Origin of the sequence: Exiguobacterium sp. J17977 (assembly GCF_018616375.1) — a bacterium.
GTDB lineage: Bacteria > Bacillota > Bacilli > Exiguobacteriales > Exiguobacteriaceae > Exiguobacterium > Exiguobacterium mexicanum.
This window is the reverse complement of record NZ_JAEQBB010000004.1, coordinates 170187-285272: the sequence shown is the minus strand read 5'-3', so window position 1 is coordinate 285272 and position 115086 is coordinate 170187. Positions and strand designations below refer to the sequence as shown.

119 protein-coding genes and 2 tRNA genes (2 of these 121 running past the window's edge) are annotated in these 115086 nt (G+C 52.9%); 101 read left to right on the top strand and 20 right to left on the bottom strand.

Annotated elements, in window-relative coordinates; genetic code table 11:
* Positions 1 to 260, bottom strand: the beginning of a protein-coding gene (gene rnhC, locus KNO58_RS09495) for a ribonuclease HIII (RefSeq protein WP_214753376.1). The gene continues 652 nt to the left of window position 1, outside the view; 260 of the gene's 912 nt are visible here — the first part of the coding sequence; its start codon is at positions 258 to 260; its stop codon lies beyond the left edge, outside the window.
* A gap of 123 nt (positions 261 to 383) precedes the next feature.
* Here rnhC and KNO58_RS09490 point away from each other — a divergent pair, with 123 nt between their 5' ends.
* From KNO58_RS09490 to KNO58_RS09460, 7 genes are all read left to right on the top strand, one after another.
* Positions 384 to 785 carry a hypothetical protein gene (locus KNO58_RS09490; RefSeq protein WP_214753374.1) on the top strand — a complete coding sequence of 134 codons (402 nt, stop codon included), beginning with the start codon at positions 384 to 386 and terminating at the stop codon, positions 783 to 785.
* The gene (locus KNO58_RS09485) at positions 785 to 1306 is read left to right on the top strand and encodes an NfeD family membrane protein (RefSeq protein ID WP_128122214.1); all 522 of its coding nucleotides are present in this window, start codon (positions 785 to 787) and stop codon (positions 1304 to 1306) included. The genes KNO58_RS09490 and KNO58_RS09485 overlap by 1 nt, the downstream gene beginning before the upstream one ends.
* Positions 1307 to 1309: 3 nt before the next feature.
* On the top strand, positions 1310 to 2824 hold the full coding sequence (locus KNO58_RS09480) for a flotillin lipid rafts scaffold protein FloT (protein ID WP_214753372.1): 1515 nt from the start codon (positions 1310 to 1312) through the stop codon (positions 2822 to 2824).
* Positions 2825 to 2967: 143 nt separating this feature from the next.
* Positions 2968 to 3939 carry a BMP family lipoprotein gene (locus tag KNO58_RS09475; RefSeq protein ID WP_214753369.1) on the top strand — a complete coding sequence of 324 codons (972 nt, stop codon included), beginning with the start codon at positions 2968 to 2970 and terminating at the stop codon, positions 3937 to 3939.
* Complete coding sequence (locus KNO58_RS09470; RefSeq protein WP_214753367.1) at positions 3936 to 5579, top strand: methyl-accepting chemotaxis protein; 1644 nt, start codon at positions 3936 to 3938, stop codon at positions 5577 to 5579. Before KNO58_RS09475 ends, KNO58_RS09470 begins: the two co-directional genes overlap by 4 nt.
* 155 nt (positions 5580 to 5734) lie before the next feature.
* Complete coding sequence (locus tag KNO58_RS09465; RefSeq protein WP_214753365.1) at positions 5735 to 6304, top strand: helix-hairpin-helix domain-containing protein; 570 nt, start codon at positions 5735 to 5737, stop codon at positions 6302 to 6304.
* A 1-nt stretch (position 6305) separates the two neighbouring features.
* Complete coding sequence (locus KNO58_RS09460) at positions 6306 to 8438, top strand: ComEC/Rec2 family competence protein (protein ID WP_214753363.1); 2133 nt, start codon at positions 6306 to 6308, stop codon at positions 8436 to 8438.
* Between the two features lie 59 nt (positions 8439 to 8497).
* On the opposite strand, the gene KNO58_RS09455 is transcribed toward KNO58_RS09460, so the two are convergent.
* Positions 8498 to 8662: a YqzM family protein gene (locus KNO58_RS09455; protein ID WP_016508105.1), complete on the bottom strand. Its 165-nt coding sequence runs from the start codon at positions 8660 to 8662 to the stop codon at positions 8498 to 8500.
* Positions 8663 to 8752: 90 nt separating this feature from the next.
* On the opposite strand from KNO58_RS09455, the gene holA reads away from it, so the two are divergent.
* Both holA and KNO58_RS09445 read left to right on the top strand, forming a co-directional pair.
* Positions 8753 to 9763: a DNA polymerase III subunit delta gene (holA, locus tag KNO58_RS09450; protein WP_260570682.1), complete on the top strand. Its 1011-nt coding sequence runs from the start codon at positions 8753 to 8755 to the stop codon at positions 9761 to 9763.
* Positions 9764 to 9772: 9 nt separating this feature from the next.
* Entirely contained in the window at positions 9773 to 10207 is a 435-nt protein-coding gene (locus tag KNO58_RS09445) for a GNAT family N-acetyltransferase (RefSeq protein WP_214753359.1), read from the top strand.
* A 30-nt stretch (positions 10208 to 10237) separates the two neighbouring features.
* Here the strand turns inward: KNO58_RS09445 and rpsT are convergent, their stop codons facing one another.
* Positions 10238 to 10498, bottom strand: a complete 261-nt coding sequence (gene rpsT, locus KNO58_RS09440; RefSeq protein ID WP_021065661.1) for a 30S ribosomal protein S20 — start codon at positions 10496 to 10498, stop codon at positions 10238 to 10240.
* 220 nt (positions 10499 to 10718) lie between these two features.
* Between rpsT and lepA the strand changes: the two genes are divergently transcribed.
* From lepA to hemW, 5 genes are all read left to right on the top strand, one after another.
* Positions 10719 to 12542: a translation elongation factor 4 gene (gene lepA, locus KNO58_RS09435; protein WP_214753357.1), complete on the top strand. Its 1824-nt coding sequence runs from the start codon at positions 10719 to 10721 to the stop codon at positions 12540 to 12542.
* Between the two features lie 107 nt (positions 12543 to 12649).
* Positions 12650 to 13726, top strand: coding sequence for a 3-phosphoserine/phosphohydroxythreonine transaminase (gene serC, locus KNO58_RS09430; RefSeq protein ID WP_214753355.1), 1077 nt, complete (start codon positions 12650 to 12652; stop codon positions 13724 to 13726).
* Positions 13704 to 14867 (top strand): phosphoglycerate dehydrogenase, encoded by a 1164-nt coding sequence (locus KNO58_RS09425; RefSeq protein WP_214753353.1) that lies wholly within the window; start codon positions 13704 to 13706, stop codon positions 14865 to 14867. The genes serC and KNO58_RS09425 overlap by 23 nt, the downstream gene beginning before the upstream one ends.
* 12 nt (positions 14868 to 14879) lie before the next feature.
* Positions 14880 to 16064 (top strand): DUF1015 domain-containing protein, encoded by a 1185-nt coding sequence (locus KNO58_RS09420; RefSeq protein ID WP_214753351.1) that lies wholly within the window; start codon positions 14880 to 14882, stop codon positions 16062 to 16064.
* 65 nt (positions 16065 to 16129) lie between these two features.
* Complete coding sequence (gene hemW / locus KNO58_RS09415; protein WP_214753349.1) at positions 16130 to 17296, top strand: radical SAM family heme chaperone HemW; 1167 nt, start codon at positions 16130 to 16132, stop codon at positions 17294 to 17296.
* A gap of 44 nt (positions 17297 to 17340) precedes the next feature.
* Here hemW and KNO58_RS09410 read toward each other — a convergent pair whose 3' ends face one another.
* Positions 17341 to 17946, bottom strand: coding sequence for a DUF1054 domain-containing protein (locus KNO58_RS09410; RefSeq protein ID WP_214753347.1), 606 nt, complete (start codon positions 17944 to 17946; stop codon positions 17341 to 17343).
* A gap of 191 nt (positions 17947 to 18137) precedes the next feature.
* Between KNO58_RS09410 and hrcA the strand changes: the two genes are divergently transcribed.
* The 6 genes from hrcA (at position 18138) to KNO58_RS09380 (ending at position 24532) form a co-directional block, all read left to right on the top strand.
* Positions 18138 to 19160 (top strand): heat-inducible transcriptional repressor HrcA, encoded by a 1023-nt coding sequence (gene hrcA, locus KNO58_RS09405; protein WP_214753345.1) that lies wholly within the window; start codon positions 18138 to 18140, stop codon positions 19158 to 19160.
* A gap of 17 nt (positions 19161 to 19177) precedes the next feature.
* On the top strand, positions 19178 to 19750 hold the full coding sequence (gene grpE / locus KNO58_RS09400; RefSeq protein WP_214753342.1) for a nucleotide exchange factor GrpE: 573 nt from the start codon (positions 19178 to 19180) through the stop codon (positions 19748 to 19750).
* 29 nt (positions 19751 to 19779) lie between these two features.
* Positions 19780 to 21603 (top strand): molecular chaperone DnaK, encoded by a 1824-nt coding sequence (gene dnaK / locus KNO58_RS09395; protein WP_214753340.1) that lies wholly within the window; start codon positions 19780 to 19782, stop codon positions 21601 to 21603.
* Between the two features lie 109 nt (positions 21604 to 21712).
* A complete protein-coding gene (gene dnaJ, locus KNO58_RS09390; RefSeq protein ID WP_214753338.1) occupies positions 21713 to 22825 on the top strand; it encodes a molecular chaperone DnaJ in 1113 nt (370 codons plus the stop codon).
* An 18-nt stretch (positions 22826 to 22843) separates the two neighbouring features.
* Positions 22844 to 23782 carry a 50S ribosomal protein L11 methyltransferase gene (gene prmA, locus KNO58_RS09385; RefSeq protein WP_214753336.1) on the top strand — a complete coding sequence of 313 codons (939 nt, stop codon included), beginning with the start codon at positions 22844 to 22846 and terminating at the stop codon, positions 23780 to 23782.
* A 3-nt stretch (positions 23783 to 23785) separates the two neighbouring features.
* Entirely contained in the window at positions 23786 to 24532 is a 747-nt protein-coding gene (locus tag KNO58_RS09380; RefSeq protein ID WP_214753334.1) for a 16S rRNA (uracil(1498)-N(3))-methyltransferase, read from the top strand.
* Positions 24533 to 24661: 129 nt separating this feature from the next.
* On the opposite strand, the gene KNO58_RS09375 is transcribed toward KNO58_RS09380, so the two are convergent.
* From KNO58_RS09375 to KNO58_RS09365, 3 genes are all read right to left on the bottom strand, one after another.
* The gene (locus KNO58_RS09375) at positions 24662 to 25564 is read right to left on the bottom strand and encodes an NAD(P)/FAD-dependent oxidoreductase (RefSeq protein ID WP_214753332.1); all 903 of its coding nucleotides are present in this window, start codon (positions 25562 to 25564) and stop codon (positions 24662 to 24664) included.
* A 73-nt stretch (positions 25565 to 25637) separates the two neighbouring features.
* A complete protein-coding gene (locus tag KNO58_RS09370) occupies positions 25638 to 26045 on the bottom strand; it encodes an RrF2 family transcriptional regulator (RefSeq protein ID WP_214753330.1) in 408 nt (135 codons plus the stop codon).
* 252 nt (positions 26046 to 26297) lie between these two features.
* On the bottom strand, positions 26298 to 29957 hold the full coding sequence (locus tag KNO58_RS09365) for a S8 family serine peptidase (RefSeq protein ID WP_214753328.1): 3660 nt from the start codon (positions 29955 to 29957) through the stop codon (positions 26298 to 26300).
* A gap of 339 nt (positions 29958 to 30296) precedes the next feature.
* On the opposite strand from KNO58_RS09365, the gene KNO58_RS09360 reads away from it, so the two are divergent.
* From KNO58_RS09360 to KNO58_RS09235, 26 genes are all read left to right on the top strand, one after another.
* Positions 30297 to 30941 carry a class I SAM-dependent methyltransferase gene (locus KNO58_RS09360; protein WP_214753325.1) on the top strand — a complete coding sequence of 215 codons (645 nt, stop codon included), beginning with the start codon at positions 30297 to 30299 and terminating at the stop codon, positions 30939 to 30941.
* Positions 30938 to 31405 carry an S-ribosylhomocysteine lyase gene (locus KNO58_RS09355; RefSeq protein ID WP_021065678.1) on the top strand — a complete coding sequence of 156 codons (468 nt, stop codon included), beginning with the start codon at positions 30938 to 30940 and terminating at the stop codon, positions 31403 to 31405. The genes KNO58_RS09360 and KNO58_RS09355 overlap by 4 nt, the downstream gene beginning before the upstream one ends.
* Entirely contained in the window at positions 31406 to 32344 is a 939-nt protein-coding gene (locus KNO58_RS09350) for a PLP-dependent cysteine synthase family protein (protein WP_214753323.1), read from the top strand.
* On the top strand, positions 32310 to 33467 hold the full coding sequence (locus tag KNO58_RS09345; protein ID WP_214753320.1) for a bifunctional cystathionine gamma-lyase/homocysteine desulfhydrase: 1158 nt from the start codon (positions 32310 to 32312) through the stop codon (positions 33465 to 33467). Before KNO58_RS09350 ends, KNO58_RS09345 begins: the two co-directional genes overlap by 35 nt.
* A 122-nt stretch (positions 33468 to 33589) precedes the next feature.
* Positions 33590 to 34477: an EamA family transporter RarD gene (gene rarD / locus KNO58_RS09340; RefSeq protein ID WP_214753317.1), complete on the top strand. Its 888-nt coding sequence runs from the start codon at positions 33590 to 33592 to the stop codon at positions 34475 to 34477.
* Positions 34478 to 34568: 91 nt separating this feature from the next.
* A complete protein-coding gene (deoC, locus tag KNO58_RS09335; protein WP_029595219.1) occupies positions 34569 to 35234 on the top strand; it encodes a deoxyribose-phosphate aldolase in 666 nt (221 codons plus the stop codon).
* Between the two features lie 77 nt (positions 35235 to 35311).
* Positions 35312 to 35506: a 30S ribosomal protein S21 gene (gene rpsU / locus KNO58_RS09330; protein ID WP_029334745.1), complete on the top strand. Its 195-nt coding sequence runs from the start codon at positions 35312 to 35314 to the stop codon at positions 35504 to 35506.
* Between the two features lie 33 nt (positions 35507 to 35539).
* Positions 35540 to 35989, top strand: a complete 450-nt coding sequence (locus KNO58_RS09325; RefSeq protein WP_021065683.1) for a GatB/YqeY domain-containing protein — start codon at positions 35540 to 35542, stop codon at positions 35987 to 35989.
* A 136-nt stretch (positions 35990 to 36125) separates the two neighbouring features.
* The gene (locus KNO58_RS09320) at positions 36126 to 36638 is read left to right on the top strand and encodes an NfeD family protein (RefSeq protein ID WP_034778122.1); all 513 of its coding nucleotides are present in this window, start codon (positions 36126 to 36128) and stop codon (positions 36636 to 36638) included.
* The gene (gene floA, locus KNO58_RS09315) at positions 36635 to 37615 is read left to right on the top strand and encodes a flotillin-like protein FloA (RefSeq protein ID WP_034778121.1); all 981 of its coding nucleotides are present in this window, start codon (positions 36635 to 36637) and stop codon (positions 37613 to 37615) included. The genes KNO58_RS09320 and floA overlap by 4 nt, the downstream gene beginning before the upstream one ends.
* Before the next feature lie 5 nt (positions 37616 to 37620).
* Positions 37621 to 38055, top strand: a complete 435-nt coding sequence (locus KNO58_RS09310; protein WP_214753315.1) for a hypothetical protein — start codon at positions 37621 to 37623, stop codon at positions 38053 to 38055.
* Between the two features lie 134 nt (positions 38056 to 38189).
* The gene (locus KNO58_RS09305) at positions 38190 to 39146 is read left to right on the top strand and encodes a PhoH family protein (protein ID WP_031199860.1); all 957 of its coding nucleotides are present in this window, start codon (positions 38190 to 38192) and stop codon (positions 39144 to 39146) included.
* Positions 39147 to 39164: 18 nt separating this feature from the next.
* Positions 39165 to 41246 carry an HD family phosphohydrolase gene (locus KNO58_RS09300; RefSeq protein WP_214753313.1) on the top strand — a complete coding sequence of 694 codons (2082 nt, stop codon included), beginning with the start codon at positions 39165 to 39167 and terminating at the stop codon, positions 41244 to 41246.
* A complete protein-coding gene (gene ybeY / locus KNO58_RS09295) occupies positions 41224 to 41700 on the top strand; it encodes an rRNA maturation RNase YbeY (RefSeq protein WP_214753310.1) in 477 nt (158 codons plus the stop codon). The genes KNO58_RS09300 and ybeY overlap by 23 nt, the downstream gene beginning before the upstream one ends.
* Complete coding sequence (locus KNO58_RS09290) at positions 41697 to 42047, top strand: diacylglycerol kinase family protein (RefSeq protein WP_214753308.1); 351 nt, start codon at positions 41697 to 41699, stop codon at positions 42045 to 42047. Before ybeY ends, KNO58_RS09290 begins: the two co-directional genes overlap by 4 nt.
* A 35-nt stretch (positions 42048 to 42082) precedes the next feature.
* The gene (gene era / locus KNO58_RS09285) at positions 42083 to 42991 is read left to right on the top strand and encodes a GTPase Era (protein WP_214753083.1); all 909 of its coding nucleotides are present in this window, start codon (positions 42083 to 42085) and stop codon (positions 42989 to 42991) included.
* A 3-nt stretch (positions 42992 to 42994) separates the two neighbouring features.
* Positions 42995 to 43744 carry a DNA repair protein RecO gene (gene recO / locus KNO58_RS09280; protein ID WP_214753305.1) on the top strand — a complete coding sequence of 250 codons (750 nt, stop codon included), beginning with the start codon at positions 42995 to 42997 and terminating at the stop codon, positions 43742 to 43744.
* 288 nt (positions 43745 to 44032) lie between these two features.
* Positions 44033 to 44926: a glycine--tRNA ligase subunit alpha gene (gene glyQ, locus KNO58_RS09275; RefSeq protein WP_370447070.1), complete on the top strand. Its 894-nt coding sequence runs from the start codon at positions 44033 to 44035 to the stop codon at positions 44924 to 44926.
* Positions 44919 to 46973 (top strand): glycine--tRNA ligase subunit beta, encoded by a 2055-nt coding sequence (glyS, locus tag KNO58_RS09270; protein WP_214753303.1) that lies wholly within the window; start codon positions 44919 to 44921, stop codon positions 46971 to 46973. Before glyQ ends, glyS begins: the two co-directional genes overlap by 8 nt.
* A gap of 21 nt (positions 46974 to 46994) precedes the next feature.
* Positions 46995 to 47624, top strand: a complete 630-nt coding sequence (gene ccpN, locus KNO58_RS09265; RefSeq protein WP_021065695.1) for a transcriptional regulator CcpN — start codon at positions 46995 to 46997, stop codon at positions 47622 to 47624.
* Positions 47611 to 48459: a pyruvate, water dikinase regulatory protein gene (locus tag KNO58_RS09260; RefSeq protein ID WP_051627707.1), complete on the top strand. Its 849-nt coding sequence runs from the start codon at positions 47611 to 47613 to the stop codon at positions 48457 to 48459. The genes ccpN and KNO58_RS09260 overlap by 14 nt, the downstream gene beginning before the upstream one ends.
* Before the next feature lie 107 nt (positions 48460 to 48566).
* Positions 48567 to 50387 (top strand): DNA primase, encoded by a 1821-nt coding sequence (gene dnaG / locus KNO58_RS09255; protein WP_260570864.1) that lies wholly within the window; start codon positions 48567 to 48569, stop codon positions 50385 to 50387.
* Positions 50388 to 50422: 35 nt separating this feature from the next.
* Positions 50423 to 51517, top strand: a complete 1095-nt coding sequence (gene rpoD, locus KNO58_RS09250; RefSeq protein WP_021065698.1) for an RNA polymerase sigma factor RpoD — start codon at positions 50423 to 50425, stop codon at positions 51515 to 51517.
* 132 nt (positions 51518 to 51649) lie between these two features.
* The gene (cccA, locus tag KNO58_RS09245; protein ID WP_021065699.1) at positions 51650 to 51988 is read left to right on the top strand and encodes a cytochrome c550; all 339 of its coding nucleotides are present in this window, start codon (positions 51650 to 51652) and stop codon (positions 51986 to 51988) included.
* A 97-nt stretch (positions 51989 to 52085) separates the two neighbouring features.
* Complete coding sequence (locus KNO58_RS09240; RefSeq protein WP_214753297.1) at positions 52086 to 52802, top strand: tRNA (adenine(22)-N(1))-methyltransferase; 717 nt, start codon at positions 52086 to 52088, stop codon at positions 52800 to 52802.
* Positions 52802 to 53914: a Nif3-like dinuclear metal center hexameric protein gene (locus tag KNO58_RS09235; RefSeq protein ID WP_214753295.1), complete on the top strand. Its 1113-nt coding sequence runs from the start codon at positions 52802 to 52804 to the stop codon at positions 53912 to 53914. The genes KNO58_RS09240 and KNO58_RS09235 overlap by 1 nt, the downstream gene beginning before the upstream one ends.
* A gap of 43 nt (positions 53915 to 53957) precedes the next feature.
* Here KNO58_RS09235 and KNO58_RS09230 read toward each other — a convergent pair whose 3' ends face one another.
* Positions 53958 to 54911, bottom strand: coding sequence for a 4-hydroxy-3-methylbut-2-enyl diphosphate reductase (locus KNO58_RS09230; protein WP_214753292.1), 954 nt, complete (start codon positions 54909 to 54911; stop codon positions 53958 to 53960).
* 120 nt (positions 54912 to 55031) lie between these two features.
* On the opposite strand from KNO58_RS09230, the gene KNO58_RS09225 reads away from it, so the two are divergent.
* The 5 genes from KNO58_RS09225 (at position 55032) to KNO58_RS09205 (ending at position 60684) form a co-directional block, all read left to right on the top strand.
* On the top strand, positions 55032 to 56795 hold the full coding sequence (locus KNO58_RS09225; protein ID WP_214753290.1) for an ATP-binding protein: 1764 nt from the start codon (positions 55032 to 55034) through the stop codon (positions 56793 to 56795).
* Entirely contained in the window at positions 56792 to 57730 is a 939-nt protein-coding gene (locus KNO58_RS09220; RefSeq protein ID WP_214753288.1) for a sugar ABC transporter substrate-binding protein, read from the top strand. The genes KNO58_RS09225 and KNO58_RS09220 overlap by 4 nt, the downstream gene beginning before the upstream one ends.
* 52 nt (positions 57731 to 57782) lie before the next feature.
* Positions 57783 to 59135: a DEAD/DEAH box helicase gene (locus KNO58_RS09215; protein ID WP_312846348.1), complete on the top strand. Its 1353-nt coding sequence runs from the start codon at positions 57783 to 57785 to the stop codon at positions 59133 to 59135.
* Positions 59136 to 59216: 81 nt separating this feature from the next.
* On the top strand, positions 59217 to 60119 hold the full coding sequence (locus KNO58_RS09210) for a deoxyribonuclease IV (RefSeq protein WP_021065706.1): 903 nt from the start codon (positions 59217 to 59219) through the stop codon (positions 60117 to 60119).
* Position 60120: 1 nt separating this feature from the next.
* Positions 60121 to 60684: a hypothetical protein gene (locus tag KNO58_RS09205; protein WP_214753286.1), complete on the top strand. Its 564-nt coding sequence runs from the start codon at positions 60121 to 60123 to the stop codon at positions 60682 to 60684.
* Between the two features lie 34 nt (positions 60685 to 60718).
* On the opposite strand, the gene KNO58_RS09200 is transcribed toward KNO58_RS09205, so the two are convergent.
* The 3 genes from KNO58_RS09200 to KNO58_RS09190 form a co-directional block, all read right to left on the bottom strand.
* Positions 60719 to 60889 carry a DUF1427 family protein gene (locus KNO58_RS09200; RefSeq protein ID WP_021065708.1) on the bottom strand — a complete coding sequence of 57 codons (171 nt, stop codon included), beginning with the start codon at positions 60887 to 60889 and terminating at the stop codon, positions 60719 to 60721.
* Between the two features lie 92 nt (positions 60890 to 60981).
* Positions 60982 to 63147 (bottom strand): RNA degradosome polyphosphate kinase, encoded by a 2166-nt coding sequence (locus KNO58_RS09195; protein WP_214753284.1) that lies wholly within the window; start codon positions 63145 to 63147, stop codon positions 60982 to 60984.
* Positions 63144 to 64676, bottom strand: a complete 1533-nt coding sequence (locus tag KNO58_RS09190; protein WP_214753281.1) for a Ppx/GppA family phosphatase — start codon at positions 64674 to 64676, stop codon at positions 63144 to 63146. The genes KNO58_RS09195 and KNO58_RS09190 overlap by 4 nt, the downstream gene beginning before the upstream one ends.
* 178 nt (positions 64677 to 64854) lie before the next feature.
* On the opposite strand from KNO58_RS09190, the gene KNO58_RS09185 reads away from it, so the two are divergent.
* From KNO58_RS09185 to KNO58_RS09170, 4 genes are read left to right on the top strand one after another with little or no spacing between them, the layout of a single operon-like run.
* Positions 64855 to 65613 (top strand): metal ABC transporter ATP-binding protein, encoded by a 759-nt coding sequence (locus KNO58_RS09185; protein ID WP_214753279.1) that lies wholly within the window; start codon positions 64855 to 64857, stop codon positions 65611 to 65613.
* A complete protein-coding gene (locus KNO58_RS09180) occupies positions 65610 to 66473 on the top strand; it encodes a metal ABC transporter permease (RefSeq protein ID WP_214753277.1) in 864 nt (287 codons plus the stop codon). The genes KNO58_RS09185 and KNO58_RS09180 overlap by 4 nt, the downstream gene beginning before the upstream one ends.
* The gene (locus KNO58_RS09175) at positions 66460 to 66870 is read left to right on the top strand and encodes a Fur family transcriptional regulator (RefSeq protein ID WP_214753275.1); all 411 of its coding nucleotides are present in this window, start codon (positions 66460 to 66462) and stop codon (positions 66868 to 66870) included. The genes KNO58_RS09180 and KNO58_RS09175 overlap by 14 nt, the downstream gene beginning before the upstream one ends.
* 58 nt (positions 66871 to 66928) lie before the next feature.
* Positions 66929 to 68326, top strand: coding sequence for an NAD(P)H-hydrate dehydratase (locus KNO58_RS09170; RefSeq protein WP_214753273.1), 1398 nt, complete (start codon positions 66929 to 66931; stop codon positions 68324 to 68326).
* A gap of 52 nt (positions 68327 to 68378) precedes the next feature.
* On the opposite strand, the gene KNO58_RS09165 is transcribed toward KNO58_RS09170, so the two are convergent.
* Both KNO58_RS09165 and ispG read right to left on the bottom strand, forming a co-directional pair.
* The gene (locus tag KNO58_RS09165; protein WP_251026166.1) at positions 68379 to 68960 is read right to left on the bottom strand and encodes a hypothetical protein; all 582 of its coding nucleotides are present in this window, start codon (positions 68958 to 68960) and stop codon (positions 68379 to 68381) included.
* 71 nt (positions 68961 to 69031) lie between these two features.
* The gene (ispG, locus tag KNO58_RS09160; protein WP_021065716.1) at positions 69032 to 70153 is read right to left on the bottom strand and encodes a flavodoxin-dependent (E)-4-hydroxy-3-methylbut-2-enyl-diphosphate synthase; all 1122 of its coding nucleotides are present in this window, start codon (positions 70151 to 70153) and stop codon (positions 69032 to 69034) included.
* Positions 70154 to 70370: 217 nt separating this feature from the next.
* Between ispG and KNO58_RS09155 the strand changes: the two genes are divergently transcribed.
* Positions 70371 to 72056, top strand: coding sequence for a methyl-accepting chemotaxis protein (locus KNO58_RS09155; RefSeq protein ID WP_214753271.1), 1686 nt, complete (start codon positions 70371 to 70373; stop codon positions 72054 to 72056).
* 15 nt (positions 72057 to 72071) lie between these two features.
* Here KNO58_RS09155 and KNO58_RS09150 read toward each other — a convergent pair whose 3' ends face one another.
* Positions 72072 to 72548: a hypothetical protein gene (locus KNO58_RS09150; RefSeq protein WP_251026165.1), complete on the bottom strand. Its 477-nt coding sequence runs from the start codon at positions 72546 to 72548 to the stop codon at positions 72072 to 72074.
* Between the two features lie 180 nt (positions 72549 to 72728).
* Between KNO58_RS09150 and KNO58_RS09145 the strand changes: the two genes are divergently transcribed.
* From KNO58_RS09145 to KNO58_RS09040, 22 genes are all read left to right on the top strand, one after another.
* Complete coding sequence (locus KNO58_RS09145) at positions 72729 to 74375, top strand: Na/Pi cotransporter family protein (protein WP_214753269.1); 1647 nt, start codon at positions 72729 to 72731, stop codon at positions 74373 to 74375.
* A 111-nt stretch (positions 74376 to 74486) separates the two neighbouring features.
* Positions 74487 to 74563 (top strand) — tRNA-Met (locus KNO58_RS09140).
* Between the two features lie 4 nt (positions 74564 to 74567).
* A tRNA-Ile gene (locus tag KNO58_RS09135) sits at positions 74568 to 74641 on the top strand.
* Positions 74642 to 74765: 124 nt separating this feature from the next.
* Positions 74766 to 76235 carry an alpha-amylase gene (locus tag KNO58_RS09130; RefSeq protein ID WP_214753267.1) on the top strand — a complete coding sequence of 490 codons (1470 nt, stop codon included), beginning with the start codon at positions 74766 to 74768 and terminating at the stop codon, positions 76233 to 76235.
* An 84-nt stretch (positions 76236 to 76319) separates the two neighbouring features.
* Complete coding sequence (locus KNO58_RS09125) at positions 76320 to 76928, top strand: superoxide dismutase (RefSeq protein ID WP_128122266.1); 609 nt, start codon at positions 76320 to 76322, stop codon at positions 76926 to 76928.
* Positions 76929 to 77094: 166 nt separating this feature from the next.
* Positions 77095 to 79152, top strand: a complete 2058-nt coding sequence (locus KNO58_RS09120; protein ID WP_214753265.1) for a peptidoglycan D,D-transpeptidase FtsI family protein — start codon at positions 77095 to 77097, stop codon at positions 79150 to 79152.
* Between the two features lie 153 nt (positions 79153 to 79305).
* Complete coding sequence (locus KNO58_RS09115) at positions 79306 to 80241, top strand: PstS family phosphate ABC transporter substrate-binding protein (protein WP_214753263.1); 936 nt, start codon at positions 79306 to 79308, stop codon at positions 80239 to 80241.
* Between the two features lie 83 nt (positions 80242 to 80324).
* Entirely contained in the window at positions 80325 to 81269 is a 945-nt protein-coding gene (gene pstC / locus KNO58_RS09110) for a phosphate ABC transporter permease subunit PstC (RefSeq protein WP_214753261.1), read from the top strand.
* 1 nt (position 81270) lies between these two features.
* The gene (gene pstA, locus KNO58_RS09105) at positions 81271 to 82182 is read left to right on the top strand and encodes a phosphate ABC transporter permease PstA (RefSeq protein WP_029595245.1); all 912 of its coding nucleotides are present in this window, start codon (positions 81271 to 81273) and stop codon (positions 82180 to 82182) included.
* A gap of 103 nt (positions 82183 to 82285) precedes the next feature.
* Positions 82286 to 83047 carry a phosphate ABC transporter ATP-binding protein PstB gene (pstB, locus tag KNO58_RS09100; protein WP_251026185.1) on the top strand — a complete coding sequence of 254 codons (762 nt, stop codon included), beginning with the start codon at positions 82286 to 82288 and terminating at the stop codon, positions 83045 to 83047.
* A gap of 15 nt (positions 83048 to 83062) precedes the next feature.
* A complete protein-coding gene (phoU, locus tag KNO58_RS09095; protein ID WP_021065727.1) occupies positions 83063 to 83725 on the top strand; it encodes a phosphate signaling complex protein PhoU in 663 nt (220 codons plus the stop codon).
* 119 nt (positions 83726 to 83844) lie between these two features.
* The gene (locus tag KNO58_RS09090; RefSeq protein WP_214753256.1) at positions 83845 to 84615 is read left to right on the top strand and encodes a DUF4912 domain-containing protein; all 771 of its coding nucleotides are present in this window, start codon (positions 83845 to 83847) and stop codon (positions 84613 to 84615) included.
* Positions 84616 to 84629: 14 nt separating this feature from the next.
* Entirely contained in the window at positions 84630 to 86831 is a 2202-nt protein-coding gene (locus KNO58_RS09085) for a 1,4-alpha-glucan branching protein domain-containing protein (RefSeq protein ID WP_214753254.1), read from the top strand.
* Positions 86832 to 86916: 85 nt separating this feature from the next.
* A complete protein-coding gene (rpmG, locus tag KNO58_RS09080) occupies positions 86917 to 87081 on the top strand; it encodes a 50S ribosomal protein L33 (RefSeq protein ID WP_255313299.1) in 165 nt (54 codons plus the stop codon).
* Positions 87082 to 87136: 55 nt separating this feature from the next.
* Positions 87137 to 87691, top strand: a complete 555-nt coding sequence (locus KNO58_RS09075; RefSeq protein ID WP_214753252.1) for a 5-formyltetrahydrofolate cyclo-ligase — start codon at positions 87137 to 87139, stop codon at positions 87689 to 87691.
* Complete coding sequence (locus KNO58_RS09070; RefSeq protein ID WP_214753250.1) at positions 87670 to 88440, top strand: DUF92 domain-containing protein; 771 nt, start codon at positions 87670 to 87672, stop codon at positions 88438 to 88440. Before KNO58_RS09075 ends, KNO58_RS09070 begins: the two co-directional genes overlap by 22 nt.
* A gap of 169 nt (positions 88441 to 88609) precedes the next feature.
* On the top strand, positions 88610 to 89566 hold the full coding sequence (locus tag KNO58_RS09065) for an L-lactate dehydrogenase (RefSeq protein WP_214753248.1): 957 nt from the start codon (positions 88610 to 88612) through the stop codon (positions 89564 to 89566).
* 155 nt (positions 89567 to 89721) lie between these two features.
* Positions 89722 to 90774 (top strand): rhomboid family intramembrane serine protease, encoded by a 1053-nt coding sequence (locus tag KNO58_RS09060; RefSeq protein WP_214753246.1) that lies wholly within the window; start codon positions 89722 to 89724, stop codon positions 90772 to 90774.
* Positions 90775 to 90789: 15 nt separating this feature from the next.
* Positions 90790 to 91812, top strand: coding sequence for a M42 family metallopeptidase (locus tag KNO58_RS09055; RefSeq protein WP_214753244.1), 1023 nt, complete (start codon positions 90790 to 90792; stop codon positions 91810 to 91812).
* Positions 91809 to 92003 (top strand): YqgQ family protein, encoded by a 195-nt coding sequence (locus KNO58_RS09050; RefSeq protein ID WP_021065735.1) that lies wholly within the window; start codon positions 91809 to 91811, stop codon positions 92001 to 92003. The genes KNO58_RS09055 and KNO58_RS09050 overlap by 4 nt, the downstream gene beginning before the upstream one ends.
* Before the next feature lie 93 nt (positions 92004 to 92096).
* A complete protein-coding gene (locus KNO58_RS09045) occupies positions 92097 to 93059 on the top strand; it encodes an ROK family glucokinase (RefSeq protein ID WP_214753242.1) in 963 nt (320 codons plus the stop codon).
* A 242-nt stretch (positions 93060 to 93301) separates the two neighbouring features.
* The gene (locus tag KNO58_RS09040) at positions 93302 to 95218 is read left to right on the top strand and encodes an LTA synthase family protein (protein WP_214753239.1); all 1917 of its coding nucleotides are present in this window, start codon (positions 93302 to 93304) and stop codon (positions 95216 to 95218) included.
* Positions 95219 to 95297: 79 nt separating this feature from the next.
* On the opposite strand, the gene KNO58_RS09035 is transcribed toward KNO58_RS09040, so the two are convergent.
* Complete coding sequence (locus KNO58_RS09035; protein ID WP_029595254.1) at positions 95298 to 95477, bottom strand: DUF2759 domain-containing protein; 180 nt, start codon at positions 95475 to 95477, stop codon at positions 95298 to 95300.
* A gap of 157 nt (positions 95478 to 95634) precedes the next feature.
* Between KNO58_RS09035 and KNO58_RS09030 the strand changes: the two genes are divergently transcribed.
* Positions 95635 to 96255 carry an MBL fold metallo-hydrolase gene (locus KNO58_RS09030; protein ID WP_214753237.1) on the top strand — a complete coding sequence of 207 codons (621 nt, stop codon included), beginning with the start codon at positions 95635 to 95637 and terminating at the stop codon, positions 96253 to 96255.
* A gap of 40 nt (positions 96256 to 96295) precedes the next feature.
* On the opposite strand, the gene KNO58_RS09025 is transcribed toward KNO58_RS09030, so the two are convergent.
* Positions 96296 to 96559 (bottom strand): DUF2626 domain-containing protein, encoded by a 264-nt coding sequence (locus KNO58_RS09025; RefSeq protein ID WP_021067727.1) that lies wholly within the window; start codon positions 96557 to 96559, stop codon positions 96296 to 96298.
* A gap of 248 nt (positions 96560 to 96807) precedes the next feature.
* Between KNO58_RS09025 and KNO58_RS09020 the strand changes: the two genes are divergently transcribed.
* From KNO58_RS09020 to gcvPB, 13 genes are all read left to right on the top strand, one after another.
* Positions 96808 to 97194, top strand: a complete 387-nt coding sequence (locus tag KNO58_RS09020; RefSeq protein WP_021067726.1) for a Spx/MgsR family RNA polymerase-binding regulatory protein — start codon at positions 96808 to 96810, stop codon at positions 97192 to 97194.
* A 58-nt stretch (positions 97195 to 97252) separates the two neighbouring features.
* A complete protein-coding gene (locus tag KNO58_RS09015) occupies positions 97253 to 98059 on the top strand; it encodes an ATPase, T2SS/T4P/T4SS family (protein WP_214753235.1) in 807 nt (268 codons plus the stop codon).
* On the top strand, positions 98041 to 99018 hold the full coding sequence (locus KNO58_RS09010; RefSeq protein ID WP_214753233.1) for a type II secretion system F family protein: 978 nt from the start codon (positions 98041 to 98043) through the stop codon (positions 99016 to 99018). Before KNO58_RS09015 ends, KNO58_RS09010 begins: the two co-directional genes overlap by 19 nt.
* A 17-nt stretch (positions 99019 to 99035) precedes the next feature.
* Positions 99036 to 99347, top strand: coding sequence for a prepilin-type N-terminal cleavage/methylation domain-containing protein (locus KNO58_RS09005; RefSeq protein WP_214753231.1), 312 nt, complete (start codon positions 99036 to 99038; stop codon positions 99345 to 99347).
* Entirely contained in the window at positions 99344 to 99781 is a 438-nt protein-coding gene (locus KNO58_RS09000) for a prepilin-type cleavage/methylation domain-containing protein (RefSeq protein WP_214753229.1), read from the top strand. The genes KNO58_RS09005 and KNO58_RS09000 overlap by 4 nt, the downstream gene beginning before the upstream one ends.
* Complete coding sequence (locus KNO58_RS08995; protein ID WP_214753227.1) at positions 99768 to 100004, top strand: hypothetical protein; 237 nt, start codon at positions 99768 to 99770, stop codon at positions 100002 to 100004. The genes KNO58_RS09000 and KNO58_RS08995 overlap by 14 nt, the downstream gene beginning before the upstream one ends.
* Positions 99940 to 100422: an SRPBCC family protein gene (locus KNO58_RS08990; protein ID WP_214753225.1), complete on the top strand. Its 483-nt coding sequence runs from the start codon at positions 99940 to 99942 to the stop codon at positions 100420 to 100422. The genes KNO58_RS08995 and KNO58_RS08990 overlap by 65 nt, the downstream gene beginning before the upstream one ends.
* Complete coding sequence (locus KNO58_RS08985) at positions 100422 to 100700, top strand: hypothetical protein (protein WP_214753223.1); 279 nt, start codon at positions 100422 to 100424, stop codon at positions 100698 to 100700. The genes KNO58_RS08990 and KNO58_RS08985 overlap by 1 nt, the downstream gene beginning before the upstream one ends.
* On the top strand, positions 100693 to 101178 hold the full coding sequence (locus KNO58_RS08980) for a shikimate kinase (protein WP_251026164.1): 486 nt from the start codon (positions 100693 to 100695) through the stop codon (positions 101176 to 101178). Before KNO58_RS08985 ends, KNO58_RS08980 begins: the two co-directional genes overlap by 8 nt.
* Complete coding sequence (locus tag KNO58_RS08975; RefSeq protein WP_214753221.1) at positions 101175 to 101513, top strand: hypothetical protein; 339 nt, start codon at positions 101175 to 101177, stop codon at positions 101511 to 101513. Before KNO58_RS08980 ends, KNO58_RS08975 begins: the two co-directional genes overlap by 4 nt.
* A gap of 147 nt (positions 101514 to 101660) precedes the next feature.
* Positions 101661 to 102734, top strand: coding sequence for a glycine cleavage system aminomethyltransferase GcvT (gene gcvT / locus KNO58_RS08970; RefSeq protein ID WP_214753218.1), 1074 nt, complete (start codon positions 101661 to 101663; stop codon positions 102732 to 102734).
* A 25-nt stretch (positions 102735 to 102759) separates the two neighbouring features.
* Positions 102760 to 104097, top strand: coding sequence for an aminomethyl-transferring glycine dehydrogenase subunit GcvPA (gene gcvPA / locus KNO58_RS08965; RefSeq protein WP_214753500.1), 1338 nt, complete (start codon positions 102760 to 102762; stop codon positions 104095 to 104097).
* A complete protein-coding gene (gene gcvPB / locus KNO58_RS08960; protein WP_214753216.1) occupies positions 104097 to 105572 on the top strand; it encodes an aminomethyl-transferring glycine dehydrogenase subunit GcvPB in 1476 nt (491 codons plus the stop codon). The genes gcvPA and gcvPB overlap by 1 nt, the downstream gene beginning before the upstream one ends.
* Positions 105573 to 105668: 96 nt before the next feature.
* Here gcvPB and KNO58_RS08955 read toward each other — a convergent pair whose 3' ends face one another.
* Together KNO58_RS08955 and KNO58_RS08950 are read right to left on the bottom strand one after the other, a co-directional pair.
* Positions 105669 to 106745: a peptidyl-alpha-hydroxyglycine alpha-amidating lyase family protein gene (locus KNO58_RS08955; RefSeq protein ID WP_251026163.1), complete on the bottom strand. Its 1077-nt coding sequence runs from the start codon at positions 106743 to 106745 to the stop codon at positions 105669 to 105671.
* A gap of 239 nt (positions 106746 to 106984) precedes the next feature.
* Positions 106985 to 107359 carry a rhodanese-like domain-containing protein gene (locus tag KNO58_RS08950; RefSeq protein WP_081637957.1) on the bottom strand — a complete coding sequence of 125 codons (375 nt, stop codon included), beginning with the start codon at positions 107357 to 107359 and terminating at the stop codon, positions 106985 to 106987.
* 170 nt (positions 107360 to 107529) lie between these two features.
* Between KNO58_RS08950 and mntR the strand changes: the two genes are divergently transcribed.
* Both mntR and hpt read left to right on the top strand, forming a co-directional pair.
* The gene (mntR, locus tag KNO58_RS08945) at positions 107530 to 107958 is read left to right on the top strand and encodes a transcriptional regulator MntR (protein WP_214753214.1); all 429 of its coding nucleotides are present in this window, start codon (positions 107530 to 107532) and stop codon (positions 107956 to 107958) included.
* 180 nt (positions 107959 to 108138) lie between these two features.
* Entirely contained in the window at positions 108139 to 108666 is a 528-nt protein-coding gene (gene hpt / locus KNO58_RS08940) for a hypoxanthine phosphoribosyltransferase (RefSeq protein WP_029595267.1), read from the top strand.
* A 35-nt stretch (positions 108667 to 108701) separates the two neighbouring features.
* Here hpt and KNO58_RS08935 read toward each other — a convergent pair whose 3' ends face one another.
* Positions 108702 to 109115, bottom strand: coding sequence for an SA1362 family protein (locus KNO58_RS08935; protein WP_214753211.1), 414 nt, complete (start codon positions 109113 to 109115; stop codon positions 108702 to 108704).
* A 15-nt stretch (positions 109116 to 109130) separates the two neighbouring features.
* Entirely contained in the window at positions 109131 to 110075 is a 945-nt protein-coding gene (locus KNO58_RS08930) for a DUF1385 domain-containing protein (protein ID WP_214753209.1), read from the bottom strand.
* Between the two features lie 142 nt (positions 110076 to 110217).
* On the opposite strand from KNO58_RS08930, the gene aroQ reads away from it, so the two are divergent.
* The 7 genes from aroQ to KNO58_RS08895 form a co-directional block, all read left to right on the top strand.
* Complete coding sequence (gene aroQ, locus KNO58_RS08925; RefSeq protein WP_128122294.1) at positions 110218 to 110655, top strand: type II 3-dehydroquinate dehydratase; 438 nt, start codon at positions 110218 to 110220, stop codon at positions 110653 to 110655.
* Entirely contained in the window at positions 110651 to 111718 is a 1068-nt protein-coding gene (locus KNO58_RS08920; RefSeq protein WP_312845871.1) for a M24 family metallopeptidase, read from the top strand. Before aroQ ends, KNO58_RS08920 begins: the two co-directional genes overlap by 5 nt.
* Before the next feature lie 29 nt (positions 111719 to 111747).
* Entirely contained in the window at positions 111748 to 112314 is a 567-nt protein-coding gene (gene efp, locus KNO58_RS08915) for an elongation factor P (RefSeq protein WP_021067706.1), read from the top strand.
* 113 nt (positions 112315 to 112427) lie between these two features.
* Positions 112428 to 112889, top strand: a complete 462-nt coding sequence (accB, locus tag KNO58_RS08910; protein WP_214753205.1) for an acetyl-CoA carboxylase biotin carboxyl carrier protein — start codon at positions 112428 to 112430, stop codon at positions 112887 to 112889.
* 7 nt (positions 112890 to 112896) lie between these two features.
* Positions 112897 to 114240 (top strand): acetyl-CoA carboxylase biotin carboxylase subunit, encoded by a 1344-nt coding sequence (gene accC / locus KNO58_RS08905; RefSeq protein WP_214753202.1) that lies wholly within the window; start codon positions 112897 to 112899, stop codon positions 114238 to 114240.
* A 112-nt stretch (positions 114241 to 114352) separates the two neighbouring features.
* Positions 114353 to 114736, top strand: a complete 384-nt coding sequence (gene nusB / locus KNO58_RS08900; protein ID WP_214720370.1) for a transcription antitermination factor NusB — start codon at positions 114353 to 114355, stop codon at positions 114734 to 114736.
* Positions 114737 to 114810: 74 nt separating this feature from the next.
* A protein-coding gene (locus KNO58_RS08895; protein ID WP_214753200.1) for a bifunctional 5,10-methylenetetrahydrofolate dehydrogenase/5,10-methenyltetrahydrofolate cyclohydrolase crosses the window boundary here: on the top strand, positions 114811 to 115086 show its 5' portion. It continues 561 nt past the right edge of the window; the window shows 276 of its 837 coding nt (coding positions 1–276); its start codon is at positions 114811 to 114813; its stop codon lies beyond the right edge, outside the window.

The window sequence follows — 115086 nt, the reverse complement described above, 5'->3', positions numbered from 1 at the left end:
GACCAGTCCGAAAAGCCTTCCGGTAAAACATTTTTCGGAACACTCGGTTCTTTTTTAATGCTCGTTCCCCATTTGGCGGCTTCCGTGTCGGCATCGCGTCCTTGGAACATGACTTTACCCGAATTGTAGACCGTAATCACACACTGAGGTGTTTTGGCACTGAATCGTGCGTGTGGCGGAGGATTGACTGAATGGGCCTGATAACTCGCGATGAGTTCCTCCTGGGCGGTAGCTGATAATTTAATGACTTGATTGCCCAATGTGAGCACTTCCTTTCTAACGCTAGCAAATCAATCTTACATTTTTTTTAGATATTTTGAAACCAAAGTTTCGCTCGAAACGTATAGACAAGTGAGTAAAGAAAGAAGCGAGGTGAGTCGGAGATGTGGTGGCGCGATGACACGGATGAAGATGAGGCAGAATCTCTCTATAAACATATTCTCGAGCTTGAAGCTCGGATTGCAAAACTGATCGCCCATCAAGTCAGGGTGCGTCGCTTGCTCATGCAGGAATCGTCGGAAGCGGCGACCGAGCAAATCATTGCGTTACAGGCAGAAGTCGATCACTATTTGTCACTACTGCGACAAGAACGGATGGAGGCGGTCGACCGCTATGATCGCTTGCGTCTCGAGCAGACGTTAGGACGGGTACGACAGTCGGTCGGTCAACCGAGCCGACCGTTGGCAGAGTGGGACACGATTGAACAGGCGCTCGCGCTCGAAGTCGAACATTTGCGCCGCGTCCTTTCGTACGAACGACAGCGTCGCGCCGAGGAGGAGTGGTAATGGAATCGTTAGATCAGCTGTATTGGTGGGTACTCATCATCGCCGGTCTCGGTACATTCGTGTACATGATTTTTTCAGATGCGTTCGATGTATTTGATGGTTGGTTCAATCCCGCGGTCATCTTATCCTTTTTAGCACTCGGTGCGGGAATCGGATTGATTTTAAACGCGCTTGCCCACGTGTCACCGATGATTGGGCTTGCCGTCGCCCTCGTCGGTTCATTCGCGCTCACGACGCTCCTGTACTTATTCGTCCTCTTACCGCTGTCGAACGCGGAAGAATCGATTGGGATGACCGATGAATCGCTCGTCGGACTTGTTGGGCGATTGACCGTCCCTGTTCCTGAAGGCGGATACGGTGAAGTACTCGTCGAATCAGTCATCGGTTCGATTTTGAAGACGGCCCAAAGTGTAGACGGCAAGGCGATTCCAAGTGATCGCCGTGTCATCATCATCGAAGTCGAACGAAACATTGCGGTCGTCATGGAATATGACGAGCCGACAATCCGAAAGGAGTTTTAATCTATGAGCACAGCCATTTTAGCCAGTATTATCGTCGGGGTAATCTTACTTGCCTTGATTTTCGTCTTCGTCTTGAAATATCGCACGGTCGGACCAGATGAGGCGCTCATCGTCACCGGTAGCTATTTAGGGAAAAAGAACGTCCATAGCGATGCGTCCGGTAACCGCGTCAAGATTATCCGCGGGGGCGGAACGTTCGTCTTGCCGGTGTTCCAGCAGGCAGAACCGCTCAGCCTGCTCTCGAGCAAGCTCGAGGTGACAACACCAGAAGTGTATACCGAGCAAGGTGTACCGGTCATGGCGGACGGGACGGCCATTATCAAAATCGGCGGCTCGATCAGTGAGATTGCCACGGCGGCCGAACAATTCCTCGGCAAACCGAAAATCGAACGCGAGAACGAGGCGAAAGAAGTGCTCGAAGGTCACCTTCGTTCGATCCTCGGTTCAATGACAGTTGAAGAGATTTATAAGAACCGTGATAAGTTCTCACAAGAAGTGCAACGTGTCGCCTCACAAGACTTGGCCAAGATGGGTCTCGTCATCGTCTCGTTCACCATCAAAGATGTTCGTGACAAGAACGGTTATCTTGAATCGCTCGGGAAGCCGCGAATCGCGCAAGTGAAACGAGATGCCGATATCGCCACGGCCGAAGCGGACAAAGAGACGCGTATCAAACAAGCAGAAGCGATGAAGGACGCGAAGAAAGCAGAGCTCGAACGCGCCTCAGAAATCGCGGAAGCCGAGAAAGAGAATCAGCTTCGCATCGCGGCGTATCGACGTGAACAAGACGTCGCCAAGGCTCGTGCCGACCAAGCGTATGAACTTGAAGAGGCCCGCGCCAAACAAGAAGTCACGGAGCAACAGATGCAGGTCCAAATCATCGAGCGTCAAAAGCAAATCGAGCTCGAAGAGAAAGAGATCATGCGTCGTGAGAAACAGTATGATTCAGAAGTGAAGAAGAAAGCCGACGCCGACCGTTATGCGATTGAGCAGTCAGCCGAAGCTGACAAGGCACGTCAAATCGCCGCAGCCGACGCCGAGAAGTACCGCATCGAAGCGGAAGCGAAAGCCGACGCCGAACGGGTCCGTCTCGCCGGTGTGGCCGAAGCCGATTCGGAACGGGCCAAAGGGGAAGCCGAAGCCGAGATTATCCGCTTGACGGGTCTTGCCGAAGCCGAAGCGAAACAAAAGATTGCCGAAGCGTTCGAACAGTATGGTCAAGCCGCCATCCTCGACATGGTCGTCAAGATGCTTCCGGACTATGCGAAACAGATTGCAGCACCGCTTGGCAATATCGACAAAATTACGGTCGTCGATACGGGCAGCGGCAAAGACGGCGGGGCCGGCAAAGTCACAGGTTACGCCACTGACTTGATGGCATCGCTACAACAAACGCTCAAAGCGTCGTCGGGAATCGACATGAAAGACTTACTCGACAACTTTGCCGGAAAAGGCAACGTCCAGCCGAGTGCGAATCGCGAGTTGAGCGAATCGACGTTCGCCGCGACGGAAGAATAAGCAGGAAGCCACAGACAAGTCGTCGTCTGTGGCTTTTTTTGTTTTACTCGAATTCACCTAAATTTAAAATGAAAGGCTTCAAACTCAATCGATTTCTGACGATAAGTGAGATGTCAGACCATTAGAGAGAGGAAGTAGCAATTATGAAGAAATCACTCATCATCGGCTTGTTGGCCGCATGTGTGACTTGGTTACCAGGTTGTCAGTCTGTGATTGACCAACCCGAAGCAACCGTTGAGCCCCGTCAATCGATGGGCGTCGTCTTGTCCGATGTTGGTCTCGGGGATCAATCGTTCAGCGACGCGGCGATGCGCGGCATGGGACAACTCCGTGAGACGGGGGAATGGTTCGTCGATTACCGCGAGCTTGCAGAGACGGAAACGTACAAGGCCGGGTTCGAACAGCTCGTCGCCGACGGGCATGACGTCATCATCGGACTCGGATTTGCTTGTCAAGAGGACTTGGAAGCGGTGGCGGCCGAACATCCGGAGCAACAGTTCGCGTTAATCGATGCGGTGTCGACGTTACCAAACGTCATGTCCGTAACGTTTAAAGAGACGGAAGGTAGTGCGCTCGCTGGAGCAGTCGCGGGGCTCGAGACGGAATCGAACAAAATCGGATTTATCGGGGGCGTCGACAACGAACTGATTCAAAAGTTTGGGACCGGCTTCGAACTTGGGGCGAAAAGTGTCAACGAGGATGTGACGATGCTCGTCGATTATGCGAACGATTTCGCCTCACCTGAAATCGGTCGTCAGTTGGCGGAGAAACAAATCAAGGCCGGGGCAGACGTCTTATACGCGGCCGCCGGACTGACCGGGGTCGGTGTGTTAGAGACGGCTGAGCGGAACGGTGTGAAGGCCATCGGTGTCGACAGCGATCAATCGATGATCGCACCGGACGCGGTCATCACGTCGATGTTGAAGCAAGTCGACTTGGCTATCGTTGAAATCGCGAATCGACTCAAGAACGAGGCGTTCAATACCCACGTCGAACTCGGAATCGATGAAGGCGGTGTCGGATTGGCCGCGCTTCGTCGTGTCCAATTTGACGAAGCCGAGACGAAACGGTTCGAAGCGTTTCAGAAACAGTTGATGGAGGGGACGCTGAAATGAGCTTACGGAAACGGTTTATCTTCTCGACCGTCTTCACGGTCTTATTGATTGTGTTGATGATGAGTTACGTCTTGACGACGCTCAATCGTCTGCAGACATACAATGAACAATATGGGACGCAAATGATCGAGTTGTCACAGCTCGAGACATCACTCTTGCAGGAGCAGTCGCTTTGGACATCGCTCGGGGAGCAGATGAGCCAATCGACGCTGACGCAACTCGAGCGCATTCGCGCGACGAATGCAGAGACGTTCGCAACATTGAAACAAACATATCTAATTCCAGAGTTCGCGACGCACCTTGAACGGGCGACAACGAAGTATGAACGAATTGAAGCTGAAGTGGAGGCGGCCGAGGCTGGAGGGATTGCGGCCCGGATTCAAGCGGCCAAGCTCGAAGGCGTGTTGAACGATGTGAACACGCTTCTCTTGAAAAATGGGACGTTCTATGAGGCGCTACAGGCCGAAGCGGCGAGCGAGACGAAACGTCTCCTGCTCGTATCGGTATTGTTGACGGTCTTCGTCATCGGCGCACTCAGTGTCTATAACTTCTTTTTTGCCCGCTCGATCACGCATCCGCTCGAGCGGAACGTCGAGGCGGCGGAAGCAATCGCGGCTGGCCGGTTGATTTCGTTGCCGGATTCGACGCGCCGTGATGAAATCGGACGGTTAGAGCGCGCCATGCAAGAGATGACGATGTCACTGCAGACGGTCATCGGGTCCATCCGTGTCACGTCGATGAAAGTGAACGATATGACGGAGACGGCGGCCGCCGAAAACGAGGCCGTGGTCAGCACGACGTCGAACATCACGAATGCGGTCGATGAGATGGCGAACGGGGCCCAGTCGATTGCGACGGAACTGCAAGAAACGCTTGAATCGGTTGGCATCATGGCGACCTCGTTCGAGACGAGTTTGAACCAGACGAAGCAGACGACTGAACAGACGACCGAGATGACCCGTGAAGTCGCGGCCGGCATCGAGACGCTGACGGACCAGGAAGCGATTCTAGAGCGTTCGAGCGCGCGCAACGCATCACTCGTCAATCGGATGGATGACTTCGCTCGGAAGACCGAAGAGATAGAGAAAATGGCGAAACTCGTGGAAGACGTCGCCGCTCAGACGAATTTGCTCGCCTTGAACGCCGCCATCGAGGCGGCACGCGCCGGGGAAGCCGGACGCGGATTTGCGGTCGTCGCCAGCGAAGTGAAGAAGTTGGCGGAAGAAAGCAACGTGGCGACCCGTTCGATTTTCGGGGTCGTCCAGACGATTCGCGATGAGGTCGTCCGCTTGACGGACATGGTCGAAGAGTCGAGTCGTGAGCAGACGGCACAGCTCGAGGCGTTCGGATTGACGAAGCAGGCGTTCAGTCGGATCCATGACCGGACCGATCACGTCGCCTCGTTCGTCGGGACGATCGAGCGCGAGATGGTCGCATCGAGCACGGAAGTCACGAACGTGTTGAAACGGGTCGAGGAAGTGAGCGGCGTGACCGAAGAACTCGCGGCGGGCAATGAAGAAGTCGCGGCCTCGATGAAAGAACAGCAAGCGAGCTTCGATCAAATTTTCGCTTTGATGCAAGAGTTAGAAGGACAGGCCGCCGCACTTGCGAGCCAAGTCCAACATTTTGAAGAGCACTGAGACAAGTTTCGGCTTGTCTCTTTTTTGTCGTCTCGAAGCAGATGAGACACATGTCCATCTGGGTCATAAGCGCGTCAGAAACGTCAAAGGCGGATCGGGCGCAGCGATGCCCTTTTCCTCATACTATAGAGGAGACTCATGCGAGGAGGAGACGTATGGAAAAGTGGAGACGGTATGTCGTCGTGCTGCTCGTCGGATTATTCATTGGGGTGAGCTATATGTTTTACTCGAAAGAACCGGAGACGCCGATGGTCGAACAGTTCGTGGCGACACCCGAGCCGGAAGTCGAGCCGAGCGTCCCGACCGAAATCGTCGTCTATGTGACCGGGGCGGTCGAGTCACCCGATATGTATACGATGCCGCAAGGGGCGCGTGTCGGGGATGTGTTGTCTCTCGCCGTCTTGACGGCCGAGGCTGATCCCGAACAATTGAATTTGGCCCAATTGCTCGTCGATGGGACGAAAGTGAGCGTCCCGAAAAAAGGGGAGACGGTCGTTGTGCCGGCCGCTGAAGAAGCGAGCGGGGGGACGAACGGGGTACATGTCAACAGTGCGACGAAGGACGAATTGATGACCGTACCGGGCATCGGTCCGGCCAAAGCCGAGGCGATTCTCAATCATTTGAAACAGCATGGGCCGTTCAAGTCATATGAGGAGATCGGCAACGTCAAAGGGTTCGGGGAGAAGACGTTAGAAAGCATGGAAGGTTATCTCTTGGTTCCATGACATGCCACTGTATCCATTGTTGCCAATCAGCTTACTCATTGCCGGGATACACGGATCAGTTGCCCTCTGCCTCCTGTTGTCCGGCGCCATCACCTTCACTTGGCGTGGTCAATCCGTCTATGCGCACGTCGGTGCCGTCCTGCTCGCCCTGTTCGTGTTCGTACGTCCTGATGCCGAACCGTTGTCGGCGGACGGTCCTTACCTATTCGCTATCGAGAGCCGGCGCGATAATGGCCAATCGGCACGTCTGTACGGACAAATCGACGGGACGGAAGGCGTGTTGACCGGTCGTGACCTCGCGCTCGGTCGTCCGGGAGAGACGTGCCTCGTCACGTTCACGCAGACCCCGTTCGCCCCGCTGCGCAATACGGGCGGGTTCGACGAGGCGGCTTGGGCGTATGGGGCCGGACTTGCGTTCAAAGGGAATGACGTCGCCATCGAGGCGTGTCGTCCGAGTACCGGCATGAGTGGACGGATGCTACGTTGGAAGGAACGACAGCTCGCGAGAATCGAGACGACGTATCGGCCGGATGTGGCGCTTTATATGGAGGCGTTATTGTTCGGCGATAGTCGGTTGCTCGACGAGGATACCTCGTTCTCTTACCGGGTGACTGGTCTGCTTCACCTGCTCGTCATCTCCGGGTCACATATCGCGCTCCTCGTGCTCGGGTTGCGTTGGTCGACGCGACCGTTGCCGCTCCGACGAGAGACGAAGACGCTGTTGATTCTCGTGGCGGTCACGTCGTTCGGATGGTTGACCGGATTTTCGCCGCCGGTGGCGCGGGCCGTGCTCGTCGCCGATGTGCTGCTTGTGTTGTCACTGTTCGGTTACCGTGTCCGCGACCCGATTCGGCTGCTCAGTTGGTGCGCTGCGTTCTTGCTCGCGTTGCAACCGTATTTGTTTTGGAACTTAGGGTTTCAGTTGACGGTCGCGATGACGTTGTTCTTGCTCGTGACACGCTCGATTTGGACCGGACCGTTCGGACTGGCCGTATACGCCCAATGGTTCGGGCTTATCTTGTTATGGCCCGTTCAACCGGTTATATCGGTGTTGGCACCCGTGTATAACGTCGTCGGCGCTTTCTTAATTTCCTGGGTCGTCATTCCGCTCGCCCTGTTCGCGTATATTGTACCGACCGCAGAGCCGCTCCTGCATCCGATTCTCGATGGCCTGAATGGGACGTTTGCCCTGCATCACGACTGGCGGCCTTGGCTCCCGTTGCATGAGTTTACGTTTTGGCACGCTCTTGGTCTCGCTGTCGTCCTATGGGGCGGATTGATGCTCCTTGAGTGGAAACGGTGGAGCGGTTGGGGGTTGGCCGTGATTGCGCTCTTGCTCATGCATGCTGTCCTCGAATGGGCCGAAGCGCCGCGCGTCACGTTTTTAGACGTCGGACAAGGCGATGCCGTCGTCGTCGAGTATGGCGAGGTGACGGGAGTGATTGATGTCGGCGGGGTGTTTCAAGACCCGAAGGAATCGAAACGGTCCACGTATGACCCGGGAGCGGACGTCGTCGCCCCGTACATATGGAAACGAGGGGAGACGCGTCTCGACTTCTTGTTGCTTACCCATGCCGATCATGATCACGTCGGCGGACTGTCCGGTTTGCTCTCGTCCATCGAAGTCGATGAGGTGTGGCTGTCGGCGGAAGTAGCGGATCAAGGCAAACGAGACGAGTTACTGGCCGAGCTGGCGGCCTATCAAGTCCCGGTCCGGCTCCTGTCGAGTGGGGACCGGCCGTATCCATGGATGTGGGTCGTCGCTCCGGGAGAGGCAGGCGAGGACGAGAATGCGAACTCGGTGTCGCTGTTCATGCAGGTTGGGGCGCTCACGTATTTATTGACTGGGGATTTACCGGACACGCGGGAAGAGATGATTCCGACCGTTGACGTCGATGTGTTCAAGCTAGGGCATCATGGGTCGAACACATCGTCGAGTGAGGCGCTGTTGAACCGAATCAATCCGGAATGGGTCATCATCAGTGTCGGCCGGAATAATCGTTACGGACATCCGCATCTTGACACGTTGCAACGTCTCGAAGGAAAACGGGTATTACGGACGGACGAGGACGGGATGGTCGTCTGTGAACGAAATCGGTGTCGTGGGATTGTGACGAAGGCGGTACCGCCATGAAAAACTATGATAAACTAAAAAAGCGATTGCTCCCCCGGGGCAATCGCTTTCTGACTGACTTATAAGCTCAAGAACTTGATGAGGACACCAATCGCGAAGATGGTGAAGAAAAAGCCGAACGGGACGATGAAGCCGATTGCTGAATCGATAGCATCGTTACGTTTGCACTGTACGTCGTTCTCGAACGGGTTTTCGCTTTGTGGGCGAACAGAGTTAATATGCATAGTGAGTCCCTCCTTGAAATGGTTCCGTCCTAAGTATAGCGAATCAGTGAAGGATAATCTATGTTTAGATAAGAATAAATTGTGAAAGTGGTGTGTGTTTTGAATGAACCGTGGCTGCATAACGGAAAGCTGTCGAACGTGTACGTCCTGTTTGGGACAGAAAAATATTTGCTAGAGACGTGGGAACGGGCCATTATCAAAGCGGCCAATCCATCTGGTGACCACTTTGATGTCATGCAGCTCGACTTGCACGAGACGTCACTCGACACGGCGCTCGATGAGGCGGAGACGGTGCCGTTCTTTAGCGAGTATCGGACCGTCATCGTCAAACAAGCCCAGTTTTTGACGGGGGCAAAAGAGAAGCAGAAGCAAAACGTCGAGCGGTTGACCGAATACGCATTACAACCGGCGCCTTACTCCGTGCTCGTCTTTATCATCGAGGCGGAGAAGCTCGACGAACGGAAAAAAGTCGTCAAGCGTTTGAAAGAGCGGGCCATCGTGCTCGAGGCGAAAAAGCCGAGCCAGTCGGAGCTGATGCGTTACGTCGGCGACGAATTGAACCGGCGCGGCCAGAAAATGGAGCGGGCGACCGTCGAGCGGCTATTGTTCCTCTGTCAGGATGATTGGGGCAAACTCGTTCGCGAGCTCGAGAAGTTGCAACTGTACGCGAGTGAGGGGGCTGAGATCCCGATTGAGATCGTCAACGATCTCGTTCCGCGGACACTTGAAGACAACGTGTTTCAACTGTCTGAATTTTTAGTGGCCCGGCGTGCGGATGCGGCGCTTCGGCTCGTCCGTGATTTAGAGAAGCAAGGGCAAGAGTTGATTGGTTTGTTGGCGCTCCTCGCGCGACAGTATCGGAATATGTATCTTGCCAAACAGCTGACGGAGAAGGGGTATGGCGAGAAGCAAATCGCCTCGAAAATCGGGGCGCATCCGTATACGGTGAAACTGGCTTCGCAAGCGAGCCGTAATTTTTCAGAGGCTCAGCTCGGACGGGCACTGACGTTGATTGCCGACGCGGATGAGGCGATGAAGACGGGACGGGGTGACAAGCAAATCATGTTTGACACGCTCGTCTGTCAATTGACATTACTGTGAGGTGAGGACATGGGGTTACAGGAAGTAGGGTTAGAAGCGGTGATTCCGCTTCGGCATGAAGTGTTGCGGCCCGGTTTGCCGGTGGAGACGTGTTATTTTGAAGGGGATGACGCGGAGACGACGCGTCACTTCGCCTGGGTCGAAGATGGACGTGTCGTGTCCATCGCGACCGTGATGGAAGTGGGGCGTGACTTCGATGATCAGACGGTGCCTTACCAACTCAGAGGGATGGCGACTGACCCGACATCTGCTGGTCAAGGGATTGGCTCGTCGTTTTTACAGGCGTTGCATGAAGCGGTCAATGAGTCGTGGTGGTGCAACGCCCGAGAAGTGGCAGTCCGTTTTTATGAGCGGAACGGGCTCGTCGTCGTGGGCGAACCGTTCGAGATTCCTGAAATCGGGACCCATTATGTCATGCGAACCCAAAAAACAGCCGGCTCCTAATGGAGGCGGCTGTTTCGTTTTAGTCTCTAATTAGAGAGCTGCGATGCGAGCTGCAAGACGTGATTTGTCACGGCCAGCTTTGTTTTGGTGGATAAGACCTTTTGCTGCAGCTTTGTCGATTTTCTTCGTAGCGAGGACGAAAGCTTCTTGAGCAGCTTCTTTGTTTCCTTCGAGTACGAGAGCGTCAACACGTTTCACTGCTGTACGCATTGCTGCTTTCTCTTGCGAGTTCGCGACGCGACGCTTTTCAGAAGTTTTTGCACGTTTGATTGCTGATTTGATGTTTGCCATTGTTTTGTCACCCCCTGAAACAAGAAAGTGTATGTTCTTATTACTTCAAGTAATCATTCAACAGAACAAGCACAATTGTAGCAAACGCTTATTCGAAAAGCAACCACTTGATGATTATTCTGAAAACTATATGTGGTATTGTTGAAGTAGGTCGTACACATTAACTTAGGATTTTGATATAATGACACGGTATGCATGAGAAGGATAGGTGAACCCATATATGAACAAACAAGAATTAGAGAATCGTCAGAAGAAGATTCGGAACTTTTCCATCATCGCCCACATCGATCATGGGAAGTCGACGCTCGCTGACCGGATTCTCGAGAGAACAGGTGCGCTCACGGCGCGTGAAATGAAAGAACAGACGCTTGATGCGATGGATCTCGAACGGGAACGTGGGATTACCATCAAGTTGAACGCCGTTAAATTGAACTATACCGCAAAAGACGGAGAAGAGTACATCCTTCACTTGATCGATACACCGGGACACGTCGACTTCACGTATGAAGTGTCACGTTCACTCGCAGCATGTGAAGGGGCTGTCCTCGTTGTCGATGCGGCACAAGGGATTGAAGCCCAGACGCTCGCGAACGTTTATCTCGCACTCGATAACGATTTGGAAATCATCCCGGTCATCAACAAAATCGATTTGCCGTCTGCGGACGTCGAACGCGTCCGTCAAGAGATTGAGGACGTTATCGGTTTGGATGCGAGTGATGCCGTACCGGCTTCGGCCAAAGCGGGCATCGGGATTGAAGAGATTCTCGAACAGATCGTCGAGCTCGTCCCGGCACCGACGGGAGATCCGTCAGCGCCGCTTCAGGCGTTGATTTTCGACTCGTATTATGACGCCTATCGCGGCGTCGTCGCTTCGATTCGAATCGTCAACGGGTCGGTCAAAGTCGGAGACAAGGTACAAATGATGTCGACGGGTAAATCGTTCGAAGTCACGGACCTTGGCGTCTCGACACCAAAACCGTTATCGGTGAAAGAATTGAATGTCGGGGACGTTGGGACGCTTTCGGCATCGATTAAAACCGTCGGCGACGTTCGTGTCGGTGACACGATCACCCTCGCCAAAAACCCGTCGACGGAACAGCTTCCGGGTTATCGGAAGATGAACCCGATGGTGTACTGCGGCCTCTATCCGATTGACGCGGCGAAGTACAACGATTTGCGTGAAGCGCTTGAACGGCTTCAGTTGTCGGATGCGGCGCTCGAGTTCGAGCCGGAGACGTCACAGGCGCTCGGCTTCGGATTCCGCAGCGGATTCCTCGGCATGCTCCATATGGAGATCATTCAAGAGCGAATCGAACGCGAATTCGGCATCGATTTGATTACGACGGCTCCGTCGGTCATCTATCACGTCACGACGACGGCTGGCGAGGTTGTCCACGTCGATAACCCGTCGAAGATGCCAGAACAGCAAAAAGTTGAATCGATTGAAGAGCCATACGTCAAAGCGGCCATCATGACACCGAACGATTATGTCGGTGCCATCATGGAGCTCTGTCAGAAGAAACGCGGCAGCTTCATCGATATGCAATATATCGACACGACCCGCGTCAAAATCACGTACGACATCCCGCTCAGTGAGATCGTCTACGACTTCTTCGATCAGTTGAAGTCGAGCACGAAAGGGTATGCGTCACTCGATTACGACTTGATCGGTTATCGTCCGTCGCGACTCGTCAAGATGGATATCCTCCTCAACAACGAGCTCGTCGATGCCTTGAGCTTCATCGTACACCGTGATTTCGCCTACGAACGTGGGAAAGTCATCGTCGAGAAGCTGAAAGCACTCATCCCGCGGATGCAGTTCGAAGTGCCGATTCAAGCAGCGGTCGGAACGAAGATTGTGGCCCGGTCGACAATTAAGGCACTCCGTAAGAACGTCCTCGCCAAATGTTACGGCGGTGACATCTCGCGGAAACGTAAATTGCTCGAGAAGCAAAAAGAAGGTAAAAAGCGCATGAAGATGGTTGGTTCCGTCGAAGTGCCGCAAGAAGCGTTCATGTCCGTCTTGTCGATGGACGAAGAATAATCGTTCGCCCTTATCTCCGGATAAGGGCGATTTTTGTCATTTGGCAGGATTCGGTAGGTCGGGCACGGAATAGTACGTACTTACAGATATATAGAGGAAGAGGAGGAGTGGCGGTGGTCTATAATTTTTCAGCCGGGCCGGGCGTCTTGCCGGAACCGGTCTTACGTGAAGTGCAAGCCGAGTTTCTTTCCTATAAACAAGGGATGTCCATTGTCGAGATGAGTCATCGTTCCGACACGTTCGCCACAATCGTCGAGCAGCTCGAGGCGCGATTACGTCGATTGATGGATATTCCTGATGACTATGCCGTCCTGTTTCTTCAAGGCGGGGCCACGTTGCAATTCTCGATGGTGCCGATGAATCTGCGCGAGACCGGCCGCTTCGCCTATCTCGACAGCGGGATTTGGTCGAAGAAGGCGATCGCTGACGCGAAACACTTCGGTGAGGTCGTCGTCGCCGGCAGTTCGGCAGCGGTCAAGTATCGTGAGCTTCCTGCATGGCCGGAGACGATTACGGACGCCGATTATCTCCATGTGACGTTGAACAACACGATTGAAGGGACGCGTTATACGGAGCTCCCAGACACGGACGTCCCGCTCGTCGCCGACGTCTCGTCGAACATCTTGGCGGAAGCGATTGACGTCAAACGCTATGGCCTGTTATACGCCGGTGCCCAAAAAAATATTGGACCGGCGGGATTGACGCTCATCATCATCCGTCGCGCGTTGATTGTCGACCGTGATTTGCCGTCATACCTTGCTTACAGCAAACATGTCGATACGCTGCTCAACACCCCATCGACGTTCAGTCTGTACGTCGCCGAGCGCGTGCTCGCCTGGGTCGAGGGAGAAGGCGGGGTCGAGGCGATGGAACGGCGCAACGTCGAGAAGAGTGGGCTGTTGTATGACGCCTTGGATGCATCGCCTTTGTTTCATGCTGTCGTCTCGGGCAAGCAACGGTCGCTGACGAACATTCCGTTCACGACAGGGGATGCCGAGACGGACCGGGCGTTTCAACGATTCGCCGAGACACGCGGGTTAATCGAGCTCGGGGGTCATCGTTCTGTCGGCGGCCTGCGAGCCAGTCTATACAACGCGATGCCGCTCAAAGGCGTGAAGCGTCTCATCGATGTGATGCATGAGTTTGAACAGGAGGGAAAAGATGTTTCATATAAAAACGTATAATCAAATCGCAGAAGACGGGTTACGGCGTTTCGAGCCGAGCGAGTATGCCGTTAATGACGCCGAACAAGCCGACGCCTGGGTCATTCGGAGCCATGACGTCCATCAGGCGGATATCCCGCCTTACTTGCTCGCCATCGCCCGGGCCGGTGCCGGTGTGAACAATATTCCGCTCGACCGGCTCGCCCGTCAAGGGGTCGTCGTGTTCCATACGCCGGGTGCGAATGCGAACGCGGTCAAAGAACTCGTGCTCGCCAGCATGCTATTATCGGTCCGTCCGATTTTAGAAGGGGTGAACTGGGTCAACGACCACACGTTTGCCGATCAGACGTCGCTCGAAGAAGCGATGGAGCAACAGAAACGGCGCTTCGTCGGGTCCGAATTGCGAGGCAAGCGAGTCGGCATTGTCGGTCTCGGTGCGATCGGGGCATCGCTCGCGAACGATTTGCTTCATCTCGGCATCGACGTCATCGGGTACGACCCGCACTTATCGGTCGATGGGGCCTGGAATATCTCCCAACAAGTGAAACGGGCGAAGCAGTTGAGTGAGTTGCTCGCCGACGTCGACATCCTGACGATTCATATGCCGCTCACGGATGACACGCGCCACATGATTGATGCGACGTGGTTCAAGCAGATGAAACCGGGCGCCACCGTTTTGAATTTCGCTCGGGGTGAACTCGTGAATGACGCCGATTTGTTAGAAGCGCTCGATGATAACGTGGCGACCTACATCACCGACTTCCCGAAACAAACGCTACTCGGACATCCGCAAGTCGTCGCGTTCCCGCACCTCGGCGCCTCGACTCACGAGTCTGAGGTGAACTGTGCGATTCAAGCCGTCGATACGCTCAAACTGTATCTCGAGACCGGTAGTATCCGAAACTCGGCCAATTTCCCGAACACGGAACTCCCTTACGTCGGCAAGCGGCGTTTGGCCGTGCTCCATTTGAACGTACCGAACATGGTCGGTCAAATCGCGAGCCGGCTCGCCGAGAACGGAATCAATATCGACAACATGGTCAACCGGAGCCGCAACGACGTGGCCTATACGTTGATTGACATCGACAACCATAAACATGAGACGCTATCTGTGCACGCCCTGTACGACATCGAGGGCGTCATGCGCGTCCGCGAATTTTAAGGAGGAATGATCATGGTCGTATTCAAACCGTTTGCCCCATACATGCCCACCCATCCCGAGAACGTCGCCGCCGACCCGTACGATATCGTCAGCATCGAACAAGCACGTGAGGACGTCGAACTGCGTCCCGACTCGTTCCTTGCGGTCGATAAACCAGAAGTGTTCGCGGCGGACATGCCGCTCGAGGCGTGGGGACAACGGGCCCGACATGAGCTCGAACGGCTTTACGAGAGCGAGTTGACCGAACGGACCCACGGGTTTTACGTGTATCGGCTCACCGATCAAGGGCGTGTCCAGACAGGGCTCGTCGCCACATTCTCGGTGACCGATTATGAGGCCGGTCGCATCAAGATTCATGAGCACACCCGTGCCGTGAAAGAACGCGAACGCGTCGAGCACGTAGCAGCGACGAAAGCGCACACCGGCCCGATTTTGATGAGCCACGCGCCGGACGAGGGATTGCGTCGCATCTTGGACGACGCGACGACAGGAGAGGCGTTGTTCGCCTTCACAGACAGTCAAGGTGTCGTCCATGAAGGTTATGCCGTGCCGTCCAAGCATCAAGCACGCGTCATCATGCTAGGGGCCAGCATCCCGGCCATCTACATCGCCGACGGGCATCATCGGGCCAAGGCCGCAGCCGTCGTCGCGCGTAGCCCGATTCATGAAGGGGAATCGAAACAAGAGCGGGACCACTTCCTCGGTGTCTTGTTCCCGAGCGATGAGCTGACGATTTTGCCGTATCACCGGATTTTGAATCAAGTGGCCCCGGAAGAAGTGATGGCGCTACTCGATGGTCTCGCTTTCTCATATGACATCGAACCAGTGGCTGAGTTGCAAGTGCCGAATGAACGAGGCACGTTCGGCTTGTCGTATCGCGGTGAACATCACGTGCTCAAAAAACGACAGACGACGACGGTACTCGATGTCGCGACGTTGCAACGGGATGTGCTCGAACCATATTTTCACGTCACGGACGTTCGCACTGATCATCGAATCGATTTCATCGGTGGCAAGGACGCGCCGACACGTCTTGCCGACTTGGCTGAACGTGATGACGTCGTCGTGTTGACGTGCCACGCCACGGCGATGGAAGAGCTGATGCGCGTCGCCGATGAGAGCGGTCAAATGCCGCCGAAATCGACGTGGTTCGAACCGAAATTGAAGAGCGGTCTGTTCATTCATCGGTTCGATTGAACGTGCAGAGTGGCGTCACGACGTGAAAAGCGTTATAAATGGAAGAGAAGAAAGGGGTGGCCGCCATGGCTAAAGCCGTATATCTTCACATTCCATTTTGTGAACATATTTGTTATTACTGCGATTTCAACAAGGTGTTCTTGAAGAACCAACCGGTTGATGACTATCTAGATGCACTTGAACGAGAAATCAAACTCTCGCTCGAACAATATCCGACCGATACGATCGAGACAATCTTTATCGGCGGTGGGACACCGACGGCGCTCAATGAGGCGCAGATGAAACGACTGATGGACATGGTCGCGCGTCATCTGCTCCCGCTCGCGTCCCCGAATTTAGAATACTCGGTCGAGGCGAACCCGAACTTCGTCAGTGCGGAAAAGCTCGACACGATGAAACAAGGCGGGGTCAACCGCGTCAGTTTCGGCGTCCAGACGTTCGACGACGGCGGACTCGAGCGCATCGGCCGGACACACCGGGCCGATGACGTGTTCGCGACCGTGACGGAAGCGGCGAAGCGATTCGATAACATCTCAATCGACTTGATGTTCGGGTTGCCGGAACAGACGCTCGAGCAGATTGAGCGCGACCTCGACTTGGCGTTCCAGCTCCCGATTCAACACGTGTCCTCCTATTCGTTGATTCTCGAACCGCACACCGTGTTCGCGATTCAAGAGCGAAAAGGGAAGCTGCGCCTTCCGGGCGAAGATATCGAAGTCGCAATGTATTTAAAAGTGATGGAGACGCTCGAACGGCGTGGATTGAAACAATATGAGATTTCAAACTATAGCCTTGAAGGACGGGAGAGCCGTCATAACCAAGTGTACTGGCGCAACGAAGAGTATTACGGCTTCGGCGCCGGCGCGCACAGTTATTTGAACGGGGAACGTCGGGCGAACATCGCCCCGATTCCGCACTATATCAAAGCGGAGGGGTTACCGGTCCGCAATACGACGACGCTCGAGACGGTCGAGAAGATGGAAGAAGAGCTGTTCCTCGGACTCCGGATGCGCCAAGGCGTGTCGTTTGCGACGTTCGAGTCGAAGTATGGTGTGTCGATGCGTTCGGTGTTCGGGCACGTCTTGTCGGAGCTCGAGGCGAAACGGTTGATTGAGACGACGGAGACACACGTCCGCTTGACCGAGTCGGGGCTCCCGCTCGCCAATGAGGCGTTCGCGGCCTTCATCGGTGAAGCGAAATGGAACGACTCGCAAGCGCAAGTGTCTAACTGAACGATAAAAGGGCGAACCCAATGCGGGTTCGCCCTTTGTTTCGGTTATAACACGAGGTCACGATAAATCGGCATGAGCCGGCTGAACGTATCCTCGACGAGCGCCAGGAAGGCGGCTTCATTTTGAAGAATCGACGCATCGGCCGGAAGTTGGCGGCCGATTAAGAAGTCAGCTTTCTTCACGGTCGCGAAGCGTTCCGTCATCGTCTCAATCGATTCGGATGACACATCCTCGATTAAAAACGCGTCTTTCTTCATATGGTCCCCGGCGATATGGAAGTCAGGGAAATCCGATTTGAAGTCGAGTGCCATGAGTCGGCGGCCGATTGCTTCCTTGTTCGGCATCTCATAGATGAAGGCGAGCCAGACAAAGACGCGGTCGTCGAATAACCCAACCTGAAAATGGGGATGTTTCTTATAGCCGCGTTTGTCATGGCAAATCGCCATCCATGTGTCCTTCGGCGGATTGACCGTCCGGCGGGCATGCTTGGCGACGTGCAGATAGAGCGGGATGCCGACGTCGGCTTCGAGCTGAGGACCGACCTCGTCATAAATCCGGTGGAACAGCGGTTGAATCTCGGAGCGGATCCCGGCCATCCGGGCGTCGAGTCCGTCTTGCGTGAATACGTCGAATTGTTGTGTTGTAAACATCTAATCACCTCATTTCGTATCATACCGAATGTTGACGAAACATGCATATCCGAACGCTTGAACGGACTGGAAAAAATGAGCCGAATGAATTGACAAATGAGGAGAACATGATAATATTTGAAGTGTGATTAGCACTCAGTAAATATGAGTGCTAATAAAGCGAGGCCAATCCTTCAGAGAGGAGTGATGTTGTGCTGACAGAGAGACAATTGCTCATTTTACGAGCAATCATCGATGATTATATTCAGACGGCCCAACCGGTCGGGTCGCGGACGTTATCGAAGCGGGATGACTTATCATTCAGTTCGGCGACGATCCGCAACGATATGGCCGATTTAGAAGACATGGGTTTGATTGAAAAGCCGCATACGTCGGCCGGACGCATCCCGTCCGAAATCGGCTATCGGTATTATGTCGACCATCTCGTCGAGACGAAAATCATCGACGAGCGCGAGACGTATCGTCTCGGTGAACGACTGCGCGCTTCGGCCCAAGAGTCGGAAGTGCTCATCCGTCAAGCCGCTGACCTGCTCTCTGATTTGACCAACTATACGACGGTGGCACTCGGTCCGAACAGCCAGATGAATCGTCTGGCCCGAATCGATTTGATGCCGCTCGACGAACGGCGCGGCGTCGTCTTGATTGTGACCGATCAAGGCCATGTCGAACATCGGACGGTCGTGTTCGACTCTCCGATGGCGCCTGACTTGGTCGAACAGACGATTCGTTTCTTGAACGATCGTCTCAAAGGGACTCCACTCGGTCAGCTGAAGTTCCGAATCGGGGAAGAAGTGGCCAAACTTCGACTCGCGCACCAGGAACAATTTGAGTTCATGATGCAACTCATTCAATCGACCATCGAAGTCCAACATCCTGCTTCGCTTTATTTAGGGGGGAAGAAGAACATCTTCAACCAACCCGAGTTTCAGACGCTCGACACGTTGCGTCCGTTCCTCGAATGGATCGATGAACAGGAACGGTTGACCGACTGGCTCGAATCGTTGCCAAACCGCGAAATTTATGTGAGCATTGGTAGCGAGAATGGCATCGTCGCGCTTCAAAATTGTAGCGTCATCACGTCGGACTATACGCTCGACGGGAAGACGTTCGGGACAATCGCCATGATCGGACCGACCCGGATGGACTATCGACACGGTGTCCAAATGATGGGACAAATCATTGAAGCGTTACGGCGAACGAAATTAGAAGAGTGATGGAAAGGAGCCTCATTATGACAACTGACAAGCAAAACGGGCCAGAACCAGAAGAAGTGCTCGAAGAAAAAGATTTTGATCCGAACCAGACAGAGGCTGTCGAAGCAGAAGAGGTTTCAAATGTTGAGTTTGTGGAAGAAACTTCTGAAGGGACAGATTTACAAAAAGAGATCGACGCACTCAAAGCGAGCGAGCTCCGCATCCGTGCGGACTTTGATAACTTCCGTCGCCGGACGAACGAAGAGAACGTGAAACGCGTGAAGTTCGCGTCACAGACGGTCGTCGAAAAGTTGATTCCGCTCATCGATAACTTCGAGCGCGCGCTCCAAGTCGAGGCGACTTCGGACGACGCCAAGCAGATTCAAGCGGGCGTCGACATGATTCACCGCCAATTACTCGATGTTTTGAACGGTGAGAACGTCGAAGTGATTGAAGCGGTCGGTCAACCGTTCGACCCGAACTATCATCAAGCGGTCATGCAAGAGCCGAGCGATGAGTTCGAATCGGGCATCGTGACGATGGAGCTTCAAAAAGGGTACACGATGCACGGACGCGTCATTCGTCCGAGCATGGTAAAAGTCTCAGAATAACATTACTTAATTAGATGGAGGAATAGACAATGGGTAAAATTATCGGAATCGACTTAGGTACAACGAACTCATGTGTGGCAGTCATGGAAGGTGGCGAAGCAGTCGTCATCTCGAACGCGGAAGGGAACCGTACGACGCCATCTGTCGTCGCATTCAAAGGCGAAGAGCGTCAAGTCGGAGAAGTGGCGAAACGTCAGGCCATCACGAACCCGAACACGATTCAATCGATTAAGCGTCACATGGGAACGTCGCATACGGTCGAAGTGGACGGCAAGAAGTTCACGCCGCAAGAAATCTCGGCAATCATTTTGCAGAAATTGAAAAAAGATGCTGAAGACTACCTCGGTGAATCGGTGACAGAAGCGGTCATCACAGTTCCTGCCTACTTCAACGATGCGGAGCGTCAAGCGACGAAAGATGCAGGGAAAATCGCTGGTCTCGACGTCAAACGGATCATCAACGAGCCGACGGCAGCTGCACTCGCTTACGGTCTCGATAAAGGTGAAGACCACACGATTTTGATTTATGACCTCGGTGGCGGTACGTTCGACGTCTCGATTCTCGAACTTGGCGACGGCGTATTCGAAGTTGTCGCAACAGCAGGCGACAACCGTCTCGGTGGAGACGACTTTGACCAAAAAGTCATCGACTATCTCGTAGCTGAATTCAAAAAAGAGAACGGCATCGACCTCGCTCAAGACAAGATGGCGCTTCAACGTTTGAAAGATGCAGCCGAGAAAGCGAAAAAAGACCTTTCAGGTGTGACGAGCGCGCACATCAGCCTTCCGTTCATCACGGCCGGAGCAGCTGGTCCGCTTCACCTTGAAACGACACTCACACGTGCGAAATTCGAAGAGTTGACAGCCGATCTCGTCGAGCGCACGATGGAGCCGACACGCCGCGCATTGAAAGACTCGGGTCTCACACCGTCTGACCTCGACAAAATCATCCTCGTCGGTGGTTCGACACGAATCCCAGCGGTTCAAAAAGCGATTCAAGACTTCACGAAGAAAGAACCGTTCAAAGGCGTGAACCCGGATGAAGTCGTCGCCCTCGGTGCTGCCATCCAAGGTGGTGTCCTTGCCGGTGACGTCAAAGACGTTGTTCTTCTTGACGTGACCCCACTCTCGCTCGGTATCGAGACGATGGGTGGCGTGATGACGAAGTTGATCGACCGCAACACGACGATCCCGACTTCGAAATCACAAGTCTTCTCGACAGCGGCTGACAGCCAGCCAGCGGTAGACATCCACGTCCTCCAAGGGGAACGTCCGATGGCACCAGACAACAAGACACTCGGCCGCTTCCAATTGACGGACATTCCGCCGGCACCACGTGGTGTGCCACAAATCGAAGTCAAATTCGACATCGATGCGAACGGAATCGTTCACGTATCGGCGAAAGACCTCGGTACGAACAAAGAGCAGTCGATTACGATTCAATCGTCTTCAGGTATCGACGAGGCTGAAATCGAGCGCATGGTGAAAGAAGCGGAAGCGAACGCGGAAGCTGACAAACAGCGTAAAGAAGAGGCTGAACTTCGCAACGAGACGGACCAACTCGTCTTCGCAACGGACAAGGCGATCAAAGACCTCGGCGACAAAGTCGACGCTACCGACAAAGAGCGCGCTGAAGCTGCGAAAGAAAAAGCGAAAACGGCACTCGAAGGCACAGACCTCGAAGCCATCCGTACGGCGAAAGACGAATTGTCGAACGTCGTGCAAGAGTTGACGCAAAAAGTATATGCGAACATGGCTGAACAGCAAGGTGCTGAAGGTGCCGAGACGCAGACGGAAGCGAAAGACGACAACGTCGTCGACGCTGAGTTTGAAGATCTCGACGATCGCAAATAAGGCAACCGATAGAGAGGAGAGCGCCAAAGCAGGTTTCTGCTTTGGCTCTTTCCATGTTAAGGTAGATTCGGTAGAATTTTAGTTTAGACAGTGTAGAGGAGAGAGTAACGTGGCGAAACGAGATTATTATGAAGTGCTTGGCCTAGATAAATCGGCCTCGGCGCAAGACATCAAGCGTGCCTATCGCAAGCTGGCACGCCAATATCACCCTGACATCAACCAAGAGCCGGATGCGGCCGACAAGTTCAAAGAACTCGGTGAAGCGTACGAAGTGTTGTCAGACGAGCAGAAACGGGCCCAATACGACCGTTTCGGTTTTGAAGGGGCCAGTCAATTCGGCGGCGGTGGCGACTTCCAAGGTGGCTTCGGTGACATCTTTGATATGTTCTTCGGTGGTGGCGGCGGTGGACGTCGTCAAGATCCGAACGCCCCGCGACGCGGCGAGGACTATCAATACGTCGTCGATCTCGATTTCATGGAAAGTGTGACCGGCAAGACGGAAATCATCGACCTTGAAATCGAAGTCGAATGTGACACGTGCATGGGCAGCGGCGCCAAACCGGGAACGAAACCGGATACGTGTAGCCGTTGTGGCGGCAGCGGTGTCGAGACGGTCGAACAGAACACGATCCTCGGCCGGATGGTCAATCAGCGGACGTGTAGCCAATGTCACGGTAGCGGGAAGACGATTAAAGAAAAATGTGAGACGTGTCACGGCTCTGGCCATGTGAAGAAACAGAAGCAAGTCGAAGTCAAGATTCCAGCCGGGATTGACAACGGTCAACAGATCCGTCTATCAGGCAAAGGTGGTCCAGGCTTTAACGGCGGCCCAGCCGGTGACCTGTATATCGTCGTCCGGGTCCGGGCGCATGAAATCTTTGAACGGGTCGACCAACATATCACGATGGAGATGCCGGTCACGTTCGCTCAGGCCGCACTCGGTGCGGAACTCGAAGTTCCGACCGTCCACGGTAAAGTGAGTTTGAAAGTTCCTGCCGGCACGCAGACCGGTTCGCGATTCCGATTGCGCGGCAAAGGGATGCCGAGCGTCCGCGGCGGCGGCAACGGCGACCAGTACGTCAATATCGTCATCATGACGCCGACGAATATGACCGACCGTCAAAAAGAATTGCTCCGTGAATTCGAAGAGATTAGCGGAGAAGCAGGCGTCGAAGAACAACATGGCCTGTTTCAAAAGATGAAGAAGTTTTTTAGCCAGTAAAAGGAGCGTGTTCAAACAATGAAATGGTCTGAAATTTGTGTCCACACGACACAGCAGGCAGTCGAAGCCGTATCGAATTTACTACATGAAGTGGGGGCACAAGGGGTCGTCATCGAGGACGTTGAAGATTACGACCAAATGATGGCCGAAGACCATTTCGGCGAGATTTGGGACGTGTCGGGTCGCGAATCGTATCCGACGTCGGGTGTGTATGTGAAAGCATACGTCCCGGCCTCAGGTGATTTCCAAGACACGCTCGCCGCGTTCAAAAAAGAAGTGGACGGTTTGCGCCATGTGCTCGATATCGGCACCGGTGACGTGACGGTCGTCGAGATGGATGAAGAGGACTGGGCCCATTCGTGGAAGCAGTACTACAAGCCCGTTAAAATCTCGCAACATCTGACAATCGTCCCGCTTTGGGAAGATTACGAGCCGCAACCGGAAGAGAACGTCATCTTGCTCGATCCGGGCATGGCGTTCGGGACGGGGACGCATCCGACGACGATGCTCTGCATTCAAGCAATCGAGAACTATATCCGACCGGGTGACCGATTGATTGACGTCGGCACGGGGTCGGGCGTCCTCGCCATCGCCGCTGCGAAGCTCGGGGCCGAACGGGTCGAGGCGCTCGATTTGGATACGGTCGCCGTCGAGTCGGCACGTCAAAACGTCGAGACGAATGGTGTCGGCCACGTCATTGACGTGAAGACGGGTGACTTGTTGAAAGGGATGACGGGCGAGTACGACCTCGTCGTCGCCAATATTTTGGCCGATGTCATCATGCTATTCATCGATGACGCATATGCACGCGTCAAGCCAGGCGGTTATTTCATCACGTCGGGCATCATCGGACAGAAGCGGGCCGAAGTGACGGAAGCGCTCAAGGCGTCTGGATTCGTGATTGAAGAGACACGGGTCATGGAAGACTGGGTCGCCATCATCGCGAAGAAGGACTAAGCCATGCAACGTTATTTCTTACCGCGCGAATCATTTGTCAATGACACGGCCACGTTACCGGCCGACGTCGTCCATCATATCGGAACCGTGCTCCGGGAGACGCCCGGTTATCGCATGGTGCTCTTAGATGGTACCGGTCTTGAATATGAGGCCGAGGTCGTGACACTCGAGAAGAAGACGGGAACGGCCCGTGTCCTCGAACGTCGTCAAGCGACGACCGAACTTCCCGTCGACGTGACGCTCGCCTATGCGCTCCCGAAAGGTGATAAAGTCGAACTCGTCGCCCAAAAAGGGACCGAGCTCGGCATGCATCACTTTTGGGTATTCGAGTCGAAGCGCTCGGTCGCCAAGTGGGACGCCAAAAAGGCACCGAAAAAAGTCGAACGGCTCCAAAAAATTATGCAGGAGGCGGCCGAACAATCGTACCGGGCTGTCGTCCCTTCGTGCCAGTACGTCACTCCTCGGGAATTGACGGAACGAATGAATACGTTTGATGCTGTCGTTATCGCGTATGAAGAAGATGCGAAACAAGGGGAGAAAGCAGCACTTGTTAAAGTTCTTCAGACTCTTCAAACGCCAGCTAAAATTCTTTTCGTGGTTGGCCCAGAAGGTGGCTTTGACGAAGCGGAAGTGGCGGCTTGGGTCGAGATGGGAGCGATTCGATGTGCCTTCGGTCCGCGTATTTTGCGCTCTGAGACGGCACCGCTCTATGCGCTTGCTGCGCTCTCATATGCACTTGAATTGAATTAATGGATTAAACGGCTCTCGCTGTTGGCGAGAGCCGTTAGTTTAAGCGCAAATGACGCTTTGGAATCTGTAATCTCGCTCAATTGAGAGAATAAAAGTTGCTCTCGGAGATTGATGATTGAATCGTGACGATTAGAATCTGTCTAATGTTAAATCCAAATTGATGGTTGTAGCCACTCGGTTCCCCTCAGCTGCTGCAATTAATAATGAGGATGGATTTAATTTTTCTGTTTCTCCAGCAGTATAAATACCTTTTTCCGATGTGCGGCCGACTCCGTCTGTAATTATGACGTGATGTTCATCTGTTTTACATAGTAATTGTTCCGAAAAACGGTTAGGACGGTAGAAGGTTGGAACAACGAATCCACCTTTTCTTGTAATATATTCACCTGTCTCTAATTCAATCCTTTCTAACATCCCATCGTTACCGTGTAAATGTTTGATTCGTGCGGTATATATACCGATATTGTTGCGCATCAAATCACTTTCTATGTCTGCTGATACTTCGACACCGTTAGTAAATACGATTAAATTCTTCGACCAATTAAAGACGAGCTTTGCTAGGTGATGAGCGTGCGCTTCATTTTCTGCAATCACTGCTAACGGTAAATCGCGCAGCTCCCAACCGTCACAGTACGGGCAACTAAACAAGCTTTTTCCGTAATAATCTCGTATTTGCGGTAGAGAGAACTTTTCTTGGACACCTGTAGCAAGCAAGATATTTTCTGTTTGATATTGACGTTCATCCGTATAGACTACGTACAAACCAGTCTCGGAATCTTTTTTTATTTCTTTGATGGTGTTATTGAATATAGAAACGGAAGGATATGCTTGTAACTCCCTAAAACCTATCGCTTTAAATTCATGTGGTTTGATGCCATCTCTTGTTAAAAACCCGTGAGACGCATGAGTAACACGATTTCGATTTGTTCCATTATCAAATACTGCGACGTTTCGCCGTGCTCTTCCTAATGTTAGTGTCGCAGCTAAACCCGCAGGTCCACCACCGATCACGATGCAATCATAGTGATTCATCTGAGTTCCTCCGTTCAATTAGAGTCATTAAAGAGTGTTAATATCTTTAATTTTATCGAGAAACAGCACATATTTAAATGAGTGATGTTTCTCCGATTTGGTTCGCTAAGTCTCCCATATGAGTTTGATTTAATTCATTTAAAAATTTGTTTTCTGCGGATTCGATGGCCTTCTGGATCAGGCAGTTGGGATTATGATTCAAACAATTGTCAGACATAGATGACAACCCTTCGATTGCTTTTATTACATCAAGCAATGAAATTTTTTCCCAGCCCTGAATTAATTTATACCCCCCATTTGCACCTGAAACAGAGATTACCATGCCTGACTTAACTAGTTTCGTTAAAATTTTTGATAAGTAGGTTGGGGATACATGTTGCTTTTCTGCTAATTTAGCGACGCCAACATGTTCATGAGGCGAGGTTACCGCTAAAAATAGCATCGTATGGAGTGCGTAATTTGTTGCTTTTGATAGTTTCATGTCATCACCTTAATTACAGACTTAATATGTCCACAATATCTACTCCAGTAGAATAATGCAAGTTTAATACTCTTTTTTACTCCATCTTAATAATCGAATCTTGATGTGATTACGTACGCAAATGTAGCTTGAAAATTCAAAACCAGACATGACGTGGCGCCACCTCGAACACAGGTTCTCAAAAACATGAGAGCTGTTTTTTCATCAAATTAAAAACAGGCTCGCGATATGGGCGCGAGCCTGTCAGATTCATTATTTGACGAGTGTGATCGTCTTCGTCGTCACGTTGCCGGCGAGGTCGGTCGCCTCGAACGTGAACGTGTTCTCACCCGACGTCACAGGAAGTGTGACCGTCTGTGTTTTCGTGAATGAACGCATCTCATACGGTGCTTTCAGCGCTTGGCTGAATTTCAAGTCACCGTTGACGACGAGTTTCACTTCGTCGAAGTTGTCTTTCACCGTCACCGCGACGTCGACCGATGTTTGTTGTTTACCGATCTTTTTCGGTAATTTTCCAAGCTCGATGCTGGCTGGTGTCGTATCCACGAAAATCGCACGTTGGAAGTTGGCGACGTTGCCGGCCGCATCCTCGGCGACGAACCGTAACTTATGGACACCGTCCGCGAACGTCCGCGTCGTGTTAAAGACGTGTTCTTTCTTCGTTTCGTCCCATGTGAGCGGTACGTCAACACCGTCAACTTGGAACGACTGGATGGCAGACGCGTCTTGAATCGTTCCAGCGACCGGGACGACCGCTGTCGCGTATGGCGTCAAAGCGAGCGGGGCGTTCACGAACACGCCTGGCTTATCCGCGTCTGTCGAGTAAGCGACCGTCTTCGTCGTGCTGTTACCGGCGTGATCGACGACGCGAACGCTGACTTGGTCGGCCTCACTTACGCCTGTGAACGTATAGGCTTTGCCGTCCGCTTGCTTGGCGACGGATTTACCGTTCAAGAAATATTCGACCGAATGGATTCCTGAGAAATCATCTTTCGCTTGGACCGCCAAGCTGTCGCCTTGCCATTTCGTCGTGAACGTCGGGTCCGTGTAATCGACTTTGACCGGGAAGCGTAGTGTCTGAGCTTGTTTCTTCATGTAATCGATGCTGCCTTCGATTTCATAGAAGTATTTGCCGGCCGGGGCTGGTTTGCCGTTCAACTGGCCATCCCAAGTGTAGGCGGCCGAGTAGTAATAAGGTGTGTTGGCACCGCCGTCGAAGTAGTTCTTGCGAAGCGCTTCGTCTTGGAACAACGTCCGGACGACATTGCCGGCCTCGTCGACGATGCGATATTTGACGTCCTTGGCGTTACGGAGTAACGAGAACACCGGTACGGCAACATCTTTTGAGCCATCTTTGTCTGGCGAGAAGGCGATCGCGTCGGCAGAGACCGATTTGTCGAGGTTCGAACCGAGGTAGTTCCCTGTTTGATCGACCATACCTGACACTTCATAGAACGAGCCGTCTTCATAGATTGAGGCGTCGAAGATTGGCGCCTTGCCCCAGTCGCCTTCGAAACCGACGAACGGTACGACGAGTGACGGGTTGCCCTCAGCACCATTGACGTCCGTCAAACGGACGAATCCATCGACGAAGTAACCGTTCTCGAAGACGTCTTTCGCCGGTACGAGACCTTCGAGCGTTTTCGGGTTGAGCACTTGCGCTTTCGAGACGTCGAGTGCAACTTTGAGCTCTACTTTCGCGTTCGGTTTTACTTTGACCGTACTGACTTGCTTCCCGTTGACCGTCACTTTTGCATTCTCGAGCGCTTGGGCTTCCATCGCGTTCTGAACGAGTCCGGCCGTCTTCTCGATAGCGAGGTCGGTTTGGAGTGACGAAGACACGTTATACGATACGGCCTTGTCCGACAAGTTCTCGACGACAAGCGTGAACGTCGCCTTGCTGCGGTTCAATTCTTTGAGCGCGACTTTCGCTTCTTTCGTCTTCTTCTCGTACGCGATCGCCGGTGTCGAGACGGCAGCGTGCAATTGCATGAGGCCAGCTCCACCACGACGCGGCGTGTACGGGAGGTTCTGTTGTAACTGTTTGTTGAGCGGTCCGATATCCTTGACCGCTTTCGACGTGTTGATGAGCAAGTTCTTCGCCATCGTCACGCGTGCCGTGCCTGTCAAATTGAAGTCGCGGTCGACGCGCTCGAGGACGAGGGCGGCTCCGCCGGCCACGTGTGGGGCGGCCATCGATGTACCGCTCATCAAACCGTACTGGTTATCGTTCAACGTCGAGAAGATTTGCCCGCCTGGTGCTGAAATCTCTGGCTTGAAGTCAAGGTTTGGCGTCATGCCCCACGACGTGAAGTTCGAGAGCTGGCCGGCCGCGCCGTTGACAACGCTGAGGCGATCGCCGGCAAAGCCGATTGTCATCTGTTCACCAGCGAGGAGACGTTGTTGCAACGTATTCCCGTCTTTGATGCTGAGCGAGGCCATTGGGATTTTCGGGTTCGAGAGCGCCATGCTCACATAATCACCGTGGCCGACGGCTCCGCGGACGATGACGCCAGCCGCACCGTTCGCTTCGGCTGTCTGTTGAATGTTTGAATAGAAGTAACTGCCGTCGCGGACCGCGAGGACGATTTTTCCTTTGACGTCTTTTCCGACGTATTGGCTCGGTTGGCCGTCGCCGACATAGACGAGGTCATAGTTGCCTTGTGTGAAAGCAGGACCGTCCTGTTTTTTCCAACCGATTTTGTCAGTGGCGTCACCTGACTTGACCGAGAACGCGTCCAATTGGATTTGATCGTTCTCGAGCGAAGCGACAGATGTCGATGCCGAGCTGACACTCGGGGCACCGACGACGCCCGTGTCCGGGTTATCGGCGTACGGCAGGTCATACCCGTTTCCGAAGTAGGCCGAGTTTCCAGCCGAGATGGACATGAAGACACCGTTATCGACGGCGCGTTGGACGGCTTGTTGTTCCGGTGAGTCCGCGTCGACGAATCCGGCTGTTGAGCCGAGACTCATGTTGATGACGTCCGCACCGAGTTTGATGGCGTCATCGATCGCTTTGATGTAGATATCGCCGTATGTCGACGCGTAGTTCGGATCGTTACTGAATACTTTGAGCCCGAGCACTTGCGCCTCAGGAGCGACACCTTTCAAGCCACCGGCCGCTTCATCGCCGTTGGCGGCGACCGTACCCGAGACGTGCATCCCGTGCATCGAGGCGCCAGGTGAATCGTCACGGATATCATCGTTCTCGTCGTAATAGTTATAGGCGTAAGGAACTTTCTCGTTTATGTAAGCTCCAGGCATGCCGAACGTGCTGACAGCCGTCTCCACTTCTGTTTGAGACAATTCGGCTTTTGAGTCATCTGTGAGACGGAAATCGCGGTGGTCGGCGTCGACGCCCGTATCGATGACAGCGACAATCGTCCCTTCACCCGTGAACCCGTAATCGCCCCATGTCTGCTGTGCTTGGACCATGCCATTACTCGTGACCATATCCGGTTTGACTTCTGGACGTTCGTACTCGTTGACGACGTGTACGCTTGCGACTTCAGGCAACGCCTCGACCTTTTTGACGTCGGTCGCTGTAAGCATCGTACTAAAACCGTTGAAGACGGTCGTGAACTCTTCGAGCGTAACGGCTTTGACGCCCTTTTTCGAGATGGCGGCTTTCGCTTTCTTCTGTTCGGCTTTGACGAGCTTTTGAGCACCGTCTTTCTCCGTTTTCGTCAACTCGTTGAATTTTTTACCTTTTTTCTTGGCTTGCTCGATGGCCGGTGCACCGACGAGTTCGACGACGACGCGTAGTTTCTCATGTTTGTCGGTCGAGCTCACGCTTTGTTTGACAGATGGCTTGGCTAGGACAGGTTCTGCGCCGAGGCCGAGTAGGCCGGGCGTCAACGCGAGGCAAGTCGCGAGGGAGACGTTCAAATAAAATTTCGGTTGTGGCAATTTAGTATCCTCCAATCGTTTTTTGAAAAAATAAATCCATTTGTGGAAAATGATAGCGGATATTAACCTGAAATTCTCCTTATTTTTTAAACGATAGGGTAATGAATTTGAACAAATTAAAAGATTCTGACAATTACTTTTGACCTATCCATGTCAGCATGTGGATAGGTCTTTTCTCATTTCTTGATGTTTTGATTGGAATAAGATACAAAATCAATCTCTTTGTGAACTAAATGGGCAATTCACTTGAGATTTTGTCCGGAAGTTGATAAAGTCTGTAGTAGATAAATCATATAAAACTTATCGATATAGTCGGAATAAAGATAATGAGGTGACAGCATGGGATTACAATTCATGGACATTTTTAAAGAATGGGCGTCAGAATATGATGCGACCGTGACGGGACATGACGAACAGTATCGGGAAGTGTTCGCTGGATACGAGACGATGCTCAATGACGTCGTCGATCAATTAGAAGGCCGGGTCATGGAATTCGGGAGCGGGACAGGGAACTTGAGCGCAAAAATCTTGGAGAGGCACGAATTGATTTCGGTTGAACCGTCACCGGAGATGCGGGCCATCGCGGCTGAAAAGTTGCATCTTGATATCGTCGACGGTGACTTTATGAACTATCCGACGGACAAATCCGTCGATACGATTGTGTCGTCTTATGCGTTCCATCATTTGACGGATGACGAGAAGCGGATGGCGATTCGCAGTTATGTCGAAAATCTCGACGCCCCGCGCTTCGTCTTGCTCGATACGATGTTCGCCTCGCAAGCGGCGAAACGGGACATCTTGGATTGGGCCGAAGCGAACGGCTATACCGATTTACTTGAAGATTTGAATCGAGAGTTTTATCCGTATACGCAGACGATTCAAGCGATGCTCGAAGCGAACGGTTATACGGTCACTCTTACGCAAAAAAATAAATTCGTCTGGCTCGTTGTGGCCACAAAACAAACAGGAGGAACGCAATCATGAAAAGTTATAAAGTCGAAAGTTTTAATTTAGACCATACAAAAGTACAAGCGCCTTACGTCCGTTTAGCCGGAGTGAAGAAAGGGACGGCCGATACGATTTATAAATATGATATTCGTTTCATTCAACCGAACGAAGGGCTCATGCCGATGCGCGCCGTCCATTCGCTCGAGCACTTGATTGCCGAGAACAGCCGCAGCCACTCGAATCAAATCATCGACGTCTCGCCGATGGGTTGCCAGACAGGCTTCTATTGGACGATGCTGAACGATGGCGATTACGAAGCGATGCTCGACCTCGTCGAAGCGACACTTCGCGACGCAGCAAATGCGACGGAGTTACCGGCGCAAAACCCGATTCAATGCGGAAGCGCGAACCATCATGATTTTGAGGGCGCGAAAAAGCTCGCGGCCGACATGCTCGCTAAGCGTGACGAGTGGCACATCATCTTCAAGGACGAAGCGTAAATGATTGTCCAAAGCGTCTATGAATTGATTGGGGAGACGCCTCTTCTCGAATTACGGACGTTACCGGTGCCTCCGGGTGTCAAAGTATACGGCAAGCTCGAGATGATGAACCCGGGCGGAAGCGTCAAGGACCGGCTCGGTCTGCAATTGATTGAACGGGCGCTTGAACGGGGACAACTCGAACGAGGGGGAACGGTCGTCGAACCGACGGCCGGGAATACCGGAATCGGGCTCGCGCTCGCCTGTCAGCGTCACGGCATCACATTATTGACCGTTACCCCGGAGAAGTTCAGTCAAGAGAAGCAAGCGCTCATGAGGCTCCTCGGGGCGACCGTCGTTAATACGCCGACGGAGCTCGGGATGAAAGGCGCCATCGCTCGAGCAAAAGAGCTCGCCATCGAACATGATGCCTATGTGCCGGAACAGTTCTCGAATCCGGACAATCCGGACGCGTACGTCGACACGCTCGCGCTCGAGCTTCAGGCCGACCTCCCGCACATCGATGTGTTCGTCGCCGGTGCCGGTTCAGGCGGTACGTTCACGGGTGTCGCCAGTAAGTTGCGGCCGAACGGGACGAAGACGATCGTCGTCGAGCCGGAAGGGTCGATTTTAAATGGCGGCGCTCCTGGCCCCCACAAGACCGAAGGCATCGGTGTCGAGTCGTGGCCGGCGTTCTTGCCGCGCGACCTCGTCGACGGGATTTATACGATTACAGACGAAGAAGCGTTCTATTACGTCGCGCATCTGGCCAAGCAAGAAGGCTTGCTCGTCGGAAGTTCGTCCGGCGCGGCCATCGCGGCATGCGTGCAAGAAGCGGCCAAGATGACGGAAGGGGTCATCGTGACGATTTTACCGGACAGCGTTGAACGTTATTTAAGTCAAGGAATAGTCAAGGAGGCAGAATATGCGTACAAAAACAGCACTCATTCACGGCGGTAAAACGACGGACCCGTTGACAGGAGCCGTCACACCACCGATTTATCAGACGAGCACGTATAAGCAGGACGGCATCGGCAACCTCCGTGAAGGGTATGAATATTCGCGGACGGCCAACCCGACACGGACGGCACTTGAGACGCTCATCGCCGATATCGAGGGCGGTGCCAGCGGATTTGCGTTCGGTTCTGGGATGGCAGCCATCTCGACGATTTTAATGTTAATGAAATCAGGGGACCACGTCATCGTCGGTTCTGACGTATATGGGGGAACGTACCGTGTATTCAATCGAGTATTTCAATCACTTGGCTTGGAGGCAACTTTTGTCGATACGGCCGATACGCAAGCGGTCCGCGAAGCGCTCCAGCCGAACACGAAAATGATTTACGTCGAGACGCCGACGAACCCGTTGTTGAACGTGACCGATATGCGCCTCATCCGCGCCATCGCCGACGAGACGGACGTCCTGTTCGTCGTCGACAACACGTTCATGACTCCGTATTTCCAAAACCCGATCGAACTCGGGGCGGACTACGTGCTTCATAGCGCCACGAAATATTTAGGCGGCCATAGCGACGTCGTCGCCGGTCTCGTCGTCGCCCGCACGGAAGAACTCGGGGAGCGCTTGGCGTTTCTGCAAAACTCAGTCGGTGCGGTACTCGGTCCACAAGACAGCTTCCTCGTCGTCCGTGGCATTAAGACGCTCGCGGTCCGCATGGAAGAGATTGAAGCGAACGCGCTCGCCCTCGTCGACTATTTGACGAAGCATGAAGCCGTCAGCCGTGTCCTGCATCCGAGCGTCGGCAGCGAAGAAGCGAAGCGGGTGCACTTGTCGCAGGCACGCGGCTTCGGTGGCATGATCGCCTTCGACGTCGGTTCAGCCGAGGCGGCGGAACTCGTCGTCGCGAAGACGAAGTACTTCACGCTCGCCGAGAGTCTCGGCGCGGTCGAGAGCTTGATTAGCGTCCCGGCCCGGATGACGCATGCGTCTATCCCGGCGGAACGACGTCTCGAGCTCGGGATTACGGACGGACTTGTCCGCATCTCGGTCGGCCTCGAAGATGTCCAAGATTTGATTGAAGATTTGGAACAGGCGCTCGCGGCCGTGGCGACGATTCCGAACTAAGCTGCATAGTGATTCGAGGTGCGCTCGCGAGCGCACCTCTTTTGTCGTGCCGAAGGCGAAAGAATTCGCTTGAATGTCCTAATCGCATCGACTACACTGACGATAATTGATAATGAGAGCGGGTGAACAGAGTGAACAAAGGCGTCATGCCGACGGTCGGGGCCTACGTCATGTGGGGCGTCCTACCTATTTATTGGAAGTTTTTGCAGGAAATACCGAGCGGTCAAATCTTGGCCCATCGCATCGTCTGGTCGTTCCTCTTCATCTTACTCGTCTTGAGATGGACGAAGCAGTGGACCGAGTTCAACTATGCGCTCCGGCACCGGGCGACGCGGAACGCCTTCATGTTGAACGGTTTCATCGTCAGTGCCAACTGGTTCGTCTACATATGGGCGGTCAATCACGGTTATATCATCGAAGCGTCACTCGGCTATTACATCAATCCGCTCGTGAGCATGGTGTTAGGTGTGCTTGTTTTTCGGGAATCATTAAATCGAGTGCAATGGCTGGCGGTGATCGTGGCAGCAATCGGCGTGCTCGTCTTGACGTTCGGGTATGGGTCGTTCCCGTGGATCGCGTTCATCCTGGCCAGTACGTTCGGGTTTTATGGGATGGTGAAGAAACGCCGTCCGCTCGCCTCGACGGTCAGCCTCGGCATCGAGACGCTCGCGGTCGTGCCGGTCGCCATCATATTCTTGGGTTGGCAGACGTCGCAGGGTGGATTGACGATGACGACCGAACCGGTCATTTGGGTGGCCTTGGTCGGGACAGGCGTGATGACGGCGTTGCCGCTCCTTTTGTTCGGGTACGGGGCGCAACATATCCCGTTCACGCTCGTCGGGTTTCTTCAATTCATCGCACCGACGCTCAGTCTCGCGATCGGGGTCATCCTCTATAATGAACCGTTCACGGGCTATCACATTTTTGCGTTCACATGTATATGGATTGCCATTTTCTTCTTTAGTTGGAATAGTTGGGTGCAGACGCGAAAACGTCGTCAACTCGTCTAAATTGAAAGCTGTTACATTTCAAGAAAACATGATAATATGTTAGATGTCAGACCTATATGTCAGACCGATACATCAGAGGAGGAATTATACGATGGAATTAGCACGCTATATCGACCACACAGCCTTGAAGGCCGAAACAACGAAAGATCAAGTCACGAAACTATGTGCCGAGGCGCTCGAATATAAATTCGCTAGCGTCTGTGTCAACCCGACTTGGGTGAAGTACGCGGCGGAACAACTCAAATCAGATGATGACGTCAAAGTATGTACGGTCATCGGCTTCCCGCTCGGAGCCAACACGCCAGAAGTGAAAGCGTTCGAAACAAAAGACGCGATTGCAAACGGTGCAGACGAAATCGATATGGTCATCAACATCGGCGCCATGAAAGACGGCGACTTCGACCTCGTCGAGCGCGATATCCGTGCTGTCGTCGAAGCCGCGAACGGGACGCTCGTCAAAGTCATCTTCGAGACGTGCCTCCTTACAAAAGAAGAAATCAAAAAAGCGGCTGAGCTTTCAGTCAAAGCAGGCGCAGACTTCGTGAAAACGTCGACAGGCTTCTCGACAGGCGGCGCGACCGTAGAAGACATCCGCCTCATGCGTGAGACGGTCGGACCAGATCTCGGCGTTAAAGCTTCGGGCGGCGTACGTGATTTCGAAGGCGCACAAGCGATGATCGATGCTGGCGCGACGCGCATCGGCGCATCAGCTGGAATCGCCATCGTCACAGGCGGACGTTCAGACAGCGACTATTAATAACTAGTAGTTGACCGCACGTCTTACTTTCACTATAATATGTTATGACGTGTGAAACACGTTTCCTTAGTCGTGTAATTCGGAGGGAGGGAAAACTAGTGGAAACTCGTGTCCGTAAAAACGAATCGCTTGAAGACGCTCTTCGTCGTTTCAAACGCGGTGTTTCGAAAGATGGCACTCTTGCCGAAGTTCGCAAACGTCGTCACTACGAAAAGCCAAGCGTAAAACGTAAATTGAAATCAGAAGCTGCGCGTAAGCGTAAGAAATTCTAATTTCAGTTTCATTTGTAGAGAGGGTGTTAGCTCATGAGTCTTCAAGAACGCTTGACGGACGACATGAAGCAAGCCATGCGCGCGAAACAGAAAGATCGTCTTACGACGATCCGGATGGTCAAAGCGTCGCTCCAAAATGAGGCCATCAAATTTGGTCGACAAGATCTAACTGAGGAAGAGGAACTCACGGTGCTCAACCGAGAGATGAAACAGCGCAGAGACTCCCTCCGAGAATTCGAAAGCGCTGGTCGTGAAGACCTTGCTTCTAAAGTAGCTGACGAGATTGTCGTACTAGAGGCCTATATGCCTGAACAACTTTCTGAAGATGAAGTCACGGCGATCGTGAAAGCAGCTATTGCTCAAACGAATGCTACCGGCCCGTCGGATATGGGTAAGGTGATGGGCGTCGTCATGCCTCAAGTTAAAGGCAAGGCAGACGGTGGTCTTGTGAACCGCATTGTCAAACAACAATTGACGAATTAATGAGAGAGACAGAGATTTTTGGGTCAAACCAAAAGTTTCTGTCTTTTTTTGCGTATTCCGAAACCAAAAGCGAACTTGTTTCGTATACACTAGAGATAAGAGGTAGCTTTGTAACTCGGAAGGGGGTAGCAATACGATGACATTTGGTCTCGGAGTGATTCTGACGGTGTTTTTTGTCGGAATCGTCCTTCTAGGAATTGAAGTGTTCGTTGCCGGTTTTGGATTGTTCGGCGTGCTTGGGATTGGTGCGGTCGTCGCCAGTTTGATTATGGCGGGTGCCACCATCGGGCAACTATGGTTGTCACTTGGGTTGGCCACGGCCATCGTCGCTGGACTCGGGTTTTGGGCATATCGCCGCCTGCAATCCAATCGTTCGCTCATGTATAAAGGCTTGATTTTGACCGATTCGACGTCATCAGACAAAGGATATCTGTCTCACGATGACCGCAAACGGTTGCTCGGGAAAGTCGGGGTCACGTTGACGCCGCTTCGCCCGGCGGGTACCGCTGAGATTGACGGAGAACGGATTGATGTCGTGACAGAAGGTAGCTATCTCGATTCGCAAACTAAAATTCAGGTGTATAAAGTCGATTCAGGACGCGTTGTCGTCCGCAGCTTTATAGAGCCGAAGGAGGATGTAACAGAATGACACCAGAACTATTGACCACGTTACTCATCTCAGGTGGAGGATTGATTGCGCTCGCCGTATTCTTCACGTTCGTACCGGTCGGGCTGTGGATCAGCTCGTTCGCCGCTGGCGTCCACGTCTCGATCTTCACATTGATCGGGATGCGACTCCGTCGCGTCGTCCCGTCGAAAATCGTCAACCCGCTCATCAAAGCGGTTAAAGCCGGCATCGGCTTGAACACGAACCAGCTCGAGAGTCACTTCTTGGCCGGCGGTAACGTCGACCGTGTCGTCAACGCCTTGATTGCGGCCCACCGTGCCGATATCGAATTATCGTTTGAACGTGCCGCCGCAATCGACCTTGCCGGCCGTAACGTGTTAGAGGCGGTTCAAATGTCCGTCAACCCGAAAGTCATCGAAACGCCGTTCATCGCCGGTGTGGCCATGGACGGGATTGAAGTGAAGGCGAAAGCCCGCATCACGGTCCGTGCCAACATCGACCGTCTTGTCGGGGGTGCCGGAGAAGAGACGATTATCGCCCGTGTCGGTGAAGGGGTCGTCTCGACGATCGGTTCACAGCACAACCATAAACACGTCTTAGAGAACCCGGATATGATTTCACGTACCGTATTGACGAAAGGTCTTGATTCAGGGACCGCGTTTGAGATCCTATCCATCGATATCGCCGACATTGATATCGGTAAAAACATTGGGGCGGTCCTCCAGACCGACCAAGCCGAAGCTGATAAGAAAATTGCGCAAGCGAAAGCGGAAGAACGCCGCGCGATGGCGATTGCCCGTGAGCAAGAGATGAAATCGTCGGTCGAAGAGATGCGCGCCAAAGTCGTCGCGGCCGAGGCGGAAGTTCCGCTCGCGATGGCCGATGCCCTGCGTCACGGCAAACTCGGTGTCATGGACTACGTCAACTACTTGAACGTCCAAGCCGATACGGAAATGCGCAAAGCCATCGGTCACCCTGTCGAATCTGACAAAGAGTGACCGGAATGGATGGATTATGGGTACTACTCCTCGCCGCCTTCGGGATCGCCTCGGCGGTCATGAAGCGGATGGAGAAATCATCATCTACTGGAGAACGGCCGCCGAGCACGGATTTGAAGCGGTATCTCGATACGGTCGGTGACATGATGAAAGAAGTCGAGGCGACGTTCGACGAGCCGCGTAACAATCAAGACAAACCGGCTCCTCAGAAACTGCGTCGCCGTGTCGCCGCACCAGCCGAAACGACAGACCGACATGCACCGCGTCGACGTGAAGAACTGCCGCACGTGAGTGCCCAGTTCGAACAGTCGGTCAAGATTCCACCGATTACCGAGGTGACCGAGTCACGGCCACAGCCGCGCATGTCGATGAAGCAAGTTCGACAAGCGGTCGTATGGAGTGAAATTTTGCAACCGCCGGTGTCGAAACGCCGTCGGTAAACCTGAGGCAGTGACTCCGTGTCACTGCTTCTTTTTGTTGGAAGAATGGGCGGTCTTTCTTTCACGAACGGCTTGATAGTGCTAAAGTAAAGAAGGAACAATCTACTGATGGGGAGGAGAAACAACCATTGATTATGACTGATAAAATTCCGTTCGTCATGGAACATGCGAACGAAGCGCAGGCGCTCCTCGGACCGAAGGACGAAGTATTTCAAGCCATCGAAGCAGAACTCGCGGTCGCACTCACTCCTCGTGGAGAAGAATTGATCATTCAGGCCGATACAGCCGATACGCTCGAATTGACGAAGGCCGTCATCAAGACGTTGCAACAACTCGTTAAAAAAGGGGCTCGCTTGAACGAGAGCGATGCCATCAGTGTGATTCAACACATCAAAGTCGGTAAAGGCGACGAATTGCTCGAGCATTATGAGCGGGTCGTCTTCACGACGAACAAAGGGAAACCGATTCGGGCGAAGACGGTCGGGCAGAGCCGATACGTCCGGGCCATCGAAAAGCGTGACCTCGTGTTCGGAATCGGACCGGCGGGGACCGGAAAGACATACTTGGCCGTCGTCTTGGCAGCACGTGCGCTGAAAGAAGGGCAAGTCAAACGCATCATTTTGACGCGTCCGGCGGTCGAGGCGGGTGAGAATTTGGGCTTCTTGCCAGGGGATTTGAAAGAGAAAGTCGATCCATACTTACGTCCGTTATACGACGCCTTGTTTGACGTCTATGGCGTCGAACAGACGAACCGGTTGCTCGAACGCGGCACGATTGAAGTCGCACCGCTCGCCTATATGCGCGGCCGGACGCTCGAAGATGCGTTCGTCATTTTAGACGAGGCGCAGAACACGACGAAAGAACAGATGAAGATGTTTTTGACGCGGCTCGGATTCGGCTCGAAAATGGTCGTCACCGGCGATTTGACGCAAGTCGATTTGCCAAAAGGCAAGGCGTCAGGACTGCAAGAAGCGCTACATCTGCTTGAAGGCGTCGACGGGATTCATTTTGAACATTTCACATCATCCGACGTCGTTCGCCATCCGCTCGTCAAGAAAATCATTAACGCCTATAGTACCGAACTCACATAACCAAAAGGGGGGGCACTGATGCAGCAAGCACGTCATTGGACGGTCGCGACAATCTCCGTCCTCTTTTTTCTCATTTTAGGCGCGATACTATACTTTACGGTGCGCCCATCGATTATTAGTGTCGAACCGCTCGGGATTGCCGAACAGGACATCCGCTCGCCGGTCACGATTGAAGACCGGACGGCGACGGAGCGGTTGCGGCAAGATGCGACCAACAGCGTCGGCAGTCAGTTCTCGTTGCGGCGCGAGTTCGCCGATCAACAGATTGCCAAAGTCGAGCAACTGTTCGCGGCGTTCGAAGAGACGGAAGAGGACACCGAACTGTCGGACATCAAAAATCGTTTGAACTCGACCGAAGTGAACGGATTCCTCGGTGACGATGAACTGAACCTTCTGCTCGAGGCGAGCGAGAACACGCGTCGCACGGTCGAAGACGTCACCGTGACCGCGCTCCAAGAAGTGATGGGCAACCGTATCGAGACGAGCTCGCAGTCCATCTCAGAAGCGAGAGACCGGGCCGAGACGCTCGTCGACCAATCGCCGCTCTCACTAGAGTTCCGGGCCATCGCCAATAGCCTGAGTGATCAATTGATCGTCCCGAACTACGTGTTCGACTCCGAGGCGACGCGCGAGAGAGAACAGCAGGCAGTTGATGCGGTCGAACCGGTCATCATTCAGGAAGGCCAGTTGCTCGTCAACCAAGGCGAGGTCGTGACGCGCGAAATCTACCGCAAGCTCGAATTGACAGGGGCCATCGATCCGAATCGTTCGCTCGCACCGCTGTTCGGGGCTTACTTACTGAGCGGACTGTTGACGATCGGATTTCTGTTCATGTTGATTCGGTCAAAAATCCAACAACTGTTACTCCGTCCTAAAATCTTGATTACCGTCTATGGATTGTTGTTGTTACAGCTCGGCATCTTCTTTGGTGTCGGGTATATCGGCATCGAGTTCACGACGTATGCGTACGTGCTCGCACCGACGGCGTTCGTCGTCCTCTTGTTGCGAATCCTCGTCGATGAACGGGTCGCGCTCGCCTCGGCTTTGATTACGATGATTGCCGGGTCGATTGTGGCGAGTTTTGGGCAAAACACGAGCTTCATGACGGTCGTCTATTTCGCGACCGGAAGTTTCTTGGCCGTCTTCCTCGTCGAACCGAAGATTCAGCGCAAACGGCTATTCTTGTCCGGCGTATTGCTCGGCATCATCAATATCATCATGGTGCTCGCGCTCTTGTTCTTGCGCAACACGCAAGTGACGTGGGAGATGGTCGCCTACTTATCCGGCTTCGCCATTACGAGCGCGCTGTTGTCCATCGTACTCACGTTCGGTTTCTTGCCGTTCCTCGAACCGTGGTTCGGTGTCCTGTCGTCGGGTCGCCTCATCGAGCTGATGAGCCCGACACATCCACTGTTGCGCAAGTTGCTGATGGAGGCGCCAGGGACATATCATCACAGTATGATGGTCGCCAACTTGGCCGAATCGGCTTGCGAGGCGATCGGCGCCGATGGATTGCTCGCCAGGGTCGCCAGTTATTATCACGACCTTGGCAAGACTGAGCGTCCGCTCCATTTCATCGAGAATCAGCAGAACGGCGTCAACCCGCATGACCGGCTCACACCGGAAGAATCGGCCGACATCATCATGGCCCATCCGTATGACGGGGCCGATCTGTTGAGTCGTTATAAGTTGCCAAAAGAGATTATCGATATCGCCGAGCAACATCACGGCACATCGCTCTTGAAGTTCTTTTACGTGAAAGCGAAAGAAACACGTGACGTCAATGAATCGCGATTCCGCTATCCTGGACCGAAGCCGCAGACACGCGAGGCGGCGGTCGTCATGATCGTCGATTCGATCGAAGCGGCGGTCCGGTCGCAGAAGCAACCGACGCCAGAACGGATTCGCCAGCTCGTCAGTTCGATCATTCGTGATAAACTACAAGATGGACAATTCGAAGACTGCGATTTGACGACGAAAGAAGTATGGCGCGTCGGGGAAAGCGCGTGTGAGACGCTCACCGGCCTGTTCCATGAACGAATCGAGTATCCAGAACTGAAGAAAGAAGGAGACTTACATGCAAATCATTTCGAACGATGAGCACGGCTTATTGTCGGATGCTCAAATCGAACTCGTTGAATCCATTTTGGTCCATGCGGCGATGGAAGAAGACGTCGAAGAACCGAGTGAACTATCGGTCACGTTCTTGACGAACGATGAGATTCAAGCCATCAACCGGGAATGGCGCGGGAAAGATGCGGCGACAGACGTCATCAGTTTCGCCTTCGATGAGATGGGTGAGGACGAGATGGACTTCACGCTCGATGAAGATGAGCCCCGTCTTCTCGGGGATCTGCTCATCTCGGTCGAACGTTGTCGGGAACAGGCGGCCGATTATGGCCACTCGTTCGAACGGGAACTCGGTTTCTTGGCGATTCACGGATTCCTCCACTTGCTCGGCTACGACCATATGACGCCCGAGGAAGAAGCGGAGATGACGGCCCGCCAAGAACAAGTGCTCGCTCACTTCGAGCTGAAACGAGGCGAAGTGTGAAACCGTTCTGGTTCGCCGTGCACGGCATCGTGCACGCCGTGCGGACCGAACGCAACATGCTGATTCACCTCGGATCGAGTCTGCTCGTCGTCGTGTTTGCCTGGTGGCTCCCGACGACGAAACTCGAGAACTTGATTCTGTTCGGCTGGGTCGTGCTCGTCATCGCACTCGAGCTGATGAACACGGCGGTCGAACGCACGGTCGACCTCGTCACGACAGACATCCAACCGCTCGCAAAACAAGCGAAAGACGTCGCGGCCGGGTCGGTCCTCGTTGCAGCCGTCGGCGCCGCCGTCACGGCACTATTCATTTTTGGCCCTTATATCATCGACAAATTCGTTATATGATTGAACGTATTGGAAATTTAGAAAGCAGGTGCACTATGTATCAAGAAGATTTTAAATCAGGGTTTGTGTCCATCATCGGACGTCCGAACGTCGGAAAATCGACGTTCTTGAATCGGGTCATCGGACAAAAGATTGCCATCATGTCAGACAAGCCGCAGACGACGCGCAATAAGGTCCAAGGTGTGTATACGGCGGATGATTCGCAAATCATCTTTATCGACACACCAGGGATTCATAAGCCGAAACACCGTCTCGGCGATTTCATGATGAAAGTCGCGACGAACGCACTCCGTGAAGTCGACGCCATCCTCTTCATGGTCAACGTCACAGAACCGCGCGGCGCCGGCGATGAGTTCATCATCGAGAAGTTGAAAGGGCTCGACACGCCAATCATTCTCGTCATGAACAAAATCGACTTGATTCATCCGGACGAGATTCCGGCCGTCATCGAGCAGTATACGAACCAACTCGATTTCGCGGCGTACGTCCCGATTTCGGCGCTTCAAGGCAACAACGTCGAACCGCTCCTCAAAGAGATTAAAAAGTTGCTTCCGGAAGGACCGATGTATTACCCGGCCGACCAAGTGACCGACCATCCGGAACGATTCATCATCTCTGAATTGATTCGCGAGAAAGTGCTCCATAAGACGCGTGATGAAGTGCCGCATTCCATCGCGGTCGCCATCGAGTCAATCAAAAAACGGGAAAACTCGGAAATGATTGATGTCGAGGCCGTCATCATGGTCGAGCGCGATTCTCAAAAAGGAATCGTCATCGGCAAAAAAGGTGCGATGCTCCGCGAAATCGGGACAGAGGCGCGCCATGACATCGAGGCGCTCCTCGGGACGAAAGTGTATTTGAACCTATGGGTGAAAGTGCAAAAAGATTGGCGTAACAAGATGGGCCAACTCCGCGACCTCGGTTTCCGCGACGACGAGTATTAAGCGATGTTGCAAAAGGTCACGGGAATCGTCATTCGGACCGTCAATTACGGAGAGTCGAACAAAGTCGTCACCTTGTTCACCGAAGAACTTGGAAAAGTCGCCGTCATGGCACGAGGGGCGAAAAAGCCGGGCAGCCGCCTGCATTCGTCGAGTCAGCCGTTCGTCGAGGCAGTGTATATCTTTCCGGCAAGTCGCGGCCTCGGCCAATTGAAATCGTCGGATGTGATCACGTCTTATCCGGAAATTCGAAAAGACGTCGAGCGGATGGCATACGCCATGTACTGGCTCGAACTCGTCGACCGGACGGTGGAGGACCGCGTCCCGAACCGCCCGCTCTATCGCATCTTGAACGACGCCTTGCAGGCACTCAACGCAGGCATGGACCCCGAAGTGATCACGCATCACTTCGAACTGCGCATTTTGCACCTGCTCGGGGTTGCACCCGTCTTGACCGGTTGTATCCGTTGCAACGATGTGACCGACCCGATGTACTTCTCGGTGACGGCCGGCGGTTTTCTTTGCGCCCGGCACCAAGAAGAAGGGGCGATTCGCATGAGCGAGCGGCTAGCGAAGCTACTCTATTTGATGAGCCGGCACGAGCTTTCCGAATTTAGTAACGTCCCGCTCACGAAAGAGACTCGGATTCTGCTCAGACAGCTGTTTGATGCGTATATGGACTCTTATAGCGGTTTGCGGCTGAAGACGAAGCGGGTCCTCGACCAAATGCAGCGATTGTACTTGAACGATGATTGACTTTTTCGACAAGATTCGATACCATAATCTACGATTAGACAAATGAAATAGCGTGCGCAATGAAGGAAAACAAGTAGCTTTTATACCGTGGGTGCAGCGAGTTCGGGAAGGTGGAAGCCGAACGCCAGGTTGAAGTGAATGGCAATTCCAGAGCGCCCACAATCCAAAGAGTGGCCTCGTCTCGAGGCAAGTAGGGTGGAACCGCGGGTAATCCCGTCCCTATGTGCATGGCACATAGGGGCGTTTTTTGTCGTTTCAATACTTTTGGAGGTGTCACATATGAAGCACATGACCGTGCAAGAAATTATTTTGACGTTGCAAAACTTCTGGGCGTCGAAAGGCTGTTTGACGATGCAAGCGTATGACGTTGAGAAAGGGGCCGGCACGATGAACCCGATGACGTTCCTACGGAGTCTCGGACCCGAGCCATGGAACGTTTGCTACACAGAGCCATCACGTCGTCCGGCAGATGGCCGGTACGGAGAAAACCCGAACCGCCTGTATCAGCATCACCAATTCCAAGTCATCATGAAGCCGTCACCAAGCAACATCCAAGAGCTTTACCTAGAGAGCTTAGAGTTGATTGGCATCAACCCGCTCGAGCACGACATCCGTTTCGTCGAAGACAACTGGGAAAACCCGACGTTCGGTGCGGCCGGACTCGGTTGGGAAGTCTGGTTGAACGGAATGGAAATCACACAGTTCACGTATTTCCAACAAGTCGGTGGAATCGAGTGTGACCCGATTGCCGTCGAGATCACGTACGGTCTCGAACGTCTCGCGTCATACATCCAAGAAGTCGAGAGCGTATTTGATCTCGTCTGGACAGACGGATTCAAGTATGGCGATATCTTCTATCAGCCGGAATTCGAACATTCAAAATATACGTTCGAGCTCTCGGACGTCGACATGTTGTTCACGTTGTTCGACACGTATGAAAAAGAAGCGAAGCGTGCCTTGGACGAAAACCTCGTCTTCCCGGCTTATGACTATATCCTTAAGTGTTCGCATACGTTCAACCTTCTCGATGCGAAAGGCGCCATCTCGGTGACAGAACGGACCGGTTTCATTCAACGCGTCCGTAACATGTCCCGTGCATGTGCTGCCAAATTTATTGAAGAGCGGGAACGCCTCGGTTTCCCACTTTTGAACCAACAGAAAGCAGGTGCCCTTGATGCGTGATCTTTTATTAGAAATCGGACTTGAAGAATTACCAGCCCAATACGTCCTCCGTTCAGAGAAACAATTGGCGGAACGCGTCGCGAACTTCTTGACGGAAGCCCGTGTCCAATTCGGTGCAATCACTGTTTATTCGACACCGCGTCGCCTTGCCGTTCTCGTCAAGGACGTGGAAGAGAAGCAACAAGACTTGACGGAGACGCTTCGCGGACCGGCGAAAAAAATCGCCCAAGACGCTGAAGGAAACTGGTCGAAGGCAGCTGCCGGCTTTGCCCGTGGCCGCGGCCTCTCGGTCGACGACTTGTACTTCGCCGAAGAGAAAGGTGTCGAGTACGTCTTCGCCGACCGTCATGAATCAGGTCAACCGACGAGCACGTTGCTCCCGGCACTAGAGGACGTCGTCCGTGGCATGACGTTCCCGAAAAACATGAAGTGGGGCACGAGCAGCCTGCGCTATATGCGTCCGATTCGTTGGCTCGTCGCCTTATTCGGTGCCGAACAAATCGATTTCGAAATCGAAGGCGTGAAGACGGGGAACGTGACACGTGGTCACCGTTTCTTGAGTAAGGGTGACGTCGTCATCACAGAACCGGCCGCCTACGCCGAGACGCTTGAACGCGAGTTCGTCGTCGCCTCGTATGAGGACCGGAAAGGGCGCATCGAGCGCCAAATCGAGGAGTTGGCTTCTGAACAGGGCTGGACCGTCCCGCTCGACGCCTCGTTGCTCGAAGAAGTGACGAACCTCGTCGAATGGCCGACTGCGCTATTTGGTGAATTCGAGGCCCGTTATCTCGAACTTCCGGAAGAAGTCTTGATTACGACGATGAAAGAACATCAGCGCTATTTCCCGGTCTATATCGGTAAAACGCTTCAAAACTATTTCGTGACCGTCCGGAACGGGAACGCCGAACACCTTCAAAACGTCGCTAAGGGGAACGAGAAGGTCATCCGGGCCCGTTTGGCAGATGCCGTCTTCTTCTATGAGGAAGACCAAAAGACGAAGATTGACGAGCAACTCGTCCGTCTCGATCGCATCGTCTTCCATGAGAAATTGGGCACGACAGGAGACAAGGTCCGTCGCGTCGAACAGCTCGCGGGAACGCTCGCACCATTGTTCAAGGCGGATGCAGCCAACGTGGCACGTGCCGGTGCCATCCATAAGTTCGACCTCGTCAGCCAAATGGTATACGAGTTCACAGAACTTCAAGGGGTGATGGGAGAGAAGTATGCGCTCCAACAAGGTGAAGACAAGGAAGTGGCCGCGGCAATCCGTGAGCATTACATGCCGCGCTTTGCTGGCGACGCCTCGCCGGCGACGCCGACGGGTGCCGTCCTCGCACTCGCCGATAAACTGGATTCGATTGCCGCTTTCTTCGGAATCGGCATGATCCCGAGCGGTTCACAAGATCCGTTCGCGCTCCGTCGCCAAGCCCAAGGGGTCGTTCAGATTTTGGCAGATTGGAAGATTGCCTTGCCACTCGACAAGTTACTGTCACAAGTTGTCGATTCGCAACTTCAGGCAGGACTTTACGATGCCGATAAAGAACAAGTCAAGGCGCAACTCGAGGACTTCTTCATGCTTCGCTTGAAGTATCGTCTGCAAGAGCGACAAGTCCGTTATGACGTCATTGATGCCGTCTTGACGACCGGCCTTGCGATCGACCGACTCGATGCGAGAGCGGATGCGGTTCAAGCCATGCTAACGAGCGAGGCGAAAACGCTCATCGAACAATTGACACGCGTCGTCAACATCGCCAAGAAAGGCGAGGCCGGGGCCGTTGATCCGTCATTGTTTGAAAATACGGAGGAGAAAGAACTCCACGCTGCCATCGAGACGACGTTGCCGGAGACGGAACGCGCGGTCGAGGCGGGCGACTATCATCAAGCAATCGCATCATTGCGCGCCCTAGAACATCCGATTAGCGCTTATTTTGAAAATACAATGGTCATGAGCGATGTCGAGGCGATTCGTGAGAACCGTCTGCGCGAGATGAAGCGACTCGCTGCGACGATCGAGCATGTCGCCGATTTTAGCGCGCTCGTACTCTGACCAAACTTGAGGGGGTTGGCTATGCAGCTGAATGAACGCCAACAGAAAATCGTTGAAATCGTAAGGGTCAACGGACCGATCACGGGAGAGCAGATTGCCCAAGAGTTATCGCTCACCCGGGCCACGCTCCGACCAGACCTTGCGATCTTGACGATGACTGGAATTCTAGAAGCCCGACCGCGTGTCGGCTACACGTTCGTCGGCAAACGAAACTCATCCTTGCTTCGGGAAAAACTCGACTCGCTGACGGTCGGCGACTTCATGTCGTCTGCGAAAGTCGTCAGTAACGAGATGACAGTGTATGACGCTGTCGTGACATTGTTCTTAGAAGATGTCGGCTCGCTGTTCGTCGTCGGGAAAGACAATGAGCTCGTCGGCGTCCTATCGCGTAAAGATTTGCTTCGGGCTGCCATCGGCAATCAAGATCTCGACCAATTGCCGGTCAACGTCATCATGACCCGGATGCCGAACATCACGGTATGTGAGAAGGGTGAGACGTTGATTCGGGCCGGAATGAAGTTGATTGAGAAGCAAATCGATGCCATGCCGGTCGTCGAAGAGAAGGATGGCAAGCTGATCGTGCTCGGTCGCATGACGAAGACGAACATGACGAAAGTATTGATTGCGCTCGCTAACGATGAGTCGTTCTGAGGAGGAATCTGGTTTGACACTGACACAAAAACAACTCGTATTTGTCGTGAGCGATTCAGTCGGTGAGACGTGTGAACTCGTCGTCCGGGCCGCGAGCATCCAATTCCATGAGAATGCGATTGAGACGCTCCGCATCCCGTTCGTCGAAGATGAACAGACGATTCACGATGTCGTGACGCAAGCACGTGCCCAAGGCGCGGTCATCGCCTTCACGTTGGTCAATGAAGAACATCGGTCGCTGCTCGTCCGTCTCGGACAAGAGTACGGTGTGAAGACGGTCGACTTGCTCGGGGATTTGCTCGATGTGCTCGCCGGTCAACTCGGTGAGAGCCCGCGTGAAAAACCGGGACTCATCTATCGTTTGGATGAAGATTACTTCCGTAAAATCGAAGCGATGGAGTTCGCGGTCAAGTACGATGATGGACGTGACCCGCGCGGTTTGAAAAAGGCGGACATCGTCCTCGTCGGCGTCTCACGGACGTCGAAGACACCGCTCTCACAGTATTTGGCACTGAAGCGCTATAAGGTCGCGAACGTGCCGCTCGTACCGGAGTCACGGCCGCCAGAGGAACTGTTCGAACTGCCGCCGGACAAGTGTGTCGGCTTGATTATCTCACCTGACAAATTGATCTCGATTCGGATGGAACGCCTGAAATCGCTCGGACTAAAACCTGAGGCCGATTACGCCCAACTTGAGCGGATTAACCGTGAACTCGAATATGCCCGTGGGATTTACGAGCGAATCGGATGTGAAGTCATCGATGTGACGAACAAGGCCGTCGAAGAGACGGCCGGCATCATTTTGCGGATGCTCGATCAATCAAAAGAGGATTGAGCACTCGGATTAGTAATCGACTGGTGATAACGGTATAATAAAGTACTGACATGACATTGAAACGGAACGTGGTCAACGTTCCGTTTCGTTGCGAGTTTGGATAGGGAGTGGTCAAGTTGCCGCGGATACCGGATGAAGTCATTGCGGAAGTAAAACAAGCCACAGATATCGTTGATTTAATTAGTGAACGCGTTGAATTGAAGAAGCAAGGACATCGTCTCGTCGGGCTATGTCCGTTCCACTCGGAGAACAGCCCATCGTTCTCCGTGTCCCCGGAGAAAGGGATGTATCACTGTTTCGGATGCGGCGCCGGCGGGAACGTGTTCACATTCGTCATGGAGACGGAAGGACTCTCGTTTCCAGAGACGATTGAACGTCTCGCCACGCGGGCAAATATTGCCATCGAAGGTGGCGTGTCGGGCGACGAGGAATTGTCGCGTGATCAAGTGCTCCGCAAACAGATGCGCGATGCCCATCGGGTCGTGGCCGACTTGTATCACGAGGTGTTGATGAAGACCGAGGCGGGCGAAGTCGGATTGACATATTTGCAGCAGCGCGGTTTAGAGGAGTCGACAATCGGTCAATATAAGATTGGTTATGCGCCCGACCATCGCCGGTTCACCGTGGATTCACTAGAACGAAGAGGGTTCGACCTCGAGGTCATGGTAGAAGCGGGATTGATTTCTAAGTCTAGGTCCGGTGAGTATTTTGACCGGTTCGAAGGCAGAGTCGTCTTTCCGATTGCGGATCGAGACGGCACCATCGTCGGATTTAGCGGACGGGCGATCGATGAGCGACAGCCAAAGTACGTCAATACTGCGGATACTCCGTTATTCAATAAGAGTGAACTCTTATTCGGCTTCTCACAGGCCCGGGCCACGATGCGCAAACAAAAACGTGTCTTGCTCGTCGAAGGAAACGTCGACGTCTTGCAAGTCGCGCAAGCCGGGACGAAAGAAGTCGTCGCCTCGCTCGGCACGGCGTTCTCTTCTCAACATGCCCGCGCTTTGGCCCGCATGGTCGAAGAAGTCATCATCTGTTACGACGGCGATACAGCCGGGCAAGAAGCGACGATGAAAGTCGTCCGCTTGCTCGAGAGTTATCCGCTCGATGTGCAAGTGTTGATGCTACCTGAGAAGACCGACCCGGACGACTATATTCGGACGAACGGGGCGGAACAGTGGCGTAAATTGGTCGAATCGGAGCGGTTGTCCGTCCTCGATTTCATGAACCGGACGCTCCGGCGTGGCAAAAACATGAATCGAGAAGGAGAACGGATTCGGTTTATTGAATCTATGCTTGTGGAAATCAGTAAAACGGATAACTCGATTCGTCGTGACCTGTACGTGAAGAAACTGGCCGACGAGTTTGAGATTCCGGTCGAGACGTTGTTGTCGCGGATGCCGAAAGCGGCTTCGAGAGAAGCCGCACCGCAGCCCGTACGCGAACCGGAGCCGGTCCGGCGTCGATCGTCTAAAGCGAACGAACCGCGCTACGTCAAGGCGGAGAAGTTATTGCTGCGCGCGATGTTGAGCGGTCCGGAGCGGGTTCGTTTCGTCCGGGACCGCCTCGGTCTGGCCTATCAGGACGAGGTGCACCGGATGTTGGCGACGGCACTGTATGAAATCGTCTCCGAGGAGATGACGCAGGAGGAGTTCGAACAAGTCGCACCGCCATTCATGGAGCGGTATTGCGATCAACGTCCGGACTATGCGAATCGTTATGCCGAGGTTCGACTCATGGCCGCACCGGATGAACTGACCGAAGAGGTTTTAGATGAATACATTAAGGTCATAAACAGTTATGAGGAACAGCGTCAAATCGAACGGGCGAAAAGGGAAATCGGACAAGATGCCGAAAGTATAGTAGACCAGGCATCCAAGTTACAAGAATTGATTACCCGGAGTCGTCGTCTTCGTGAACGATGAAAGTGGAGGAAGTTTGGAAGGAGTTGAACTGCTAGATGGCAGAGAAGAAAAAAGAGGATTTATTTAACGCCATAGAGGAACTTGAGAAATTAGGGAAGAAAAAAGGCGTCGTATCGATGCAGGAGATTCAAGATCGTCTCAGCCATTTTGAGGTGGACTCAGACTTTATCGATAACTTCATCGAAGATTTAGAAGGTAAAGATATCCGCGTCACAGAAGATGCGGCCGATGCCGAAGAGACACCATCGAAAAAAGAAGACGAAGAGGTCGATTTGAATGACCTATCCGTCCCGCCAGGCATTAAAATCAATGACCCGGTCCGCATGTATTTGAAAGAAATCGGACGCGTCGATTTGCTCAGCGCGAAAGACGAGACCGAACTCGCGAAGCGGATTGAACAAGGTGACGAAGAGGCGAAGAAACGCCTTGCCGAAGCCAACCTCCGTCTCGTCGTCTCGATCGCGAAACGCTATGTCGGACGCGGCATGCTCTTCCTCGACTTGATTCAAGAAGGGAACATGGGCCTCATCAAAGCTGTCGAGAAGTTCGACTATATGAAAGGGTTCAAGTTCTCGACATACGCGACATGGTGGATTCGTCAAGCAATCACACGCGCCATCGCGGACCAAGCCCGGACAATCCGGATTCCGGTTCACATGGTCGAGACGATCAACAAGTTGATTCGTGTCCAACGTCAGTTGTTGCAAGACCTCGGTCGCGAGCCGTCACCTGAAGAGATTGCCAAAGAGATGGAACTCACACCTGAGAAGGTGCGGGAAATCTTGAAAATCGCGCAAGAGCCGGTCTCCCTCGAGACCCCAATCGGTGAAGAGGACGATTCACACCTCGGTGATTTCATTGAAGACCAAGACGCGATGGCACCGCAAGATGCCGCCGCTTATGAATTGCTCAAAGAACAACTCGAAGACGTGCTCGACACGCTCACAGACCGTGAAGAGAACGTACTTCGTCTCCGCTTCGGTCTCGATGACGGGCGCACACGTACACTTGAAGAAGTCGGTAAAGTATTCGGTGTCACCCGTGAGCGGATTCGTCAAATCGAGGCGAAGGCACTTCGGAAACTTCGTCACCCGAGCCGTTCGAAACGCTTGAAAGACTTCCTCGATTGATTGTGTTTTTGAATAAAATGTGAAGTTTTAGAAGAAAGGAAGGAAAATGAGTGATTTTCCTTCCTTCTTTATTATTTTTTGAGTAAAATAGTGATGGGTAGAAATTTGGAATGAACATGAGGGGGAAATACAATGCGTAATCCATTGTTACCGTTTGCAGCGATCGCGATCGTCGCAATCATTGCCATGGTCTCATTATCGTATTTTGGCGTGAACCAAGCTCAACAAGCTGCTGAAGGTCCGTCAGTCACTGAGATGAACCCAGAAGACTTGTATGCGGCTAAAGGCTGCACAGGTTGCCACGGTGGAAATCTCGAAGGCGGCGTCGGTCCTGCCTTGACTGGTGTCGGCGAACGTTTGTCGGCTGAAGAGATCACGAACATTATCGTCAACGGTAAAGGTGCGATGCCAGCTGGCCTCGCGACTGCCGAAGAGGCGGACGTGCTTGCGACTTGGTTGCTCGAACAATAAGAAGGAAACGTACTCCTGACGGGGTACGTTTTTTATTGTCGTAGGTTTAAATATTCGTTACCCTAATAGTGAAGAAGTAGAAAAAGGAGTTGTCCCTATGCAAGAACAAGTGACGTTAGACAGGCGGCTGAAGCAAGTCGTCGATTTCATCCCGAAAGGCAGCGTAGTGGCGGACATCGGATCTGATCATGCCTACGTGCCGTGCTATCTCGTGCAACAAGGTATCGTCAATCGAGCCATCGCCGGTGAAGTGAACCGCGGACCGATGGAGGCGGCCAAAGCGCAAGTCGCATTGATTGGCGCGACAGACAACATCGACGTCCGTCTCGGTGACGGGCTCGCCGTGCTCGAAGCAGATGAGGCGACCTGTATCTCAATCTGTGGGATGGGCGGAAGTTTGATTCGGTCGATTTTAGAGAACGGACGTGACAAGTTAGGCGCCGTCGAACGGCTCGTCTTGCAACCGAACGTAGATGGACAACACGTCCGCGAATGGTTGCTCGAAGCCGGCTTCGTCTTGATCGCCGAATCCATCGTCGAAGAGAACGATAAAGTATACGAGATTCTCGTCGGCGAACGCGGTACGGAGACGCGCTATAGTTCGGATGAAACGGAACGGGGTTGGCAGCTCATGTTCGGTCCGTACTTGCTTGAGACACGCCCAGCAGCGTTCAAGCTGAAGTGGGGGCGTGAAGCGGACAAGCTCGATTACGTGCTCGGTCAAATGGCCGCCGGGGCACAGAACGAGGCGCTCATCCGGAAACAGGAGGAGTTCAAGACGCTGCGTGACAAAATGAGAGAGGTGAGCAACTAATGGCGAACGGAAACCATGTCATCCAATTGTTTGACGAGTTTGCCCCGAAACATCTTGCCGTCGAGGGCGATAAAATCGGTCTCCAAATCGGCACGCTGAATAAACCGGTACATCGGGTCATGGTGACGCTCGACGTGCTCGAGTCGGTCGTCGATGAGGCCATCGAACGGGACGTCGATTTGATTATCGCCCATCACCCACCAATCTTCAGTGCGCTCGAACAAGTGAACGACCGCAGTGCCGCAGGACGGATTGTCATGAAATGCATTCAGCATGACATCACCGTCTATGTGGCCCATACGAACTTGGACGTCTGCGAGGGCGGCGTTAACGATTGGATGAGCCAGGCGCTCGGATTGGTCGAACCGACGGTACTCATCCCGACGTATGAAGAACCGGTCTATAAACTGTCGGTTTTCGTCCCGACGACGCATCGGAAAGCTGTCTCGGAAGCGCTCGGCCGGGCCGGTGCCGGGCATCTCGGGGATTATGGCGACTGTCAGTTCACGGTCTCGGGAGAAGGGCAGTTCACGCCGCTCGAAGGGTCGGACCCATATCTCGGTCAACACGGAAAGACCGAACGTGTCGAGGAAGTGAAAATCGAGACGATTGTCACAGAGGGTCAAAAGAAACGAGTGCTCAAGGCGATGACGGACGCCCATCCATACGAAGAAGTCGCCTACGATTTGATTCGGGACGACATCGAGGGACGTGTGTTTGGCCTCGGGCGCATCGGTCGTTTGTCGACCCCGCTCACACTCGGCGCGTTCGCGGAACATGTCAAAGCGAGCTTTGGCGTCGAAGCGGTCCGCGTCGTCGGCGATTCGACCCGGATGATCGAGAAAGTGGCCGTCCTTGGCGGCGATGGGAACAAATACGTATCGGCCGCCCATTTCAAAGGCGCGGACGCGTATGTGACGGGTGACTTGTACTTTCATGTGGCCCACGACGCGATGGCCCTCGGGCTCTCGGTCGTCGACCCGGGTCATCATGTCGAGAGCGTCATGAAACAAGGGGTCGTTGACGTGATGCGGCAAAAAGGGGAACGTGCAAAGCTCGACGTCGAATTCTTCGTATCCGAAGCCGATACGAATCCATTTCGTTTCTATTGATGATGCAACAACCCCCGTCCTCAGGTGAGGACGGGGGTTGTGTTCATTTACGGAGCGCCTTCACTTTCGGGAGGATGCTGCGCAGTTCGAGATAAGGGGTCTTGTCGTGCGTGCTCAAATCGAGCGGGTCATACTGGGTCAAAAAGTCGATCACTTTTTTCGTAATCGGCGTCGGTGTCGACGCGCCCGACGTGACGGCGACCGTCTCGACACCATCGAGCCAAGCGAGGTCGAGCTCGCTCAAATCACCGATGCGATAGGCGTTCGTGCCGGCAATCTCTTTCGAGACTTGGGCCAGGCGGTTCGAGTTGTTCGATTTCGGGTCGCCGACGACGATTAACAGTTCGCAGTCGCCGGCTTGTTCAGCCACCGCTTCTTGACGCACTTGTGTCGCATTACAGATTTCATTGTGCACTTCGACGTGCGGATAGCGTTCTTGAATCATTTCAATCAAGGCCGAGACGTCCCATTGGCTCATCGTCGTCTGGTTCGTGACGAGGATTTTTGTCTCATAGAGATGGTCCGGCAGCGCCTCGAAATCCCGTTCGTATTGCACGAGATGTACTTTGCCCGGGGCGACGCCCATGGCACCTTCTGGTTCCGGGTGTCCGTGTTTCCCGATATAGATGACCTCATAGCCGAGTGCCGTCTTTTCACGAATCAAATCGTGCGTGACCAAGACGTCGGGGCACGAGGCGTCGACAATCGTCAATCCCTTCTCGATGGCGCGTTTCCGCACGAGCGGTGAGATGCCGTGAGCGGTAAAGACGACCGTTCCGCGGTCGATGGTCTCGAGTGCTTTCATGCGATCTTCACCGTCGACCGTCTGGACGCCGAGGTCCTCGAACGCTTGGGTGACATGTCGGTTATGGACGATCATGCCGAGTATATGGATGGGACGCGGTAAATCTGGGTTGGCCACAGCTTCGTTGGCGAGTTTCATGGCATCGACGACGCCGTAGCAATATCCGCGTGGACTGATTTTTTTAACTTTCATTTTGTAAGGAACGCTCCTTTCGCGATGCTTTCATACGTATTAGTCTAACATTGTTTCGAAAATACGAAAAGAATTGCGTGTATTCATGCTATAATCTTAAGGTTAGAAAGGAGGGACACCGTGGAACGCTTGAGAACATTGCTTGAAGTTCGAAAATCGTACTTCTTTCAGATTACATTTATTATCTTCATTATACTAGGACTTGTCATCTCTTCACTAGCGTTCTCTGCCGATCGCGTGACGGTGTCCCGGGCGGAAGAGCTAGCGAAAGAACAATTTGATTATGCGATTGACGGGAGTATCGAGAACCTGGAGACGCGACTCGGTAAACTGTATGAAGATTTGGTCTATCTCGGCGCCTACGTCGGAAACGAGACGTATATCGAAGAACGGATTCGGACCGGCTATTTGAATCAGCGCACGAGCTTTACCTCCATCTTTTATTACGATTTACAGGACGACGCCTTTACCTGGTACTCACAACGTCAAGTGCCGGCCACGACGCTGAAGGCGGATGCGAAATTTAAAGAAGTGCTCAACGGTGGAGGCAACGACTTGTTCATGAGCGAACCGATTTCCATCTCCGGTGATGTCGGGACGTTCTTATACGTACCGGTCCTTGAGGATAACCGGTTGGTCGGAATGTTCGGCGGCAGCATCAGCGTGCTCAACTCCGATTTATATCGACGGATGCTCGAATCGGCGAACGACGATATGATTCTATATTTGTTGAACGAGCGGGGCGAAGTGTTATCGACGTCGTTCAATCTCGTCACGGACGCGGAACGTCGTCTGCCCCGTTCGATTATCGAGGCGACGAACGACTATGCGGTCCGGACGGTGTTCAGCACCGAGGATGACGTCATCATGTATGAACCGGATGCGCGCGTCACGGGCTGGAGCGTCCTCGCCAAACATAGTACCGATTCCGTCTACGAAGCGGTCTATGCGACACGCTGGCAATATTTGATGATTACGCTCGTCACGTTCTTTTTAAGTATCATGGTCGGTCTGCTCTTATCGAAGACGTTGACGAGTCCGCTCCTTGAGCTCGTGCAAAACATCAAGAAACAGCAGTCGCTCGAACCGATTCAACTGGAACGGACCGGCTCCAAAGAAGTCGAGACGTTGCTGGATACGTACAACGATTATTCCCGCCGCATGGAGACGGCACGAAGGGAACAGCTCAGCCAGCAGCAACTGTTGCTCCAACAGGAGAAGCTCGCATCGCTCGGACAGCTGGCGGCCGGAATCGCCCATGAAATTCGCAACCCGCTCACACCGGTCCAAATCACGTTACAGATGGTGAAAGAAGGGCATAGCAGCCAAGAGATGCTCGATCTCGCCCTCTCAGAGCTCGACCGGGCCAACCATTTGATTACGACGATGCTCACGCTCGCCAAACCGGACCAGGCGAAACTGCAAGAAGAGTGGCTCGATATGACGGAATTCGCGAGCCGCCTCGAATTCTTGCTCGACGCCGAGTGTTATAAGCGGGTCACGAATTGGGAGTTGAACTACCCGAACGACATGCCGCCGTTCTATTGCTCGAGCGACATGCTCATTCAAATCCTTTACAACTTGTTCAAAAATGCGGTCGAAGCTGTCGATTCGAAAGGGGCCGCCGGCAATGTCACGGTCACGATTCAATTCACGGAGCGGGATTACCGTTTCTTGATTAAGGATAACGGCATCGGTATGACCGAGGCTCAAGTCAAATCGGTCGGGTCGGCGTTTTACACGACGAAAGAGAATGGCAACGGCTTAGGTCTCTACATGATTCGCGAATACTTGAAAGCCGTGAACGGTGACATGGAAATCGAGAGCGTTGAAGGAGAAGGTACGGCCATGATGATTAAAATCCCAAGGCGGTCGCACCCATGACGAAAGGATTCAAACATTACTGGTTATGGCTGCCTGTCGTCTGGGCGTTGACGATTTTACTGATCACATCAATTCAATTGCCGGAACGGTCGAGCGAGAATAACGAAGTCGGTTTCGTCTTCGTCAGTGAGAAGCACGAACACGCCAATAAGTTACTGGCCGCTTTCGTGCGAACGGCGAACCAAAAAGGGTTCATCCCTGTCCCGACGACGAGCGAGGACTCACGGGTATTAGAAAAAGAGAAATTGGATGCCTTGATTGACCGCGGGGTCGAAGCGATTTTTGTGACGACGCTCGACGAGGCGTTCATTCGTTCGTCGCTCGAGCGTGCCGAGCGGGAAGGTATTCCGATTATCGCGATTGACCGCATGATCGACCATGAGAGCGTTTTGACGTCCGTCATGTCCGACAATGTCGAGGTCGGGCGCATGGCGGCGAACCATATCGCCGCCCAACACGCCGGGCTCGACCGTCCGATTCGAGTTGTCGAAGTACGCGGGACGGCCAAGGTACGCTCGACGATTGATCGGAGCCTCGGATTGACGGAGTATGATAAGGCGAACGACAATCTTCAAGTCGTCGCTTCCATCACGGGAAACTACGATACGTTCCAAGCTGAGATTGAGATGTCACGTTGGCTTGAGGCGGGTATCCCATTCGATGCCGTTTTCTCGCATAACGATGACAATACGTTCGGTGTCGTCCGTGCCCTTGAAAGTCATGGACTCAGCGACAAAACGCTCGTATCGGTCGACGGGGTGACAGGTATTTATCCGCTCATTCATAACGGCAAAGTAAATGCGACTGTCGTCCAATCTCCGAATGAGATGATCGAGGTCGGGTTCAAAGCGCTTGAACTATATTTGAGCGGCAAGAAAATCGCACCACACTACTACACATCGAGCTATTTGTATGAAGGGCTCGCAAAAGATTAATTGACAAATGATTAGATTCCGCTATGCTAGGAAAAGTGGAAAGAAACAGGAGGTGTATCGATTGAACAGCTTCCAACAGTTCAAATTGTTACCGTTTATCGTCGATGCCTTGACAGAAAAGCGCATCACAGTACCGACGGACATTCAGGCCCGGATTATCCCGGCTGCCATGAATGGCCGCGATATCATTGGGAAATCACAAACCGGGACGGGGAAGACGCTTGCGTTCCTCTTACCTATTTTAGAAGCAATCGATCCGAAAGAAGAATCGGTCCAAGCCATCGTCGTCGCACCGACGCGCGAACTCGCTTGGCAGATTCACGAAGAGTTGAAAACACTCCTCGTCAAACAGCCGGATTATATTAAGACAAGTCTGATTGTCGGAGGAACTGACCGGGAACGACAAATCGACAAGATGAAAAACCCACCACAACTGATCATCGGGACACCAGGTCGTTTGCTCGACTTGATGAAAGTCCAAGCGTTATTCCCGCACAAAGTCACGCACTTCGTCGTCGATGAAGCTGACCAAATGCTCGACATGGGCTTCTTGCCTGAAGTCGACCGCATCGCGCAGGCGTTGCCAGAAAAACTTCAAACGATGGTCTTCTCAGCGACAATCCCTGAGAAGTTACAACCGTTCTTGAAGAAATACTTGCACGACCCACGCTACGCGGAAGCGAGTGAAGAGCATCGTGTCGTTCCGAAAATCAAGCATCACGTCATCCCGGTCCGCCACCGTGACCGTAAGGCGTTGACGGTCGAAATCGCCAAAACGATCAACCCGTTCGTCTGTCTCGTGTTCACGAACACGAAACAAGATGCAGATGAGTTGGAGACGTCGTTCCGCGAAGCGGGACTTAACGTCGGCACGCTTCATGGGGACATGCAAGCCCGTCGCCGCAAGCAAGCGATTAAAGACATCAACGACGCGAAATATCAATTCGTGATCGCCACCGACTTGGCGGCGCGCGGCATCGATATTAAAGGTGTGTCGCACGTCATCAACTTCGGGATTCCAAAAGATCTCGACTTCTACACGCACCGTGTCGGCCGGACGGGCCGTGCTGGTGAGACAGGTGAAGCGTACACGTTGTATGAAGATCATGAGAACGGTCCAATCAATCGACTCGAAGAGCGTGGCTTCACGTTCAAGCACGTCGATGTGAAGAACGGATCACTTCAAGAGATTAAGACACGCAAACGCCGCACGACCGACCGGAAGATGAAAGTCTCGCAGACGGCGCATAGCCGGATGGCGGGCGAAATCAAGAAGGCGAAGAAAAAGGTCAAACCTGGCTACAAGAAGAAGTTCAAGTATAAATTGAAAGAGACGGCCTCACGTGAGCATATGCAGAGCCAACGTAAGGAACGTCGCGAAGTTCGTAAAAAGAACCGTCGCTAAGCAAAAGAAGAATCGACTTCGTGGAGTCGATTCTTCTTTTTGTGTACACTAAAGACAGATGAGAATGAAGGAGAAATGACTATGTTAAAAATTGGTTCCCACGTTTCCGTTTCCGGTAAGAAGATGTTGCTCGCAGGTAGTGAGGAGGCCGTATCTTACGGTGCCAACACGATGATGGTGTATACGGGTGCGCCCCAAAACACACGTCGCAAACCGATTGAAGACTTGAATATCGAGGCGGCGCTCGTCCATATGGCGGCACACGACATTGAAGAGATCGTCGTCCATGCCCCTTATATCATCAACTTGGGCAATACGACGAAACCCGAGACGTTCGAACTCGCCGTGTCGTTTTTGGCCGCCGAGATTAAACGGGCCGAGGCGCTTCAGGTCGCCCGTCACGTCGTGCTCCATCCCGGCGCCCATGTCGGTGCCGGCGAAGACGTCGGACTTGCCCGCATCATCGAGGGCTTGAACGAAGTGCTCACCGGCGATGAGACGGTAAAAATCGCCCTCGAGACGATGGCCGGGAAAGGCAGTGAGCTCGGCAAGACGTTCGAGGAGCTGGCGACCATCATCGATGGGGTGACCCATAACGACCGCCTTTCGGTCTGCTTCGACACGTGTCACGTCCATGACGCGGGGTACGACCTTGTCGGTGATTTGGACGGCGTCATCGAACAGTTCGACCGAATCGTCGGGTTGGATCGGCTCGGTGTCATCCACGTCAACGATTCGAAGAACGTCCGCGGCGCGAAGAAAGACCGGCACGAGAATATCGGGTACGGGGAAATCGGCTTTGATACGTTGAACCGTATCATCCATCACGAGGCGTTCACCCACTTGCCGAAGATTTTAGAGACGCCATATATTCCAATCAGTGAGAAGACGAAAGTCGCGCCGTACAAACAAGAAATCGAGATGTTCCGGGCGAACCGCTTCGACGCCGAATGGCGCGAACAGTTCACGCTCGCCCACCAATAAGATGAGCCTCATTCGAATCGACCCGAACGTATATGACGTTTGGTCCGCGCTGCCGACATATTTTCAAGAAGCGAGCCCGTTTTATGTCGAAGGACAGATTGACGGGGCGACAGCCTGGATTGAGATTCTCGGACACGGCATCGTGGCCGAAGTCGAGGTCATGCTCGTCGAGACGACGCAGCGCCCGGTCGACCGTTATTGGCGGACGGAGGCAACGCCCGAGGTGACGGCGTATAGCCTCGTCGACGTGATTGGCCTTGATTTCCATCATCCGCTCCTCCGAGCCGGAATGTATGACGGGGATACTGACGACGTCATCCGCGCGAAATGGGAGCAAGGGTACCGCGTGCCTTCTGCGAAGTGGACCCGGGAGTCGTTCCGCGCCCATTTGGCGGACGAACAGGCGATGTTACAACTCGCCCCGACGACAGTCTGTGAAGCGTGCGGGGATGACTTGAACCGTTTCGGCGCAACCGGGATTCGTCTGATGGAGTATCATCTCGAAGCAGAGCGCGGCACTTGGCTTTGCCCGACGTGTCACAAAGCAAGACATTATGATCTATAAAAAAAACGAAGCCCGCGAGCTTCGTTTTTTTGAATTAAAATGGCCAGTTCGCGAGTGCGAATTGATATACTTTCATCCCAAGAAACACGCCGAAGATGCCGATGACACCGGGTAACACCGGCGGGGCAGGGAGCGGCAACTTCAAAGCGGTGAAAATCATGCCACAAATAAGACCAGCGAGCAATGACAATAGGATTTCTTGCATGAATGATTCCTCCAGATTCGAAATGAAAACGCTTTATTAACAGGTGACCGAATTTATTATACAATGTTCATTCTCGTTTGAGAAGTCTAACATCAGTCATCTGTCATTTTCTCGTTTTCAGCTCGTAAACGAAGGACTTCCCGCTCGGCCCAGTTCGAAGGTTCGCGTTCGAACACGCTCGGAATGTTGTTCCAGCGCCCTCCCGTATATTGATGGATGATGATTTGTGATTGAATTTGTTCTTGTCCGGGTTCTTGTTTTAAATACACATAACTGCCGTCTGCGCGCTGGATTCTCGCTTTCACGTTATCAACGAGTTGCAGGGCGAGCATGTCTTTAATGTATGACTTATGGCCGGCATCGAGAATCGGGAAGAGAATCTCGATCCGTTTGCGCATGTTGCGCGTCATCCAGTCGGCAGACGAGCAATACAAGTCTTCTTTTCCGTTTTGATAGAAATAGAAGATGCGCGAGTGTTCCAAATAGCGATCGATGATGGAGATGACGCGAATATTGTCCGAGATACCTTTAATGCCCGGACGCAAGCAACAGATGCCGCGGACGATCAAATCGATTTTGACGCCGGCCTGTGAGGCATCATACAGCTTCGTGATAATTGGTTTATCGGTAATCGAGTTCATCTTGGCGACGATTCGACCGTTGCCGTACTTCTCATGCAGCTTGATCTCGTCCTCAATCTTTTGAAGGAAGAAATCATGCATATCATCCGGCGACGTCTCGAACTTATGCCACGACGGACGTTCTCCGTACCCCGAGAGCCAGTTGAAGAAGTTAGTCGCGTCCTCAGCGAGTTCTTCGTTCGTCGTCAACAAGCCGATATCGGTGTACAGTTTGGCGGTCGAGTCGTTATAGTTGCCGGTGCCGAGGTGGACGAACCGCTGCAAAACGCCGCCTTCGAGAATGCGGACGACGAGCGTGATTTTCGAGTGCGTCTTTAACTCCTTATAGCCGTAAATGACGTGGGCGCCGGCCTTCTCGAGCTGTTTCGCCCATTGAATATTCTTTTCCTCATCGAACCGGGCCTTCAATTCGACGAGCACCGTCACTTGTTTGCCGCTCTCGGCGGCATCGGTCAACGCCTTGATAATCGGCGAGTCACCGGAGACGCGATACAGCGTCTGCTTGATGGCGAGCACGTTCGGGTCTTTGGCCGCCTGCGCGATGAATCGGACGACCGGGTCGAACGAATGATATGGATGATGGAGCAAGTAGTCTTTTTTCAGGACCGCTTGGAACAAGTCTTTCCCTGGTTCTAGTCCTTCCGGGACGAACGGGATGAGCGTCTCGTTAATCATCTCATCGTATTCAATCCCGATTTTATTATAGACACCGAACAAGAACGTCAAATCGATTGGTCCATCGACGAGGAAGATGTCACGATCATGTAGATCGAGCACGTCTTGGAGCATGAACAACAGTTCCTTACTAAGCGACCGTTGCTGGACCTCGAGTCGAATCGCGACGCCGTAGCGCCGTTTCTTTAACTCTTTCTCGATTTGTTTCAAGACGTCGCGGCTGCCTTCCTCATGGAATGGCATATCAGCGTTGCGCGTGATACGGAACGGCATCGTCGATTCAACTTCGAACCCTTTGAACAACGAGTCGATGAACTGGATGATGACGTCCTCGAGCAACATTAAATCGGTATGGTCCTCGTCCTCGGTCGGCAGTTCCAGATAGCGCGGCAATACGGCTGGTACTTGGACGAGGGCGAGCCGTTTCTTGCCTTCATCGGTCGAGGCGATCTCGACGGCGATATTGAGAGATTTGGACAACAGCATCGGAAACGGCCGATAGGCGTCGACGGCAATCGGTGTCAAGACGGGAAAGACGTGTGTCCGAAAATAGAGTTTGACGAATTCGAGTTGCGTCTTATTTAAATGTTTCGGCCGCAAGAATCGAACGTTTTCCGTACCAAGTTGCTTAAGGATTTTCTTATACGTCGCGTACTGCATTTCGACGAGTTCTTGCGCTTTGATGGAGATGGCTTTGATTTGCTGCTTCGGGGTCAGCCCGGCCTTGTCCTCGGGACGGTTGAAGCCGGCGAGCACTTCGTCTTTCAACCCACCGAAACGAACCATGTAAAACTCGTCGAGGTTCGAGCTGAAGATGCCGAGAAATTTTAGTCGCTCCATGAGCGGATTGCGCTCGTCCATCGCTTCTTGCAAGACGCGTTCGTTGAAGCTCAGCCAGCTAAGCTCACGGTTATTGAAATGTTCGGGTAAGTAGATGGTCATGAATCTCTCTCCTCCACGCGTAACTCGATTGGTTGGTCAATCGCACGTTCCAAATGTTTTTTATGACGGATGCCACGCTGCAGTTCAAAGCGCGGGGATGTGTGCGTATGAAGCGTCAAGACGAGTCCATCATCGGTCGCGGATACGTCGACATTCTCCACGACTTGACGTTCGGTCAAATCGAGCGCGTCGACGAGCTTGACGATGGAACCGAGCAACTCTAAGCTCTTCAACATCTTTGAGTCGAACCATTCGGGGAAGCCTTCGATATGCTGGTCGAGCAGCCGCCGTGATTTATAAGACGTGACCAAGGCAAGGGCGAGCCGGTCCTCGTTGTTCATCCCTTTAAAATCATTCGTCGTAATCAAGTGGAACGTGTGGTCGCTCTTATTATTATGGTCGATATATTCCCCGACATAGGCGAGTCGGCACGCCCCCTCTAAGAGGCCGGGTTCGAACGGTTTCGGTTTGATCGTCTTCGTCTCAATCAAGCCGGTATAGATTTGGCGCGCCAGATGAATCAAGTGTTGATGCCGGACCGGATCGACGGCGTATTGTTTCTCGAAGTGACGGAAACTTTCTTCTTTGACGTCACCGAAGCGGACCCGATTATTTTCCTTTAAGTAGTATTCATAGAACAAACCCTCGCGTAGCCCGTTATTGCTCATCATGAACTCAGGCACTTTCAAATACCGGGCCAATTCATCAATGGCCGTCACGGCCGGGGCGATGATATCCATGCGGTCCTTCGATAAGCCGTCGAGACGCCCGAGCTGTTTCGGCGACATTTGGATGAGTTCGTCGACGACGTCATGCAGCCGGTCGGCCCCGAGCGTATATTGATGAATCCCTTCAAGCGGGAACAAGGACAAGGATTGCTCGACCCGGACGAGGTTTCGGGCCGTCCCTCCGACACCGACGAGCGGGACGCCATGAGGTTCGAGCCAGTCGATTTCTTTAAACGACTTCTTCAAAAACGTCGTCAATTGCTTGCGCTCTTCTTTCGTGAGCGTGTCACCTTTCATAAAGTCCTCGGTCAATGTGACGGCTCCGAACGGAAAGCTGTGATAGAAGACGAGTTCACGGTCCTTGAAGTAAGTCACTTCCATCGAACCGCCGCCGATATCGACCGAGTAGCCGTCCTCGATATATGTCGAGTTGATGATGGCCGAGTAGCCGTAAAACGCTTCCTCATAGTCGCTCAACAACCGAATCTCCATGCCTGTCGCTTGCCGGACTTCTTCTAAGATGGATTCGGAATTGCTGGCGTTACGGATGGCGGCCGTCGCGACGGGCAACACTTCTTTCACCTCGTGGTGCTCGTTCAAGCGATTGAAGTGATTGAGCGTCTCGATGAGCGCCTCGATGCCGGACTCGGACAGTTCATTGTCATCGGTGATATGGCTCGACAGTCGAGCGACTTCTTTCACGTTCAACCGTTCAAAATACTGACCGTGGCCGTTTACTTCAAAAATGACGTTACGAATCGAGTTGGACCCGATATCGATGACTGCTAGTTTTTTCTCCACGGAAAAACCCCCTCTGCGTTATCTCTAGTGTACAACGAAGATCATCAAATTACATACGGATTTCAGTTCATGCACCACCAATCGGCTCATACTTGAAGCGAGGACTGATATTCTGTATAATACAGACGCCAAGCAAGTAGAAATGATTACGATTTATCACACGAGAGAAGGGTAGCTTATGACGACATCCGTCGTAAAATTAGATCATGTTTCCTATCATTACGATGGGACCGCCGCGCTACAGGACGTGTCCATCGAGATTAAACAAGGCGACTTTGTCGCCGTCGTCGGGGAGAACGGTTCCGGCAAATCGACGCTGATTCGGACGATTCTCGGATTGTTATCGCCGCAAACCGGCTCGGTCGAGCTGTTCGGCCGTCCCCAAGGACAGTTCAAAGACAAGTCTCGTATCAGTTACGTTTCCCAAAAAGCCGCGTCATTTAACTCAGGATTTCCGGTGACGGTCGAGGAAGTCGTCGCCATGGGCCGGTATGGACGCCTTGGTCTGTTCAAACGATTGAATATCGAAGACAAGGCGGCCATCCAAAATGCGCTCGAGACGGTCAATATGTGGCAGTTTCGACATCGTAAAATTGGCAGCCTGTCCGGTGGGCAACAACAGCGCGTCTTTATCGCTCGAGCGATTGTCAACCAACCGGACTTGCTCATCTTGGATGAGCCGACGGTCGGGGTCGACCAGAAACATTTGCGCGATTTTTATGAGGTGCTCCATCTGTTGCGCGAGCATACGTCATGCACGTTCATTCTCGTGACCCACGATTTGAACGTCGTCACCGACCTCGTCACGAAAGTCGTCCATCTCGATCACGGACGGATGGCGTGCAACTGTGGCTTGAAAGAATATAGTGAGCTCGGCGAGTTGACGGCGATTAAACCGTATCCGGTCAAAGTGCTCGTCCATGAAGGTACGACATGATCACCGATCTGTTCACATACAGCTTTTTACGTTATGCGTTCATCGCAGCCGTCGTCATCGGGTTCACCGCGCCGCTCATCGGCTCGTTCGTCGTCGTCAGGCGGATGAGCTTGATTGCCGACGCATTGTCCCATATGACGCTTGCCGGAATCTCGTTCAGTCTGTTCCTCGGACAGTATATTCTGCTGTTCAGTGACTTGAACCCGCTTTACTTGGGGACGCTCGTCTCCGTACTCGCCGCGCTCGGCCTCAATTGGCTCCGCGGAAAATACGTCCATTTCCAAGAACTGTCGATTCCAATTATGATGTCGGCCGGGATGGGGCTCAGCGCCATCTTCATCTCGTTGTCGCGCGGATTCTCGATCGATTTGTCGACGCTCCTGTTCGGGTCGATCTCGGCGGTCAGTTTATCAGACATCTGGATGATTCTAACCGTGGCGGGCATCACGCTACTCGTCATCATCGTGTTCTATAAACAGCTGTTATTCTTGTCGTTCGATGAAGAACAGGCGAAAGTGTCGGGCCTGCCGAGCACGATGCTGCACGTTTTGTTCATGTTCGTCGTCGCCCTCGTCATCGCCGTCAGTATGCGTATCGTCGGTACGTTGCTCGTCTCGAGTCTGATCACTTTGCCGGTCGCGGCCGCGCTCCGGTTCACGAACAGCTTCAAGCAGACGATTCTCTGGTCAATCGTGTTCGGGGAAGTCGCGACGATCGGCGGGCTCGTCCTCGCCTATGAGCTCGATGTCGCCCCGGGCGGTGTCATCGTCCTGCTCGCCGTTGTGATTTTAGCCGTCGTCATGTTGGCCGAACGACTCGGACTCGCTCGGAAGAAGGAGGTTCGTTATGAAGGAAACTGAACAATTGACCCGCCTGCAATCATCGTCGCTCAAAGTGACACCGAAACGGATTGAGATGTTTGCCTTTCTCGCAGCGGAAGAGCGTTACGTCAGTGCCAAGGACGTCCTCGACTACATGCGTGCGAAACATCCGACGATGAGTTTTGACACCGTCTACCGTAACTTGAAGTCATTCGCCGAGGAAGGGTTGCTCGAAGCGACCGAATTGAATGGCGAGAAGGCGTTCCGCGTCACGTGCGGATCCAATCACCATCATCACCATTTGATTTGCCGCGGTTGTGGCAAGACGAAGCTGCTCGAGCTCTGCCCGATGCGCTTTGTCGAGACGCTCGATCCTGATTTTGAGGTCGTCGATCATAAATTTGAGATTTACGGGTATTGTAAACAATGTAAGTGACGCGAAGGGATTGTGGATGCAATCCCTTTTTCGTCGAATTAAAAGAGGGGGAGTCGAGATGATTTACACCGCAGCTGAAATCAAACAGGCCGATGCGAAGGCGCTCGGGCAAGGGATGCCGGCCGACGTGTTGATGGAACGGGCTGCATCGGCCGTGGCGGCACGTCTGACCTTCCGGCCACGCTCGTCGGTGCTCGTCATCTGCGGCGCCGGCAATAACGGTGGCGATGGCTGGGTCGTAGCCCGAGAATTGGCGCAGCGAAACTGCGACGTCTCCGTCTACGCCCCGTTCGGCGAACCGAAATCGCCTGAAGGGGGACGGCATGCGGCGTATGCGCGCCGATTCGTCACCATCGTCGAGGAGCCCCGAGACGCCGATCACGTCGTCGATGCCTTGTTCGGGGTCGGATTCCATGGTCCAATCACGGGAAAGGCGAGGGATGTCATCACTTGGATGCGTGAACAGTCGGCGCCAATCGTGGCCATCGATATGCCGTCCGGTGTCCCGAGCGACGAGGTATCAGGGTTTGACGGACATGCCGTCGAAGCGGAGACGACGTTCTCACTTCATGGCTATAAGCGGAGCGCGTTTTTAAAATTAACAGCCCCATATTACGGTACGGTCGAGGTGGTCGATATCGGACTGCCACACACATCTGAATGGCGCGTGTTGACGGAGTCGGACTTTGACCGGGGCTTGCTCGAACGCGACCCGTACGGTCATAAGAACCGATATGGTCATGGTTGCTTGATTGGCGGGAGCCGTCATTTGATGGGAGCCCCGTTCTTGGCGGCCCGGGCGGCGTTACGGACTGGCATTGGCTTACTGGACTTGGCCATCCCGCAGGAAGCAAACATCATGGCATCGAGTTTACCGGAGGCGATGTATTATGACATCGATGAGTTACCGGACAAGGCATATGCAGCTACGGCGATTGGCCCAGGTCTCGTCAACGATGAACGGTCAGACCGTTTATGGCAAACCGTCAGTCGTCAATCGAAACCGCTCATCGTCGATGCGGGTGCCTTGACGACGGAACATCTCGAAGCGGAAGGTCCGCTCACGTTGACGCCGCACCCGGGGGAGTTCGCTCGTTTGACGGGACGGTCTGTCGCCGAGATTGAAGCGGACCGGTTCCAGATTGCGTCAGACTTCGCACGGCAATATGGGGTTCACCTCATTTTGAAAGGGACGCATACGCTCATTGTCAAACCGGACGGGACGGGGGCCGTCAATACGGTTCAAGCCGCGGCGCTCTCGAAAGGAGGGAGCGGTGACGTGTTGACCGGAATGTTGCTCGCGCTCTGGGCGCGGACGGACCGAATCGACACCCTGTCGTCCCCGAACGAACAAGCCGTCCTATGGCACGCCTTGGCGGCACAAGCCGCGAGTCGGCAGATGCATCCGGCGAGTATCCTCGCAACAGACGTCATCGAAGCAATCGGACGCATATAAAAAATGCCCTGTATACAGTGGATATTCCTATCCAACGTATATGGGGCATTTTTTATATGGTCATTGATTTGGTCGTCTCGAAGCGATTGACGATGTGGAGCGCCTCGTTCCAAGATGAGATCCGCTTCACCCCGTCCGGTAACGGTTTGCGATTATACGGCGCGTCGAACAATAGGACCGGAATGGTCGTCTGTTCATGGATCGAGATGGCGTTCTCGTAACGGTCCTCCATGAACAAGTCGAGCGCGAGCTGTTTGACGACGCCGACCTTGTCATGGCTCCCCGTCATGATGAGTGAGTCGAGTGGGAGCTCATGCTGCCGAATCCACTGCTCGGTGACGGAGCGGACGGCTACGCTCCGAGCCGTGACGTAATGGAGGTGGTGTGACTTCCGCATGTTCCATAAGACGGCGTTCACTTCAGAGTGGGGAAGCGAGCGCCGATAAATCGCTTCCTCGTGGCCTTGTTCAATCATGAAGCGCCAAAACGCCTCTTGTGTCATATCGGTATACGTATGCAACTCGTATTCGGTCGCTTGATGGTAATCGATGGCGTACCCGAGTGCGTCATTCATATAGTGAAAACAACTTTGCGGATCCGTGACGGTTCCGTCGAGGTCTATCCCAATGTGCATGTGCGTCCCTCCTTGCTCATAACCCTTATTGTACCAAAAGCCCGCTCGGTTGCAACCGAGCGGGCGAAGGATTAGTTAGATTGGTTGGCGAGTTCTTGCTCCTCGAGTTCACGAGCGGCAAGTTTCTCGGCGACGATGGCGTCGATTTCTTTCTTCAACTCTTCAACCATCGTGGCTTCCGGCACTTTGCGGATGATTTTCCCGTGACGGAAGAGCAAGCCTTCGTTGCGGGCGCCGGCGATGCCGATATCAGCTTCACGGGCTTCACCCGGTCCGTTGACCGCACAGCCGAGCACAGCGACTTTGATGTTGACGTTGATGTTTTGAATATACTCTTCGACTTCTTTCGCGATTGAAATCAAATCGATTTCGATGCGTCCGCATGTCGGGCACGAGATGAGCGTCGCCGCGTTGGCCGCGAGACCGAACGATTTGAGCACTTCTTTGGCGACTTTGATTTCTTCGACCGGGTCGTCAGATAGAGAGACACGGACCGTCGAACCGATACCGAGCGAAAGGATCGCCCCGAGGCCAGCAGCAGACTTGAGTGATCCCGAGAAGAGCGGGCCCGATTCCGTGATTCCGACGTGGAGCGGATAATCGAACGTCTTGGCCGCGAGCGTATACGCTTCGAGGGCCAAGTTTACGTCAGACGCCTTAAGCGAGATGATCGTGTTATAGAAGCCGAGGTCTTCTAAGATTTTGACGTGGTGCATGGCACTCTCGACCATCCCTTGCGCCGTCGGATACCCGTACTTCTCAAGGAATTGCTTTTCGAGTGAGCCGGCGTTGACACCGATGCGAATCGGGATGCCTTTCGCTTTGGCGGCGTTGACGACCGCTTCGACTTTTTCACGACGACCGATGTTACCCGGGTTGATTCGAATCTTATCGACACCGCTCTCGATGGCTTTGAGCGCCAATTTGTAATCGAAATGGATATCGACGACGAGTGGGATGTTGATGCGGCTCTTAATCTCAGCGAGGGCATCGGCCGCGCGCTCATCCGGACATGCGACACGGACGACTTGGCAGCCCGCTTCTTCGAGACGCAAAATCTCGGCGACGGTTGCTTCGACGTCATGTGTTTTCGTCGTCGTCATCGACTGGATGACGACCTCATTCGATCCACCGATGATAAGGTTGCCGACACGAATCGGACGGGTTAATGAACGATGTAAAATTTCTGACATATACGTAATCTCCTTCTTTTGGAAAGGTTCCAATCGATTTAAGATGGTTGGTTTCCTTATTATCATAACGAAATGTTTGTGAAAAAGCACCCGGCAAGCGCTTGCGAGATGTGCTCTTACGAAACGCTAACGTTATCTTAACAGATGCTTCATAATTTTCCACCGTCTGAGGACCGATATATTCAAAGAAATGACGTCTGAAAAGGTGGAATGTATAATGTTTGAACGATTGAAACGAATATGGACTAGGAAGCAACAAGCCGAGAGGACGATGAGCCATCGCTTGCTATGGACGTTGATGCCGGTCATGCTCGTCCTCTTTTTAACCGTGTTCGGGTGGTTCGCCTTGAAAGCGGAGCAGTTGTTGACGAGCGAAGTCGAGAAACGGCTTCATCGGGAAGCGACCGTCGTCCGAGAAACGGTCAAGACGACGTATGGAGCGTACGTCGCGAATGAAAAAGTGTTGAATCGGGCTTTGAAATCGATGTATATGCAACAAGCTTCCATTTTATCTGCAGACGGTCTAGAAGCGAGTCAATATTTGTTGCGCGACACACAAGTCGAGCAATTGAGCGGCCGACAAGTCGAGGATCGGTTTATGAAGCGTCTGGACGATATCAGGACGGACGATGTGAGGGTCGGCGAACGAGATGATGTGTTCATCGTCACGGCACCGATTCCAGAGTTGAAAGCCCACTATGCGATCGTCGTCACGAAACAATCAGTGCTCGGCACGATGTGGAATTTGAGAGAACTGGTCCTCGCCGCAATCACGATCATGCTCGTCATGATGGTCGGCTTATTCTCGTTTATGATTCGCCGGGAAATTAAGCCGTTGACGGCATTTGCGGTCCGGCTTCGGGAATCAGTGGCCACGCGGTCGTTCTCAGAGGTCAAACTTCACGCAAAATCGTTTGAAATGCGAAGTTTGGAACGAGAGTACAACACATTTATCGGGCTATGGAAACGTTCGTTGTTGACGATGCTCGAAACGTCGACCGCTTTTGAATCGAGTCTACCGGTGTTTATGCGACAACTTGAAGCGAATCAACAGCAAGTGACGGGGTTCAAACAAGTTGCCGCGACCGTCGCGTCGACGAGTCAATCTTATCAGTCGTTCACGAATAAATCGACGCATCGCTTTACAGATTTGGCGGGACACGTCCGTTCACTCGAACAAGAGATCGGTTCGATTGATCACCGGGCCGAGGCGTTGAAACAGACGATCGCGACTGAGATTGAATCATTCTCGACCGTCAAAGGAGCCAGTGAGCGATTCGCAAAGAAAGCGAGTGCGGTCCAGAACCGTTTGCTTGAAAGTGAAGTCACGTCTGAGCAGGCGGATGACGCGCTTCGGAAGATTTTGTCCGTCGCGGCCGCGACCAAGATGTTGGCACTCAACGCCTCGATCGAAGCGGCACGGGCTGGGGAGCATGGCAAAGGGTTTGCCGTCGTTGCCCATGAGGTCGGACAGTTGGCGAAAGTTACGAATGAATCGACGCTGTCGGCCGTGGCGGCGATTGAAGCCATTCGATTGGAGCGGGCTGAGATTTTTGACGAGATGAAACGCTTCGAAGAGGATATCGTTTATTTGGGTGAGACGTTGCACCGTGTTGAAGGCGGGATTGAAACAATCGACGATGAAGTGAGAAGGCAGATGACGCAGTTCCAATCCATCACCGAGCAAACGACCGCTACCGGACATCAATTACTACATATGGCGGAAGCGAATGAACAATTAAAAGAAGTAGGTGTGGCGCTCGAACGAAAATTAGATGAGTTATATGAAGGCGTCGAGGGATGGTCGGACGTACAACAGACGTTACAAGGTGCAGGGATTGACTTAGGCAACCAAAGTCAACGACTCCAGGCCGTGTTGTCTGATTTGGCCCCCACGTTATAACAATAGAAAGCCGGCTCAACGCAAACGTACGTTGTCCGGCTTTTTTGATGGTTTCGATTTGACAGGGATATGACGCAACGGAACAATCAAATAGATGAAAGATAAGAGGAAACCGAGCCAAGTCAATGAGGGCGCGGTATGGTATAAGGCGATTAAGAAGAGGACTGGAATCATCGTCATCGCGACTGCATATGGCCAAGCCTGGCGATACGGCCATGTCTTCTTCGTGTGCCATCTCGTGACGAGTTGGACGAGCAGGGCGCTGAGGGCGACGAGTCCCATATAGAAGAAGAAAATCGCAAACGCATGTAAGAATAACCACATCGGCCAAAAGAAATCTGGTTGTAATACGATGTAATCGAGTATTGTGACGGTCAACGTTACTAACAAACTCGCCAACATATAGGCGTGGAGCGGGGCCAAGCGGAGACGTAGCGCCTGCTTGGACGGGTAAAGGCTATGGCGGATAAACTGAATCGTTGTCTTGAGCATAAAGGGAACTCCAATCTGTTATAGTACAAAACTAGAAAAACAAACAAAATTCATACAGTGCTTTAATAAAACCTTAACATTAAACCTGTTTACATCGAATGGGTGATGCGGGCATAATGAGTAGGGCATTAAAAACCAAGCAAACACAACTAATTCACAATCAAAAGGAGTACAAAAATCGTGGAATACAATTTGCAAGAAATGTTATTCATGTTTTTTGGAGGATTAGGGATCTTCCTCTTCGGTATCAAATCGATGGGAGACGGCCTCCAAAAGTCAGCAGGTAATCGCCTGCGCGACATCCTTGATAAGTATACATCGAATCCGTTCCTCGGAGTACTAGCCGGGATCATTGTAACGGTCTTAATTCAATCATCGTCAGGTACGACCGTCATCACGGTCGGTCTCGTCAGCGCCGGCTTTATGACGCTCCGTCAAGCCATCGGGGTCATCATGGGTGCGAACATCGGGACGACGGTGACTGCGTTCATCATCGGTTTCGATGTCGGCGCATACGCGTTGCCGATTATCGCTATCGGTGCGATTCTCCTTTTCTTCTTCAAAAAAGAGAAATTGCAACATTTGGGTCAAATCTTCTTCGGTTTCGGGATGCTCTTCTATGGTCTTGAACTTATGGGAAGCGGAATGAAACCGCTCCGCTCAAGCGAATATTTCATCGACTTGACGCAATCGATGAGTGACAACCCGTTCCTCGGAGTCATCGTCGGTACAGTCTTCACGGTCATCGTCCAATCGTCATCCGCAACAATCGGGATTTTACAAGAACTGTATGCCGGTGGATCAATCGACTTGGACGCGGCACTTCCGGTCCTCTTCGGAGACAACATCGGGACGACAATCACAGCGGTACTAGCTTCAATCGGTGCCTCGGTTGCAGCGCGTCGTGCGGCAGCAGCCCACGTCATCTTTAACATTGTCGGGACAACCATCTTCATGATTTTGTTGATTCCGTTCACACAATATATTTACTGGATCACAAACTTCTTGGCAATTGAAGACAAGATGCAAATCGCTTTCGCCCACGGGACGTTCAACGTCGTCAACACGTTCATCCAGTTCTGGTTCATCGGAACGATTGCTTGGATTGTGACGAAACTCGTACCAGGTGAAGATTCAATCGTCGATACGAAAGCACAGCACTTGGATCCAATCTTCATCCAACAGTCACCATCGATTGCCGTCGAGCAAGCGAAGTTTGAAGTCATCCGCATGGGGGATTTCGCAAAACTTGGACTTGATGAGGCACGCAATTACATGGCGACCGGCGATAAGAAACATGCCGAGAAGTCAGCACACATTGAAGAAGCGTTGAACTCGCTTAACTCAAAAATCACAGATTACCTCGTGAAACTCGCTGCTGTCGATTTGACGGAGCAAGAATCACAAGAACACAAGACACTCATGCATGCCATCAACGACATCGAGCGAATCGGTGACCACGTTGAGAACATCATCGAGTTAATCGATTATAAGACGGCGACACGTGTCAATCTCTCAGCCGACGCTCAAAAAGAGTTGACGGAAATGTACGATTTGACACGGGCCACGCTCGAGAAGTCACTTCAGACATTGGCGAGCGGGGACATGGTTGAAGCACGTCAAGTCATTGAGATGGAAGCGAAGCTCGATATGCTCGAGCGTCAGTTCCGTAAAAATCACGTCGTCCGCTTGAATACAGGCGAATGTGACGGTCAGGCCGGGATGTTCTTCGTCGATATGCTCTCGAACTTGGAGCGCATCGGTGACCACGCTATGAACATCACAGAAATCACGCTTGAAGATGCTACAAATGAAATAACAGGTTAATCAATACACGGTCCCTCTGGCTCAAGTGAGTCAGGGGGACTTTTTGGTTCAATGTGACTTTTGATTGACAGTCACGCTCTCATTCAGTATATTATTACTGTATAACAACGTGGCGGTGTAGCTCAGCTGGCTAGAGCGTACGGTTCATACCCGTGAGGTCGTGGGTTCGACTCCCTCCGCCGCTACCAATTAGGACCCTTAGCTCAGCTGGTTAGAGCAGACGGCTCATAACCGTCCGGTCGTAGGTTCAAGTCCTACAGGGTCCATTTGTGAACAGCTTTCTGATGAAAGCTGTTTTTTGTTTTCATTTTTTGTTTTCAATTGCGAAGTCGTGGGTAAATATCCGTTAGCATTTTGTTTTTTGAAAAATATGAAATGAGGCGAAGCGAGATGGAACGAAATCATACGATGATGCAATTTTTTGAATGGCACGTCCCGGCGGACCAGAAACATTGGAAGCGATTGAAAGAACGAGCTTCTGAATTGAAGGAAGTCGGCATTACCGCATTATGGTTGCCACCTGTCACGAAAGGACAGAGCGACGAGGATACGGGGTATGGCGTGTACGATTTGTATGATTTAGGGGAGTTTGACCAAAAAGGAACGGTCGCGACCAAATATGGCACGAAACAAGAGTTGCTCGAGGCGACGAAGCATGCCCAAGAACTCGGGATGCAAGTCTACATGGACGTCGTCTTAAACCATAAAGCCGGGGCCGATGCGACCGAGAAGTTTGATGTGCTCGAAGTCGACCCGGAAGATCGCACGAAAGTGTTGTCGGAAGAACCGTTCGAGATTGAAGGTTGGACCAAGTTCGATTTCGAAGGCCGGAACGAAAAATACTCGGCCTTCAAATGGAATTTCCATCATTTCAACGGCACCGACTATGACGCTGCGGGAGACCACAGCGGGATTTTCTTCATCCTCGGTGAAAACAAAAAATGGAACGATAACGTCGACGATGAGTTCGGTGTGTATGACTACTTGATGTTCGCCAATATCGATTACCATCACCCGGAAGTTCGAGAAGAAGTACTCAGCTGGGGTAAATGGTTCATCGAAGAGACACAATGTGACGGGTTCCGACTCGATGCCATTAAACATATCAACTATGATTTCGTTAAAGAGTTCAGTGAGACGATGAAAGCCGAGAAAGGCGACAACTTTTACTTGGTCGGTGAGTTCTGGAAGTCAGAGCTCGATGCCTGTCGTGAGTTCCTCGACAATATCGACTATCATGTCGATTTGTTCGACGTGCCGCTCCATTACAACTTGCAGCGCGCCTCGACGGAAGGGGAATCGTTCGATATGCGGACAATCTTTGACGATACGCTCGTCCAGTCCCACCCGCTCCACTCGGTGACGTTCGTCGACAACCACGACTCACAACCAGCGGAAGCGCTCGAGTCATGGGTTGAAGATTGGTTCAAACAAATCGCCTACGGTTTAATCTTGCTTCGCCAAGACGGTTACCCATGTGTGTTCTATGGTGACTACTATGGCATCAACGGTCCGCACCCGGCCGACGGAAAGAAAGTTGCCATCGATCCGCTCCTTTACGCACGCCGTGAAAAAGCATACGGCCAACAGGACGACTACTTCGATGACGAGCATGTCATTGGCTGGGTCCGTCAAGGTGTCGAGGAGATCGAGCGTTCAGGCTGTGCCGTCCTCATCTCAAACAGCGAAGCAGCCGAGAAGCAGATGTTCGTCGGTGAGCACCGTGCCGGTGAGAAATGGGTCGATTTGACACAGACCGTCGATGAGGTCATTGAGATTGATGAAGACGGGAACGGGGTATTTAAAGTAGCGGCAGGATCGATTTCGGTTTGGGCGTTGCCTGAACAAGACGTCGAATGAAGCATTACAATTGAGTCGACCGTCACAAATCTGTTACATTTAAAACGAACGTTGTTCAAACCAATTTTAAGGGGGATTTTAGTTATGGCTAAATTTGAATTACCACAACTTGATTACGCATACGATGCACTTGAACCACACATTGACGCACGCACGATGGAAATCCACCACACGAAACACCACAACACTTACGTCACGAACGTGAACAATGCACTCGAAGGAAAAGACGTGAACTACTCTTCACTCGAAGAGTTGCTTCAAAATCTCGATTCACTTCCTGCTGACATTCAAACGGCAGTCCGCAACAACGGCGGCGGCCACTGGAACCACTCATTCTTCTGGAAATTGTTGAAGAAGAACGAGAACGGCGCTCCGACGGGCGAACTCGCTTCTGCTATCGACGAAGCGTTCGGCAGCTTCGACGCGTTCAAAGATGAGTTCACGAAAGCAGCGACAACTCGCTTCGGCTCAGGTTGGGCTTGGCTCGTCGTAAAAAACGGTAAACTCGAAGTCACATCGACACCAAACCAAGACTCGCCGATCATGGAAGGCGTTCAGCCGATCCTCGGACTTGACGTTTGGGAGCATGCGTACTACTTGAACTACCAAAACCGTCGTCCGGATTACATCCAAGCGTTCTTCCATGTCATTGACTGGGATTACGTCGCGAAGCTCTACGCAGACGCAAAATAATGACACTGTCCCGGGATTCGATTGAATCTCGGGATTTTTTCTACATTTCATTAATTTGTAAACAAATTATGATATAGTGAAAATCGAGTCGAAAAATAGAAACAACACTGACATATACGTCACCTATACTTATAGAAGGAAACGAATCAGAAAGGAGACAACTGAATTGGCCAAAAACCGTGTGAAAGTGCCGAGAAAACGGCGCAACCACCTTCCATTGCGATTGAACTTATTGTTCTTTATCGTCTTCATCCTGTTCGCGACGCTCATTTTCCGTCTAGGCGTCGTTCAAATCGTCAACGGTGAGTTGATTGCCCGGGAAGTGCAGAAGACCGAATCAAGCAAAATCAAGTACGAGGTGCCGCGCGGTAAGATTTACGACCGCAACGGTCAAGTGCTCGCCGACACAATCTCGAATTATTCGGTCATGTATCGCCGGTCGCAAGTGACGAAGACAGAAGAGCGGCTCGAAGTCGCCATCAAGCTCGCGGAGATCGTCGACGTGCCGGAGAAGGACCGCAAAGTGACGGAGCGGGACCGCAAGGATTATTGGATTGCCATCGATCCGGAGCGCTCGCAAGAACGGGTCCAAAACCTGTTGGCCGATTTATCGGAAGAGGAACGCGCCGCCTTGTCGAACCAAGACGTCGACCAATTGTTGCTCGATTCCATCACGGACGCGGAAATCACGTTCGATGATGCGACCGAAGAAATCATCGCCATCAAACATAATATGGAGTCGGGCTATGCGCTCGACCCGCAAGTCATTAAAATCGGGGCGTCTCCAAAAGAGATGGCACTGATTGAAGAGAACTTGGAGTTGCTTCCTGGCGTCAGCGTCGAACCGTATTACCAACGGGATTATCCGTTCGGCGAGACGTTCCAAAGCTTCCTCGGAAGTTATCGTCAAATCCCGGCCGAGCAACGCGCCTCGTATCAAGCGAAAGGCTACGGCTTGAATGATCGGGTCGGAACATCTTATCTCGAGCAACAGTATGAGGACGTGCTGCGCGGGACACCGGCCTATGACGTCTTCACGACGTATAAAGGGGAGCCGGTCGGAGAGCCGACCCGCGTCAGCGGGAATCCAGGGAAAGACATCATCTTGTCGACGGACATCGAATTCCAAAAAGAAATCGATGAGATTTTGAAGAAAGCGATTCGAGCCGGCCGTTCGGGCAGCCCGCACTTTGACCGTGCCTTCGCCGTCGTCATGAACCCGCAAACGGGTGAATTGCTCGCCCTCTCAGGACAAGAGCTCGACTATGAAACGAACGAATTCAAAGACGTCTCGACCGGGACGGTCCTGCGGGCGAGTCAAATCGGCTCGACAATCAAGGGAGCGACGGTCGCGTTCGGACTTGAAGAAGAAGTCATCCAACCGGGGGAATATATTTACGACACGCCGATTCGTATCGGTTCGTCACTCAAGTCGTCGTACCGGAACATGGGGAACATCAACGACCTTGATGCCCTCGCCTTGTCATCGAACATCTATATGTTCCAAATCGCCTTGCGGCTCGCCGATTACTACTCGACCGGCCAAATCGTCGGAGAGAACGTGACCGAGGCGTTCAATACGATGGAACATTACTATAAACAGTTCGGACTCGGGATTGAGACAGGGATCGACCTCCCATATGAATCAATCGGATTCCGTAGCGTACCGGACCGTGTCACGCTCCTCATGGACATGTCGATCGGTCAGTTCATCTCGTACACGCCGATTCAATTGGCACAGTATACGTCGACGCTCGCGAACGGCGGATACCGGATTCAACCGCATCTCTTGAAAGAAATCATCGAACCCGGTTCGCTCGACGAGTCAAACAAGCAAGTCGTCAGCACGTTCCAACCGAACGCGCTCAATAAAGTCGATATTCGCGATGAATTTCTTCAACGGGCGCGTCAAGGGTTCCGGCAAGGGGTCGAGAGCGGAACGTCGCGTATCCTGCAACAGACGGGAATCACGGCGGCCGGTAAGACCGGTACCGCTCAAGCAATCGCAGAAGGGCCAGATGGCCAAGCGAAGCGAAATGCGAACGGTGAACCGATCAAGACACTCAACTCGAACCACGTCGGCTGGGCGCCGTATGATGACCCGGAAATCGCCTGGGCCATCATCATGCCAGGCCTCGAGGCGGAAGGGATCAACACCCGTGTCGCGCACGACATCATGAAGGCGTATTTTGACTTAGAAGACGTCCAAGCACAGATCCAATAAAGAAGTCACTTCGGTGGCTTCTTTTTTTCGTCTTTACAATTCTTTTACGTTCCGTTTATTTCTCGTTAATAGTAGTTTATTAGGATGTTAATTGTAGGACAGAACAACGAAGCCACAACACAAATCAAAGCAAACTCAAGGAGGACGTCAGAAATGTCTTGGATGAAAAAATCAGCTTTAGTCGCTTCAATTACTTCGGTGGCCATTATCGGTGCCGCGTGTGGGAACAATGAAGAAGGTGGCGCAGCCGACGGTGAAGGACTTTCAGGTAAAGTCGTCATGGACGGTTCGTCAACAGTCTTCCCGATCATGGAAGCCGTAGCCGAAGAATATTCAGCTGAACAGCCAGACGTTGAAGTCACGGTCGGTGTCTCTGGTACTGGTGGCGGATTCAAACGTTTCGTAACAGGCGAGACTGATTTCTCGAACGCATCACGTGAAATCAAAGAAGAAGAGGCAGCAGAAGCCGAAGAGAACGGAATTGAGTACACGCAACTTGCTGTCGCACTCGATGGTCTCTCACTTGTTGTCAACCCAGAAAACGATTGGGCACAAGATATCACAATCGAAGAGCTCAACAAGATGTGGACAGACACGAACGTGAAGACATGGAAAGACGTCCGCTCAGACTGGCCGGATGAAGAAATCTCATTCTTCTCACCAGGTAAAGACTCAGGTACGTTCGATTTCTTCAACGAAGCGGTCCTTGAAGACACGGACATTCGTCAAGACGCGCAGTTGTCAGAAGACGATAACGTCCTCGTGACAGGTGTCGCTGGTACGAAAGGTGCAATCGGATTCTTCGGATACGCATACTACATTGAAAACCAAGATACGCTTCGCGCGTTGAACGTCGAAGGCATCGAGCCGACGACTGATACAATCAACGATTTGTCTTACCCGCTCTCACGTGAGATTTACACGTACGTGAACAACGCGTCATTGAAAGACAAGCCACAAGTCGCCGACTACACACGCTTCTTGAATGAAAATGCAGCAGCCCTTTCAGAAGAAGTTGGATATGTCGGAATGGAACAAGCACGATATGATGAGAACGCTGAAGTAATCGACGAGATTGCTGGCGAATAATAGCGCAGAAGGCAGAAGGTGAGAGTCGCTCTCGCCTTCTCGCCGTGCTTTCTAGTATGAAGAGGTAGGGAGCGATACACGAGATGAATCAACCAAACAAAGGGTTCTCAATTCGAGAGATGATTGAAACCAATAAGAAAAAGAAATACAGTACGACGAACGTGTTTGATAAAGTCATGCCGTTCTTATTATTCTTGAGCGCATTCGTTTCGGTCGTCACGACTGTCGGCATCGCGTTCACACTCGGTTTCGAACTGTTCAAGTTCTTTGAGCGCGTACCGGTCGCCGAGTTTTTAGGCTCGACGGAATGGTATCCGCTTAGTGCCGATCAACGTTTCGGCGTCTGGGCCCTCGTCATGGGGACGCTCCAGATTACGGTCATTGCCATGATTGTTGCTGTACCGCTTGGTTTGGCGTCAGCGATTTATTTGAGCGAATATGCGTCTGAACGTGCTCGCACGATTTTGAAGCCGATTCTTGAAGTACTCGCCGGTGTACCGACGATTGTCTTCGGATTTTTCGCCTTGTCGTTCGTCACACCAATCTTGCAAGCGCTCATTCCTGGATTAAAGATTTATAACGCGCTTAGTCCGGGGATTGTCGTCGGGATTATGATTATCCCAATGATTGCATCGATTTCGGAAGACGCGATGAGCGCCGTTCCGAAAAAGATTCGCGAAGGTGCGCTCGGCCTTGGCGCAACGCGTTTGGAAGTTGCCATCAAAGTCGTCATGCCGGCCGCGCTGTCAGGGATTATCGCCTCAATCGTCCTTGGGATGAGCCGTGCCATCGGTGAGACGATGATCGTGACAATCGCCGGTGGGTCACAACCGAACTTCGAGTTCAACCCGCTGAACGCGATTCAAACGATGACGGCTTATATCGTCCAAATCGCCAAAGGTGATGCAGGCTACGGGACAATCGAATACTATAGCATCTATGCGGTCGGCGCATTGTTGTTCGTCTTCACCCTTGTGATGAACTTATTCGCGAACTGGGTGACGCGCCGCTTCAGAGAGGAGTACTAATATGGCATTGCCGAACAGTGAGTTCAAGAATACGAAGAACTTGATGGACCGTGATTCCGTTTCACAACGGATTAAACGTCGTCTCCAATTAAATGAAATCTTTAAGTACGTCTTTTTAGCAGGACTCGTCTTTGCCCTGCTCGTCCTATCGACATTGATTTATGACGTCGTCTCTAAAGGTGGCGGCTGGGTGAACTTGGACTTCCTCCGCAACTTCCCATCCCGCCGTCCGGAACAGGCCGGTCTCTATCCAGCCTTGATCGGGACGTTATGGTTGATGTTCCTCATCGTGCCGATGGTATTTATCGTCGGTGTTGGTGCCGCGATTTATCTTGAAGAGTACGCGCCAAAAAACCGTGTCACGTCATTTATCGAAGTAAATATTTCGAACTTGGCTGGTGTTCCGTCAATCGTTTTCGGATTGCTCGGATTGACGATTTTTGTGCGTGTAATGGAACTCGGCAACTCGATTATGGCCGGTGCCTTGACGCTTGGGCTGATGAGTTTACCGATTGTCATCGTCGCGTCACAAGAAGCGCTCCGTTCCGTCAAGATGGAATTACGTCACGCTTCGCTCGCACTTGGAGCCTCGAAATGGCAGACGACGTTCAACGTCGTTTTGCCGTCGGCGATTCCAGGGATTATCACGGGAATCATTTTGGCCGTATCGCGTGCCATCGGAGAGACCGCTCCATTGATTATGGTCGGTGCGGCGACGTTCATTTCGACGACGCCGAGCAATGTGTTCTCTGATTTCACAGCGCTCCCGATTCAAATCTACAACTGGACGAGCCGTCCGCAAGCTGAATTCCAAAACTTGGCTGCTGCCGGAATCATTGTCTTGATGACGATGTTGATCATCATGAACTCGGCTGCCATCTATATCCGCAACAAGTACACGAACCGACATTAAGTCGTAGCAGGTAACGAGGAGGACTCTCGAGATGATGAAACAAAAAGAACTCAAAGGAGATCATGAAGTGAATACAACGACGACTCAACCGAACGAAACGGTGATGCAAAAAGACAGTGCCTATGTCGTAAACAACTTGAATTTATGGTACGGCGACGATCAGGCGTTGATTGACGTCAACCTCGACATCAAGAAGAACGAAGTGACGGCCATCATCGGTCCGTCGGGTTGTGGGAAGTCGACGTTCATCAAGACGTTGAACCGGATGGTCGAGCTCGTACCGTCTGTCCGAACGAACGGTGAAATCTTGTATCACGGCCGCAATATCTTCGACCGCGATTATAAAGTCGAAGATCTCCGTACGTCGGTCGGCATGGTGTTCCAACAGCCGAACCCATTCCCGAAATCGGTGTATGACAACGTCGCGTACGGGCCGCGGACACACGGCATCAAAAACAAAAAAGTACTCGATGAAATCGTGGAGCGCTCGCTTCGCGGCGCCGCAATCTGGGATGAAGTGAAAGATCGCTTGAACGAGAACGCCTATGGTCTTTCAGGTGGACAGCAGCAACGTCTCTGTATCGCCCGCACACTCGCCATCGAACCGGACGTCATCCTCATGGATGAGCCGACGTCAGCACTCGATCCAATCTCGACACTTAAAGTCGAAGAGCTCGTCCAAGAGTTGAAAGAGCAATACTCGATTATCATCGTCACACACAACATGCAACAAGCGGCTCGCGTGTCGGATAAGACGGCGTTCTTCTTGAACGGAGAAGTCGTCGAGTTTGACGCGACCGATAAAATCTTCTCGAATCCAACGGACAAACGGACTGAAGATTATATTTCTGGCCGGTTCGGTTAAGAAGGGGAGACAATCATGGCACAAAATCGCACATTTTTTGATACGAAGTTAAACGAATTAGAAGATAAGGTCGTTCGCTTGGCGAATTTGACGATGCGTCAAACGGCCACGGCCATCGAAGTGCTTGAAAAACATGATCTCGTACTCGCGCAGACGGTCATCGACAACGATAACGAACTCGATGACCTCGAGCTCGAAATCAATGACGAGGCGATTCTGTTGATTGCGAAACAACAACCGGTCGCGACCGATCTTCGCCGCTTGATTGTGACGATGAAGTCGGCGACAGACCTTGAGCGCATCGCGGACTATGCGACGAACATCGCCAAAGCCGTTGCGCGTATCGAGCACGTCCCGTACGTGTTAGATATCAAGCCGCTCAAACAGATGGCCGAGCAATTGATTGACATGCTCGAGCTCGCGACGCGCGCCTACCGGAAAGGTGAGGTCAGCCGGGTGCGTGACTTGAACGAGATGGACAAAGTCATCGATGACTTGAACTTACAGGTCATTAAACAATATATGGGGTCTGTGCCGACGATGGCTGTCGGGACGAACGATGTCTATGAGTTTTCGAACATCGCCCGCTACTTGGAGCGGATGGGCGATCACGTGACGAATTTCGGCGAACACCTCATTTTCCTCGAAAAAGGGAAACATTATGATTTAAACCAGTAAGAAGAGTGGTAAAGAACAACAGACCAGTTGTTCTTTACTTTTTTTTTGTGCAGGAATTCACGGGTTGGAGACGAATAGTAGACTACATGGATTTTTTTTAGGAAGGGAGCCACATATAGATGGAAGAGAAAATCTTTTCCTTGAAACAACAAGGACTAACGTTAAAACAGATTGCAGAACAATTAGATATGCCAATTGGGAAAGTGCAGTATGCTTGGCGCAAATGGCGTTCCCAACACGGTGAACCAGCCAAGCCGGTAACCGCCGCTCCAAAACGAAAGACCGAAGGGAAGAAAGCTATGACACCGAAATCGAAGCAAGTACCCGCCTCATCCGGGACGCAGGTCGCTTCGACGCTGCAACATGAGCAGCCAGTCCAATCACCGCTGTTAGCTAAAGGTCCAGATGGGTTTTGGAAGCTTCCAGACCGCTATGATCAAGATTTGATGCATGCCGTCGTCCAATCGCCGAACGCCGTTTACGTCTTTTGGGAAGTATCGGATAGCGTCAAAAAGACGTTATCGATGCAGTTCATGCGCCCTTGGGAAGATTTGCCGAAGGCGTTCCGGATCCTCGACATCACGTTACTCGATTATGCGAGCGGACATGCGAACCGGTCGTATACGTTCGAATTGCCGGAGATGACGAACAGTTGGTTCGTTCGACCACTCGACCCGAACACGACGTATGTATTCGAGTTTGGGATTCGGACGATGGAAGGGGAGTTCCTTCCGTTGCTCGCATCCGCACCGATTGATACGCCACGTGCGGAGCCGGCCGGCCATGGCCGTTTCGCCGAACCGGTGCGTCGTTGGCAATACGGGGAAGTCGAGTCTCCTGAACTGCTCGACACGCTACCTAAATATTCTGCATACCGATTCGTGCGCTGAGGAGGATTTATTTGATGAAACCAGGTTATTTTTCACTCGTCCTTCATGCCCACCTTCCGTACGTGCGACATGAAGAGAAACATCGCTTAGAAGAGAGATGGGTGTATGAAGCCATCTCCGAGACATATATCCCGATTCTGTGGCAAGTCGACCGTCTGCAGCGTCCGCTCCATTGGACGGTCAGTATCTCACCGCCCGTCGTCGAGATGCTCGCCGACCCGCTCGTCCAGGACCGCTACGTGGAACATTTGGATGAGATGCTTGAATTGATTGACATCGAGCTCGCCGAAGAACGGAGCGATCAGGAAGTCGAGACGCTCCACTTTTATCGCCAGCGTTACACCGATTTAAAAACAACGTTCCTCCATTGGGAAAAGAACTTGAACCATGCGTTCCGTACATATCGTGAGCAAGGGTTCATCGATATGGTCACGTGTACGGCGACGCACGGCTTCAACCCACACTTGTTCACAGAACAGGCAGCCCGTGCAGAAATCCGCACCGGCCTGAACTGTTTCGAGCGCCATTACGGGTTCCGTCCGACCGGGATTTGGTTGCCGGAATGCGCTTATACGCCAGGGGTCGATCGGATCTTGTACGAGGAAGGCGTCCGTTATACGTTCGTCGATGAGCACGCTCTACTGGATGCCGATCCGACACCGGACAAAGGAATCGGGGCACCGGTCTACTCGCCACATGGCGTCGCCTTGTTCCCGCGTGACCAAATCATCTCTGGGAAGATTTGGAGCTCGATGATCGGTTATCCGGGCCATCCAGACTATCGCGAGTTTTATCGTGACCTCGCCTATGACCGCGACTGGGCGTATATCGAAAAGTTCATGCATCCAGAAGGGATTCGTTTTGATACCGGTCTGAAGATGCACCGCATCACGGGCGACACGGATGAAAAAGACTATTATGTCCGTGCCTGGGCCGAACATCAAATCGACAACCACGCCCTCGATTTCGCGCAGACGCTCGAAGGGCATCTCGAAGCCCATGGTGGACAAATGTTCCCGCCGTTCCTCGTGACGGCGCCGTTCGATGCCGAATTGTTCGGACATTGGTGGTTTGAAGGGCCTGAATTCCTCGGCAAGGTCGCCGAGCGACTCGAAGAGTTCGGGATTGAGACGATCACGCCGGCCCTGTTCCTTGAGCGCCACTTCCAAGACCTCGAGACGGTCCACGTCTCGATGAACACATGGGGGCGTAAAGGCTTTGGTGATGTGTGGATCAACGAGCGTAACGAATGGATGCTCCGCCACTTGCACATGATGGAGACACAACTCGTCAAAGACGTGGCCGACTATCGTCACGCCTCACCGCTCGTCGACCGGGCGCTCATCCAACTCGTGCGACATTACGTCCTCGCCGTATCGAGTGACTGGGCCTTCATCCTCGACGGACAGACGACGGCCCAATATGCGGCCGAACGCTTCCGCGAGCATACCCGCCTGTTCGCGGAGCTCGAGACGGCACTGTATCAGGACAAGTTATCGGATGAATTGCTCGCCGATCATTATCGCGCGTACCCGTTCCTTGACGATGTGGACATTGACATCGACACGTTCCTGTCTCCGCACGACTATTATGTGACCGAGGAACGTGGCAGTGAAGGCGAGGCGATTCTCGTCTTGACGCCAGAATATACGGGCAACGTCGTCGGTGACCTCGGACGCCGTGTCGTCGACGAAGTCGAGGCCCGGGCGGCAGAAGGTGAGACAGTGTACGTCTTGACCCCGTTCAAGGAAGGGTTGCCGGAATATGAACGTCACAATCACGTCCACGTGTATCGCGTCCGTCTGACGAGCCCGTTCTTGGAGCACGTGATGAACCAAGTCGCAGCCCAAAACGTGGCGTACGTCAAACTCGTGCATGAGCTCGTGACCAAAGTCACGTTAAAAGCGATCCATCAATTTGATTGGATGACGATTCCTGCGGCACGTTCGCTTGCGAAAGCACTACACGTTCCGTTATACTCAACTATGTTGTCCTTTGAAACGACCCGCAATCCGCACGGACACGGCGGTCTGTTCGACGCGATTCACCGAATCGAGAACAGCGTCCTCGCTGAAGCCGACACGGTGTACATCTGCGAACAACTATCGACCGAGGAAGTCGGAATGCGCTATGCGATAGGCGATAACGTAAAAACCTGCCTGCCGCTCGATGCTTCGCCATACGGGCAAAAACGTTTGAAAAAGAACACGAAATAACCTTGCTTTTTCAAATAAAAATTGGTAGGATAATTGAGTATGCTTAGACTGTAAAGCAAAAGCACTTGATACAACATTTAGTAAGATGGGAGTGAAAGAAATGCGCGTTAAAATCACACTAGCTTGCACAGAAACAGGCGATCGCACGTACATCACGAAGAAAAACAAACGTAACAACCCAGAGCGCCTCGAATTGCGCAAATACAACCCACGTCTCCGTCGTCACACGCTTTACCGCGAAGTGAAATAATGAGACTGGCCGTCACTCATGTGGCGGCCTTTTTTTTGAACAAGGGGGAATCGAAGTGATTGAAAAAAAACAACTGCGGCAAGACGTACACCGTCAAATCCGTGAACTCGGCGATCGGTCGGACCGCGACCGCGTCATCATACATACATTGACCGAACTGAAGGCATGGCGAGAGGCAGACACGGTGGCCGTCACGCTCGCCCTCGATTTAGAGATTGACACGTTGCCGCTCATCCGCTTGGCCTGGCAGGCAGGAAAAGCGGTGTTCGTGCCGAAAGTTACGAAACAGGGACTCACGTTCCATGAGATTCACTCGCTAGAAGACCTCGAGCCGGGCGTCATGAACATATTAGAGCCGACGACGGAAGCGACGGCGCGCTCGATTGACGTCTGTATCGTGCCCGGCCGCGTGTTTGACCGGGCTGGTTACCGGATTGGATGGGGAGGCGGCTATTACGATCGCTATCTCGCCACGTACGAAGGGACGACCATCGCGTTGGCCTATGACGTCCAACTGCTCGATGAGATCCCGATTGAGCCACACGACATTCCTGTCGAATTCATCGTGACGGAAAGGGAAACGATTTTATGTTCGCCATCTTCGTTGTAACTTGTCTGGTGGCCTTTGCCGGCTATCGATTGCATTCCTTAACCCGCTCCGGGGCCGTCTTGACGGTCGTGACGGGGACGGTCATCGGCTACGGCTTCGGGTGGTTCGGGCTCTATTTACTCGGTGTCTTCTTTTCGACATCGTCGCTCGCCTCGAAATATCGTGCCCGGGACAAGGAACCGGTCGATGAGATTGTTGAAAAGTCGGGCCCCCGTGATTTCGTCCAAGTGCTCGCCAACGGGGGCATCGGCATGGTGACGGCGCTCGGTATGGTGATCGCGCCGAACGACGCCTGGTTGTTCGCCTATATCGCCTCAATCGCCGCGGCGACGAGCGATACGTGGGGATCTGAGTTCGGGGTGCTCGCCAAGCAGAAGCCGCGCTCGATTCGGACGCTCCGTGAAGTCGAACCGGGCACGAGCGGCGGGGTGTCCGTGTTCGGAACGGTCATGTCGGTCGTCGGGGCCACGGTCATCATCCTCGCCTCGCTTCCGTTTATCGCGATCGATGTGACGTTCGCACTCGTCTTGATCGCCCTCGGATTGAGCGGCAGCGTCGTCGACACGTTGCTTGGGGCCACGGTGCAACGGAAATATCGATGTCGCGTGTGCGGCAAGTTGACCGAGAAGAAGGTGCATCACCATGAGCCGACAGTATACGTGTCGGGCTGGCGTTTTCTCGGCAATGACGCCGTCAACTTTTTGTCGATTGCCGCGGCCGCGACGATTAGTTTCCTCTTGTTACGATGAGGGTAGTACAGAAAATGTAGATGTTTCAAATGAATGTGAATTTTGTCACAATATCGCCAAAGTGAAAACGGTTTCCTTAGTAGTGAGTGTTTGTGAATGATGTTACAATCTTTATGTAACAGACATAACAAAAACATGAAACAGATTGTTCGAAGGGTGGAGAATCAATATGGAAACATTAAATCATGCAAAAGTAACACGCGTCGCGCTCGTCGGGGCCGGAGCGGTCGGTGCCAGCTTTGCGTATCAATTGACGACGGCAAGCCTTTGCGAGGAACTCGTCATTATCGACATCAACAAATCGAAGGCGGAAGGCGAGGCGATGGACTTGAACCATGGCGTCTCGTTCGCTTCTTCACCGATGCGTGTCTGGGCAGGGGACTATACGGACTGTGGTGCAGCAGATATCGTCGTCATCACTGCCGGTGCTCCGCAAAAACCAGGTGAAACGCGCCTCGACCTCGTCGAGAAGAATGCCAAAATCATGAAATCGATGATTGGGGACATCATGGCATCTGGATTCGACGGCATCATCATCATCGCCTCGAACCCGGTCGATATCATGACACACTTGGCTTGGAAATACTCAGGATTACCGAAGCACCGCGTGTTCGGTTCGGGAACGGTACTCGATACGTCACGTCTCCGTTACATGCTCGGTGACTACTTCAACGTCGATCCACGCAACTGCCACGCCTACATCATGGGTGAGCACGGGGACACGGAATTCGCGGCCTGGAGCAACGCCCGCATCTACGGGAAGTCGGTCGAACAGTTGCTCGAGGAGAACGACGAGTACACATGGGAAGACCTCGAAGACATCTACGTCAACGTTCGGGACGCGGCGTACCACATCATCGAGCGAAAAGGCGCGACATACTACGCCATCGGCCTCGGCCTGCTCCGTCTTGTCAAAGCCGTGCTCCGCAATGAGAACACGTTGTTGACGGTCGGCGCACACTTGGATGGTGAATACGGCTTGAACGATATCCACATCGGTGTACCGGCCATCATCAACCGCCAAGGCGTGCGTCAAGTCGTGGAAATCGAGCTGTCAGACGAAGAAAAACAAAAGATGCATCATTCGGCAGACGTGTTATTGAAAACGATGCAACCTGTCTTATAAGAACGATTGCTCGTTCTGTCATGACCGTAGTTGGCTCCTGCCACTACGGTTTTTTTATGGGCCGACGGAGAAGCGGGACAGATTGGGCCGATGCTCGATTTTGTTCTCACGCCTAAATTCCTTTAGAATGAGAGTATAGAAGGAGGTGAGCTAAAATGACAGAACCAGCTTGTTTTTGGGAAGATGTGTATCGTGCCGTCGAAGCGGGGGGGCGCATCGAGAGCGTCTTAGAGCCGTCACGCGCACTTTTATTGTTCGACATGAAAGCAGGGGACGTCTATCACCTCTACATACGGACGGATAAGGCATGGGCGAACCATGTCGCCATGGATGTCGAGGCGGTCATGAACTCGTTTCGCCTGGCCCGCATCGGCCGCGAGAAGCTCCATGTCCACATTTATGGTGACCCGCTCGTCGATGAAGAGCGGCTGTCGTCGCTCACGTTCCCAATCGCGGCGAAAGTAAAGCTCGAGATGCGGCCGTGCGCCGAAACGGAAACGTCGTATCGCCCGCGCGCGGTCGCACTCGACCAACAACGGAAAAATGAATTGAAGCAACGGTTCGCCTTTGGGAAGCCACAGTTCGTCTATGCGCTCATGTTCGTGACGTTCCTCGTCATGTGGTTCGCCGAATCGATCGGCTCCACGCTCGATCCGAACACGCTCATCCGCTTCGGGGCGAAAGTGAATCCGCTCATCGATGAAGGGGAATGGTGGCGTCTCATCACACCGATGTTCCTTCATATCGGTTGGTTCCATTTCGCGATCAACATGTTCGCGCTCTGGTCACTCGGCCCGCTCGTGGAACGGATGTATGGGTCGACGCGTTTCGCCACGATTTATCTGTTGGCGGGTGTCATCGCCACGGTCGCCTCGTATGCGTTCAGCGAAGCCATCTCGGCCGGGGCATCGGGAGCGTTGTTCGGGCTTGTCGGGGCGCTGCTCTATTTTGGCCTTCGCGACCGCTCCTTATTTATGAAGACGCTCGGTCCTCCGCTGTTTATTATGTTAGGATTAAATGTAGGACTCGCTTTCGTCCTTGGCGCTAGTTTGGATCATTCCGCACATGCGGGTGGACTCGTCGGGGGCTTTCTGATGGCGGGAGTGGTCGGGTTACCGGATGAACATGTGAAGAAGCGTCGCTTCCTATTTGCGGGGCTCGTGCTCGTGGCGTCCGGCGCATTATTTTGGCTCGGCTACAATCGATGACAAAGGAGTAACACGATGATTGAAACGTTGAAGCAACTGGTTGAAATTCCAAGTCCGTCTGGGATGACGGAAGAGGCGATCGGATTCGTCGAGCAAGAACTGACGGCACTCGGGATCCCTACGCAACGCTTGAACAAAGGGGCGCTTCTGGCGACGTTTGAAGGGGCATCGGAGCGGGCGCGCCTGTTGACGGCCCATGTCGATACGCTCGGCGCGATGGTGAAAGAGATTTTGCCGAGCGGCCGCTTGCGGTTGACGCAAGTCGGCGGCTACGCTTGGACCGCAATCGAAGGGGAGAACTGTTTGGTGCATACCGAGACTGGCAATCCGATTGAAGGGACGATTCTGATTCATCAATCGAGCGTCCATGTCTATAAAGATACGAACGGTGCCGAGCGGACGGCAGCCAATATCGAGGTACGCTTGGACGCGGACGTCCATACAGCCGAAGACGTACGGAGTCTCGGCATCGAGGTCGGGGACTTCGTCTCGTTCGACCCGCGCTTCCGTCAGACCGACGCCGGCTATATCAAATCACGTCATCTCGACGACAAGGCGTCCGTTGCCATCTTGCTTGATTTGGCGAAAGACCTGGTCGAGGCCGAGTTGCCGCATCCGGTCCATTACTTGATTTCGAACTATGAAGAGGTCGGATTTGGGGGCAACGCCGGAATCCCGGCGGCGGTGACCGAATATATCGCCGTCGATATGGGGGCGCTCGGAGACGGGCAGCACTCGGATGAGTACACGGTCTCGATTTGCGCGAAAGATTCGTCAGGGCCGTACGACCTCGGCTTGCGCCGTCAATTCACCGCGCTATGCCGGGAACATGACATCGCCTTTAAGGTCGATATTTATCCGTATTATGGATCGGACGCCTCGGCGGCAATCGGAGCCGGCTACGATGTGCGCCACGCGCTCGTCGGGCCCGGCATCGAGTCGAGCCACAGCTATGAGCGGACGCATCTCAAGTCGCTCCAAGCGACGCGGGAACTGTTATACCGTTACGTGCTCACGACGATGGAGGACGAACGATGAAAAACTTTTATGACGTCCAACAGTTTTTAAAATCGTTCGGCACGATCATTTATATCGGTGAACGCGATGCCGAGATCGGGCTCATGATGATGGAACTCGATGAATTGCATGCGGGCGGAATGATTGAACAACGGGAATACGACACGGCCAAAATTATTTTGACCCATGAATTGAAAAATTCAAGAGATTGACAGAAAAACCCCTAGTGCAAAGGTTTGCACTAGGGGTTTAATAGTGTAAACTATGGGATGAAAGCGATTTAATCGAGACGAGGAGTGGAACACATGAAGTGGTTATTAGGAATCGACATTGGTGGAACGACGGTGAAGATGGCCGTCCTCGATATGAACGGGATTATTTCTGACAAGTGGGAGATTACAACGGATATTCGTGAGAACGGGGTACATATTCCGACCGATATCGCCGCTTCATTCGAAGCCTATCTAGAAACGTCGGGCAAAGCGAAGCAAGATTTCGCCGGTGCGGGCATCGGGGCGCCAGGCTTCATCAACTTTTCTGAAGGTTTGGTCGAGTATTCGCCGAACATCGGTTGGAAAAACTTTGCGCTCGTCAGCGAATTCGAGAAAGCGGTCGGCTTGCCGGCCGTCTTAGAGAATGACGCCAACGCTGCCGCACTCGGTGAGATGTGGAAAGGGGCGGGCGAAGGCGCGTCTGAACTGCTCGCCATCACGCTCGGCACAGGAGTCGGCGGCGGTGTCATCACGAACGGCAATATCGTGCACGGGGCTGCCGGCATGGCTGGGGAAATCGGCCATATCACGGTCGAACGCGATGAAACGAAAGCGGTCATGTGTGGCTGCGGCCGCAAAGGCTGTATCGAGACGATCGCCTCGGCGACCGGTGTCGCCCGTCTGGCGCTCCAAAAGCGTAAAGACCGGACGACGTCATTGAACGAGCTGAAAGAAGTGACGGCACGTGACGTGTTCGAGGCGTATAAAGCGAACGATGTCGTCGCGACAGAGGTCGTGAACGAGATGACCGAATACCTCGGATTGACGATTTCGAATATCGCCAACACGTTGAACCCGAAGATGATCGTCATCGGCGGTGGCGTCTCGAAAGCGCGCGAAGCGCTCCTCGAGCCGCTCGACGAACAGTTCAAACGGTTCGCCCTCGAGCGCGTCTATACGTCGACGGCGTTTAAAATCGCTGAACTCGAGAACGACGCGGGAGTCATCGGTTGTGCGTGGCTTGCCCGTAAACACTTTATCCCGACTCGTGTATAACGTTTGTCCATGCACGCCTGCGATTTGATGCAGGCGTGTTTTTCATTTGGAACGGGTATGGGATAATGTAAAATTTGTAATGACGGAGTTGATTTTTTGTTAAAAAAGGGGTAAGATTTGGACTTGATATAGGACTGTTATCGTACGTGAAATGGATAACAAGCCAATTGGACTTATAAAAAAATAGGGGGACGCGAATCAGTTGATGTCGTCGCCCGTTGAACAGAGGAGGAGGCCGTCAGATGAAGTCATCTCAGAGCTTCTCGAAGCTTACTATGCGACTGAATGATACGGTCCGCGCTTCGTTTCATGAATATCGGTTATTTTGGATTTTCTCGTTATTACTTTGGACGAAGACGTACGTAGTTTACCAATTTTTCTTCAATATCCCGATTGAAAACACCGCTCAAGCATTCATTTTGCTGATCAGCCCGATCAGCTCCACCCTATTCCTATTCGCGTTCAGTTTCTTCTTTAAAGGAAATAAGCAGAAATGGGTCTTGTACATGCTGTATGCCGCAGCATCGTTCATCTTGTTCGCGGATGCGGTCTATTACCGCGAATTTACCGATTACTTGACGATGCCGGTCATCTTGCAGCCGTCGAACATGGAGACGTTGTCGACATCGTTCACGTCGCTATTGGAATGGAAAGATTTGATTATCCTCGGGGACGTGCTCGTCTTGCCGTTCATCCTATGGCGCATCAACGCGACAGCGACGGCTGCCTCTCATCGGAGAGCGCTCGTGACGTTCGCGACGGCCGTCGTCGTGTTCTTGTTCAACTTGTCGCTCGCGGAAACGGAACGTCCAGAGCTGTTGACGCGCTCGTTCGACCGGGAGCTGTTGGTCAAGAATATCGGGACGTTCAACTTCCATGTCTATGATGCCATGCTTCAAACGAAGACATCGGCCCAGAAGGCGATGGCGGACGGGTCAGAACTCGCCAAAATCGAGAAGTATACCCGTCAACACTACGCAGCACCGAACCCGGACTACTTCGGGAAGTATAAAGGCAAGAACGTCATCGTCGTCTCATTCGAGTCGGCCCAAAACTTCACGCACAACATGAAAGCATCAAACGGCGAGTACATCACGCCGAACTTGAATAAACTGATTGAAGAGTCCCACTACTGGCCGAACTATTACCATACGGTCGGCCAAGGGAAGACGTCAGATGCCGAGTTCGCACTCGACAACTCGCTATACGGACTTCCACGCGGTGCCGTCTACTTCACGAACGCCGATAACGAGTATCAGGCTCTCCCTGAATTGATTAAGGACGATAACTATTACTCGGCCGTGTTCCATGCGAACAACAAATCGTTCTGGAACCGGGACTTGATGTATAAGAATATCGGTGTCGACGAGTTCTTTGATGAGAAAAGCTATGACCTCGGCAACCCAGAGGACATGACCGAATGGGGACTGCTCGATGACAGCTTCTTCGAACAGTCGATTCCGCTGCTCGAGGAGCTACCGGAACCGTTCTATGCGAAGTTCATCACGCTCACGAACCACTTCCCGTACACGATGCCGAGCGAGGACTATGAGCTCGTGCCGAAATTCGAGACGAGTTCGACGACGCTCAACAACTTCCCGCAAGCGCTCGCGTATCAAGACTATGCGCTCGGCTTGTTCATCGACGAGTTGAAGGCGAACGGCATGTGGGACGACACGATTTTCGTCGTCTACGGTGACCATTACGGCATCTCGACGAACCATAATGACGCCATGGCCGACTTGCTCGGCAAGGACGAGTTGACGCCATACGACGTGGCCAAGCTCCAGTCCGTCCCGTTCGCGGTTCACTTGCCGGGCCAAGCCAAAGGTGAAGTGCATGAGACGATCGGCAGTCACGTCGACATGAAGCCGACGATCTTGCACTTGCTCGGAATCGACACGTCGGACACGGTCGGTTTCGGAAGCGACTTGTTATCGGAAGACCGGACGAGCCGCGCCATCTTCCGGGATGGCACCGTCATCACCGACGAGTACGTCTGGACGCAATCGACATGTTATGACGCCTCGAGCGGCGAAGCTGTCGAGGACGTCTCGCTCTGTGGACCGGATAGTGCAGAAGCAGAGAAGATTCTCCAAATGAACGATGATTTGATTTACTCCGATTTGCTCCGCTTCAAAGAACAGACCGAACAATAACAAACAGCGCCGTCCCGTTTAGCTGGGACGGCGCTGTTTGTTATACAAAAAAAGACGACCAGAGTCGTCTTCGTGCTCATTAGCCTGGAATTCCACCATAAATCAATGTCGCGACGCCGAAAAATCCGAATACGAGTACAGTAACCGCGGCGAAAGCAAGTGGAAAGAATTGGCGCTTCTTAAACGAACGGGCCATTCCCCAGATTGCAACGAGTGCAACGATGAGCGAGATCCATCCAAATGGTTCATACAAATGCATGACGAGTTCCCCCTTTATTATACGTCATGAAATTCATAAAAATTTCACTGAAATATCATTATTATTTTATCCGATAATGTAGACGCTGTCGAGAAAAGAAAGCCTCCGCTACAATTTTGCCACAATATCGATTAGAATGATGGGGGAGGTGTTCGAGATGAACATAGTAAGAATCACATCGGGCCTGGCCCAGGAGAACGGATACGTGCTCGAAAAAGAAGGCACGGTCCTCATTGTCGACCCGGGGACGGACGACCCGAAATTCTTTGAGGCGGTGGAACGGTTCGGCGGCTTGAACGCCATTCTATTGACGCATGCCCACTTTGACCATATCGGGGGAATTGATGCCTTGCGCGACCGTTACAACGTCCCGGTCTATGTCCATGAAGCGGAACGGACGTGGTTGATGGATGACGAGAAGAACGGGGCGGCGAAGTTCCATCTGCCAAGTTCGGCGATGCGACCGGCCGAACGTGTCTATCAAGGCAAGACGCTCGAGATCGGTGCGTTCACCATCGAGTTGCATCATACACCGGGCCATTCACCGGGTAGCGTCACGCTCCACATCCCGACGGAACGCATCGCCTTCTGCGGGGATTTGATTTTCAAACAGTCGGTCGGACGGACCGATTTATACGGGGGCGACCAAGCGACGTTGCTCGGGTCGATCGATCGCATGCGCCAGCTATTGCCAGGTGAGACGGTGCTCTATTCAGGGCATGGACCGAAGACGACGCTCGAGGCCGAGATTCGGTCGAATCCGTTTTTCGACAGATAACCAAAAAAAGATTGTCTCACGAGGAGACAATCTTTTTTTTTTACATTTGGAAGTTACTCCAATACGTGAAGACGACGAAGAAGACAGTCAAATAAGCGCCGAACACGTATACATACGTTTTTTCAGTGAGTTTCAAGTAGCCTAGTGCGACGAAGAAAATAGTTTGAGCTAAAAAGACAAGACCCATTACGACGAAGTCACCACTATGTTCGCTACTGCTTTGATCTCCACCGAGTGCGCCCACGAAAGCAAGCGCCGCGATCAACCCAGTCCAAAAGCCTAGGACACGGAACATTCTCGCCATGTTAATCCCCCCATACGTGCATTATTCCATTCTCATTCACTATTTTACCAACACATTCAGAAAAATGCTATGAAAACGTGTGAATTGAGCAAAATAATCGTGAAAAATATGTGAAATAACGACGTTGGACAAGGTTGTACAAAAAATAAAAAAACTTGTACAAACTATGTACAAAACGGGTATAAGGTTGTATAATCAACTTACACACACCGAACGAATCGTTCCACACATTATGAGGAGGTATTGAAATGGCAAATGAATTGATGTTCTACACGTACCCGAGCTGTACTTCATGCCGTAAGACGAAAGCATTTTTACAGGAGCAACACCTTGAGGTGAGCGAGCGCCATATCTTCCGTAACGCCCCGACCGTGGACGAATTGAAGACGTTATTGGCACTGAGCGAAAACGGAGTCGACTCGCTTCTCGCGACGAGAAGCCAGGCGTTCAAGCAGTTAGATATTGACGTCGAAGATTTGAAGTTGAGCGAGTTGCTCAAATTGATGAGCGAAAATCCAAAATTATTGAAACGTCCGATTCTGACGGACGGCAACGAAGTCATTGTCGGCTATGACAAGGCGACAATCGAGGCGTATGCCCGCCGGTTCGAATCGACAACTGCAAACGTTTCCTGACACAAGTCCACTTTCCAACGAGTGGGCTTTTTTTTATGCTCATGTTGAGGTGGCGGAGATGATACGAATGATTGAGCGAGTGATCGATGCGGCACGTACGTTGCAGGCAAGTGATGTCCATTTCATGCCGTTAGGGGACGAGGTGATGATTCAAGTGCGTCATGGGGCTCACTTGCAACGTTTGGAGTCGATAACACGTACGGACTACGAACGGTTGACCTTACATATGAAGTATTGGTGCGCGTTGACGGAGACGGATCACCGCGTACCACAGTCAGGGATGTACGCCGGGACAGACGAGGCGATCCGGGTCACGTTTCTGCCATCGTTCGATCAGACGCTCATGTCATGGCGGCTTCCGAACGCCTCGTTCCACTTAGCGGAGCTGTTAGATAATCGAGACGTCCACCGGTTCAAAGAATGGTCCACGTTGCGGCAAGGTCTGCTCTTCATCGGAGGCGCAACCGGAGCGGGCAAGACGACCGTCCTGTATGCATTCTTACAAAGTTTGGCCGGTCGACGCATCGTCACAATCGAGAATCCTCCGGAGAAACAAGTGCCGGGCGTGATTCAACTCGAGGTCAACCCGAGGGCGGGACTCGACCATCGGACGTTGTTGAAAGAGACGCTCCGGGCCGACCCGGATGTGATCGTCATCGGAGAGATTCGGACGAGTGAAGAGTTGCGGGTGGCGCATGATGCGGCACTCAGCGGTCATATGACGATCGCGACGTTTCATACGGCGAGTGTCGCCGATGGCGAACGTCGGCTCGAACAGCTCGCCGGGAAGATGGAAGTCGCGCGGCATTGGTGCATCCTGCATCGGGAAGACGAGGTGAGCTGTACATGGTCCGAGACCAATTGAGCAAGGAGTTGGCCATCATACGCCGCTTTCTCAGACTCCAGTCACGTGGGGTCGGGTTGAAGAAGACGCTCGAGACGCTCGAGTTGCATGAACGTGGAAAAATGAAACAAGTCATCCGGGAGATGCAACATCAACTTGAAGGGGGACAGCCACTCGCCAACGTGTTCGAGGGACTCGTCAGCGACCCGAGGATGCGAGAGATGCTCGTCACGGCCGAACGAGGCCATCATTTTTTGGAAGGACTTGAGCAAGTGCTCGTCTTATCGACGATGCGTCGCAATCTACGGCAAGAACTCAGCCAATTGGCACGGTACCCGCTCATGATTTTGACGATGCTGCTCGGGCTTGGTGCGATTTACGCCCTGTATATCTTTCCAAAGCTGTTGACGATGGTTGACGTCGAGACGCTCGATGGGCTGAACGCGCTTCTGCTGTCGCGTTGGTTCTTCCCAGGTCTGTTCATCGGGCTGCTCGTGACCGGGGCGGTCCTTTACTGGAACGGTCGACATGGACGGATCGTGCCGCTCCGTGTCGTCGAGCGAGGCAGGCGGCTGTACGTGACATATTTGTTCGTCAGCGAGTTGGCCCTGTTGAGTGAAGGGCAGGGCTCGGTCCGCCAAATCATCGAGCGGCTCGGACGCGGCGACGGAGAAGTGGCGAGCATCGCGAGACGGATGCATGAGCGCATGTCGGACGGATGCGAACTCGAGGCGGCGGCACGTCAAGAGCGTTTGCTCGAGCATGAGGTCGTCAGCCTGTTCGGCGTCGGGACAGTCAGCGGGGAGCTCGGTTCGATCATGACGATTCATCGGGATCTCGTGTTCGAAGAGATGGAGCTGTATTGGAAGAAGTTGATCGCCAAGGCCGAACCGATGTTATACGGTTTTTTGACGGTGATGGTCACGATGATCTTTTATACGATTTATTTGCCGGTCAAACTAATCATGTCTCAACTATGACAAGGAGGAATCTGATTATGACACGCTTCAAATCAGAACAAGGATTCACGCTCGTCGAAATGGCCGCCGTCTTGCTGATTATCTCGGTGTTGCTCTTGCTCCTCGTCCCATCGATGTCAGATGGGAAGTCACGGGCGGACAGCGTCAGTTGCGAAGGCAGTGTGCGCATCGTCGAGTCCGAAATCAATTTGTATTATGCGGAACACAAAAAGTACCCGGAGACGTTGGCGGTCATTGATCGTGCCTCGGTCGATGACGCGCTCGAGTACAGTTGTCAGTCGCTCGTATACACGTATGCACCGACGACCGGTTCGTTGACGAAACAGTGAAGCAAGACGGCTATACGTTCATCGAGACGGCGGCCGTCCTCGTCATCTTGGCGCTCCTGCTCCTCATGTCGACACCGGTCGCCCGTTCAATGGACCGATTGGCGCTATTCGATTTCACGGAGGCGCTCGTGAGCGATATCGCCGAAGTGGGACAAGCACCCTACGTCGCCGCCGACGCCTCGTGTGTGCCCCGTCTGCGTTGGTATCTGAAAGAACGGCGCTACCAAATCGCTTGCGGGACGACGCCGATTGTGTCCCGTGTGGTGCCGGACGGCGTCGAGATGAGTCTGCCGACCAATAGTGAGATCGTCTTTTCACGCACGGCGGCAACATATGCCGGACAGTGGAAGTTCTATTCAGGAACGACGATGGTGACGTTAAAATTCAGGATGGGGACGTTTGAGCCGGAGGTGTTGCGCGTTGAAGGGAAATGAGCAAGGAATCACGTTTTGGGAGATTTGTCTCAGTCTGGCGCTCTTACTGGCGTGGGTCGGTGTCGTTGCCCCGTTCGTCGAGGCGGCGACGGAGCGGGTCGAGCGCCTCGAGACGAACGTTCGCACGTATGAACGGCTCCAAGGGGAGGTGTTGCGTGATGCCGCGAACCCGAGCGGGCGCCAAGCGATCTGTGACGGCGACCTTTGCCTACCGACCCTTTGATTCGGGCTTCACTTTGCTCGAAGTGAGTTTCACGCTGTTGATGATCCCGCTGTTCATCGGGCTGACGGTCCACTTTCTCGTCCTTGGACAAACCTTTTATGAACAACCTCGGGCGAAGGTACAGACGACGCCGCAACTGTTGGTGCGGAAACTGTTTGAGAGCCGCGATTGCGATGTCGTGTCGGGCCGTCTCGTCGGTACGCACGTGCGCCCGGACGGGACGGCGTGGACGTGGACGCTCAAACAGATCGACCGGAACTTGGTCATGGTCGGAGACGGGGGAGGGAATTTACTATTTTTAAGAGGAATCGAGGCGTACCGGGTCGAACCGGTAGGAGAAGGTTTTCAAATCCAATGGACCGATCCGACCGGGCCGCGCGAGAAGAACGTGATGTGCATGCGGGCGGATACTTTGTGATGTCGACGTTGATCGTATTGACGTGGTTACTCGGCGGGGCGATGTTTTGGTATACTGATATCGAGCGAAGCACCGAACAATTGGCACTCGATGCCTTGGCAATCCGCTTCGAGGCACACGTGATGGTGGCGGAGCGGACGTGCAGGTCGACCGCGGTCGCGTTGACGAGACCGACCGGCACCATCCAATGCCGTCCACTCGGCACCGGGACGGTCGAGGTCGACATACGCCTTCAGACGGGTGAACGACATAAAGAGGTGATTTATTTCGATGACTAAACCGTTTTACATCATAGGATTTATGGGTACAGGTAAATCAAGCTTAAAACAATATCTTGCAAAATCGAATCACGTCATCGATTTGGACGAGCTGTTTGAAACACATACCGGGATGGACATCCCGTCCTATTTCGACCGTTATGGCGAAGCGGCGTTTCGGCTCCAAGAAAGCCGGCTGTTACAAACCGCGCGCGCTGACTATATCGTGACGGGCGGAGGGGTCGTCGAACGGGAAGCGAATATGGATTGGATGCGAGAACAAGGTGTCATCATCGCGCTCGACTTGCCGTTTGAGGCGTGTTGGGAGCGGATCAAAGACTCGGACCGTCCCCTCGTTCGAAATGGGAAAGCGGCCGTTCACGCATTGTATGAACGGCGCCGATCGCTCTATGCGCGCGCTGATCACGTCCTTGACGCTTCGCTCAGCACGGAGGCCATCGCGCTTACATTGAATCAGTTGAAGGAGGTAGAAGGATGATTTGGATTAATCTTGGCATAATCGTGCTCGCGCTTGTCGGGCTCGGCTTGTATGGATTCTTATTGTACCGTAATAAAATGAAGACGGATCTTCGTCGCGTGAAGCGCTTGACGGAACGGTTCCAAATCCGCGCCGATGTCATTCAAGGGCTCGTCAATGAAATCAAACAGCACGTCGATACGGTCAATGCATCGGTGAAACAGATGAAGGCCTATTCGGTGAAAGTGAAGGACGAGACGATGGAATTGAAACAGGCGACCGTCGGCTTGACGAAAGAAATTAAACGGACCGCTGGAATCGAACGCCCAGACGTTTCCACTGAGACCAAAATATGAAATAATGAGGATGAAAACGTTTTCGTTTTCCATCCTCTTTATTTTTGCCCATTTTAGCTAGGCAGAGCCACAAAAAATTGATAAAGTGGAATAGAAAACGAAATATTTCACAGAATACATTATTTACGTTCGGGATTGGGGGATAATATGGAGAAAGTATCGTTAAAACGTACGCCTTTATATGATTTGATTTCCGTAAAGGCGAAGATGGTGGATTTTGCGGGGTTTGAGATGCCGATCATGTTCTCGTCGATTAAAGAAGAGCATCAAGCGGTTCGCACCAACGTCGGGATGTTCGACGTGTCGCACATGGGGGAGATTCGCATCGAAGGACCGGATGCGCTCGAGAACGTGCAACGTCTCGTCACGAACGATGTGTCAAAATTGCAGATCGGTCAGGCGCAATATAATTTGTTCTGTCTACCGAACGGCGGTGTCGTCGATGATTTGCTCGTCTATCGACTCGATGAGGACGCATTTTGGCTCGTCGTCAACGCTTCGAATATCGACAAAGACGTGGCGCACGTCCGTGCATATGCCACAGGGGACGTCACGGTGACGGATGAGTCGGACGCCTATGGTCAAATCGCCATCCAAGGACCGCTGGCAGAACAAGTGCTCGGCCGGTTGACCGATTTGCCGCTGGCCGACATCAAGTTTTTCCGGTTCATGACCGGTGACGTGGCCGGCGTGTCGACCATCGTCTCACGCAGCGGCTACACGGGGGAGGACGGGTTTGAATTGTATGCCCGCGCCGAAGACGTGGCCGCCATCTGGTCAGCGTTAGAAGCCGAAGGCGTCACGCCATGCGGACTCGGCTCGCGTGACACGCTCCGGTTTGAAGCGTGCCTTCCGCTCTATGGGCACGAGCTCGATGAGACGGTCACTCCGTTCGAGGCGAACTTGAACTTTGCCGTCAAACTCGATACCGATTTTATCGGCAAGGATGCCCTCGTGAAGCAAAAAGAAGACATCCCGCGCCGTTTGATCGGCTTGCGCCTGCTTGGGCGTGGCATCGCCCGTCAAGGTGCGACGGTCGAAGTCGACGGGGAGACGATTGGCGTTGTCACGACCGGTACGATGCCACCGACGGTGAACGAATCGATCGCCTGGGCACGCGTCGACCGCCGTTTCGCGGAAGCGACACACTTTATCGTTGAAGTTCGGGGTAAAAAAATAGAAGCCGAACGTGTACCGACACCGTTTTACAAACGTAAATGATACAGGGGGATTCAGAATGAACAGAATGGAGTTTCGTTATTTACCGATGACAGAGCAAGATGAGCGTGACATGTTGCAGACGATTGGCGTCGAGTCGATTGAGAACCTACTCGAGGATATTCCGGCATCGCTTCGGGAGACGGCTTCTTTGGCGGCCATCGGTGCCCCGCTTCCGGAAGTCGACCTTGTTCGTCACATGACGAAGCTGGCCGAGAAGAACGTGCACACGAAATCGACTCCGAGTTTCCTCGGGGCCGGCATGTACGATCACCTCTCACCGAGCGTCATGAACCATATGCTGCTCCGTTCCGAGTTCTATACAGCCTATACACCGTATCAACCAGAAATCTCGCAAGGTGAACTGCAAGCGATGTTCGAGTTCCAGACGATGATTTGTGAATTGACGGGGATGGACGTGGCCAACTCGTCGATGTACGACGGCATCACGTCACTCGCCGAAGCAACGTATCTTGCGAGTGCCCATACGAAGAAAAAGCGTGTCGTCGTATCGGGAGCGGTCCATCCGGAAGCGAAAGATGTCATCCGCACATACGCCGGTGGGCCTGGTCTCACAGTCGAATATACGGACGTGAACGCCGGCGTGACCGACTTGTCTGACATCGATTTGACGGACGCTTCGTGTCTCGTCGTCCAATATCCAAACTTTTACGGTCGTGTCGAGGACTTGGCAACACTCGCGAAAGCCGCGCACGAAGCCGGCGCCTTGTTCGTCGTGTCGAGCAATCCGCTCGCGCTCGGGATTTTGGAGTCACCAGGTGCGCTCGGTGCCGACATCACGGTCGGTGACGCCCAGCCGTTCGGGATCCCGCAAAGTTTCGGCGGTCCTTCATGCGGATACTTCGCCGTCAAGAAAGCGCTCATGCGCAAACTTCCAGGTCGCCTCGTCGGTCAAACGGTCGATGAGGATGGGAAGCGCGGCTTCGTCTTGACGCTTCAAGCGCGTGAGCAACACATCCGTCGTGACAAGGCGACGTCCAACATCTGTTCGAACCAGGCGCTCAATGCGCTCGCGGCATCGATCACGATGTCTGCCCTCGGGAAGTACGGGATTCGTGATATGGCCGTCCGTAACATTCAAACGGCTCATTACATGAAGGAAGCACTCAAGACGGCTGGGTATGCGGTAGTCGATGAAGGACCGATGTTCAATGAGTTCGTCGTCGACTTCGGGGTCGATGCGGATCACGTGTCGCGTCATCTGCTCGAGGCCGGCATCATCGGCGGTTTGCCGCTCGGCTCGTATGAGACAGAACGTAAGACGCAAATGTTGCTCTGTGCGACGGAGCTTCGGACGAAAGAAGAAATCGATTTATTTGTTGAAGTGGTTGGGGGGATGAACTGATGCAACACGAACAAACGTTAATTTTCGAGGTGTCTCGTGCTGGCCGGACCGGCTACAACTTGCCGACACCGACCGTGCCTGAAGTCGACTTGGATACGCTCTTACCGGCGTCGATGATTCGTCAAGAAGCGGCCGAACTTCCGGAAGTGTCTGAATTGGATGTCGTGCGCCATTATACGTCGCTGTCGACACGTAACCACGGCGTCGATTCCGGCTTCTATCCGCTCGGCTCGTGCACGATGAAGTATAATCCGAAAGTGAATGAAGATATGGCCCGCCTCCCTGGCTTCGCCCATATCCATCCGTTGCAACCGGTCGAGTCGATTCAAGGTGCTCTCGAGCTCATGGTCGATCTGCAAGAACAACTTGCCGAGATCACGGGTATGGACGAAGTCACGCTTCAACCGGCAGCCGGGGCCCATGGGGAATGGACCGGTCTCATGCTCATCAAGGCGTTCCATCATCACAACGGTGATTTGGGACGGACGAAAGTGCTCGTGCCGGATTCGGCGCACGGGACGAACCCGGCCTCGGCCGTCGTCGCCGGCTTCGAGACGGTGACCGTCAAATCGGATGAGCGTGGGCTCGTCGATTTGGAAGATTTGAAGTCGAAAGTCGGGGCCGACACGGCGGCGCTCATGCTGACGAACCCGAACACGCTTGGTTTGTTCGAGGCCGATATTTTGGAAATCGCCAAAGTCGTCCACGAGGCCGGCGGGAAGCTCTATTACGACGGCGCCAACTCCAATGCGATTTTAGGGATCGCCCGTCCTGGGGATATGGGCTTCGATGTCGTCCACTTGAACTTGCACAAGACGTTCACAGGCCCGCACGGTGGTGGCGGTCCGGGATCAGGACCGGTCGGAGTGAAGCGCGACTTGATTCCGTATTTGCCGACGCCGATTGCGCGCCGTGCCGAAACGGGCTTCACGCTCGATTATGACCGTCCGCAATCGATCGGCCGCATCAAACCGTTTTACGGCAACTTCGGCATCAACGTCCGCGCCTACAGCTACATCAAGACGATGGGTGCGGAAGGGTTGACGCGCGTCTCACGTGAGGCGGTATTGAACGCCAACTATATGTTCGCCCGCTTGAAAGACGCGTTCGACGTCCCGTACGATACGTTCTGCAAGCACGAGTTCGTCCTGTCTGGCAAACGTCAGAAGGCGCTCGGCGTGCGTACGCTCGACATCGCCAAACGATTGCTCGATTTCGGCTACCATCCGCCGACGATTTACTTCCCGCTCAACGTCGAAGAGTGCATCATGGTCGAACCGACGGAGACGGAATCGAAAGAGACACTCGACGCCTTCTGCGACGCGATGCTCCAAATCGTCAAAGAGGCAGAAGAGAATCCGGAAATCGTACAGACGGCCCCGCATACGACGGTCGTCAAACGACTCGACGAGACGCTCGCTGCTCGCAAACCGGTGCTCAAATACGAACGACGCCAGCCGTCGTCCATCAATTAACGAATCGACCCGCTCGCGAATCGCGAGCGGGTTTTTATGTGCGGATATAGTTGGGTGACCTAGGTGGTTCGAATGATTGTGGTCGGAAGGATTGCGTTATTGTTGATAAAACGCCTGTAGACGCTCATTCAATAGCTCGGCCACAAAAATGTCCCCGTTGGCATTGACGGCAATGTCATGGGCGATGCGGAGTTCTCCCTCCTTTGTCCCCCAACGTCCGAAACGTTCAAGGATCTTGCCTTGTCGATTGAGGATGACAATCTGGCTGTTGGGGTCGTCTTGTTTTCCATTCAAGTAATCTCCGCCATCAGCGACATAGACGAGTCCATCGTCACCGACCTCAATTCCATACGGGCGTCCAAGTTCAGGGGCATCCCACGTGTCCACGTGGTTTCCTTGATGGTCGAACACTTGAATGCGGGCATTGTCCCGGTCAGCTACATATATATGTTGCCCATCGCTAGAGATGCCGTGCGGTAAGTTGAATGAACCCGATTCGTTCCCGAGTTGATTGACTTCCCACTCCATTACCCCGTCTGAATTAAACTTTGCAATCCTGCTGTTCCGATAACCGTCCGCCACAGCGAAAGAGCCGTCTTCGAAAACAGTCATGTCGGTCGGTCTTGCGAACTGATTATAGTCGAGCGGGAGGGGGAAGTTTGGGAGGACGTTTCGAATTCGTAAACCGATTTCTGTACCGATGCCGTACGGCTGTCCGAACGTCTTGAGGACACTCCCCTCGGCGTTCAATTTGAAGATTTGGTTCAAACTGATATCCGTGATCCAAATCTGACCCCGGTCATCGACCTCGAGTCCGTGAGGGGATTGAAACAGTCCGTCACCGAGTCGACGTTTTACCTCCATCGTCTTGCCATCGAGGACAAGTAAAGTCGGCTCCTCGATGAACGTGTCCCCGCCATAAGAGCCACTGCCGCGATGGAGATAATAGATGTCCCCATCCGGTCCGACGGCGACGCCGCTCGCTTCCCCGGCCATACTGGCATCCTGCTCGTTTTGGGGCCATACAGTCTTCGGCAAATAGGTCTCGGATGATGCTACTGTGTCGTATGAATCTTTGAAGATTGGTTCGCTTCCTCCGAGTGACAGATAAAATAAGATTGAAGTGAGAGATGCAGCAATCACCCCGATTTTCATCGCGTGATGTCGATTCATGGTCATGTCGCCCCTTATTGTTAATGTTCAGTTGTTAGTGTACGAAAGTATGGTTGACATTTATATCGTTCCTGAGGTTGAGATTGGAATCGGTCGTAGGGGAAATTCCGATCCATGGAACTCGATGAATCGTCACCGTTCCTGTTGGAGGATGTGATGGTCAAACGTATAAAGAAAACCCCGAATGATGAGCCTGGAGAGGCGTGTCATTCGGGGTTGACTCGATGCGTGTAGCGGGATCAGTCTTTTTTGACTTTCCCTTTCCAGTTTTTGAAGCCGCCGTCGAGCATGTAGATGTCCGTATAACCATTTTTCATGAGCAGCTTGGCCGCTTGGTTCGTACGTGACTTGCCTTGGCAATACATGAGGATCGGTTGATCTTTGCGAAGTTCTTTCATACGCAGTTTCATTTGTCCGACCGGGATGTTGCGGGCGCCGACGATGTGGCCTCCCTTATACTCGTTCGGTTCACGCACGTCGATCAATTGACCTTTACGGAGCGACGCACGAAACTCTTCTTGCTTCATTTTCTTCAAACCGCGAGCCGGCAAGAAACGCCAGACGATGTATGCGATGAGCGCAGCCCATAGGATGATGACGAGGATAGTTTCGATTCCCATTGATGTTCTCCCTTTCTCTAATAAGTTTCACCAACATCCATTATAAAGAATATAAGGTCACGAGACAATGATTGACTGATGGATTTCCCCGTTCTGCTTTCGGTTTGCAGGTCGTTGCGTTAAAATAGAGGTTGCAGAACGGAACATAAGGGGAGGCCACGCCCATGCCGACACCGAGTATGGAAGATTACTTAGAACGAATTTATTTGCTGATGGTCGAGAAAGGATACGCCCGCGTGTCCGATATCGCCGAACATTTAGGGGTGCATCCCTCCTCTGTCACGAAAATGGTGCAAAAGCTCGACCGGGAAGACTATTTGATTTATGAGAAATATAGAGGTCTCATGCTGACGAACAAAGGCCAAAAAATCGGGAAGCGGCTCGTCGAACGGCATGCGATGCTCGAGTCCTTCCTGCGCTTGATTGGCGTCGACGAGGCTCACGTCTATGAGGACGTCGAAGGCATCGAGCACCATTTAAGTTCGAATACGCTCGACTGTATGACCCAATTCGTTGAGTTTTTTGAGGACAAGCCGGAACTGATGGCACAGTTTCACGCGTTTCAAGAGTTGAACCGGACCGAAGACGAGTAAATGTAAACGACCGCGACCGATGCATCGAATCGGAAGCGGTCTTTATTTTAAGTGAATATTGTTAAAAACCGAACGATGACTTCAAGTTCATAAAGAAAAGTCTATTTTTAAGCTATTTTTATGATAGAATGGGTGCTGGTAAGAATCATAAGGGGGTGACGGCGAACAATCGCCGACATAATGGATATTCAAATCAAAGGGAAGCTGTTTGATGAAGCACAGATCAAACAACGTGTGGCGGAACTCGCCCAACAAATCGAGCGCGATGCGGCCGGGACACCGATCGTCCTCGTGGCCGTCTTGAAAGGGTCGCTCGTCTTCGCAGCCGACTTGATGCGCGAGATGACGGGCAGTGTCCAACTCGACACGGTCGCGACGTCGTCGTACGGGAAGAAATCGGTCTCGAGCGGGAACGTCCAACTCCGTAAAGATTTAGATCTCGATGTCGAAGGGAAGTACGTCGTCATCATCGAGGACATCATCGATACGGGACAGACGCTCAAATTCTTATGCCAGCACATGACGTTGCATCAACCGGGTGAATTGAAGATTTGTACGTTGCTCGATAAACCGGCCCGCCGCCTCGTCACGTTGGATGCGGACTATGTCGGTTTCGAGATTCCGGACGAATTCGTCATCGGCTATGGCATCGATTACGCCGAGCAATATCGCAATCTGCCGTATATCGGCTTCGTCGAGACAGAATGAAAAACGAACCAGGCCATATGCGGCCTGGTTCGTTTTTACATATTGGCTTTCTTTTTCTTCTTGCCTTTCTTGCCTTCGATGACGGTCAAGTGAGGGGCGTCACTGCGATGCGTCGAACGGGTCGGCCGCTTCGACAGTTTCGTCACGTTCGAACCGGGCTTCACTTTCTTCTTGGCCGCCGTGGACGGTTTCACTTTCGGGTTCGCGCCCGGACGTTGCATCCGTTTTTTCGAGGCTTGGGCGGTCTTCCGGTAACGCACATCCTCAGCCGAGATTTTCGGCGCCATGAACAATCGGTAAATCACATAGAAAATCAACCCGAAAATCCCGATGAAGAGCAACTGTCTGAACAATCGACCGGGGTCGGTCGCGAGCATATGGCCGACACCGATGAAACCTAAGATGAACACGATCGTGGCTGCGGTCGAGCCGATTCTTTGTCTGATCATGGTGCTTTCCTCCTCTTATCCCTCTCTTTGCACGGCCGGTTGACCTAGTTCTGAACGTTCCCATGTCTCGAACGCCTCGATGGCGACACGGATTTGTTCGTCATTCGGTTCGCGCGTCGTCAACAATTGTAAAGACAATCCAGGCTTGCCGAGAACGGACAAGAAGCGATGTTCGCGGAAGCGGTTTGTGAATTGGAGCACCTCGAACGAGATGCCGATGACCACTGGCAACAAAGCGATGCGGCTGACGAGTCGGACCCAGAGGGGGTCGATCGGGACGATCATGTAAACGCCGATGCCGACGAAAACGGTGAATAAGATGAAACTCGATCCACAACGATAGTGGAGACGCGAGCTCGCCCGAACGTTATCGACGGTGATTGGTCGTCCGGACTCATAACAGTTGATCACCTTGTGCTCGGCCCCGTGGTATTGGAACACGCGCCGGATCAGTGGCGTCAAGGAAATCAAATAGAGGTAACTGAGCAACAATACTAATTTTATTCCCCCTTCGAGGAGGTTTTGAATCACATGACCGGACAATGCGGGCACGCTTTGGAACATGGCGGCAAGAAGAGCCGGGGTGACGTTGAAAATCAGCTTGCCGAACACGTATGAGAGGACACCGACGATGGCAATCATGACGACCATCAAGATGTTCTGTTTTTTCTCTTCCGGCTTTGTCGCCTCGTCCTCACTCGGGTCGACGTCATAACGATCGCTCGCGAACGTCATGTGGGCCGAACCGTTCTTGAGCGATTCATAGAGTGCGACCACACCGCGCAGGAATGGGACTTTTTTTAACGATTGGATCCACGGCACGAGAATGCGGGGCTGCTGGAACGTCTCGATGGACCCGTCTTTCCGTCGAATCGCCGAAGCGCTCTCGGCGCGTCCTTGAAACATGACGCCTTCGACGAGCGCCTGGCCGCCGACGGGAATCAGTGGTTTAGTTTTCATGTCATTTCCTCGATTCCTACAGTTATATAGTTGAATTATACCGTGATTCACGTAAAAAACGAAACCTCACGAACGTCGATTGTCGCACGAACCGTTAAATTTGTTACAATAGAGGCGACTTGACGAACAGGGGGGAAGACTTGTGCATATACTCGTCTTAAATGGGCCGAATTTGAATCTACTCGGGAAGCGGGAGCCGGACGTATACGGTGACGTCTCGTTGAAGGGATTGACGGCAGAGCTATTGCTCGCCGCCCCGGAGGATGTTCAGTTGACGTTCGTCCAATCCAACCATGAAGGCGAATTGATTGATGCGCTCCATGAAGCATACGATTATGCGGGGGTCATCTTCAACGCGGGGGCGTACACGCATACGTCGATTGCGCTCCGGGATGCCATCGCCGCCATCAAGGCCCCGGTCGTCGAAGTACATATCTCGAACGTGCATGCACGGGAGTCGTTTCGTCATGAATCGAAACTTGCCGCCGTCTGTCTCGGTGTCATCAGCGGTTTCGGCTTGACGAGCTATACGCTCGCGTTGCAGGCATTGCTCGCACATTGGAGGAATCGACATGATTGAACGGGTCAACAAACTGCAAGCTCAGCTAGAAGCGAACGGCATCGACGGATTGCTCGTGACGAAACGGGAAAACATCCGCTACTTATCTGGTTTCACCGGGTCGAGCGGTGTCCTCATGATCACGGCGCAGTCGGCGAGCTTCATCACGGATTTCCGTTACACGGAACAAGCCGCGAGCCAAGTGAAGGGCTTCGACATCATCGAGCATAAGACGTCGCTCATCAAGTCGGTCGCAGAAGTCGTGACGGAGCAAGCGGTGAAGCGTCTCGGTATCGAACAAGACGACATGACGGTCGGTCAGTTCCGGACGTATGAAAAAGAAGTCGCAGCCGAGCTCGTCGAGACGTCAGGTATCGTCGAAAAGCTACGCTTGATTAAGGATGAGTCAGAGATTAAGATAATGAAGGAAGCCGCGGCGATTGCGGATGCGGCGTTTGCGCACATCCAGACGTTCATCCGTCCTGGGCGGACCGAAAAAGAAGTCGCGAATGAACTCGAAATGTTCATGCGGGCCCAAGGTGCGGACTCATCTTCGTTCGATATGATCGTTGCGTCAGGGCATCGATCGGCATTGCCGCACGGTGTGGCGAGCGACAAGGTCATCGAGGCCGGTGAGCTCGTCACGCTCGATTTCGGTGCTTACTATCAAGGGTACTGCTCGGATATCACACGTACGCTCGCCATCGGGGACATCTCGGACGAGTTGCGCACGATTTATGATACGGTGCTCCGGGCTCAACTCGCAGGTGTCGAGGGCACGAAAGCCGGCATCACGGGAATCGAGGCGGACGCGTTGACACGTGACGTGATTAAAGACGCGGGATACGGTGAATACTTCGGACATTCGACAGGACACGGTCTCGGCATGGAAGTGCATGAGGCACCAGGATTGTCGTTCCGTTCGGAGACGGTACTCGAGCCGGGGATGGTCGTCACAATCGAACCAGGAATTTATATCGCCGGCATCGGTGGTTGCCGCATCGAGGATGACGTGGTCGTCACGGAGACGGGGAATATCCGTCTCACGCAGTCGCCAAAAGAGTTAATTACGATTGAGGCTTGAGTCTCAGCTCATTTTAGGAGGAAATCAACATGGTATCAGTTAACGATTTAAAAACAGGCTTAACGGTCAAGACGTCTGACGGTTCGATTTGGCAAGTCATCGAGTTCCAACACGTCAAGCCAGGTAAAGGTGCGGCCTTCGTCCGTACAAAAATGCGTAACTTGCGCACGGGCGCGATTCAAGAGACGACGTTCCGTGGTGGTGAGCGCATCGAACGCGCGCACATCGAGCGGAAACGCATGCAGTACCTCTATCCGATGGGCGACACGTACGTGTTCATGGACACAGAGTCGTATGAACAGCTCGAATTGACGGGCGAGCAAGTGAAAGCGGCGCTCCCGTACATGCTCGAGAACATGGAAGTGAGTATCGCTGACTACGACGGCGAGATTCTCGGTATCGAGCTTCCGACGACGGTCGTCTTGACGATTGTCGAAGCCGATCCAGGCGTCAAAGGCGACACGGCATCGAACGTGAAGAAAAACGCGACGGTCGAAACAGGGCATATCATTCAAGTGCCGCTCTTCATCGAGCCAGGCGAAAAAGTGACGGTCGACACGCGCACAGGCGAGTTCACAGGCCGCTATAACGGGTAAATCAAAGGGTGTCCATTCTTCGGAATGGGCCCTTTTTTTGTCGTTGCATTCACTGGTCTGACCAGTTATAGTAGAGTAGAGATTAGTACCAGGTATAAACAGGGGGTTATTTCATGCAAATCGAACATATTAAAGAGCTGATCACATTACTCGATCAGACGTCCGTTCACGAGATGGAACTCGAGACGCCGGAGTTTAAACTTTCATTGAAAAAAGAAGCGGCCCCACAATTCGCCGCCACTCATACACCGATCGTGCACGCGGCCCCGGTCGCAGCACCTGCGCCAGCCGTCGCGACAGAACAAGACGCGGCACCAACGTCTGCGCCTGCGCCGAGCAACTTGCGCACGATCACGTCACCGATGGTCGGGACGTTCTATTCGCGCCCGGCACCGGACAAAGACGCTTACGTGCAAGTTGGCGACCGTGTCGAAGCCGGACAGGTCGTCTGTATTCTAGAAGCGATGAAACTTTTCAACGATGTCGAGACGGAAATCAGCGGAGAGATCGTCGAGATCCTCGTCGCGGATGGCGATTTAGTCGAATACGGCCAAGCGCTCTTCAGCGTGAAGTGAGGTATGTATGAAACTACTCATTGCTAACCGTGGAGAGATCGCGGTCCGTATCATCCGGGCCGCGAAAGAGTTGAATATCCCGACGGTCGCCGTCTTCTCGGAAGCGGACCGCGAGGCGCTACACGTCCGTCTGGCCGATGAGGCGTATTGCATCGGTCCGAACCCGTCGAAAGACTCCTATTTGAATATCCCGAACATCTTGTCGGTCGCCTGCGCGGTCGATGCGACGATGATTCATCCGGGTTACGGCTTCTTGGCCGAGAACGCCGAGTTCGCCGAGATGAGTGAGGCGTGCGGCATCCAGTTCGTCGGACCGAGCAGCTATGCGATTCGGAAGATGGGCATCAAGGACGAGGCGAAACGAACGATGATCGAATCGGGCGTTCCGGTCGTCCCGGGGTCGAGCGGTGTCGTCACCGACGAGGAAGCGATTGAACTCGCCCGTGAAATCGGCTATCCGGTCATCATCAAGGCGACGGCCGGAGGCGGCGGACGTGGAATTCGTGTCGCTTTCGACGAAACCGAGCTCGTGAAAGGGCTCGCCGACACACGTAAAGAAGCGAAGCAGGCGTTCGGCAACGGCGACGTCTATTTGGAGAAATATATCGAGTCGTTCCGCCACGTCGAGGTGCAAGTGCTCGCCGATCAATACGGCAACGTCATCCACCTCGGGGAGCGGGACTGTACGATTCAGCGCCGGATGCAGAAGTTGGTCGAGGAAGCACCGTCTCCGGCAATCGATGAGACGACCCGTCAAGCGATGGGTGACGCGGCCGTGAAAGCGGCCAAAGCGATTCAGTATTCGGGTGCGGGTACGATCGAGTTCATCTACGTACCGGAAGTGAACGAGTTTTATTTCATGGAGATGAACACGCGGATTCAAGTCGAGCACCCGGTCACCGAAATGATCACCGGCTTCGACCTCGTTCAAGCACAACTCGAAGTCGCACTCGGCCATCCGCTCGCCATCAGCCAATCGGATATCGCGTTCAGCGGTCACTCAATCGAGTGTCGCATCAACGCGGAAGACCCGTTTGCGGATTTCCGTCCGATGGCCGGAAAAATCGATCAGTATATCGTTCCGGGCGGCATGGGCGTCCGGGTCGACAGCGGCCTCTATGCCGGTGCCGTCATCCCGCCGTTCTATGATTCGATGGTGGCGAAACTGATCGTCCATGCACCGACTCGTGAAGAGGCGATCGCGAAGATGCTGCGCGCCCTCGACGAGTTCACGGTATCGGGCATCCACACGACGATCCCGTTCCATCAGCAAGTCATGGCCCATGAACGTTTCCGTACCGGGGCGTTCGACACGAAATTTGTCGAAAAAGAAATGACGCTCACGAAATGACCTTGACCAGGAAGCCCGAACATTATTTGGGCTTCCTGGTTTTTTGTACTGAATTTATGGAGGCTTTATGCTAAACTATCACAATGAAAGCATGCAAAAGGAGAGTATCTGAATGAAACGTCATGAAGCACGGGAAAAAGCGATTCAAACGCTTTTTCAAATCGAAGTATCAAAACTTGAGGTAGACGAGGCCATCGAATTTGCCCTCGATGGCATGGACTCCGATCCATTCTACGAACAACTCGTCGTTGAGACGTTAGAAAAGAAAGACGAGATTGACGAATTGCTCATCGAAAACTTGAAAAACTGGAGACTTGATCGTCTCGGAAATGTCGAGCGGACGATTCTCCGTATGGCGACGTACGAGTTGCTCTACGTCGAGACAATTCCGGACAAAGTGACGATCAACGAGGCGGTCGAACTCGCCAAGTCGTTCGCCGATGAGGAAGCGGCCAAGCTCGTCAACGGCGTACTCGGGAATATCATCAAAGCGTAAGCGAACAACTTAAATAAATAGAGAAGACACCACACCAACTACAGAGAAACCTAAGACAACGGGGGATGAGAGAGATGGCAGTAGTGATCGACGGGAAACAAATCGCAGCATCATATCGGGAGACGTTGAAAGAACGGGTCAGTGCGCTGCGCGCGCGTGGCATCGTACCGAAACTGAAAGTCATTTTAATCGGGGATGATCCGGCGAGCCACAGCTACGTCCGGGGGAAAGAACGGGCGGCGGCTGATATCGGCATCGATTCGCAAGTGATTCGCTTCGATGACTCGATTTCAGAACGTGAAGTGCTCGAACTGATTGATTCGATGAACGCGGACGACGAGTTGCATGGG

Excerpts from the sequence above, each read along its gene's own strand:
- KNO58_RS09490 (WP_214753374.1), top strand. The coding sequence starts at position 384 with ATGTGGTGGCGCGATGACACGGATGAAGATGAGGCAGAATCTCTCTAT.
- KNO58_RS09485 (WP_128122214.1), top strand. The coding sequence starts at position 785 with ATGGAATCGTTAGATCAGCTGTATTGGTGGGTACTCATCATCGCCGGT.
- KNO58_RS09480 (WP_214753372.1), top strand. The coding sequence starts at position 1,310 with ATGAGCACAGCCATTTTAGCCAGTATTATCGTCGGGGTAATCTTACTT.
- KNO58_RS09475 (WP_214753369.1), top strand. The coding sequence starts at position 2,968 with ATGAAGAAATCACTCATCATCGGCTTGTTGGCCGCATGTGTGACTTGG.
- KNO58_RS09470 (WP_214753367.1), top strand. The coding sequence starts at position 3,936 with ATGAGCTTACGGAAACGGTTTATCTTCTCGACCGTCTTCACGGTCTTA.
- KNO58_RS09465 (WP_214753365.1), top strand. The coding sequence starts at position 5,735 with ATGGAAAAGTGGAGACGGTATGTCGTCGTGCTGCTCGTCGGATTATTC.
- KNO58_RS09460 (WP_214753363.1), top strand. The coding sequence starts at position 6,306 with ATGCCACTGTATCCATTGTTGCCAATCAGCTTACTCATTGCCGGGATA.
- KNO58_RS09455 (WP_016508105.1), bottom strand. The coding sequence starts at position 8,662 with ATGCATATTAACTCTGTTCGCCCACAAAGCGAAAACCCGTTCGAGAAC.
- KNO58_RS09445 (WP_214753359.1), top strand. The coding sequence starts at position 9,773 with ATGGGGTTACAGGAAGTAGGGTTAGAAGCGGTGATTCCGCTTCGGCAT.
- rpsT (WP_021065661.1), bottom strand. The coding sequence starts at position 10,498 with ATGGCAAACATCAAATCAGCAATCAAACGTGCAAAAACTTCTGAAAAG.
- lepA (WP_214753357.1), top strand. The coding sequence starts at position 10,719 with ATGAACAAACAAGAATTAGAGAATCGTCAGAAGAAGATTCGGAACTTT.
- KNO58_RS09425 (WP_214753353.1), top strand. The coding sequence starts at position 13,704 with ATGTTTCATATAAAAACGTATAATCAAATCGCAGAAGACGGGTTACGG.
- KNO58_RS09420 (WP_214753351.1), top strand. The coding sequence starts at position 14,880 with ATGGTCGTATTCAAACCGTTTGCCCCATACATGCCCACCCATCCCGAG.
- hemW (WP_214753349.1), top strand. The coding sequence starts at position 16,130 with ATGGCTAAAGCCGTATATCTTCACATTCCATTTTGTGAACATATTTGT.
- KNO58_RS09410 (WP_214753347.1), bottom strand. The coding sequence starts at position 17,946 with ATGTTTACAACACAACAATTCGACGTATTCACGCAAGACGGACTCGAC.
- grpE (WP_214753342.1), top strand. The coding sequence starts at position 19,178 with ATGACAACTGACAAGCAAAACGGGCCAGAACCAGAAGAAGTGCTCGAA.
- dnaK (WP_214753340.1), top strand. The coding sequence starts at position 19,780 with ATGGGTAAAATTATCGGAATCGACTTAGGTACAACGAACTCATGTGTG.
- prmA (WP_214753336.1), top strand. The coding sequence starts at position 22,844 with ATGAAATGGTCTGAAATTTGTGTCCACACGACACAGCAGGCAGTCGAA.
- KNO58_RS09380 (WP_214753334.1), top strand. The coding sequence starts at position 23,786 with ATGCAACGTTATTTCTTACCGCGCGAATCATTTGTCAATGACACGGCC.
- KNO58_RS09375 (WP_214753332.1), bottom strand. The coding sequence starts at position 25,564 with ATGAATCACTATGATTGCATCGTGATCGGTGGTGGACCTGCGGGTTTA.
- KNO58_RS09370 (WP_214753330.1), bottom strand. The coding sequence starts at position 26,045 with ATGAAACTATCAAAAGCAACAAATTACGCACTCCATACGATGCTATTT.
- KNO58_RS09360 (WP_214753325.1), top strand. The coding sequence starts at position 30,297 with ATGGGATTACAATTCATGGACATTTTTAAAGAATGGGCGTCAGAATAT.
- KNO58_RS09355 (WP_021065678.1), top strand. The coding sequence starts at position 30,938 with ATGAAAAGTTATAAAGTCGAAAGTTTTAATTTAGACCATACAAAAGTA.
- KNO58_RS09350 (WP_214753323.1), top strand. The coding sequence starts at position 31,406 with ATGATTGTCCAAAGCGTCTATGAATTGATTGGGGAGACGCCTCTTCTC.
- KNO58_RS09345 (WP_214753320.1), top strand. The coding sequence starts at position 32,310 with ATGCGTACAAAAACAGCACTCATTCACGGCGGTAAAACGACGGACCCG.
- deoC (WP_029595219.1), top strand. The coding sequence starts at position 34,569 with ATGGAATTAGCACGCTATATCGACCACACAGCCTTGAAGGCCGAAACA.
- KNO58_RS09325 (WP_021065683.1), top strand. The coding sequence starts at position 35,540 with ATGAGTCTTCAAGAACGCTTGACGGACGACATGAAGCAAGCCATGCGC.
- KNO58_RS09320 (WP_034778122.1), top strand. The coding sequence starts at position 36,126 with ATGACATTTGGTCTCGGAGTGATTCTGACGGTGTTTTTTGTCGGAATC.
- floA (WP_034778121.1), top strand. The coding sequence starts at position 36,635 with ATGACACCAGAACTATTGACCACGTTACTCATCTCAGGTGGAGGATTG.
- KNO58_RS09310 (WP_214753315.1), top strand. The coding sequence starts at position 37,621 with ATGGATGGATTATGGGTACTACTCCTCGCCGCCTTCGGGATCGCCTCG.
- KNO58_RS09305 (WP_031199860.1), top strand. The coding sequence starts at position 38,190 with ATGACTGATAAAATTCCGTTCGTCATGGAACATGCGAACGAAGCGCAG.
- KNO58_RS09300 (WP_214753313.1), top strand. The coding sequence starts at position 39,165 with ATGCAGCAAGCACGTCATTGGACGGTCGCGACAATCTCCGTCCTCTTT.
- ybeY (WP_214753310.1), top strand. The coding sequence starts at position 41,224 with ATGCAAATCATTTCGAACGATGAGCACGGCTTATTGTCGGATGCTCAA.
- era (WP_214753083.1), top strand. The coding sequence starts at position 42,083 with ATGTATCAAGAAGATTTTAAATCAGGGTTTGTGTCCATCATCGGACGT.
- recO (WP_214753305.1), top strand. The coding sequence starts at position 42,995 with ATGTTGCAAAAGGTCACGGGAATCGTCATTCGGACCGTCAATTACGGA.
- glyQ (WP_370447070.1), top strand. The coding sequence starts at position 44,033 with ATGACCGTGCAAGAAATTATTTTGACGTTGCAAAACTTCTGGGCGTCG.
- glyS (WP_214753303.1), top strand. The coding sequence starts at position 44,919 with ATGCGTGATCTTTTATTAGAAATCGGACTTGAAGAATTACCAGCCCAA.
- ccpN (WP_021065695.1), top strand. The coding sequence starts at position 46,995 with ATGCAGCTGAATGAACGCCAACAGAAAATCGTTGAAATCGTAAGGGTC.
- KNO58_RS09260 (WP_051627707.1), top strand. The coding sequence starts at position 47,611 with ATGAGTCGTTCTGAGGAGGAATCTGGTTTGACACTGACACAAAAACAA.
- rpoD (WP_021065698.1), top strand. The coding sequence starts at position 50,423 with ATGGCAGAGAAGAAAAAAGAGGATTTATTTAACGCCATAGAGGAACTT.
- cccA (WP_021065699.1), top strand. The coding sequence starts at position 51,650 with ATGCGTAATCCATTGTTACCGTTTGCAGCGATCGCGATCGTCGCAATC.
- KNO58_RS09240 (WP_214753297.1), top strand. The coding sequence starts at position 52,086 with ATGCAAGAACAAGTGACGTTAGACAGGCGGCTGAAGCAAGTCGTCGAT.
- KNO58_RS09235 (WP_214753295.1), top strand. The coding sequence starts at position 52,802 with ATGGCGAACGGAAACCATGTCATCCAATTGTTTGACGAGTTTGCCCCG.
- KNO58_RS09230 (WP_214753292.1), bottom strand. The coding sequence starts at position 54,911 with ATGAAAGTTAAAAAAATCAGTCCACGCGGATATTGCTACGGCGTCGTC.
- KNO58_RS09220 (WP_214753288.1), top strand. The coding sequence starts at position 56,792 with ATGACGAAAGGATTCAAACATTACTGGTTATGGCTGCCTGTCGTCTGG.
- KNO58_RS09210 (WP_021065706.1), top strand. The coding sequence starts at position 59,217 with ATGTTAAAAATTGGTTCCCACGTTTCCGTTTCCGGTAAGAAGATGTTG.
- KNO58_RS09205 (WP_214753286.1), top strand. The coding sequence starts at position 60,121 with ATGAGCCTCATTCGAATCGACCCGAACGTATATGACGTTTGGTCCGCG.
- KNO58_RS09200 (WP_021065708.1), bottom strand. The coding sequence starts at position 60,889 with ATGCAAGAAATCCTATTGTCATTGCTCGCTGGTCTTATTTGTGGCATG.
- KNO58_RS09195 (WP_214753284.1), bottom strand. The coding sequence starts at position 63,147 with ATGACCATCTACTTACCCGAACATTTCAATAACCGTGAGCTTAGCTGG.
- KNO58_RS09185 (WP_214753279.1), top strand. The coding sequence starts at position 64,855 with ATGACGACATCCGTCGTAAAATTAGATCATGTTTCCTATCATTACGAT.
- KNO58_RS09180 (WP_214753277.1), top strand. The coding sequence starts at position 65,610 with ATGATCACCGATCTGTTCACATACAGCTTTTTACGTTATGCGTTCATC.
- KNO58_RS09175 (WP_214753275.1), top strand. The coding sequence starts at position 66,460 with ATGAAGGAAACTGAACAATTGACCCGCCTGCAATCATCGTCGCTCAAA.
- KNO58_RS09170 (WP_214753273.1), top strand. The coding sequence starts at position 66,929 with ATGATTTACACCGCAGCTGAAATCAAACAGGCCGATGCGAAGGCGCTC.
- KNO58_RS09165 (WP_251026166.1), bottom strand. The coding sequence starts at position 68,960 with ATGCACATTGGGATAGACCTCGACGGAACCGTCACGGATCCGCAAAGT.
- ispG (WP_021065716.1), bottom strand. The coding sequence starts at position 70,153 with ATGTCAGAAATTTTACATCGTTCATTAACCCGTCCGATTCGTGTCGGC.
- KNO58_RS09155 (WP_214753271.1), top strand. The coding sequence starts at position 70,371 with ATGTTTGAACGATTGAAACGAATATGGACTAGGAAGCAACAAGCCGAG.
- KNO58_RS09150 (WP_251026165.1), bottom strand. The coding sequence starts at position 72,548 with ATGCTCAAGACAACGATTCAGTTTATCCGCCATAGCCTTTACCCGTCC.
- KNO58_RS09130 (WP_214753267.1), top strand. The coding sequence starts at position 74,766 with ATGGAACGAAATCATACGATGATGCAATTTTTTGAATGGCACGTCCCG.
- KNO58_RS09125 (WP_128122266.1), top strand. The coding sequence starts at position 76,320 with ATGGCTAAATTTGAATTACCACAACTTGATTACGCATACGATGCACTT.
- KNO58_RS09115 (WP_214753263.1), top strand. The coding sequence starts at position 79,306 with ATGTCTTGGATGAAAAAATCAGCTTTAGTCGCTTCAATTACTTCGGTG.
- pstC (WP_214753261.1), top strand. The coding sequence starts at position 80,325 with ATGAATCAACCAAACAAAGGGTTCTCAATTCGAGAGATGATTGAAACC.
- pstA (WP_029595245.1), top strand. The coding sequence starts at position 81,271 with ATGGCATTGCCGAACAGTGAGTTCAAGAATACGAAGAACTTGATGGAC.
- pstB (WP_251026185.1), top strand. The coding sequence starts at position 82,286 with ATGCAAAAAGACAGTGCCTATGTCGTAAACAACTTGAATTTATGGTAC.
- phoU (WP_021065727.1), top strand. The coding sequence starts at position 83,063 with ATGGCACAAAATCGCACATTTTTTGATACGAAGTTAAACGAATTAGAA.
- KNO58_RS09090 (WP_214753256.1), top strand. The coding sequence starts at position 83,845 with ATGGAAGAGAAAATCTTTTCCTTGAAACAACAAGGACTAACGTTAAAA.
- KNO58_RS09085 (WP_214753254.1), top strand. The coding sequence starts at position 84,630 with ATGAAACCAGGTTATTTTTCACTCGTCCTTCATGCCCACCTTCCGTAC.
- rpmG (WP_255313299.1), top strand. The coding sequence starts at position 86,917 with ATGGGAGTGAAAGAAATGCGCGTTAAAATCACACTAGCTTGCACAGAA.
- KNO58_RS09070 (WP_214753250.1), top strand. The coding sequence starts at position 87,670 with ATGTTCGCCATCTTCGTTGTAACTTGTCTGGTGGCCTTTGCCGGCTAT.
- KNO58_RS09065 (WP_214753248.1), top strand. The coding sequence starts at position 88,610 with ATGGAAACATTAAATCATGCAAAAGTAACACGCGTCGCGCTCGTCGGG.
- KNO58_RS09060 (WP_214753246.1), top strand. The coding sequence starts at position 89,722 with ATGACAGAACCAGCTTGTTTTTGGGAAGATGTGTATCGTGCCGTCGAA.
- KNO58_RS09055 (WP_214753244.1), top strand. The coding sequence starts at position 90,790 with ATGATTGAAACGTTGAAGCAACTGGTTGAAATTCCAAGTCCGTCTGGG.
- KNO58_RS09050 (WP_021065735.1), top strand. The coding sequence starts at position 91,809 with ATGAAAAACTTTTATGACGTCCAACAGTTTTTAAAATCGTTCGGCACG.
- KNO58_RS09045 (WP_214753242.1), top strand. The coding sequence starts at position 92,097 with ATGAAGTGGTTATTAGGAATCGACATTGGTGGAACGACGGTGAAGATG.
- KNO58_RS09040 (WP_214753239.1), top strand. The coding sequence starts at position 93,302 with ATGAAGTCATCTCAGAGCTTCTCGAAGCTTACTATGCGACTGAATGAT.
- KNO58_RS09035 (WP_029595254.1), bottom strand. The coding sequence starts at position 95,477 with ATGCATTTGTATGAACCATTTGGATGGATCTCGCTCATCGTTGCACTC.
- KNO58_RS09030 (WP_214753237.1), top strand. The coding sequence starts at position 95,635 with ATGAACATAGTAAGAATCACATCGGGCCTGGCCCAGGAGAACGGATAC.
- KNO58_RS09025 (WP_021067727.1), bottom strand. The coding sequence starts at position 96,559 with ATGGCGAGAATGTTCCGTGTCCTAGGCTTTTGGACTGGGTTGATCGCG.
- KNO58_RS09020 (WP_021067726.1), top strand. The coding sequence starts at position 96,808 with ATGGCAAATGAATTGATGTTCTACACGTACCCGAGCTGTACTTCATGC.
- KNO58_RS09015 (WP_214753235.1), top strand. The coding sequence starts at position 97,253 with ATGATACGAATGATTGAGCGAGTGATCGATGCGGCACGTACGTTGCAG.
- KNO58_RS09010 (WP_214753233.1), top strand. The coding sequence starts at position 98,041 with ATGGTCCGAGACCAATTGAGCAAGGAGTTGGCCATCATACGCCGCTTT.
- KNO58_RS09005 (WP_214753231.1), top strand. The coding sequence starts at position 99,036 with ATGACACGCTTCAAATCAGAACAAGGATTCACGCTCGTCGAAATGGCC.
- KNO58_RS08990 (WP_214753225.1), top strand. The coding sequence starts at position 99,940 with ATGCCGCGAACCCGAGCGGGCGCCAAGCGATCTGTGACGGCGACCTTT.
- KNO58_RS08985 (WP_214753223.1), top strand. The coding sequence starts at position 100,422 with ATGTCGACGTTGATCGTATTGACGTGGTTACTCGGCGGGGCGATGTTT.
- KNO58_RS08980 (WP_251026164.1), top strand. The coding sequence starts at position 100,693 with ATGACTAAACCGTTTTACATCATAGGATTTATGGGTACAGGTAAATCA.
- KNO58_RS08975 (WP_214753221.1), top strand. The coding sequence starts at position 101,175 with ATGATTTGGATTAATCTTGGCATAATCGTGCTCGCGCTTGTCGGGCTC.
- gcvT (WP_214753218.1), top strand. The coding sequence starts at position 101,661 with ATGGAGAAAGTATCGTTAAAACGTACGCCTTTATATGATTTGATTTCC.
- gcvPA (WP_214753500.1), top strand. The coding sequence starts at position 102,760 with ATGGAGTTTCGTTATTTACCGATGACAGAGCAAGATGAGCGTGACATG.
- gcvPB (WP_214753216.1), top strand. The coding sequence starts at position 104,097 with ATGCAACACGAACAAACGTTAATTTTCGAGGTGTCTCGTGCTGGCCGG.
- KNO58_RS08955 (WP_251026163.1), bottom strand. The coding sequence starts at position 106,745 with ATGAATCGACATCACGCGATGAAAATCGGGGTGATTGCTGCATCTCTC.
- mntR (WP_214753214.1), top strand. The coding sequence starts at position 107,530 with ATGCCGACACCGAGTATGGAAGATTACTTAGAACGAATTTATTTGCTG.
- hpt (WP_029595267.1), top strand. The coding sequence starts at position 108,139 with ATGGATATTCAAATCAAAGGGAAGCTGTTTGATGAAGCACAGATCAAA.
- KNO58_RS08935 (WP_214753211.1), bottom strand. The coding sequence starts at position 109,115 with ATGATCAGACAAAGAATCGGCTCGACCGCAGCCACGATCGTGTTCATC.
- KNO58_RS08930 (WP_214753209.1), bottom strand. The coding sequence starts at position 110,075 with ATGAAAACTAAACCACTGATTCCCGTCGGCGGCCAGGCGCTCGTCGAA.
- efp (WP_021067706.1), top strand. The coding sequence starts at position 111,748 with ATGGTATCAGTTAACGATTTAAAAACAGGCTTAACGGTCAAGACGTCT.
- accB (WP_214753205.1), top strand. The coding sequence starts at position 112,428 with ATGCAAATCGAACATATTAAAGAGCTGATCACATTACTCGATCAGACG.
- accC (WP_214753202.1), top strand. The coding sequence starts at position 112,897 with ATGAAACTACTCATTGCTAACCGTGGAGAGATCGCGGTCCGTATCATC.
- nusB (WP_214720370.1), top strand. The coding sequence starts at position 114,353 with ATGAAACGTCATGAAGCACGGGAAAAAGCGATTCAAACGCTTTTTCAA.